The sequence below is a fragment of the Desulfogranum marinum genome (assembly GCF_963675105.2).
GTDB lineage: Bacteria > Desulfobacterota > Desulfobulbia > Desulfobulbales > Desulfobulbaceae > Desulfogranum > Desulfogranum marinum.
Map to the genome: position 1 here is coordinate 1 of NZ_CAXXRO010000001.1, position 115,343 is coordinate 115,343.

Below are 115,343 nucleotides of genomic sequence, written 5' to 3' on the forward strand. Positions count from 1 at the left end.
CCTGTTGAAATATCTGCAAAGCCTCTTTACTTACCGTGCTGGAAACAACCTCATAACCAAGATGTTCGAGGACTTGAGACTGAAGGCTTACAATTTGAGGTTCATCGTCCACTATGAGGATTCTACCGCCTTTAAAGACTGATAATTTACCATCCACTTTCCAGTCATCTTCTTCTGGATCAGCAGCTGGAATGTACAAAGAAAATTTAGTCCCCTTCCCTACTGTTGACTCAACTTTTACGGCACCTCGGTGATCATTTACTATTCCATGCACAACCGATAATCCCAGCCCGGTCCCTTCATTTTGGGGCTTAGTCGTAAAATATGGCTCAAATATACGAGATATATACTCCTTTGGAATTCCCTTGCCATTATCTTCCACAGTTATACATACGTATGCCCCGGGACTGAGATTGCCTATCTCCAACCCTTGTCGTGGGGTCAACACAACTTCTTCTAATCCGACCTTTATCTCGCCACCTGTTTCTTCCAGTACCTGAAAAGCATTTGTACACAGATTCAAAACAACTTGGTGCATTTGGGTCGGGTCCGCCTTAACCATTGCGCCCTTCGCTAAGTTTGCAATTATTTCAATATTGGCCGGAAGACTGGCGCGTAAAAAGTTTTAATACTTCGTTTACGATTAAATCTATCTGCAATGTAGAAACACTTTTTTCACTCTGGCGACTAAACTGCAGGATCTGATTAATGAGTTTCCCTGCCCTTTCAGCTCCACGTATGACCTCCCCTAAATTATCATGCAGCACCGTGTTTTCTTGACTGAGGGCCTGGCTCAATTCCGCATAGCCCAAAATAGCAGTGAGGATATTATTAAAATCATGGGCTACCCCACCGGCAAGGGTGCCGATCGCCTGCATCTTTTGCGACTGGCGCACTTGGTTTTCCAGCGTTAGTTGCCGAGTAATATCTCTTTTTACTGCTACATAATGCCTGATCGCTCCCTGCCCATCCTTCACAGGTGTAATCGTCGCCTCTTCTTTATACAGACTGCCGTCTTTCCTTCTATTGGTAAAAGTTCCCCTCCAAACCTGCCCCTTCGAAATCTCCTGCCACATCAAATTTGTCTCCATCCGCGAGGTCTCACTGCTACGCAACATTTTCGGAGACCGCCCAACTACCTCTGTAATATCATATCCACTGACCTCTTCAAAAGCTGGATTCACATATTCGATTGTACCTGACAAATCAGTAATCATAATAGATTCTGCCGCCTGTTCCACGGCTGTTGCCAATAAACGTCTACGTTCCTCCAGCTTCAATCTATTTCGCAAATCATGGAAGGTAACCAATGCCACCCTTCTCTCTCCAATTTCTGCACTGGCAAGATGAATTTGCACTGGTACCAATTCACCATCTCCCCCTGAAATAGCAGTATCAAGACTTGCAGCATTATCTTCGCTCTGTAATTGCTGTTGATAGTACCGCCTATAGGTCGCTCTTTCCTCCTTCGGATACAGCAATGCATGGTCACTGCCAACCATAGACTCCGGTTGTCGACTAAAAAGTATTACTGCTTGCGGGTTGACCTCAAGGATCTTGTTCATGGCACAATCTATCAGGATAATCGCATCATTTGCAGCAGTGATAAGCATCCGATACTTTTCCATCGACTCCTGCAACTGGGAAATAAGATACCTCTCTTCTGTGATATCTACAAAACTTAACATGGCTACATGTTTCCCCTCCTCAGGGAGAACATCCATATACACAGTAAAATACAGACGACCTTTATCTTGTTGGGAAAGTTGAGCCTCAAAACAGGCATTTTTTTTCTCATGCAGCAAAAGAGAGGTTACTTTGCGAAGAATATCTGTTTTGTCGGTAGAAAAGAGTGATGGCATTCTCAATTTGAAATCTGTTTCACTTTTCACTGCAAAAAGAGCAAGCATACTGGTATTCACGGCAAGACTCTGTAACAGGGCAACACCTTTTTCCTGGAGCTGCCGTTCCGCTGAAAGATAAGCATCAAGATCTGAGAGTTCCAAACGGCGTAGGTTTTCACACTCTAAATGCAAGGCTTCAAAATCTATCAACCACCTCGCAATCTGTCCGCTTTGAAAAAATATTTGGAAATAATTGTTCGCCATGCCGCCTCTGTGGCAATATTTCTACAGCAGTTAACTCAACATTTTGCTATTTTAACCAGATACTTTCAGGATACCTTTTTTCCTTATCAGCTACATCCTTTTTATTTACAGATCCAGAGTCTATCTTTTCAGCTATCTTCCCCATAATTCACAAAAAAAAACCTATCCGCCATGAAACAGGCCCAGCATCTTCCCACAAACAAGGCACCCTCCGGACAACTTTATGTTGTTGCCACCCCTATCGGCAATCTCGGCGAGATGAGTAAACGGGCTTGTGAAATTCTCCACTCTGTGGATGTTATTGCCTGTGAAGACACGAGACATACGAAAAAGCTCTGTTCAGCTTTTGGGATAGCGACCCCCCTAACAAGTTATTACCGTGAAAAGGAGCAACAAAAATCCGACCAGCTTGTCAATCAACTGCTTAATGGTAAAAACATTGCACTTGTTTCAGATGCCGGAACCCCAGGTCTTTCAGACCCCGGGGCAATACTTGTTAAGAAGGCAAGGAATGCCGGAATTCCTGTATCTGCTGTAGCCGGCCCTTCGGCCCTTGCAGCAGCCTTATCCATATCCGGAATCACCGAAACCGGTTTTTTCTTTGCTGGTTTTCTGCCCGCCAAAAGCAGTGAACGAAGACAAATTCTCAAAAGCCTCCGTCCCCTTCCCTATCCATTGGTCTTTTATGCATCACCACACAAGATCCAGACAATCCTGAGGGACCTCCTCACGGTTCTCGGCAATCGGGATGCCCAGCTAATAAGGGAGCTCACAAAGATTCATGAAGAATGTCGCGAAGGGACCTTAAATCAACTCGTTGAATCTGTAGCAAAAGGCGTCAAAGGCGAGTTGGTACTTATAGTTCAAGGGGCTGCTGCGCCACATCAAGAAAAACCTGATAATTTGCATGAGCTCGTAACGTGGTACAGGGACGAACAAAACGCAACCCTCAAAGACACTGTTCGCCATATATCAGGTGATCTTGACCTTCCCCGTTCAGCTGTTTACAAAGAGGTTTTAGCTCTCTGGAACGACTCCTCCGACAGCTGACAAGCCGTCCGTAGATTCTTTCCCTACCAAATCTATGCATGTTCATCATGATCTTGAGGGATTTTGTGCATAAACAACGTCTACTCTTGCCCGTCTACATTTTCCTTTAACCTGTGATTACATTATCATTACTCAATGAATAGAATAACAACTGCTGCCGCTGACTGCAGAGATTCGCGACAGGGCCCCCTTGTTACCGTCGCATGCAAAGCCGCCTTGGCAGGCGGAGCTTTACTTACTTCGCTATATAAACAACCGCACACTATTACAATGAAGGGGAAAACAGATCTTGTTACCGAGGCAGATCTTGCCGCTCAAGATACCATTACCACTGTACTGGCAAAAGACACCCCTGGTATTGCTCTGCTCGCTGAAGAATCTGCAAAGGGGCATACTGACAACATGGACGGACAATTATGGATTGTAGACCCTCTTGATGGAACTACCAATTTCGCCCATGGCTTTCCCTATTTTTGTGTTTCCATAGCCTTACTTGCTCAAGGCAAGCCTCAGGTGTGCGCCATATATTCGCCCTGTATGGATGAATTATTTTATGCCTGCGCAGGGAAAGGAGCATGGCTTAACGGAGATCCCATAAAAGTTACGACAACAGATCATCTTATTGAGGCACTCATTGGCACAGGTTTTCCCTATGATGTCCCCCAACATTTGCAGGAACTCATTGCGCAACTGAAAACTGTTCTGCCCCAGGTAAGAGATATCCGGCGTGCAGGCGCAGCGGCACTGGACTTAGCTTATGTTGCCTGTGGTCGCCTGGACGGCTTTTATGAACGAGCACTTCAGCCATGGGACACGGCTGCAGGCTGGTTGCTCGTAGAAGAAGCCGGCGGTAAAGTCAGCAATTATGGAAACAAGCCGTACTCTGTTTTGTCCAAGGAAATAGTAGCCACCAACGGTAGCTTACATCTCAAGCTGCTGCCCCTGCTTAGATGATGAAAAAGTTACAACAAAACACAGGAGCCATCCCTGCACTCTGGCTGGTACACGGGTGCATTCTCTTCAGTACTACTCTGGTCGCCACCTCATTTACCGTGGGTAAAGCAATTGCCCCTGCACTTGACCCAGGCATCATCATTCTGCTCAGGTTTATATGCGCTGCCTGCTTTTTCATACCTTATATCCACTGGCAATATAAGCTGACATCTCCCTCTGCAGCAGCTCTCTTTCGGTACAGTCTTATCAGCGGGGTTCTGGTCGGCTTTTTTTTGGTCAATGTTCCTTGCATTACGATTTACCACGGCACTCAACACAGGCGTTATCTTCACCCTGGTTCCGGGAATATCAAGTGTTTATAGCGCAGTGCTGATCAAAGAAAAACTGGGGATGTATCGGTTGGCATCACTCCTGCCGGCCACTTTAGGAGCGCTTTGGGTTATTTTTGAGGGCAACCTGCAAAGGATGCTCTCCCTTGAGCTTAATCAGGGGGATTTGATCTTTTTCTTCGGCTGCCTGCTCATGGCACTGTATACCCCGTTGGTCAAACGCCTCCATCGTGGCGAGCCGATGGCAATAATGACCTTTTGGATACTGGTGACAGGATGTGGCTGGCTACTGGTGCTCAGTGGGTACAAGCTCCCGACAGTAGCCTGGATGGATATTCAGCCAAAAATTTGGGTGGGCATTATCTACTTGGCAATTTTCACCACAATCATTACCTTTTTCGTTTCCCAATGGGCTACACTGTATCTTGGGCCTACCAGAGTCATAGCCTATTCTTTTCTCTATCCGCCACTCATAGTCCTTATCGAATGGCTCTTGGGAAAAGGTATTCCTCCGCTTTCCACCCTTTTGGGCGTGCTGCTGATTCTACCGGCAATGTTTATTATTCAAAGAGGGGTAAAACGGCAGTCGACCAGCAGGAAACAATGAAATAACTCCCCCTTTTCCCTACCGAATAAAATTAGTCCAATCTGTTCAAGAGCGATTCTATGGTATCAAGTCCGCCCTCCCAGAAGGATGCCGCATTCAAATCAATTTCAAATGGCTCCAGCAATTCGTAAGGCGATTTACTGCCACCTGCTTTCAGCAGTGTTTGATATTTGTCGACAAATGCACTTCCTTCCTGCTGGTAGAGAGAATAAAGCGCCAACACAAGCAGCTCACCAAATGCATAGGAATACACGTATCCCGGCGTACTTAAAAAATGAGGTATATAAGACCACCAGGAGGCATAATTTGTAGTCAGGGTAACGGAGTCGCCGAACATAGCCTGCTGCGTATCTAACCAGATACTATTAAATTCTTCTTCTGCCAGCTCCCCTTTTTCTCTCCGTTTAATATGCATGTGATGTTCGAACCTATTCATCGCCACCTGCCTAAAGACAGTGGCAAATATAGATTCTATTTTCTGGCAGAGAAAGCCTCGCCGCTGATTTTTATCCTTGAGTAAATTCAGCTGAGCGTTAAAAACGATAAATTCGGCAAAAACAGAAGCTGTTTCAGCAAGAACTAACGGGGTATCACTATTATAGAATCCTTTTTCTGCAGCTAAGAACTGGTGCACCCCATGGCCGAGTTCATGGGCTACCGTTGACACATCACGCATGGTCCCTGCGTAATTAACCATCACATAGGGATGGACTTCAGGCACACACGGATGGGCATAAGCACCGCCTCTTTTGCCCTCTATGATCGGCGCATGAATCCACTGATTGGTAAAAAAACGATCGGCAATGTCGCCCATCCGTGGCGAAAAACCACTAAAAGCATCGACCACAATCTGCCGGCAATGCTCCCATGGAATTGGATCTTCAGTGTCGCTGAGCACCGGAGCATATCGATCATAATCAAACAACTCGTCATACCCAAGCAATTCTTTTTTGTACTGATAATAGCGGTGCACCAAGTCGTAACGCCCTGTTACTGCATTGATTAAGGTATCGACAGTCTGTGCTTCCAATTCGTTGCTGAGATTGATAGCGCTGCTCCACGAATCATAGCGACGCACCCTGTCGGAAATCATCTTTTCCGATGCCAAGGTATTGAAGATATGGGAGAGCAAATGCATATTGCTCCCCAGTGCATCTGTCATTTCCTGTGCGGCTTGCTTTCGCACCTGTCGCTCACTGTGGTACAGGTCACTGAGCACTTCCTCTTCTGTCCGACCGGATTCTCCAAACCGTAGCTGGCCCATAAGTTTATCAAAAAGCACATTCCATGCATTGCGACCAACCGGAGCAAAATCCTGCAACAACTCTTCTTCCTTGCCGGAAAGTTGATGTGGAGCAAAACGTCGCAGTGATTGAAGATAATGCTTATACGGTGTTAGTGCTGGAGCAGCAAGTAACCGATTTGCTTCCCCCTCTGTAAGATCATTAATTTCCAGACGGAAAAAAACAGTTAACCGCCCTACTTCAGCAGCCAGTTCTTCGACTCGTTGCAGGAATGCAGAAGCCTCGCCGCTCCCGGTTTGGGTAGAAAAATACAAATAGGCAAATGTGGCAAGTTTAGCAACCAAGGTGTCAACCGCTTCCAATTGAGTAACCAATAGCAACATCTGGTCGTCATTAAGCTCTGCCACTTTTTGCGAGTATTGTTGGGAGAGACCTTCAGCTTTTTCCCTACACTGTTCTATATCTATGGCTGCAGCAGGATCATCGGTGCCTGAATAGAGATCACCAAGTTTCCAAACAATATCTTTCGTTCCAAGTGTTTCAGCGTTAACCTGTCCCATCGTCAGTATATCTCCTTCCCCAGTTCTCTTGCCTCTAGGATCATTGCCGTTCATAGCAACGCTTGGTACCCCCAGCTCAGGCGGCTCCGGCCAGTTCAGCAATAAAAGGCCCCACCGCTGCTGCACCCTGTTCATCTACAAGCCTGATAGTGGCCGTGCCGATAACCGCCATGTCGGCATTCCCGGTCAACATCGCAATATCATCCCTGTTGCTGATACCAAAACCGACTGCCAAAGGCAGCCCCGTGGCTTGACGACATTGCTCAAGATACGAATCTAGAGATTCGTCAATCGCTGTCTGCTTGCCGGTTACGCCTCTCCTGGCCACGCAGTAAACAAACCCTTCTCCATGCTGTGCGACCTCTGTCATTCTTTCCGCAGTTGAGGTCGGGGTAAAAAAGGTGATCGGGGCCAGCTCTAATTCTTTACTCAAAGCAAAATACTGCTCCCCTTCTTCGGGAGGCAGATCAGGTATAATCGTACCAACCAATCCGACATCTCTGGTTCGGCGAAGAAACGCTGCCTCGCCATACTTGAAGACTATATTGTAATAGGTCATAAACAAAAAACAGACATCCGGATATTTGGCAGCCATTTCTGCTGCAAAGGCAAAACATTGTTCAACCGTAATCCCGGCCTCCAGGCTCTGTTGATTGGCTTTTAAAATAACAGGGCCATCTGCGATAGGTTCGGAAAATGGAATCTGTAATTCTATACAGTCAACCCCATTGAGGGCCATCTGTTCTATCACCTCTTTATTGGTATCCAAAGATGGATAGCCTAATACCAGGTGGGTCATCAGCAATATATTCTTCTTTTTCAGCCGCTGTTGTAACTCTGTTTGCAATTCCATGCTTTTTCTTACCATGTACTGTGTTCATTGATTGTTGCTCTACACTCAAGGATCGTACTTACTTACTGTATTCATTCCCCCTATCAACAATAAACTTCTTCCAGGACGGGTCATCAAAGGCATGAGCAACGGTAAAGATGTCTTTATCTCCACGACCTGACATATTGATAATGATTGCCTCATCGCCGGCCATGATAGGTGCTTCTTTAAACGCCTGGACAAAACCATGCGATGATTCAAGGGCCGGGATGAGTCCTTCCTTGCGCATGGACAGTGCAAGTGCATCGACTACTTCTTTGTCAGTTGCCGCCTCAAACCGAACTCGGCCTTGCTCACCAAGATCAGCCAGGATGGGCGACACTCCGACATAGTCCAAACCCGCTGCAATAGAATGCGTATCAAGCATCTGCCCCTCTGGGTTTTGGAGAAACATGGTCTTATACCCCTGTGCAACGCCGGCACTTGCACGGTCGCCCGTCATACGGGATGCATGCCTATCGGTATCAATCCCTTCTCCGCCCGCTTCAACACCTACTAACTCAACTTCAGGTGTATCCAGAAAACCTTGAAAAATACCCATGGCATTTGACCCGCCACCTACACAGGCATACACACGGCTAGGCAAACGACCGAATTGCTGCAGGATCTGCTTGTGTGCCTCAATCCCTATGATGGATTGAAACCAAGCCACCATCTCGGGAAAAGGATGTGGACCACACACTGTTCCGATCACATAATGGGTATCATCCATGGAACTTACCCAATCACGAAAGGCTTCATTCATCGCATCCTTCAACGTCCGTGATCCTGAAGTAACCGGTACGACAGTTGCCCCGAGTTTTTCCATCCAGAAGACATTGGGGCGCTGACGGGCAACGTCCTCCTCTCCCATATAAACAGTGCAATCAAAACCAAAACGAGCAGCCATAGTTGCGGTCGCAACCCCGTGTTGGCCGGCTCCGGTTTCAGCAATAACCCGTTTTTTCCCCATACGTTTGACCAGCAACCCTTGTCCCATAACATTATTTGCCTTATGGGCGCCGGTGTGATTAAGATCTTCTCTTTTAATGTAGATCCTTGCGCCACCAAAATGATTACTCAGGTTTTCTGCGTAGGTTAATGGCGTTGGGCGGCAGGAATAATTGCCCATCAACTCAACATATTCTTGCCAGAATGCAGCATCTGCACGCGCTTTTTCATATTCGGTATTGAGTTGTGCAAAAGTTGCGTAGAGTACCTCGGGGATAAACGCCCCACCCCATTGCCCAAAATATCCTTTTTTCATTACAATAGATTCCATTTATTTTTTTTTACAACTTCCTGGAAAAATCAACAAAGGCCATACGACAGGCACTGGCAAAATCTTCAGGATAATGACCACAGATATATCTCGACTGCGCTTCGCTAAAAGCCCCCATTGACCACGGTAGCTTAGGAAGCAACGAATAGAGTAAACGCTGTCCGTTTCTTTCACCAAGTCGCTTGGAAAATTCAATAGTGGTGACAAGTTCCGCCCCCAGCGCGGCTAATGTCTGCTGGGCAATGAGCAAACCTTTATCAAGTGAAGCCCGGACGGCATTCCCAGCCTCAATAATATTGCCGATTGGCTCCTGGTTGCCATTTGCAGTAACCATCAATTGCAATTCCCATTGCGATACTTGCGCTTTAGGGACAAAGAGTAACACATTCTCATCCTCCCAAACAACCAGTGAGCGTTCACCAACGCCCTGATCTACCCTGGAATTAGTGCGTATAGCTGTAAGATAATCTTCAAAAAAGTCTGTGCCATAAGCGTCATGGTATTGTTCAACTGTATCTGCCACCATGTCACCACAGGAAAAGGCTGTATACTCTTCCCCATTGACTGTTTGAACAGATTCGGGAACCATGGCATACTGCTGATGGATCATTTGATGGGAAGCATGCAGGCGATACCCGGAACCGGAAAAATCATACCCAAAATTCCATCCCCACAGCGTTGCAATTTTTTCAGGAACTGTTTTCGCGACTGCCGCAACGATTGCTAAACGGAGATCTTCCAACTCAGTGACAGAATACTGCCTCCCTTTTACAGGGCTCGCTAATCCTAATTTTCCAGCCAAGACGACAAAAGTTCTCTGATAGTACAGATGTCGCACCCCCCTCATATCTTGCAAAGATAAATCATGAATACGATATCGGATTGAATTATGGGCAAAGTTAGCGGCAAAATGCCCCCAAGGAATATATGAATTCCCGCGTAGATACTCAAAAATCTCTCCATCTTCACAGACATAGTCGCCGACGATTTCACTCTTTCCTTGCACTCCTGGACGCAGCACCATCACTTCTTTGTATGCATCAGGTAAATAGGGGTTATTGGCAACTGTCTCAAATAATTCAAAATCACCAATACTGGCAACTGGTTTGTTAACATTAGTCGTATATTCGAGGCCTTGAGGTTGACCATTTACATCGAAAACGATTTTGCAGCACATTTTGGCAAGTAAAATCAATTCTTCCGGGTCATCAGAAGTCTGCGCGACACTCAGCTGGAGTGATCGAGGTAAGTCTTGAAAAATACTGTCGATTGTTTCCCCTGACAAATGCTTACCCAGTGTTTTTACAAACGATCCACGAGGAGACGGGGAAAGCCTAATGGATTGTAAATTCTTCGAGCGGTTAGCAGCCCAACTGGAATCGATATAGGTACAGCCACGAAACGGGAATGGATTTCTAATTTCATAAATAGTTTTCGTGCTCTTAACCTGCACATCACCTGTTACAAAATTAGCCTCATTAACAAGCACAGTACCATCTTTGAACTTTCCTAAGTTCAAAATATGATCATTTTGTCGAAGATTAACCACTTCGTATTCAGGCTGGTATACGCCGACACGGAATGACCCACCGGGGACGACTGAGGTACGTATCATGATATTTCGATTATCTGTTGATAAAATGAGGAGACTAATGAAGGAGTAGTTGATTAAATTACAGCGCACAAAATGACAACAACAATGATTCTACATGAAAGAACAGGGTATGGCCATCATATATCTATCCACACAATAAACAAGAGCAAAACAAATCTTTTTGTACCCATTCAGCGAATATCAAAAAACAGTCAATCTACAGCGAAGTATAACGGTTCAGCAGTGCTCTAAATGTTGACACGCTGACCGAATAGCAGATAAGCCTCGACTTCGATGCATCGGTATGTTGAGCGGGAAGATCGTCGAGAGTTGGGTGCTGCTGAAGTTACATCTTTTTAACAAAGAGACAGACAGAATAACGAAACAGCATAAACCATCATCTTGTTCTAAACAGCATGCCCAAAAGATAAACACAGTTTCAAAAAGATCGAGGACATTAATCCCGAAAATTCATCAGGCAAAAATCAATGTGTGCTAATTGTGCAATCATTACAACGTAATCGTTCACGACAAAAGATTTTTCGATCCATACTACATGAATTAAATCAAGTCGATTTGGAGCGCAACCCCCAAATAACCCGTCTTCACAATTGGCACAATTGGCACACAAAAAAACGCACTCTCAATACTCTGAATAATGAATAAATCCTGCAGATTATTAGCAACTTTTTTTTACTTGACAGGGAATCTACCCCCTGTTAATGAATGATCGTTCAGTCAATAAATCTTGTTTGTTACTGAATATGGTCACGTTGCCAAAACCGGTTGAAACGCAGTACGTTTTTGTTTTTCGTTAACCAAAACTCAAGGTCAACAATTATGTCGTGGTTCATTCAAACTTGTCGGTCATCTTTAGGCAAAAAGTACATCATGGCCCTAACAGGTTTTCTGTTAGGAGGTTTCTTGCTTGTACATACCATTGGTAACAGCACTATCTTCTGGGGAAGAGAAGCTTTCAATGCGTATGCACATCATCTGCATTCGTTAGGGATTTTTGTTCCAATTTTTGAAATCGGACTCTACTCGATTTTCTTTATCCATGTTATCACAGGTGTACTTCTCTGGCTCCAAAACCGTAAGGCAAGGGGTCCGCAGAAGTATGAAGTACAGACCAATCCAGGTGGTAGGACTTGGGGATCCCAGACCATGATCTACACCGGCGCGACCATTTTTGTTTTCATCCTGATTCACCTGGCAAATTTTCACTTTGTTGAAAAGACGGAAGTGTTAACTATTTCAGACATTGTAACCAAGGTCCTTAACAATCCTGGTTTCACCCTTATCTATATCATAGGCATGTCCGTTTTGGCACTGCACATCAGCCACGGATTCTGGTCACTCTTGCAAACATTCGGCATCAATGATCCCCAGTACAACGCTCCCATTCGTGTTGTTACCTGGGCAGTTGCAGCTATTATGATCACCGTCTTTGTTTTGATCACTTTGCTGCTCGTTGTTTCTCAAAACCAACTGCTCGGCTAGAGCATTAGACGGCGCAACGTAACTGAAAACAAATTGCAGCAGAGAGTAAGGTACGGATCTACTGCCGCGATTAATGAATAGAGAGTCGACCTTTAAAAAGTCGCTACTTCACTTTCCACCCATAGCCAGAAGAAAATATTATGCAGCTTGATTCGAAAATACCTGAAGGACCGTTGGCAGAAAAATGGGATAAAGCCCGTTTTTCCAATAAACTCGTCAATCCGGCTAACAAAAGGAAATACGAAGTCATTGTTGTGGGAACAGGACTTGCCGGAGGAGCAGCAGCAGCGACCCTAGGAGAACTAGGGTATAACGTTAAATCATTTTGTATCCAAGACAGCGCCAGGAGAGCCCACTCCATCGCTGCCCAGGGTGGCATTAATGCTGCCAAGAATTATCAGGGTGATGGTGACTCCATCTTCCGTCTCTTCTATGACACCATCAAAGGTGGTGACTTCCGTGCTCGTGAGGCAAATGTTTACCGCCTGGCACAGGTATCCAACAACATCATAGACCAGGGCGTTGCCCAGGGAATCCCTTTTGCTCGTGAATACGGCGGAACGCTGGCCAACCGCTCATTTGGTGGTGCTCAGGTTTCTCGTACTTTTTATGCACGCGGCCAGACGGGGCAGCAACTTCTTATCGGCGCGTATTCTGCAATGATGCGTCAGGTAGCAGCAGGTAAAGTTACCCTCTATACCCGCCAAGAGATGGTTGATTTGGTAGTCGTTGATGGCGAAGCCAAGGGTATCATCACCCGTAACCTGATTACCGGTGAAATTGAACGTCATTCAGCACATGCGGTTGTACTGGCAACTGGTGGTTACGGAAACGTATACTTCCTCTCTACAAATGCCATGGCATCTAACGTGACTGCAGCTTGGCGCGCTCATAAAAGAGGCGCTGGATTTGCCAACCCATGTATGGTGCAGATCCATCCCACATGTATCCCTGTTCATGGAGACTTCCAGTCTAAACTGACGTTGATGAGTGAGAGTCTGCGAAACGACGGTCGCGTTTGGGTACCAAAAAATCCAAATGAAACCAGAAAGGCCGCTGACATTCCTGAGTCGGAACGTGACTACTACCTTGAGCGTAAATACCCAAGTTTCGGTAACCTCGTTCCTCGTGACGTTGCATCCCGTAATGCGAAGCAGGCTTGCGATGACGGTCTTGGTGTCGGCGAGACAAAACTTGGTGTGTACCTTGATTTTGCTGAAGCTATCGAACGGGATGGTTTAGATGTCATTTTGAGAAAATATGGAAACCTTTTCCATATGTACGAAAAAATTACTGCTTCCAACCCAACCAAAGAACCAATGATGATTTACCCTGCGGTTCACTACACCATGGGTGGCCTCTGGGTTGATTATGAGTTGATGACCACTGTTCCCGGTCTGTACGCCGCTGGTGAAGCGAACTTCTCTGATCACGGTGCGAACCGGCTTGGAGCTTCTGCTCTCATGCAGGGCCTTGCTGACGGTTACTTTGTATTGCCTTACACCATTGGTAATTACCTGGCAAACGTTGCTCCTGAACCAACCACCACGAACCACGAAGCGTTTGACGAAGCAGAAACTAATGCTAGGGAGTTTACAAACAAACTTCTCAAGAACACAGGTTCCGGCAAAAGCGGTCTGCAGACTGTTGACTATTACCACAAAAAGCTTGGTCAGATTATGTGGGATGATTGCGGTATGGGTAGAAACAAGGAAGGCCTTGAACACGCCCTGAAAGTTATTCCTGAAATTCGCGAAGAATTTTGGGAAAACGTTACCGTACCAGGCAACCGCAATGAGTTGAATCAATCACTTGAAAGAGCTGGTCGCGTTGCTGACTTCCTCGAATTTGGTGAATTGATGGTACGTGACGCCCTTGAGCGCGAAGAATCATGTGGTGGTCACTTCCGAGAAGAAAGCCAGACAGAAGAAAATGAGGCCAAGCGTGATGACGAGAACTTCTCTCATGTTTCCGTATGGGAACATAAGGGCGAAGGCAACAAACCCGTCATGCATAAGGAACCACTCACATTTGAAAACGTTACGCCTTCACAACGAAGCTATAAGTAACGAAGATCATATACAATCGTATTGGAATTGTGGGTGTACCACTGAAGCATAAATCAAAACGCAGAAGATATCTCATGTCATCGAAAACGATTAATATCATAGTAAAAATATGGCGACAGAATGGACCCCATGCAAAAGGGTCCTTCGAAGATCACGCTCTCAAGGATATCAGCACTGGCAGTTCGTTTCTTGAGATGCTCGACGTAATGAACGAAGCTCTGGCTAACAAAGGAATCGAGCCAATAGCTTTCGACCATGACTGCCGCGAAGGTATTTGCGGTATGTGCGGTGCTGTGGTCAACGGAACAGCGCATGGACCTGAAAAAGAAACCACTTTATGTCAGTTGCACATGCGAAGCTTTAAAGACGGTGATACCATTATCATCGAACCTTTCAGAGCTACTGGTTTTCCGGTTGTCAAAGACCTTATTGTTGACCGGTCAGCACTTGACCGCATTATCCAGGCTGGTGGATTTGTTTCCGTTAATTCCGGCTCTCCTCAGGATGCCAACAGTATCCTTATTCCTCAGCACATTGCTGAACAAGCCATGGATGCCGCTGCCTGTATCGGTTGCGGTGCCTGTGCAGCCGCTTGTCCGAATGCTGCACCGATGCTGTTTATTGGTGCAAAAATTTCCCAGTTAGCGCTGTTGCCTCAAGGACAACATGAAGCCAAGACAAGAGCCGTTAATATGGTTAGCTGCATGGACGAAAATGGATTTGGTAACTGTGGTAACGAACGTGTCTGTGAAAACGTATGCCCTAAAGGTATATCTATCAGACATATCGCACGCATGAACAGAGAATACCTGAAGGGTTCCTTTTTTCGTGACGAATAACAGCTATTAATTATTTCATACAGCTGCCTAAAAGGCCTGCTTGCCCTAGTGGCTAGCAGGCCTTTTTTAGTTGCCGCCCTTCCCTTTATCAACCTTGTCATTCGGTTGTCCCCTTGTTATGGTATTTAATAATACATATTATTATGGTTCTTTTCTCCCTTAGGCCAAACGTTTGCGAATGCAATTACTAGCTACATTGAAAAAATCACTTGAAGTCACCTCCGGGTGTACTGAACCTGCGGCTATTGCTTATTGCGCAAGTTTTGCCGGCAAACATCTCGAAGAACAGCCAACCCGATTTGTGTTCAAAATCGACCAAAGAACCTATAAAAATGCGTTTGCAGCAGGAATCCCTCACGCTGGATCCCGTAAAGGATCCGAATGGGCTCTGCTCCTCGGTTTTGTGACAGCAGCGCCCGAACAAAGGTTATCGCTCTTCACACTTCTCAATCCTCAATTATTGAACCAGGCAGACCAACTTTACGCCCAAGACTTGATAGAGGTAGAGCTGATTGATACAGAGGGGCTACTGATTGACCTTGTTGTGCACAGCAGTAACAACAAGGTGCATACTATCCTCCAAGGAGGGCATACCCGTATCAGTCATCTCAGTAGAAATGGTGTTGAGCTTGCAGCAGAAAGTCATCTATCACAAAGCAGTTCGCCCTTACCTATTACTTTTGATAAATCGTTCTACAACCCAGAAAGATGGCCCGAATTAGTTGACACAGCCTATGGGGATGCCGAACTACGACAGACTGTTCGCCAAGGAATTGCCTACAATATGGCTGCCGCCCTACATGGTCAGCAATATATCCCCTCTCAAGGAAATGACGGGGAACACCTTGTGATGGGGGCTATATTTGCCCGCATGAATGGTGACCCTATTCCGGTTATGAGCTGTGCAGGTTCCGGCAACAAAGGACTTACATCCTTTATTCCCGTAGTGACTTACTCCAGACAACATAATCGAGGAGAAGAAACTGAAATAAAGGCGGTCCTTGTATCGATATTGTTAACCACCTTGATTACTTCACGCTTTGGTGAGGTTTCTTCTGTCTGTGGAGCTCAATATGCTGCAGGAGCTGGGATAATAGGCGGCATTCTTTATCTGCGCGATGAACTACAGCTTTTTGAAGGGGCATATAATAATTTTGTGTCTTCCATAAGCGGCGGTTTCTGCGACGGCGCCAAAGGAAGTTGCTCCATGCGCGGCAGCACTGCAGTATCAGTAGCGCTCGCCTCTATAAAGCATGCCGAAGCAGGATTTATAGTATCTTCAAGGGACGGGTTTTTAGGCCAGTCTTTTTTGGAAACGCTCGATAATCTGCAAAAATACAATCCACTTATTGCCAAATTTGAGCTAGAGACCATACGAATATTAAAAGAAAAATAACTTTATTCCTCTATCACTTTTCTTTATCTTTTTTATCTGTGAAATCTTGTAATTTTTTTTCCAAAATGATACCGGGCCGTGTTCTTGTTCTTGTCTGTTTTCTTTGTTTTTCCGCCCCGACTGCTTTTGCCGGAACGTCTCAGGCAATAGACCAGGATATCTCTCCAACTGAATTGAAAGGGTACTTTCCGGCAAACACGCCGGCCAATCCATCCCTCGATGACATTGTTCACCAACTCTACCAGGAAAATAATTTTTTACCTCTCTGGATTCAGAGAAACGGCCAAAGAAATAAAGCAGCTACCATTATAAAAATCCTTGCTGACAGCTGGACTGAAGGACTTCACCCGGAAGACTATTTGCTGCCCTCCATCCATTCACTGTGGTACAGGACCAGTCCGCAGGCATTAGCACAGCTAGACATCTTGCTCACCAAGGGCCTTGCCAGGTATACCTCTGATATTCAAGGGGGAAGAATCAACCCCTGTATGCTTAATCCACAACTTTTTGCTGCGGCCCTCGGTAAAAAGGTGAATATTCACCAACTTCTCCAACAGGCTGTAGCAGCATCTGATCTTGCAGGATTCATGAAAAACCTGCTTCCAGCCCACAACGAATACAGACTTTTAAAAGAAGCCCTCTCGCGTTACCGAAACATAGCCAGTGCCTCTACCTGGTCACCCATTGCGTATGGTCCAGTTCTTAGACCTGGGATGAAAGACTCCAGGGTACCCAGCATTATTAAACGACTGCAGGCCGGCGGTGACTTACCTGACACTATCATTCCCACAATGCAATATACTGAGGAAACGGCCGCAGGTATTGTCTCCTTCCAAAAACGTTTCAACCTGGCCGCAGATGGGGTGGTAGGCGATAAAACGCTGGCAGCATTAAACATCTCTCCAAATTCCCTCATCAAACGTATACTCATCAACCTTGAACGGTGGCGTTGGTTGCCCCATAAGTTGCAGGGCATGCATATTTTTGTCAACATTGCCAGTTTCCAGCTTACTGCCTTTAACGACAATAACCCTCCTCTGCATATGCCGGTTATTGTTGGCAAGGTGTACAACAAAACGCCTGTATTCAGTGACTTGATGCGCTATATTGTTTTTAATCCCTACTGGAATATTCCTTTAAGCATAGCTGCCGAAGAAATGGTTCCCAGTCAAATCGAAAATCCCGACTACCTTACTGAACATAATATAAAAATATTTAAGGGATGGGATGCCTCCAGCCCTGCCATTGATCCTGATACACTTGATTGGGTAAACCTCGGCAACAAAATTCGAAACTATAGACTGCGCCAAGAACCTGGTCCAGGTAATGCGTTGGGCAGGCTCAAGTTTATTTTCCCCAATAAATATAATATTTATTTGCACGATACCCCTACTCAAAATCTCTTTAACCGCCATCAAAGAGCATTCAGTCATGGATGCATACGTGTTAGTGATCCGGAAAAGCTAGCACTTTACCTACTCCAAGGAAATCGACAACAATGGAACGTTGAAAATATCCAGCAACAGCTAGGAACAGGCAAAAGAAAGGTTGTCGTCCTCGATAACCCGGTGCCGGTGCACATTCTTTACCGAACCGTTTATGTTGATCCACAAACACACGCTGTTCATTTTTACCCAGATATTTATGGTAGAGACAGCGAACTGCTGAGTAGTTTTTTCACCGAAGCTAATGAGCGAATTTGCCTTTATCCTCCTTATTGAGTCTGATTATCCACAGTGTTTGTGCTGACCTCAAAGAACTTCACATAAAAAAGGAAAGGAACCCATTGCCAAGATATTGGCGTAGCTTTGAAATGGCGGCAACACAGAAAGATTGGCCAGCGATCAGGATTGGCCACAGAAGAGACCTGTATACGCCCCTGTGGCCGGCCAACAAGAGATGTTCCTCCCAACGGTTGGGGTAGAACGGAGGAAGGAACTGGTATAACCAGCGGGTTCGCTGTTTTTTGAGCAAAAAAAGTCAGTATACAGAAAACCCTGTCGTAGCTGAACGTTCTTTGATAGCTAACAAAAGAGGAAACAACATTCTGCACAGAATCGAGATGGCTTAACGCTCCTCTTGGATGCTATTGAACCACCAAGAAGGGCCTTGAAACAGTAAGTACGCTTAATATATATCCAGCCTCTATTTATCCCATAATTCGTTTTTTTGATATCTCCCCTCTCCCCTTTTTTCATCTCCGACCGGAGACAAAAACATCATCAACCGCAGGAATCTGCATCATTAGGGTCATAGGTCCATGCGCCGTTACGATAGAGATAATCGTTAACCAGTAACAATTCCTCTTGAGTGAGAACGTCCCACGAGCCATCACGAGCACATTTTTTGCGTCGTTTAAAAAATATCCTGTTCCAGGCTGCAGAAGTGTATGATTCTGCATGGAGAAATGGTGCCCCGCTATCACTCTCTCTTGAATGACAGCTTTTACATACTTCTCTGAATTTTTTACCGCCTGTTCCCCAAGGTTCGCTTTCCCAGTCGAGTGGAGGTTTAGCTATCAATCTACACATCTGCGTACGCTGATCGAACCGTTCAGTTGGATGCGCCTGTGCTTCGTTTAAGCAGAAGGCAAAAAAAACAATTGCCATTATTGAGGCTACCATCGAGCTTTGCATATCACCCTCTTCAATACATTATGAGCAAAATTAACCGAACAGCAAATTAAATGCTTAACGTAAAACACGGTTATCGTGTTCCTGTCATGGTTGTTTCAGAGATGAGATCTTAAAAGTCGTTAAGAGTAATACGTGAGAAAAGGGAAATTTTCCTGCTTGGGTAAAATCCCAAGCAGGAAAAAATCAATCGTTATTAGGGACCAGAAAAACCGGAATATTGCTATACCGGGTGACGCGCCGCGCACACGTTCCCATCATGGTATTACCGAAAAAGGAATGTGCACTTTTCCCGATCACGATCACATCCACATCGTTCTCTTCTGCAATTCTCAACAGTTCACGACTTGGGGTACCCAGAGTAACATGGACCTCTGTGTCAGGGATCCTTTCCGCACTCTCAGCCGCCAGTTCTTCTTCGGCAAAAAGTTGTACCCGTTTCTTCATTTTCTCCAAGACATCATGCATTCCCCCGTTTTTGAGAACTTTATCTGCTGTTTCAGCAGGAAGGTACGTCTCAACAATGGCACTCCCTGCGGTGCCGAGGGGCTCCACGACGTGAACCATCAGTAAAAGTGCATTATACCGACGGGCAAGACTAACTGCACGACGAAATACAGGTCTGGTATGCTCACCAAGGTCAGTAGCATAAAGAACTTTATTAATTGGTGGAATCATGTTGGTCTCCGTAATTTTTCATTTGCCCTTAGTCTCAAACAAAAACACCTCTGAGAAACTCAGAGGTGTTTTCAACAACGGTCACTTATTGATACCCGTGCAACTTATCCAAAAACTCTGGAAGGAAAAGTGATACCTGTGGGATATAGGTAATAATCACGAGGAACAAGAGTAACAACATCAACCATGGAAGACAGGCGCGGATAACCCAGCCAATACTATTGCCGGTTATGCCTGCAGTAACAAAAAGATTAAGCCCAACCGGCGGCGTCAGCATCCCAATTTCCATGTTGACCACCATGATGATTCCAAGGTGAATAGGATCAATACCAAGCTTAACAGCGATGGGAAAAAGAATAGGAGCCATAATAAGCAAAATGGCTGATGGCTCCATAAAATTTCCAGCCATAAGCAACAGAATATTGACTACGATAAGAAACATCCAGGGAGAGAGTCCCCAGCCGATAATCAGCTCAGCAAGGTGATGTGGAATACGTTCAGTTGTCAATACATGCGCAAATAACATGGCGTTGGCAATGATAAACAACAGCATGATGCTGACTTTTGATGCATCAAGTATGATCTTTCGCACATCCTTGTCGTTGAGACATTTGGGTACAGCTATTATGCATTTTCCAATATTTCTGCCAACTGCACTTCCAAAACCTTCCCCCTTGTTACGCCATGCAACTTCTTTTAAGGGACCGACATCTCGGTAGCCGAAGATGGAGACTAAAAAGGCATAAATTGCTGAAACCGCCGCAGCTTCGGTGGGACTGGCAATGCCACCGTAAATGGAGCCAAGGACAATAATAATCAGCATCAGACCGCCAAAAGCTGATGACCCGGCAGAAAAGACTTCACCAAAACCTTTCCATGGCATGGCCGGCAACTTTTTAATCCTGGCAGCAATGTAGATAGCAAGCATTAAAATACCGCCCATCATCAAGCCGGGGAGAAAGCCGGCCATAAACATTCTGGCGGCAGAGACCTCGGTAGCGGCAGCATAAACAAGCATAACAATAGAAGGTGGAATCAAAATCCCCAATGTGCCGGCATTGGTAATAACCCCAGCTGCAAAACTCTCGGGATAACCTGCCCGTACCATACCAACAATAACAATAGAGCCAATGGCCGCAACCGTTGCCGGTGATGATCCTGAAACAGCAGCAAATATCATACACGCCATGACTGATGCCATTGCCAAACCACCGCGAATGTGGCCGACCAGACTAAGTGCAAAGCGGATAATTCGCTTGGCAACACCGCCAGTAGAGAGAAACGCTGATGACAGGATAAAAAACGGGATAGCCAGTAAGGTATAATGCTCGGACAGTGCTTCGAATAATTTCAATGCGATAGAAGCAAGCGAGTCACTGGAGAAAAAGAGAATGGTTGTAATACTGGATAGCCCTAATGCAAGGGCAATGGGCATGCCAAGCAGCATACAGCCAAAGAGCAATATAAAGAGTGCTGCTGTTGTCATGACATGACCTCCTCTTCTTTTAATTCTTCAACAATCTCCATACTCTCTTTAGCCTCATCCACGTGACGAAACCCATCAGCATCGCCAACAATAACCTGATACAAGAGTATCAATATACGGATGGAAATAAAGGAAAACCCTACAAGCAACATTCCATGAGCAAGCCAAGTAGGTATTGGGAGATCTTCAAGTTCAATCCCTATTTTTTTCATCTTACTCAGATAAATCCAACTACCGTAAAGGATGAGTCCGCAGTAACAAAGAGAGAGAGTGCAGGCCACAATGGTTATTAATCTTCTCATTCCTCGAGGAAAGAGCTTTACAAAAGCATCCACGCCTATATGTGAACCGACCTTAATTCCATACGATGTACCAAACAGTACAAACCAGGCAGACATATGCAGCGTTAATTCCTGGGTCCACATAAAACCGGTATTAAAACCGAAACGCATAACCACATCCAGGAAGACTAAAAGCGTGGTTGCTATCAAAAGAAGACTGATTATCGCCTCTTCGACTTGATTTAAAACACGCAAAAACATAGAGCGAATCCTCATTAAAAAGAGAGGATAGGGACCAATCTGAAGAATTGCCCCTATCCTTGAATTTATTGCATCACAACGCCTATAGGAACTACCCTCTCTTTATTTATTGGAGTTATAAGCTGCATCGATCAGTTCTTTACCAATCTCATGCTCAAATTTACCCCAAACCGGCTTCATAACCTCTACCCATTGCGCTCTTTCTTCGCGAGTTAACTCAATGATTTGGCTACGCTTTGAGTCAATAATCTTTTGTTTGTCAGACTTGGCTTTTTCAGCGGCGACTTGATTACCAAATACAATTGCCTCATCAAGAGCTTTTTTCACTTCCGCGCGTATGTCGTCGGACAGGTCCATCCAGAACTCTGTTGAAGTAACGACCATGTAGTCAAGCAGTCCATGATTGGATTCTGTAATATATGGTTGTACTTCAAAGAATTTTTTCGAGTAAATATTAGACCAGGTGTTTTCCTGTCCATCAATGGCCTTGGTTTGCAGCAGAGTAAACACCTCTGAAAAAGGCTTTTTCAAAGGTGTTGCATCGACCGCCTGAAACTGTGCGGCAAGAACGTCTGAAGACATGATCCGGAATTTAAGACCAGCTGCATCAGCCGGTACTTTCAGCGGTTGCGAAGAAGAAAGCTGCTTCATTCCATTATGCAGATAACCAAGACCAATCAGGCCTTTCTTTTTCATGGCATTAAGCATATCCTGCCCTTCTTTACTCGATTGAAATTTATCAACCGCAGTAATGTCTTCGAACAAAAACGGCAGGTCATACAGAGCAACTTTTTTCGTGTATCTTTCAAACTTAGACAGTGAAGGGGCAGCCATCTGTACATCACCCAGCAACATGGCTTCAAGTACTTTATTATCACCAAAAAGCTGAGAGTTTGGATATACTTCAACCACGACCTTATCCCCAAGCTTTTCAGCAATAAGTTCCTTAAACTTGTTTGCCATCTGTCCTTTAGGGGTATTTTCTGCAACGACATGGGAAAATTTGATGACAATCGGCTTAGCCAATACAGGTCCGGCTGCTAGAGCTGCTGTAATTGTCAATGCTGCTGCTGCCATTGTAATTTTACGAAACATACAATCCTCCATTTCTTATTCGGGTGATACATTACCGGCAAATGCCGAAGTCGATAAACTCTGCCAAGATAAAACGGCAGGGCTACCCCATATTTCTCATGAAATAGGGCTAGGAATTCAAACCTGTCATGGTTTGTCGGGTCTATGAATGCAATTTTAGCACCACTAAACAGAATTAGATGGTAACCACCTGAAAATGTGATAAATACCAAAAAAGATGCTTGGTCCAGGAGATATACCAATGGGTGAAAAACCACCCATTAGCACAAAGGTTGGAGGCGGAAGCTTACCCGCCAATGGGAAAAAAGGACTACTTAAAATCGTTTTTATCTAAACCGTATTTTTGCAGTTTATCATAAAGGGTCTTTCTCGGTAATGATAGGGTAGCCATGACCCCCTTGAGTGAGCCTTTATGTGCACTCAGAGCCTGCTCCAACAAAGCCCGTTCAAACATTTCGACCTGCTGATGCAGACTGCCGGAAAGTTCTGTAACCTCGCCTGCCAGCAATTGCTCAACCGACCAATCTGACTGACTTCCTAAGAGCACATAGCGCTCAGCCAGGTTACGCAGTTCCCTCACGTTACCCGGCCAGTCATAGGTCATCAGCATGTTGACTTCCGCTGGTTGGGGGGCTGGTACTTCACGCTGGTAGCGATGTCCGGCCACGAGCAAGTAATGATGAAACAGCAATGGAATATCTTCCCGCCGATGCCGTAAAGGGGGGATATCGATACACACCACATTCAATCTATAATAGAGATCTTTTCGAAATTCGTTTCTGTCCGAAGCCTCCTTAAGATCAACTTTGGCCGCAGCAACTACTCGAATATCCAGCGGGATCAGCTTATTGGAACCTAATCGTTCCACTGCACGTTCTTGTAGCACACGAAGAAGATGTACCTGCATCTGGAGCGGCATGCTCTCAATTTCATCAAGCATAAGGGTGCCGCCATTGGCATGCTCTAATTTACCGACCCGCTTGTTTTTTGCGTCCGTAAAAGCACCTGCCTCATGACCAAGCAACTCACTTTCGATCAAATTTTCAGCAATCGCACCACAGTTAACTGCTACAAAATTTTTATTTCTTCTCCTGCTATGCTCATGGAGGGATCTGGCAACAAGTTCTTTACCTGTTCCGGTTTCACCGACGATCAGGACATCTGCTCCGGTGTCTGCTATCTGGGCAATCGTCGCACGGAGCCTCTTGGTTGCCGGCGTTACCCCTATAATCCTCGGTCCAGGAGCACTGTGGACCTCAAGCTCTGAGCGAAGGAGCCTATTCTCAAGGGTCAGCATCCGTTTTTCGAGGGCCCTTGTCACCGTTTTAACAAACCGCTCAGGTGCATAGGGTTTCTCTAAAAAATCATAGGCACCGTTACGCATCGCTTTGACGGCAGTGGAAACGTCTCCGTGACCGGTTATAAGAATAACGGGGAGGTCCCGGTCCATAAGGTTGATTTTCTCCTGCAGTTCCATCCCATTCATCCCGGGGAGACGGATGTCGCATACAATTACCCCTGGCCAGTCTTTGGTAATGATATCAAAAACCTCTTCTGCACAATCAGACGCTACAACTTCTAGCCCCGCAAGCTCAAGGGTCTGGCGGTTTGCCTGGCGAATATGCTTTTCATCATCAATGAAAAGGACCTTGGTTAAAACATTCATAACTATTTATTATGGCGCTTCTAATTGAATTTCAAAACAAGTCCCAACGGGCCTGTCGACAAGGGCAAGCGTGCCACCCATTTCTTTTATAATACGCGATGAAATTGTCAGCCCTAAACCCAGCCCCTGGCCCGGTTCCTTGGTCGTAAAAAATGGATCAAATATCTGTTCAGCATGTTTTTTATCGATTCCCGATCCACTATCCTGAACCACCACGTACACTTTCTGATCGACTCGGTGAGCAAAAATTTCTATTTTTTTCACCTTTTGGTCTTTCACGGCATGGATCGCATTACTAATTAAGTTAACAAACACCTGCTGCAATAAAACGTTATTAGCCTTGACTTCCAAGTCATCAGGGTCAATGCTGATATCGGGTTGGACAGCTGATTTCCGTATGACCGGCCCTAGTATTTCCAATGCTCCGTCAAGGGAACCATGAAGTGGTACAACATCAACCTTGCCGCTGTTTTTTCTGGCAAAAAGCTTGAGTTGCGCGCCAAGCTCTGCCATCCTTTCGGTCAATTCACTTATCTGTTCCAGGTTCCACAACGCATCTCCGCTCCGATGCTGCTGAAGGAGTTGCACTGCATTGTCGGAATAAACACGAATTGCTGCAAGCGGCTGATTTAATTCATGGGTTATCCCAGCCGACATCTGTCCCAATGCTGCCAGCTTCGCTGCATGGATCAGTTCCCTCCTTGCTCGTCGCAACTGCTCTTCTGTTTTCTGCCGTTCTTCAATTTCCTGCCTCAGCTTCACATTGGACTCGGTCAATTCAACCGTCCGACTGGCAACTCTAGACTCAAGCACTTCGTTAGCATCTTCAAGCAACTTACGTGAATTCTCTTCGTACCGATGGCGCTCGCTCAACCGTTGCTGATGTTGCCAGAATAAAAGTATAACCATGATCACGAATACAAAAAACGATCCGACCAGGACAATGGTACGCAAGACAAACTGATCAATTCCTTTGATGTCGGAAAGGATCTGTACTTCCCACCCTGCATGTGGCATAGAGGCACTGACATGAAGGTAACGATGAACAACACCCGAAGAGTCATCTACTATTGATAAAATATTGTACCCCTGCCCCTTTTTGGTATGAGCGACGGAAAGGGGCAGCAAAGAAGCATCAGGATATCGCTTGCTGGCTGTAATCTGTGACAATACTTCCTTAGAAAGAGGCAAGAGAGTGCGGTAACGCCAATCAGAATCGGTAGTGATAAAAATTACCCCCTCAGGGTCTGTAACAAGAAAGGTGTCTCCCTGTTTGTTCCAGTTTTCCTCAACTACGTCGATATTAATCTTCATCACCAGCGCTCCGAGAATGTTCTTGCCCTGTCGAACAGGATAGGCAAAGTAATATCCACGCTGGCTTGATGTTGCACCTAGTGCAAAATAGCGCCCCAATTGTCCCTGCATTGCTTCTTGAAAATAAGGTCGAAAACTAAAATTTCTCCCAACAAAAGGACGGGGAGCCTGCCAATTACTGGCAGCAATAGTGAGCCCCTCTTTGTCCATGAGATAGGTATCTGCGGCATCGCTGATCACATTCACGGTCTCTAAATATCGATTAAAGGCTTCAATTCTCTCTCTACTGCCTGGGTTTTGCAGAAAATTGACCAACCGTTTATCGTGAGCCAGCAGCTCAGGCAGAATTTCATACCTTTCAAGCACTCCCTGCAAATACGATATATACAGGGTGAGTCTGGTGGAAACCTCTTCTGCTTTTTCGGTAACCCCCTGCTGATAAGCCCACCTGCCGGCTCCTGCAATAGTGAGCACCAAAAACAGTATACCGCTAATCAAAGCTATGATTAATGAACGTCCCACTTGTTTTTCTAACCTCTCATTGCAACAAGTACAAATGACACCTTGGATCCGCTTTTCTCCAACACAGGTGATTGTCTCTGGCTAATTTAAGACGGATCTCTTATATTCCTGGCAGTTAAACGCTTTTTACCTTGGGCCTGCGCTACAAAATTTATTTTTCTGATCAATTCCCGGTACGCCCTTTGTATTGGCGCTCATAAATTTTACCGGTGACTTTCAGCAGCACGCCACCTGATCAGTTACAGATGGGAGTTAGGGCTAGGTTATCTGCTATTCCCTGAATAGTAACTTTTACTGCAGAAATATTTCTACACAAAGTATACTCCCCGTTTACCAACCGACGAGGAGCAGACACTGTACCATATCCCAGATATCGGGAAAGGAATCCTTTTTTAAAATGATATTGAACCATAGTCAGTACAAATGAGTAGCTATATACCTTTTCCTTCGGCCAGCATCACACAACCCAAACAGCTAAATGTGTTGCGGGATATGGATATGGAAAGTATCAGCAGGGTGCATGCTACCTATCCTATGCGAATAAGTAATTACTATTTCCAACTCATCAAAAAATTTGGTACCCCACTGTTAAAACAGGCAGTGCCTGACATTCGTGAACTCCATGATCCCGACGGCCTTGTAGATCCTCTGGATGAAGAAAACCTGAGTCCGGTTCCTAACCTGGTCCATAAATATCCAGATCGTGCTCTTTTCCTCATCAGTAATCAATGCTCCGTATATTGCCGTTTTTGTACCAGAAAAAGAAAGGTTGGCAAATCTGAAATGGTCATTACCGACCAAACTATCGCGGATGGCATTACTTACATAAAACAAACGCCGGCAATAAGAGACGTTCTCCTCTCCGGTGGCGACCCACTCATGCTTACTGACCAACGTCTGGAAAAAATTATCCAAGCTGTTCGCTTGATCCCTCACGTAGTAACCATTCGTATTGGCACGAGAATTCCTTGCACCCTGCCGGAAAGAGTCACACCGGAACTGGCACAGATGCTGGGAAAATACCATCCCCTTTATATAAATACCCATTTTAATCATCCTGCAGAGATCACCCTCCAATCAAGCCGGGCGTGTTCACTACTGGCTGATGCAGGTATCCCCTTGGGGTGCCAAACAGTTCTGCTTCGCGGAATTAACGACGATCCTGATATTATAAGAGAATTGATGTATAAACTTATACAGATACGAGTTAAACCATACTATCTTTTTCAAGCCGACCTTACCCGGGGTACCTCACATTTTCGAACTTCCATTGAAACCGGGATGGCTATCATGCGACATTTAATCGGCCATGTATCCGGCATGGCTATTCCGACCTACGCTTTAGACGCTCCTGGTGGAGGCGGCAAGATACCATTGACACCGGACTACATAACCAGCCTTGATAATACTCTTCAATTTACAACCTATCAGGGTAAATCCTGCAGCTATCCCAACACGACAATCGACTGAAAGAGAACTATTCAGCGTAGATTCCTCCTTGAATCCTTCAAAAATTCCGTTGTATACTCTATAGAGTAATATAATGATTAATCTCGTTAAATAATTGTACTGTTTTTTTCAGTCGATGTACATCAATGCACTCAACAGGTGTTGGCAATGACCCGAAATTCAGAAGAAGTACTCGAGCAAATACTGCAATCTAACGAGCTTCCTACCCTCCCTGTGGTTGCGTCAAAACTGCTCACTATCACGGCAAAGGAAGAAACCACCCTCACAGATATAGCCAACCTCATTACACGGGATGTTGCCCTGTCGTCTAAAGTGCTGCGAGTATCCAATTCCTCTTTCTACAGCTTTCCCCAACAGATCGCCACCATTAACCAGGCGGTTTCGATCCTGGGAACCAATGCTGTAAGAAGCCTCGTACTTTCCTTTTCCTTTCTCAACTTAAGAAGCAAAAACAGTAGCCCTCGCTTTCAATTTAATACATTCTGGGAAGAATCCGTTATCTGCGCCACCGCAGCTAAACTGATTTTAGAGCAACTCAATGATGTCAGCACTGAAGAAATTTTTATTTCAGGATTACTCAACAATTTAGGCAAGCTCATCTTCGCCACCACCCTTCCCGCTGAATACGATAAAGTGCTGGCAAAACTGGAAGAAAATCCTGAAATAGATGAAGAAATAATTGAAAAAAAAATAATCGGTCTTTCCCACAGCGTTGTCGGTTATGAAGCTGCGAAAGCATGGGGTTTTCCGGATAGTCTTCTCTTACCCATAAAATATGCGCATGCCCCTGAAGAGTACGACGGTCAGGATACCAACCTTGAACTGAATATTCGTGCAATCTATCTCGCGCAATTACTGACCCGGATATACTATTCTCAAAAACCGGAGCAGTATCATAAACTCTTTCGCAAAAAAGCTAAAAAGCTGCTTTCTTTAAACCCTCTGGTCATCAACACAATCCTTCGTCAATTGGACCGGGAAATTGATAAGAGTGCTGATTTTTTTAATATAAAAATTCATAATATTAAATCGGTGGCTGAAATTCTTCAGGAAGCAAACCTGCGACTCAGTCTGCTTAATCTCTCCTATGAAGAGATGAACCGAGAACTGATAAAGGCAAAAATGGAGCTTGAAAACCTCACAGATGAGCTTGCTCAAAAAAATGCTCTACTCGAGAATTTAGCTAACATTGACAGTCTGACAGAAATCAACAACCATCGCTTTTTCCATAACTTTCTCGACACCGAGATCAATCGTTCCATTCGTAACAACAGTACCATCTCCATCCTTCTGGCCGATATTGACCATTTCAAACAATTCAATGATACATATGGCCACCAGGTTGGTGATTTTATTTTAAAAGAATTCTGCCGAGTTGCGAAAGAAAATATCAGAGAATATGACCTGATTGCCAGGTACGGTGGTGAAGAATTTGTCTTTGTGCTGCCGGAGACAGAGCCGGAAGAAGCCATGCTTGCTGCCGAAAAAATACGTACAATCATAAATGATTATGATTTTGACGATAGAGAGCGCACCTATAAACTCACCATAAGTATCGGCGTTGCCAGTGCGCGACCAGAAAGTAAGGATTTTTCAAAAAATGATTTTATCAATCTGGCTGACAATGCGTTGTATGAAGCTAAAGCAGCTGGTCGGAATAAAACAGTCCTGTACTCACCGAAAAAGAAAAAATGGTTTAAACTATAACGACCTCGATTTTTGAGGCTCTCCTTGTAAGATCGTTCCAAATATTTTTTTACCGGCTATACTTTACATGCATGTAATCCCACATACAGGCACCCAATCTCTGGACAGTACTGATCTCTCGCATAGATGAATCTGTTGATTTACTAGAATTTTCGTTCAAGGTCGAGGCATGATAAAAAAATAACCACAGGCATATATATGATATTCCGAGGATTATTTTTTTAACATAACGAAGAGATTGGTCGAAAAGGCAGTAAATCAACGGGCTCATAGATGAGTCTACCGGAATCTTCGCTTCCTTCGAAAAATCATGGCTGTCCAAACTGATGGTACATGCAAGCAGTTACATCCAATATAACATAATTGCCATCCTAGACTTTTCCATACTGCAAAAAGTTATCCACTACGCGGCAATGATCACAACCAACCTACGCGAGTATCCCCAACCCTTGCTAAATATAGATACAATTTCAGAGTAACATGGAGTGACGTACATATCCTTACCAGTTTATCCAGCTAAAGATTGAGGGCATCTACGTTACAAATAGAATATTTTACAGGCAATAGCCTTTCTCTCTATAAATTTCTTAACAGAAAGCAGCCATCCTGATAAGGTAGACACTTGATTTAATATGATAAGTTTTCCCCTTTTTTCCGCCACCAATTTAGCTCACCATGAGGTGTATATGAAACCAAGACGATCAAATCTTTCTGTGCCCGGTCATGTTGAAAAAATGCATGCAAAGGCAGCCAAAAGTGCCGCGGATGTGATAATGCTGGATCTTGAAGACAGTGTCCCGGTTGATAGCAAAGACCAGGCGAGAGAACAAGTTATTGAGTCTCTCACTCAACTGGATTGGAGTAATAGTACGGTAACGGTAAGGATAAACAGCCTCGACACTCCTTTTGCCTACCGTGATCTACTTGAGGTTGCTGAAAATTGTGGCCATATCATCGACGCTATTGTCATCCCTAAAGTAAACCACCCTAGTGATATTCACTTTGCTGATCACTTGCTCAATGGTGTCGAACTTAACAAAAACATATCCGTTGCCGTCGGAATAGAAGCCTCCATTGAAACAGCTGAAGGCCTCCAAGTCGCATATGAAATTGCTGGGGCAAGCCAACGCGTGACTTCGCTCGTTTTCGGCATCGCTGACTATTCAGCATCTATTGGAGCACGTTTGGTTTCTATTTCTGGTCATGGTGAAAAAGAAGAGGATCTCTATCCTGGGCACAGATGGCACTTTCCACTCAGTAAGATGGTGATGGCCGCCAAAGCCAATGCCACTCTTGCTATTGATGCCCCTTATGGTAACTTTAAAGATCTCGATGGATTACGCCGGTCAGCCGTCATGGCGTGTGCCTTGGGATGTGACGGCAAGTGGGCTATTCATCCTGGACAGGTTGATGTAATCAACGATGTCTTTACTCCAGCACAAGAGGATATAGATCTTGCTCAAAAAGTATTGGCAGCCAACGAAGAAGCTAAAGCAAAAGGGAAGGGAGCGATTGCGGTAGAAGGCCGAATGGTGGACCAGGCAACGGTACGCCTTGCAACCAACCTCTGGAACCAGGCTAAACACCTGGGACTTGTCTAAATTGAATTGCTAATCGGTTTAGTAACAATATAAAAAAAATGGGGTACTCAGAAGAGTACCCCTTTTTTATACTACTGGGTAATGCGCGTTAGCCGATAACAGCCAAAACTGCATCTTTAACAACGGTATCACCGGAGGCAAAGCCAAGAGCTTTTACTTCGCCATCACATGGTGCACCAAGAGCGTTTTCCATTTTCATGGCTTCAAGAATAACGACGGTATCACCAGCGCTGACCGTATCACCAACATTTACATTATACTTGATGATCAGACCAGGCATTGGAGCGGTCAAAGGTGTTCCACCTTCAACAGCTACCGGAGCAGGTGCAGCGGCGGCAGGCGCAGCAGCAGGAGCGGCAGCAGCAGGAGCGGCAGCAGCGGCTGGCTTTGGAGCAGCAGCAGGAGCGGCAGCAGGTGCAGCCATTACAGGTACGTCACCTGTCGGGTCAACTTCAACGTTGAAATACTCACCATCAACAAACACGTTAAATGTTCTAAGGTTAGCGGTTTTTTCAGGAGTGTCAGGCTTGGCTTCAAGCAATTGACCGGCTTTTGCCTTGGCAACCAATGCATCTTTAGCCTTAATTTCGTCCATGGTGAGCGGACGAACTTCTTCAGGTGGCTCAGAAACACCATATTTCCACTCGAGGAATTTCTTACCGGTTACAGGATAAATGGCATAAAGAATGAGATCATCGATATCTTTAGCAAGATCGCCGATTTCCTCTTTTGCCTTTTCCAATTCAGGCTCAAGTACTTCTGCAGGACGACAACTGATAGGTTCTTCACCACGCTCGTATCCTTTCAGCGCTTTTTTCTGTACTTCAGGATCAATAGGTATAGCGGTTTTACCATACAGACCATAACAAAGATCTTTTACCTGGGCGGTAATCATCTTATACCGCTCTTCTTCGGTATCAAACAAAACGTTATTGACCGTCTGAATACCAACAATCTGGCTTGTAGGTGTAACAAGCGGAATCTGACCAAGTTCTTTACGAACGATAGGCAGCTCTTTGTATACGTTGTCAATTTTATCAAGAGCATCCATTTCACGGAGCTGATTAACAAGGTTAGACAGCATACCGCCAGGTGTCTGGTGCAACAGTACGTTGATGTCAGTAATGGAAAATTTGGAATCATCTGCCAGGTGCTTGTACTTAGGCAGAACTTCTTTTTCCAGAATAACGTTAATTTCCGCAAGCTTCTTGATGTCAAAACCGGTGTCGCGGTTGGTACCCAACAGTGACATAACAAAAGGTTCAACTGCTGCATGCGATGTACGATAGGCATATGGGGCCATACAGGTATCAATAATGTCAACGCCGGCTTCAATTGCTTTCAGGTGACTCAGCGGAGACATACCTGAAGTGAAGTGACTATGCAGATGAACAGGTGTATCTGTATTTTCCTTGATAGCCTTAACAATCGCATACGCATCATAAGGAGCAATCAGACCAGCCATATCCTTGATACAGATTGAGTCTGCACCCATGGAATCAAGGTCTTTTGCTTTATTTACATAGTAGTCAATGTTATACAGATCGCCACCAAGACGAGGCTCGGTCAGGGTGTAGCAGATACAACCCTGAAAATGCTTACCGGAAGCCTTGATTTGTTTAACAACGGTCTCAAAGTTACGGTAGTCATTGAGTGCATCAAAGGTCCGGAAAATATCCATTCCGTTTTCAGCTGCACGTTCAACAAAGGCAAGTGCCAGGTCATCGGCATAGTTACGATATCCAACCAGGTTCTGCGCACGAAGCAGCATGGAGAAAGGGGTTTTCTTGATATAACGCTTCAGGGTACGCAGACGTTCCCAAGGATCTTCGTTCAAAAAACGATGCATTGTATCAAAAGTAGCGCCACCCCAGGTTTCGATTGCCCAGAAGCCAACCTCATCCATCATTTCCGCCACAGGAATCATGTCTTCAGTACGTCCGCGGGTTGCGAACAAAGACTGATGTCCATCACGAAGACTGAGGTCCATAACTTTTACTGGATTTTCCGCTGCAGGACGGTCAGCATCGTAATTCATGGCGGTCATTTTCACTTGGTCGCTCATTGTTTGTGTCTCCTCTAATTCTTGATCATTAAAATTCGAAATATATGGGGAAGCAATTAAAACAATCTTGCTTGCAACATTCTTCGCATGGACATCATTTCCTGTCGTCCACTAATTGCCCATAAGTTAGGTCCGGCCTTTGCAGCTGCAGCAGCCATAGCTTGCTGCTCCAGGTAGGCAGCTTCCGCTTCCTCCTGCAAATAAGCATTTACTGCTGCAAGCGCCGCTGCCATTTTTACGCTCTTTTTTGCCATCGTATCACCCATTGATGATTAATTAGATCACTGCATTTCCATGTCCAGAGGACTTAAACTGCGTTGTCACTCCTACAGTGGAATATTGCCGTGCTTTTTCGCTGGGTTGGTATCGCGTTTACCACTGATGGTGTTCAAGGCATTAATGATGCGTGAACGAGTCTCAGCAGGCTCAATAACGTCGTCTATATACCCACGCTCTGCTGCACAATATGGATTGGAGAAGTTAGTGGTATACTCGTTCTCTTTTTCAGCAAGGAATGCGGCAGGATCATCTTCATTTTTCGCTGCACGCGCATAGAGAACTTCAACAGCACCCTTACCACCCATAACAGCAATCTCAGCGGTAGGCCAAGCATAGTTGATGTCGCAGCGAAGATGCTTGGAAGACATAACACAGTATGCTCCACCATATGCCTTACGGGTAATAATGGTAATTTTAGGAACTGTTGCCTCACCAAAGGCGTACATCAGCTTAGCACCATTTGTGATAACACCGCCGAATTCCTGATCAGTACCTGGAAGAAAGCCTGGTACGTCGACAAAGGTGATAACAGGTATATTAAAACAGTCACAGAAACGAACAAAACGAGCTCCTTTTTTAGAAGCATCGATATCAAGAACGCCTGCATAATACGAAGGTTGGTTAGCAACAATACCAACACTCTTCCCGCCATAGCGGGCAAACCCTACGATGATATTGGCTGCAAAATTCTCCTTGATTTCAAAGAAAACACCGTTATCAACCGTCTCTCTTATGACGTTTTTCATGTCATAAGCAGCATTGGGATTATCCGGAATAATCTCGTTGAGAGAGTCGCAACGTCGAGTGATCGGATCGTCACACTCTACGTCTGGAGGATCTTCCATGTTATTCTGCGGCAGGTACGACAACAGGTTCTGAATGTAGAGAATAGCTTCATCTTCATTCTCTGCGCCGTGGTCCGTAACACCGGATTTGGTGGTATGCATGGATGCACCACCAAGTTGTTCAACGGTTACGTCTTCGTTGAGTACGGTTTTAACAACCTTAGGTCCGGTCAGGAACATATAGGATTGCAATTTAACCTGGATAATAAAGTCGGTAAGGGCAGGTGAATAGACAGCACCACCGGCACACGGGCCGAATACACCTGAAATCTGCGGAACAACTCCAGAAGACAGAATGTTGCGCAAGAAGATGTCGGTATAACCGCGCAGAGCTTCAATACCTTCCTGAATACGAGCACCACCGGAATCGTTCAAGCCGATAACCGGGATACCATTTTTCACGCCGAGTTCCATAACCTTGACGATCTTCTCAGCAAGGGTTTCGGAAAGAGAACCGGCCAATACGGAAAAATCCTGGGCATATATATACACAGGGCGACCATTAATTTTACCGCAACCGGTTATGATACCATCACCGGCAAACTTAATTTTTTCCATACCGAAATTAACACATCGGTGGAGCTTAAAACAATCGTACTCCTCGAAAGAACCTGGATCGACGAGTTGATTAATCCGTTCACGCGCCGTTTTTTTTCCTTTGGCATGAATCTTATCAATCTTGTCCTGGCCGCCACCGAGAAGTGCTTTTGCTCTGCGCTTTTTCAGCTCTTCAATTTTTTCTTTTGTTGTACTACTCATGCTGTCTCCTTGCTGCAGAATTCAGTGATCATTCCGTACTTCAGTTATGAGCACAGGAGCAGTGACCGAACGATCACTGCTCCCGCCTATTGGTAATTCAAAGGATCAGAAAACTTTTTTACAAAGATCGCCCATTTTACCAAGGTTTTCACAATGATGAACACCACTGGTCTTCATTGCTTCAATCTTGGCTTCAGCGGTTCCCTTGCCGCCGCTTACAATCGCACCAGCATGTCCCATACGACGACCTGGAGGAGCTGTAAGTCCTGCAACAAAGCCAACTACAGGCTTATCGGTGTTTGCTTTAATCCACTCACAAGCATCCTCTTCTGCATTACCGCCGATCTCACCAATCATTACGATGGCTTTTGTTTCTGGATCAGCTTCAAATGCTTCCAAACAATCGATGAAGTTGGTGCCGTTGATGGGGTCGCCACCAATACCGATACAAGTGGTTTGACCAAACCCTACGGAAGTCAACTGGTGAACAGCTTCATAGGTCAAGGTTCCGGAACGGGAGACAACACCAACATTACCAGGCTTACCCATGGTGTTTGGCATAATACCGATTTTGCACTCACCTGGGGTCATGATTCCTGGACAGTTAGGTCCAATCAGACGGGTGGTCTTGGTTGCGAGATAATTCTTCACCCGCATCATGTCCATAACCGGGATTCCCTCTGTGATACAGACGACGAGCTCAATACCGGCGTCTGCAGCTTCCATGATGGCATCTGCTGCAAATGGTGGCGGGACCAAAATCATGGAAGCATTCGCTCCTGATGCAGCCCTTGCTTCTTTTACTGAATTGTAAATCGGCACATCGTCCATTTTCTGTCCGCCCTTACCGGGAGTTACACCGGCAACGACGTTGGTTCCGTAAGCAATACAGGACCTTGCATGAAACTGGCCTTCCTGGCCTGTAATACCTTGTACAAGTAAACGGGTGTCTTTATTTACGAAAACGCTCATTGTATTCCTCTATGGATCTATTTGATAATTCCGTTGAATTCGAGTTTATCTTCTTTCTCCGACTTCGCACTCCCGACTGGAGAGACAGACAAAGAGAACTCGTTTATTAGGCTACAAGTGCCGCGACCTTTTCAGCTGCGTCAGCAAGATCAACAGCATTAACCAGGTCGAGACCGGAGTCTGCAAGAATCTTGCGGCCTTCTTCAACATTTGTTCCTTCCATACGGACTACAACAGGTACAGAGAGGCCCAATTTGGTAGCAGCCTGTACAACACCCTGCGCCAGAATATCACAACGAAGGATGCCGCCGAAGACATTAATCAGAATACCTTTTACGTTAGCATCGCTCATGATAAGGCGGAAACCGTTTTCAATGGCTTCAGCATTTGCTCCGCCTCCTACGTCAAGGAAGTTTGCAGGAGAAGCACCTGCCATCTTAACGATATCCATGGTAGCCATAGCAAGGCCTGCACCGTTAACGATGTTACCAACGTTACCATCCAGGTTAATGTAGTTGAGTCCATACTGGCTGGCTTCGAGTTCGATAGGATCTTCTTCGTCCGGATCATGCATTTCTTTTACATCCGGATGGCGATACATAGAGTTACCATCAACGTCGATCTTTGCATCAAGTGCGATGATGTCGTCTTCTTCAGTAATGATCAACGGGTTGATTTCCAGCATGGAGCAATCATAATCTACAAACAGGTTGTAGAGGTTCTTCACCAGTGCAGACATCGGCTTCATCAACTCTTTAGGCAATTCCAGGCCAAAGCAAACCTGACGAGTGTGGAAAGGCTGAACACCGGTTGTTGGGCTGACATGAACAGTGATGATACGCTCAGGAGTTTTTGCTGCAACTTCCTCGATATCCATACCACCGTCCTGACTGCAAACAATAGCCACAGAACAGGTTTCACGATCGGGAATAATGGAAAGATAAAGTTCTTTCTTAATACTAACGCCCTGCTCAACCAACACCTTGTTGACCTTTTTACCTTGGGCACCAGTCTGCTTGGTGACAAGAGTCATGCCAATAATTTCATCAGAAACTGTTTTCACATCTTCTTTGGTTTTAGCAAGCTTTACACCGCCGCCTTTTCCACGACCACCTGCATGAACCTGGGCCTTTACAACTACAGGGAGTCCAAATTCGTCCGCGATTTTTTCAACTTCTTCTGTTTTGTAAGCGACCTTGCCATTAGGGGTCGGTACATTGTATTTCCGGAATAATTCCTTGGCCTGATACTCATGAATTTTCATAGACGCATCCTTTTGCGGAGTACCGTTCGTAATCGACGGGCGGTCTCCTAGAGAAGTAAAGTTGTTTCAAATTCCAAATAAACACCGCTACTACGAGCTCCAAGTGAATATCACTCGCTTTTTCGGGGATGGATTCGGCTAGACATAAAAAAAAATGCTGCTTCCATGGCAACCGATAATCGCAGTTGCCCTTATAGCCATTGTCTCATGCTGTACAACAAGCCTAAACCAGGCGCCCGATAGGTTAGAAATCTACAAAGCGGTAGCTCTGCCGATCCTTCGACCCTCTCAGCGGACCACAATGTGGCCCAACGAGTAAACTCGAAAACCTATAAGCAACCGTTTTTTCAGGAAATGTTGAAGGCGAGAAAAAATGTGAAGATTAATGCCTGATGCAAAAACCCGGGTTTGCCCCACGTCTGAAAGGTGTGCGGAAAATAGAGTCTTCCCCTTTCAACAACGTTCATTTTACCGCTGCCATATCCGAAAAAACCACTCAAAACTCAGCACTTATCTCCAATTGCCAAGTCCGAGTCAAGCGATCATTAAAGAATGACGTGGGACAAAAAAAAGAAATCCTGTTACATGAGAAGAGAAAACAAAACGTTATGCACTCCTTCCTAACGTTTTGTTTTGGACGTATCCAGCACGTTACACCCCGTCTTCACCCCACAAGATCGAAAATTACGCCCAGCACAATCCTTACTAATATCACTCAAAACTCAAGTTTTATAACAGCATTCACAACTGCCAGTCAAGGGATAAATAACGGTTGATACTCGTTATAAAATAAAGGGCCGTAGAGAAGATAAAATATAAAATAGGTAGACCAAAGAAAGTGCCTGCAAAGAGTTATTGGTATACTTATTATTCCACGTCCTTTTTCCTCTCAGAAATTTTGTCTATTGAGATTTCAAGGGACTCAAGGATAATTCCTGTGTAGCGTTGCAGTCTCTCCTGTATATAGGATCGCATCTCGTGCAAGCCGCCGGCGAGTGTTTTTCCATAAGGTACGCTGACATACAAATCAATCCCGTAACCGGAACGAGAGCTTTTCACCTTAATCTTTCGTACCCGGACCTCGCTGTCATACTCATCTATACAGTGCAGAATCATCTGGGTGAGAGCTGCTTCAGAAATGGTTACACTGCCAGGCGTCTTTTCATTGCTGTGAAAGTCCGGCTGCACCACGGATTTATCAAAAAAACGTGCTTTTTTTACTCCGCTGGAATTTCTATCACCTTTAAAAAAAATACGAATTGAGTCTGAAAGTATCTGGGCATAATCTCTTTTAATCTCAATTGCCGGAACAGGGATTACATGCTTCCCCTCTTCAAATCGTGACTTAATAGCATTTTCAATATCTTCTTTGCTGGCAATCTCTTCGATATTGACGATTTGACTTATGGGGGGTAAATCCAAGCGATCGGCCATCCTCGCTACCATTTTATTCGAAGTACCCAAAAGAAGAATTTTTTTAACCTTATTTTTCTGGATGGCTTCTACAACCTGATCACGATGAACAGAATCTGTAAAAAGGGCTGTTTTAATGGCACTGATATAATTTTTCTCCTGCTTCGCAGACCTACCAGCAAGAATAGTGGACTCATGGATAAGCAAACCGTCGTCCAGGATGTAAGGGATACCGATTTTCTCGGCCAATAATTTAGCGCGGAAGCTCTTCCCAGTACCACTTTTCCCGACCAGGGCATACACAGTAATCCCCTGTAATCGTCCTTTAACCTTGTTAAAAAATTGATAGATCTCTTTTCCTGTGAGATATATCCACTGCTGTTGTTCTTTGCTGCCTTTATCGGCGGAAACAGTCATAGGCCGTCTCTTGCTCAGCTCTTTGAAAATAAATCGTTGATAAACAGATACCATGCATCTATTTTTGCTCCAGGCATCATATTGTCCTCGAGATTAAGTACAGAGTTTGGCATCAATCTAGTAATTACGGGAGCAACAACATTTCCCTTAGGTTCGAAATCCTACCTAGAATTTCTCATAAACTTTTTTGATTTTACACTCAATTATTTGATATTCTTTTTAAAAAATAACTGCGCGATTAACAGTCCATTTTTCATTTTCAATCAAAAAGGTCTCCTTTTTTCGAGTCAATAGATTTTCCAGCAGGATCTACGTTAAAAACCACTTGCGGTAGTTTACCACCGGGGTCTTCGCTACCTGCTGCGCGGCCTGTGCCTTGCCCTGCGAAAAACTTTATTGATGAAAATTCCGGGCTCATCTTCATCACAAAATTATCACCCCAGCATGCCTTCACCTTTTTATCATTTTGCAAAAAACGCACCAATCCTACGCATATCTATCACTCTTGCCACCAAGTGTAGAGAAATTGCTCATAATTATAGTACAATGGGAGGGTTTGAGGATGCTTTAATCGTGCATCATAGGCTAGTCGATGATTGGCAAGGTACCAATTCGGTACTACATAGTAGCCATACCAAAGGACCCTGTCAAGCGCTCGACAAGCTGCAACCAACTGTGTCCTATTTTCAGCATAAATGATTTTTTCCACTAAATCGTCAACAATCGGATCCTGTACCCCTGCTATATTTTTGGAGCCTTTTTTAATCGCGGCAGATGCACTCCAATAATCACGCTGTTCATTTCCCGGCGACTGAGACTGTCCAAAAACAGCGACAGTCATGTCAAAGTCAAAATTTTTTATTCTATCAGTATATAATGCAGGATCAATGGTCCTGTACGTCACATCTATGCCCAGTCTTTTCAAATTCTTGACATAGGCAGCCATCACCCGCTCAAAAGACGGGCTTACAAGCAAAATCTCAAACCGAAAAGGCTGATTATCCTCATTCACCAACACCCCTTCTCGGACCGACCACCCTTCTTCTTCCAGCATCTGTTTAGCCTTGCGCATGTTTTTCCTCAAGCTACCTGGAGGGACGGTCGTTGGCGGGGATAACGGCTGGGTAAAAACCTCGGCTGGTAATGTATCCCGAAAAGGTTCAAGCATTTCCAATTCCAGGCCCGTAGGGAGCCCCTGAGCGGCAAGTTCAGAATTAGAAAAATAAGAGTTATTGCGGGTATATTGATTAAAAAACAACGCATTATTAGACCACTCAAAATCAAATGCAAGGCCAAGAGCCTGCCGGACCCGGGGATTGGCAAACAACTGTTTTCTCGTATTAAAAACAAATCCCTGCATACCCGCATTATTGTGGTGCGGGAAAGCGGTTTTCAATAACTCCTTACTGTTGAATCGTTTTCCTACTAAATCCCGCTGCCACTGTTTGGCTATATTGACGTACATGACGTCAAACTCACCAGCTTTGAAAGCCTCCACACTAACAACCTGATCTTTAAAATATTTGACGGTTATTGTGTCAAAATTAAACATCCCTTTACGAACCGGATGATTTTCAGCCCAATAGTTTGGATTTCTTTTATAGCTTATCGATTTACCCGGATTAATATCAGCTATCGTATACGGCCCTGAACCTATTGGGATTACCATGCCTTCTCCGCCTTCAGACGAAAAGGGGTGCTCATCATAAAACCGCTTATTGAGTACAGGGAGCTGCCCCGCTATCATATGTAATTCGCGGTTCACTTGTGCAAAGTTAAAACGGATCACCAACGGGCTCAGGATTTCTGCATCTTTTATATCCCTCAGATAGATCTGGTAAAAAGGATGGGCAGCACTGCTTTTTAACGTTTGCAAAGAAAAAAGAACATCTTGGGCAGTAATTGGTGTCCCATCTGCAAATCGCGCTTCTTCATCCAGGGTGAAAGTTACCGATTTCTTATCTGCAGCCAACACGATATCTTTTGCAATAAGTCCATAATTGGCGAAAGGTTCATCCAGGCTGGGAACGGTCAGGGTCTCAAACACCAAGGATGATAGCCCCAGCGGTGCGGCACCTTTCAATGTAAACGGATTCAGCTTGTCAAAACTGCCGAGATCATGAAGAACGAGTTTCCCGCCCTTTTGGGCATCTGGTGAAGTATAAGCAAAACGCTCAAAGTCCGGCGGGTATTTCAAAGTACCGTCAAGGCTCTCTCCATGGGATGCAAAACAGGACGACGGAATTATTACCTGCCAGCAGCATACAAGCAGGACATAAAAACAAAATACTCTTTGCCGGGCCTTCGGGTTCAATATTTTTTTTTGCATAATAGACTCTTCACGAGTTAAACGGGCAGCATGTACTCCGTTAGAGAGGGTGATCAAACAGTAAAAATAAGCTCAGGGGTTAGACATAAAGCCACCTGCAGAGCTCAACTCATGAGCAGGTGTAGCCACAACAATGACTCGACGACTTGACACTGTACCAGCAGTCACTATAAGCAATCACTCCGCTTCTGTACAGATGATAGCCCGGATTTCTCATCAGTTCAGGCAGCGTCAGGTTCAAAGTGTTTGGCTATGAATAAGAATAGGTTATATTCATGACCAAAATACTGAAGAAGATGGTGCTGGATGGACTGATCTGTGGTGAACATTGTGTTTAACTTTCAAACCCATATGAGTTTGCATGCCATGCAGAAATTGTCTCTAACTTGACAAGTTGAGACAATGTTCATGAGAAATCCGAGTTAGCAGCAAGTTACCCACTTCTTTTAAAGGAAAAAATTGACGAATTTTCACTCTGCGTGTAATTACTGTTCCTTTATTTAATCTTACCTCTCAAGACAAACCGGCACCTGTAAAAGTTGTCTGTCTGATCAAAAAATTTCCCTTTGATTCCTGGAGTAAAAAATGGGACAAACCATCACCGAAAAAATTTTTGCCGCCCATAAACGAGATACCCCTGCCCCTGATAACATGGTGCTTGATCTTGACGTTATTATGTGCCACGAAATTACAACGCCAATAGCGATAATGGACCTTGTGGAAAAAGGAATGGACCGCGTATGTGATCCAACCAAAATCAAGGCTGTTATTGATCACGTTACCCCTGCTAAAGACAGTAAAACCGCAACCCAAGCCAAAATCATGCGCGACTGGGCAGCTCGACACAATATACAAGATTTTTTTGATATCGGTCAAAATGGTGTTTGTCACGCCCTTTTTCCGGAAAAAGGATTTATCCGCCCGGGATACACGGTAATCATGGGTGATTCCCATACCTGCACCCATGGTGCTTTCGGTGCTTTTGCCGCCGGAGTCGGCACCACCGACCTGGAAGTAGGTATCCTCAAAGGAGTCTGCGCTTTCAGGGCGCCACAATCCCTAAAAATAGAAGTGACAGGAAGCCTGCAGCCAGGGGTTGTTGCCAAGGATATCATCCTTCACATTATAAAGCAGCTGACGGTAAACGGGGCAACAGACATGGTCATTGAATTTTGCGGCCCTGTGATAACGGCAATGAATATGTCTTCTCGGATGACCCTGTGCAATATGGCTGTAGAAGCCGGGGCCACTTCCGGTGTCTGCCTCCCCGACGAGGTGACGGCACAGTATTTGTGGCCCTTTATTAAAGATGAATACGACTCAATTGAAGCAGCGATCAGTGATTTCAGCAAATGGCATTCCGATGCAGACGCGGTGTATGCGAAAGAACTTTCTGTCGATGTAACAGACCTGTCTCCACAGGTAACTTACGGATACAGGCCAGACAATGTTAAGGATGTTGCCGAGCTTGCCGGCACCAAAATTGACCAGGTTTATATCGGCAGCTGTACCAATGGACGAATTGAAGACGTCCGCGAAGCGGCAGCCATCCTCAAGGGAAAAGTAGTAGCTCCAGGGGTCCGCGGTATCCTTACTCCAGCCACCCCTGGTATTTACTCACAAGCCCTGGAAGAAGGGCTGATCAAAATTTTCATGGACAGTGGTTTTTGCGTCCTCAATCCCACATGCGGTGCCTGTCTGGGCATGAGCAGTGGTGTCCTTGCCGAAGGCGAAGTCTGCGCATCAACGACCAATCGAAATTTTAACGGCAGGATGGGCAAAGGTGGCATGGTGCACCTGATGAGCCCGGCAAGCGCTGCCGCGGCAGCCGTTACCGGCGTTATCACAGATCCACGACAATTATCAAGCTAAACACATGTCAATGCTCTCCAAGTGGCAGGGCATTGACAGGCTAGCCATAAATAAAGGCAGGGAGAATTTGAGCGTAACACCTCAATAGCTCGACCTGACTATAAAAATAAAGAGGCACAATAACAATGAAACGCTTTGGTGGCCAAGCAGCCTTTATCAACAGAGATGATATTAATACCGACGAGATTATTCCAGCTAAATACCTCACAGAAATTACCAAAACCGCTCTCAAGCCTCACCTGCTTGAAGATCTGCATTTGGAAGGCCAGATTTTTGATCCTCACGCAGATGAGATCCAAAAAGCCAACGTGCTGGTAACAGGCTCAAATTTTGGTTGTGGTTCTTCCCGTGAGCATGCTGTATGGGCATTGGAAGTAAATGATATCAACCTGGTAATAGGAAAGAGTTTTGCCCGAATATTCAGACAAAACATGTTCAACTGCGGGATCCTCGCCATAGAGTTACAACAGGCCGATCTGGACGCACTCTTTGCAATGCCCGGTATAATTACAATCAGCGTGGACCTGGAACAGGAAACCATAACAGCTGTAAGCGATGCTCCCGAAACAGAAACACGGACCTGCTCCTTTACTTTAAACAGTTTTGATAAACAATTAGTCGCCGCCGGCGGCTGGCTCAACTTTGCCGATCAAAACTACTGATCCTGGTTTTTGCTCTTTTTCAGCCTACGAATCTCAACTCACCCTATCTCTGCCATGGACACCCTCTTTTCAGATAGAATTTCAGATGTTCCGCAATCGTTTATACGAGAAATACTCAAGGTAACCCTTGATGACTCTATTATTTCATTTGCAGGAGGGCTTCCCAACCGAAACCTATTTCCGGTCAAAGAGCTGCAGCAGGCCGCAGATTCGGTTTTCACAGAGGCAGGCCGCGAGGTACTGCAATATGCAAATTCGGAGGGGTATCTGCCTCTACGACAATACATTTCAGAGAGATACCGCATAAAGCAACAGTTGGATATACCACCTGAAAACATCCTGATCACAACAGGCTCCCAGCAGGGGTTGGACCTGCTGGGCAAAATCTTTATCAACAATGGCGATGGGGTGGCAATTGAAGAACCTGGCTACTTGGGTGCTATCCAGGCATTTTCGATGTATCGTCCCCTTTTCAAAGGTATTCCTGTTACTGAAGAAGGTATGGATACCAAACGGCTAAAATCTGCTCTAGAAGAAAACAACATAAAACTCATCTATACGGTTCCCAACTTCCAAAACCCTGCCGGTATTTCCTATAGTAGTACCAACCGCGAGGAAGTAGCTCAAATTGTTAGCCAAACCCAAAGCACCCTGATCCAAGATGATCCTTACGGTGATTTACGCTTTACCGGTCAAGCCAAACAAAATTTTCAATCGCTGATCCCTGATCAATGCGTTCTTCTAGGCTCTTTCTCAAAAACCATTGCCCCATCGTTACGCATTGGGTGGCTGGCGACTAAGCCACAGCTCATGGAAAAGTTGCTTATAGCCAAACAGGCGTCTGATCTGCATACTGACTATTTGGCCCAAAGGATTTTGTATCAATTTTTAGCAGACAATGACCTTGACGCGCATATTCAAACAATTATTCGTGCATACGGGGAACAAAAGCAGACTATGGTGCAGAGCATCAAGCAATATTTCCCGCCTGATGTGCGCTTTACAAATCCTGAAGGCGGGATGTTTCTTTGGATCACCTTGCCCGAACAGTTGTCGGCAATGACCCTTTTCAAGACAGCCCTCAAAGAAAAAGTCGCCTTTGTGCCGGGCACACCTTTTTACGTGGACAGAGAAGATACAAACACATTGAGGCTAAATTTTTCCTGCATGGATAATGCGACCATAGAAACAGGTATTCAGCGACTGGGGGCAGCAATTCGCTCGCTGGCGAAAGAAAAAGACAACTCCATATGATGGTTATTTTTGAACAAGAATAAATAACCATCATATGGAGTTAAAAAGGACGAACTTCCTGATATGGAGTTAACTTAGATCAAACTAGAGCGACACTTCGCCCAGCGACTTTATAAGTTTTTCCTGCTCCTCGTTGAGTTCTTTTGGTATCTGAATCGCTATTTTCACAAGTAAATCTCCGCGATTTCCCCCTGGCCCACAGGGCAGCCCATACCCCTTGATACGCAACTTTGCTTCCTGCTGCACCCCTGCAGGCACTTTTACATTAAACTTTTTCCCTTCCAAAGACTCAACAGTCACCTTTGTTCCCAGACATGCCTGACTGAAAGGAATGCGCTTTTCCAGCACAAGATCATCCCCGCTCCGTTTGAAACGCTCATGGGATTCTACATTCACTTTCAGATACAAGTCACCAGCCGGACCGCCTGAAGGAGACGGGCTCCCTTTCCCGGTCAAACGCAGCCTTTTGCCGGCCTCAATTCCCTGGGGGACTTTCACCGTCACACTGCGAGGTCGTCCATTATTGCGCAGACTGATTACCTTTTCTGCCCCATTGAGAACGTCTTCCAGGGAAATGGTCAATTCAAAGGTAAGATCTTGGCCTTTGGTTTGCTGCGTATGCGTTGCACAACCACCACCACCGCATCCGCCACGTCCACTTGAATGGCTAAAAAAAGACTCGAAAGGAGTCCCTCCTCGGCGAGCTCCCTGGAACCCCCCTGAACCGGTTCTGAAAGAGGCGCCTCCAAAACCGAATTGGCCGAGAATATCATTGAGATCAAAGCCTCTGAAAATATCTTCCTGGGAAAAACGCTGTTGAAAACCTGTCGAGCCGAACGTGTCGTACTGTTTCCTTTTTTCAGAATCTGAAAGAACCGCGTACGCTTCACTGATCTCCTTAAACTTCTTCTCCGCCTCTGCATTATCCGGATTTTTGTCCGGATGATATTTCAAGGCAAGTTTTCTGTAGGCTTTCTTAATTTCATCGGCAGTGGCTGTTTTAGCTACTCCCAAGATCGTATAATACTCCATTTTGTTTATCGACGTCGCTATAAAGTTGTAGAATGCGGGTTTTAACGCCGCCCTGAATTTTGTGGTTACAATATAAGCCCGATGTTACAATTGTCTATCAAACTCAATTGTAGTTTGCTTTATTTATCCACTGTCCCTGCGAAAAGAGCCCTTCCTCTAAATGACCGGTTTTCAATCGATCCAAAATTGAAGCACGATTGTTTTCAGGTTGATTAAGAAAAATAACATAGGGATGACCATCTGGAAAATACCCCGCATAATTATAGACGCCCTGCAAGGTGCCCGTTTTGGCGAGTACCCCCCTATATTTCCTGAGCAGTAACTTATGCGGTGTGAAAACTTTCAAAATTTTCAACATGCTTCGAACCGACATCCTGTTTTGCCGTGATAAACCGGCTCCATCAACGACAGCGGCGGCATCAGACATATCACCTCCTAACGCCTCATGCAATACCTGCTGTATGGCAGTGGCAGATTTTTCCCACGTTGCCGGATACCCAAACCGCTTAGCACCACAGGCAAGAAAAAGCTGGTTTGCTATAAAATTAGAGGAATAATAAAGCATATTCTTCACAAGCTCTTCAAGCGTCCTTGGGTTTTTGTAAATAAATATGCACTGTGCTGTAGTGGGAACCGACCTTACTCCTGTTTCGCCTGAAACAAGGATTCCGACCTCCTTAAAGAGAGCGAGAAAAAGTTCGCTGGTATAACGCGCTGCAGCTGTTTGCGGCCGACACCCACCAACACAGATATTCACTCGGTGAATTCCCGGCTTTCTCCCTTTGCCGACCTCTTTCATAAAGGGCAACCATGGGGTCTGGGGCTCACTTGAAAACACACGTCTTCGACTATCGACCCGAACAGGCAGACTGTTAAAATTGACCGAAGTGGCTGCAACAGGCGCGTCATAGGCGTTACTACTATTACTGCTTCCTGGTGGTACACCATCAAGCGCATACACTGAATTATCAATAAAAATCCCTTTGATATGTCCCACCTGCTGCGTTTTCAATTGAGTGACAATACGACGCACGTCTTCAGACAAGAGCAGCGGATCACCATAGCCCTTGATGTACAAGATCTGCTTGTCATCCAGATAAAATTCAGTGGTAAACCGATACGCTGGGCCAAGAATCCGGAGGGCTGAAAGAGCAGTAACAATCTTAACAACGCTGGCAGGAATGTAGGCGGTATCGAGATTGCAACCATCTACGACATTCCCGAAACTGTCGGCAATGCCATAACCACCGCTTTTAATAAACGTAGAATAATCCCGGCAGGCTGCATGTACAGCCTGCAGAGGGAAACAGGAAGCGATAAAAAAAAAGACAGGCAATATTAAAAATTTCCGCACCACTTCCGCTTCTCCTTTTCATCCCTATTGCTCATGAACTTTGTTTCAATTTACCCATCTGCACACAAGTTCTTCTTGTGGAACAACACCAGCTGCAGGTACAATTTTCCTCCATGTTCACCAAACGGAAATTGGCTATGCAAACAGTACCCTTTAAGCAGGTGTTTCTATTTCACGAATCTCAACTTTTTGAATTCTAACAAGAAGTGCCTGTTCTGGTGACAGGTGCAATCCATGTTCAAGTACTTCCCGTGGGTTTGTTCCTGCCTGACCGTGATAGTGAAGGAGTTCTACAAAAAGATCATGCCCCTGAGCCTCCATTGAAGCCACCAATGGCCGTAGATCAAGTTGCCGTCTTTTTTTCTTTCGTATTCGTTCTATGACCAGCTGGTCAAGAGCGTTAAAAGCAATCACCTGTTGCTGAATTTCATTTTCTGAAAACTCATCCAAAGTAACCTTGTACATGGCACAATAGCTGGCTTGGCGAACTTTCTTTTCCAATGTAATGTCAGTCACGGTTATAGTGGCCGGCAACTGTGCATCAAGGTTCGTTATTGTCTGGGCAAGAGAAGAAAGAGGCTTTCCAAGCTCAACATAAAAGTATTCAGCCCGACTTTCGATGCCCACCGGTAATGCCTGGCTAAAAGAAACCCTAGGCGACGGATTGTACCCCTGAGAAAAAAGGACAGGCAGGCCGGCACGGTGTAGAGCGCGGAAAATCAGCTGCAAAATTTCCAGGTGCCCATAGAATCGACTGTCACCCATACGAGAATACGACACTCTATATACAAAAGCCGTCCTTTCAGGTTTAACGATTTTTTCCCTGTTCAATGGAGCCGGAGGTAAAGAAACCTCTTTTTTCTCATTTACCCTGGGCTTAATTGTCTCGAAATCGCAGATTCCGCACTGCTGACACCCTCCATTTCGACAATCTTCGGTGTAGAGTTGTTTTTTGGCATCAGCCAGCTCCTGCTCTAAAAACTGACGGTCTACCCCACTGTGCAGATGATCCCATGGTAGTATTTCGTCAAGGGTACGTTCACGAAGATAGGTATCCATTTCAATACCACACTCATCTGCTGCAACTTGCCACTGGTTAAGGTTAAAATGTTCCGACCATCCATCTAGACGTGCTCCTTTCTGCCAGGCTGTGAGAATCAGGTCAGCCAACCGTCTATCACCCCTGGAAAAAACGCCTTCCAGATACGATTGTTCAGGTTCATGCCACTTCAGGGCAAACCCCTTTCGAGGCAATATTTGTTTCAAACGATTTATTTTAGCCCGGGACTGCTCACGGGAAATTTGCGGTTCCCATTGGAAAGGAGTATGCGGTTTTGGAACAAAGGTGCCGATGCTGACATTTATTTTCACCTTCCCTCCTCGCCCTTGTCCAGCCTCCAGCTTGGCCTTTCGGGCCAGCTCTACAATGGCCTCCACATCCTCATCAGTTTCCGTCGGCAAACCAATCATGAAATAAAACTTGATCAAATTCCAGCCAAGTGCAAAGGCATCTTGACAGGTGTCCATCAGATCTTTCTCAGAAATACCTTTATTAATAACCTCTCGCAAACGATCGGTCCCAGCTTCAGGAGCGACGGTAAAACCAGTTTTCCGGACTCTCTTTATTTGATCCATGACCACCGGAGTCAGCGTGCCGACACGCATGGACGGCATGGAAACCGATACATATTCATCGGCAAAGCGATCCATCAGCTTGGTCATCAATGTACCCAGGCACGAATAATCTCCAGTTGATAAAGAAAGCAATGCAAGCTCATCAAACCCGCTGTTGGTAATACCGGCCTCAGCCAGTTCCATGATATCGTCTACTGATCGTTCCCGTACCGGCCGGTAGGTCATCCCGGCTTGGCAAAAGCGGCAGCCACGAGTACACCCTCGCGCAATTTCAATGCCTAACCTGTCATGTATAGGCTTAACAATCGGTACCAGGGGCTTGCTCACCAAAGCCGGTGATTGCATTTCAGGCAGTACTCGCCTCATGACTGATGTATACTCGGGCAATAAGGGTTCCACACTAGTGATTCGAGAACCATTGTACTGGGGCTGAAAAAAAGAAGGTACATACACCCCGGTAAGGGTACTGAGCTGCTTGAGTATTTCTTCACGTGACTGTCCCTGCTGCTTAAACTGCAGAAACTGCTCAGTCAGCTCCTCAACAATTTCCTCACCGTCACCAAGTACAATGGCATCGAAAAAATCAGCAACCGGCTCAGGGTTAAAAGCTGCCGCACCGCCGCCTAGAATGATAGGATGCTGCTCGTTACGATCCTTTGCATGTAAGGGTATAAAGGCCAGGTCAAGCACAGTGAGAATATTGGTAAAACAAAGCTCATAGGGCAGCGTGATCCCCAGAATATCATAATCAGCCAATGGTCTGCGCTGCTCTAAGGAAAAAAGAGGCTGCCGGCGAGCTTTTAACGCTGCTTCCATATCAACATCCGGAGTGAAGCACCGATGGGCAAGCGCATCGCTACGCTGATTGAGGATATGGTAAAGAATCTGTAGTCCCTGGTGAGACATGCCTATTTCGTAGAGATCTGGAAAAATTAAACAAAAATGTACCTGCTCTTCTTCCCAGGTCTTGTCTACTGCGTTAAGTTCCCCACCAATATATCGTCCCGGTTTGCGAACTAAAGGGAGGATCTGCTCTATGTTAACCTGTTTATTCATTGACATTATAGATAATTTAGGCTGTAATTCTCGTAGTCTCTACCGCAGGCGGTAAAGACAGTAAATGATTTAATACTACTTAATTAATATGCATTACAGTATGGCGTAATCACGCAATCACCATGAAAAAAATACAAATCTTTATTGCGTTTTCCTGTTGTTTGCTGTTTGCAGCATCCTGGTCAGCAGCTGTCGACCACAAACAATTGCTCAACAGCATTGAATATTTAGACCTCTCCTCGAATGCGGATCAAGTCACTTTTAAACTCAACGGTTCCTATAGCCCAAAAGCCTTTACTTTAAAAGGTGAAAGACCTCGAATGGTCTTTGATTTTCAGGATGTTCAAATCACCGGTAATATCAAAAACAGCATGCCGACCAACGGCCCCATTATTAAACAGATTCGTGTGGGCCTGCACAAAGGTGAGCCCCAAAAAACACGCGTTGTCTTTGATTTAGCCACCACAAAAGAAATATTCGTTGATCAACATTTTAACGATACAACCTCAACGTTAACCGTTACGCTGTCAACCTTGGAATTTCCATCCACCGATTCTACGCAAGCACCAGAGCCTGGACAGGGTGTAAAAGTTGAAAAGGTTCTTCCTCCCGCAGCTCCAGTTCCCGCGAAAAATATGCTGCAGGCAGAAACGGTTCCGTCCAGTACCTCCACGCAAGAAAAAATCACCTCACCGCATAACCAGAACAGCAGCCCCGATTCCGGTCAGGCTGCGAATGCGCCCTTGCTGCGAGACGTTTCCTTTGACAATTCTTCCAACAAAGGCGAGATGGTGCTTTTTAAGCTCAATGGATTTTACCCGCCAATTGTACACGGCGTAGAAGTGGGACTTCCCAGAGCGGTATGTGACTTTCAAAATACAGTGCTTGCTGAAAGCGTTAAAAGTATAGAAAAAGCCAATGGCAAATATGTGAAATCAATCAGAGTAGGTAAACATAAAAATCCTGATAAAATCAGGGTCGTTCTCGATCTCGAGCCCAACAACAATTATGATCTACAACAGGTCTTTTTCAGGGAAGACAATCTCTTTGTGATCATCGTCAACACCACAGCCTCTGCGCCCTTAAAACAATAAAGGCTCTTTTAAGGCAAAATGTCCACGGTAAAGTGGCTGGGTATGGAGAGATCAAAGGCTCCAGCGGGGAGTGGCGCAACAGATGCAACCTGCTGAACCTCCAGCCTGAATTCTCCCCTGACAGACTCTCCGCTAATATCAATTTGTCTCGGCCAGTGTGCGGTTCCAGAGGCAACCGGCAAATAGTCACTGTATAATATATCGATTGCAGGTCTACTTTCACTGTCAAGCATCAGGCGTCGTTTAAGAAATCCGTCATTTTGATCAAGCAGTAAGCGCTGCTCGCTCGCCCCCGAAGCTTCACTAACGCCATACCAGACTTCTTGACTGTGTTCAGCCCTGCCGCTTCCGGTAAAAAGACGATTCTCTGCCGCGGAAAGAAAACCGCCAAGCAGATAAAAAAGGTCCTTTGGCTCTATCAGCACCGGAATATATTGATGCCAGGTCTCTGATGCTACCTCACCTTTATATGCTCTGCCCGTGTGACTATCTACGATGGTGAACGTTTTGTTATCAGCAACAATGATTAATAACGCGCGCCCCAAGGGATCTAATGCGGTCAAACGAATGGAAGCAGGTCGCTGGAGCTGCAACACTCCATCAATACTCCCTTTACTGCCAAAGATATCCCAACTCAGATGCACATCGGCATCCAATGCCTCCGGAAGCGGTTGTTCCAGATATCTAAGCAATACTTCTTCCGCAGCCGCTCGCTGATCGCCCGGCAATGGCCGCAACGGGAGCACCTTTGCGCTGCAGCCATAAAAAAGAAAGACGCATAGCGATAGCAGCAGCAATCCGCTCCCTTGACTCCATCGCAACAGGTTCAATGATTGTCCCTATATTTTTTGCTACGATTAATTTTCTCCATCACGTTATCACGCTGTAAAGGATTATCCACAAAAAGCTCCCAAGCCCTCTGGTAGGCAACAATTGCTTGACCATATTGCCCGTTTTGCGCATATGCATCGCCCAGATGATCAAAAATAGCGGGATCATCTGGAGAGAGTTCGACTGCCTTTTTCAGCGCCTCAATCGAAAGCACCAGCTTGCCCATTCGAAAATAGACCCAGCCAAGGCTATCTTGGATATACCCATTGTCGGGCTTCAATTGAACAGCCTTCTGAATATATTCAAGAGCTTGGTCTAGATTACGGCCCTCATCGGCCCAGGTGTAGCCTATAAAATTCAAAGCAGCCGCATTTTCAGGGTTGATGATGATGACCTGCTTCATGGCCTGCAAAGCAGCTTTACGATCCCCGCTATTTTCTTGAAAAAGACCATATTCATACAACAACATATCACTCTCGGGAAATGCAGCTATACCGTTAGCATAGGCTGCGGCAACACCTTTTTGATCATCCATTATCTCATATAATGCAGCCAATACGGCATACAATTCGGCAGATCGAATATCCTCTCGATCGACCATCGCCTTCACTAACGATACAGCCTCGTTAATTCGTCCCTGTTGTTGATAGATATGAATTTTCAAAAAAAGGGCATCGGTAAAATACTCGCCCTGCGAATCTATCTGCTGTAAGTGATGTAGTGCATCATCATATTGCTCCCTCTGCACATACAACTGGCCAAGCAGATATCTTGCCTCCGGCATTGATTCAATGGCCACGACCTCCTCCAGCAGGGAGGATGCGGCTGCATATTTCCGTTGTTTTATGTATAATCTGGCAAGAATCAGGTCAATCCGCCACGGCTGGTCAGAGATTTGACGTAATCCTTCAAGAACATTAACCGCCTTATCCTCCTGATCAAGCAACTGGTATACATGAAAAAGTCCTATTCGAGCCTCTTGGCTATACTCATCACGATCAAGAACTTCCTGGTATGCCTCCATAGCTTTTACATATTCTTTATTTTCCAGATAAAGCTCACCGATCTCCAACACTATATCTGCTGTCCACTGCTCAAGCAGCACTTGTTGAAGATGATATATTGCTTTTGTAGGATTGTGTTGACGCTTGAAGATACGAGCAAGCAGCAGGTGCCCACGGGGTGCACCATTGTCCATGGTTAACACCGGCAAAAGAATATGCTGTGCACGCTCGTATTCCTTTCTGGAAAAAAAAAGTTCTGCCAGAAGATACCGCGGGATTGGATTGCCAGGAAGCTGTTGGATAAGATATTGGTACTCTAAGATCGCCTGATCGAAATTATTTTGCCTCAAGTAGGCCTTTGCCAGCAATTCTCTCATTGCCGTATCATCAGGGGTGTGGACAAGGTGGTTTTTTAGCCAGGTTACAGCTTCATCGTCCCGTTCCATACGTAGCAATATCACAGGTATCTTGCGCTGGATAAAAGGATTTCCAGGATCACAAATCAACGCTTTCCGGTAAGCTGCGAGCGCCTCATCAAACTGTAAATACAGTTCTGTATACCTTGCCCAGAGAAAATAAAAATAAGAGCAACTGGGGTCAATTTCCTCTGCTACCTGCCGGTCGGCCGCATCTTTTGAGATTGTTCCGGAAATATCAGGGGTTGAGCATCCTGTATGCAGCAGCAAAATGCTTGCTAGAAACATAAAAATACAACGCCGATGGAGCCCCATACCTCTACCTGTTCACGATTGTAGTTTTTGAGCACACACCCGATCCACTGTCTCTCTGATCTTTTGCTGAACTTCTGCAAACGCGCCACCCGCTTCTATTCTCACGATAGCCGGGTCGTCAAAAGAAGCAAACAGGGCGGCAACCTGCTCCAACTGCGCGGCCTGTTCAAAATCATTGAGCTGTTCCTGTCGCTGCTCCTGAATCCTCCGTAGACTCACATCAACACCCATGGTTAATAAAAGTACCAGATCAGGCCTCGGGGCAAATGCATTACGCTGAAAAATAGACTTGGGATCAGCTCCCAAAGCGCCCTGGTAGGCTGCGGTGGAATAATAATAGCGATCAGTTAACACCACGCAGCCTTTGTCGAGTGCAGGCTGGATGCATTCTGCAACGTGCTGACGGCGGTCAGCAATAAATAAGTCGAGTTCCTCTTCCATGGTCACAGTATGTCGACTGGTGTATAATGCCCTGATTTTTTGCCCATAAGGACCATCTGTAGGCTCTCGTGTTTCGACAACTTCTTTTCCCTTGCGGCGAAGGTAGTTGGCAAGATATTGTAATTGTGATGTCTTGCCGGTACCATCTATCCCTTCAAATGCGATCAACATACCTTTTTTCATCTACCCATAGCCTTTTTCCGATTGGATACGATGTCCGCAGCCATGGAAACAGCAGCAGCTAAACTTTTTTCATCAGCCAGCCAACGCCCAGCAATATCATAGGCAGTACCATGATCAACAGAGGTCCGCACAATCGGCAGACCTAAGGTAACATTTACACCGTTTTCAAAATGAAGCAGTTTAAAAGGAATCAAGCCTTGATCGTGATACATAGCAATCACAGCATCATATCGACCTGCAGCAGCTTGATAAAAAACCGTATCAGGGGGCCAGGGTCCGGAAACATCGCCCAAATGTCGGCACGATTGAACTGCCGGAGTAATGATCAGTTCTTCCTGATCACCAAACATTTTCCCTTCCCCTCCGTGTGGATTGAGTGCAGCAACAGCAACCCTGGGACAGGGCAGACCAAAATCACGTTTTAATGAAGCCATAGTCATTGCTATACAATCAACAATGGAGTTTTGATTCAGCAGAGAAGGTACTTTTTCCAAAGCCTCATGAATCGTAACCAAAATCACCCGTAACTTTTCTCCTGCCATCATCATTCGGTAATTTTTGGTACCGGTCAAGCTGGCAAGCATCTCTGTGTGCCCAGGAAAAGGATAGCCTGCAAGATGGAAACTATATTTACTGATAGGACAGGTTACTAAAGCAGCAGCGTGGTCTTTTTGCACAAGTTGGACACTTTTTTCAATGTATTGCCCCATAACCTTACCGGTTTCAACATCAGGCTTACCCCAGCGCGTTTCATCATATTCCAAGTTGGAGACCGGGTAAACGGGAACAGTACCAGGCTCTATTTTTTCTCCAGGAGACCAGGAAACAACATCCAGCGGCACGCTCAAAGCACGAATAACTCCACGTAAAACGGCGATATCCCCAACTACCACCATTTGCTCATGAAAAGGGCAGTCGGGATGACTGAAATAGCGAATGATAATTTCAGGTCCTATGCCTACCGGACAGCCCATTGTCAGAGCTAGAGGTTTACCTAGAGGATCAGGTGTGCTGGACGATGTTGTCATAACGGCGTACTTTCAAAAGCATTGGTGATAATTTCGATCCGGCTTGTGCCGTCATTTGCTAGCTGGACAGCAACGACATCAAATCGGGCGTTCACATTGATTAAATTATGGCGACTAAGGTAATCCTGGGCGATTCTCGTAAGCTGACGCTGCTTCCTCACGTCGACAGCCTCAAAACCAGTGCCGAAAGCAGCAGACCTCCGGGTTTTAACCTCCACAAACACAATGGTAGCATCTTGGCGGGCGACAATATCGACTTCGCCAAACCGTCGTCGATAATTTCTGGTTATAATAGAGTAACCACTCTGGGTCAGGTAATCAGCAGCTATATCTTCGCCACGTTTCCCAAGCTCTATATTTTTTGTTTTGCGTTTCAAAAACATGATCAGGTGAAAATCATCCAGGCTCAGCCTCTGCCATGCGAGCCATTTTTCCCTGATATACAGGAAAAAGGACAAACCATTCCAAAGGGCTTGAAAAAGAAATTCCGGAAGAGGGAGTCGAACATCTCACAATCTGCCCATGCACCTCATCTATTATGAGTTTGCTGAATTCACCAGGAAAGACAATATTGACAATGCATTCCTGGTCTTGATATTTTCCAGGAATTTCAGTGTCCAGAGCAAGTCCGGAAACACTGACATTATTTGACCATCCTTGAAATATTTTTTTATCAGAAAGCAGGGTTATTGTCACATAAACCCTGTACGTCAACCGTGATCCATTCCTTCTGTCATCAATATCCTGCTTTAATTGCATACTCGTCTTTGCCTCAGCTAAGGTTTGCGGCTTTCACACTTACTCCTTCATTTGCAGCATAAACGAAAACAACTATAATTTCGACCAGATAAAGTTTTCCAATCTCTCGCCTGAAATAAAGAACCTACCTTTTGCAGGCATACTCAATAAACATAAAAGCAACCGGGCAGTATTACCTACCACAGCGAACCTTGCTCAGATGAGCTTGTCCGCTCCCCCTGCTGCCAATACTCACGGACACCCTTAAAAGTACGCCGGTGAAGTGGGCATGGACCGTATTCTTTGATTGCGAGCCTATGTTCTTTTGTAGGGTAGCCCTGATTTTTTATAAAATTATACTCTGGATACGCTTGGTGGTAGTCAGCCATTAATCGATCACGGGTTACCTTGGCCACAATAGAGGCAGCTGCTATTGAAAAACTTTTTGATTCACCTTTAACAAGAGGCAGTTGCGGTAGTGGCAAAGGAACTTGGAATTTGCCATCTACAAGCAAAAAATCGATTTTTCTCTTATGCAGTTTTTCGGCGCACTCCTCAACAGCTCGTTGCATTGCAACCAAAGAGGCTTGATGGATATTCAAAAATTCAATTTCCCGTGCAACGACCTTACCTACACCAATGACAGCAGTAGTTGCCTGCAGGGAAAAAAACAATTCTTCTCTTTGCGCAGAAGAGAGCATTTTCGAATCTTTATAAAAGGCAGATGGTCTTTCAGCGGGTAAGACAACGCACGAAGCAACCACTGGTCCGGCAAGAGGACCTCTGCCGGCCTCATCTACTCCGCCAATCGCAGACAATCCATGTGCATAAAGGGTAGTCTCGTAATGCCAGGGATCAATATCTTGAGGAGAACAACAAGAAGAGAGTGAAGGATATGAAGAGGGTACCATTTTTCCACTCCATGCGATTCACTGTTGAAAGGGACTATCAGGCTGACAACTGTACACTGTCAATTACACGCAAATGGTGTAAGCACGGTATACAAGCTGCCAGCCAAACAGGATAGTGCAAGAGGCTTCCAATTTTATGATCTTTCCGCAAGAAAGCGGGAAAAGAAAAGACCATACAGGCTGTGCCAAATAGCCACGCCTTTAGATAAGACCTCTTTCCCGAATACGAGCAGCTTTACCGCGGCGAGAGCGCAGGTAATACAGCCTGGAGCGACGAACACGTCCTAGTGTTACGACCTCAATTTTTTCAAGGCGTGGAGAATGAAGAGCAAATGTTTTTTCAACGCCAACACCATGGGATATTTTCCGCACCGTGAAAGTGGCATTCATTTTCCCACGTTTGCGCTTGAGCACTACGCCCTGGAAAACCTGTACACGCTCTTTACTCCCTTCAACGATTCGAATGTGAACTTTCACAGTATCTCCTGGACGAAAATCCGGGATATCAAATCGCATCTGTTCCATATCAATTTTGTCTAATATATTCATTGCCATCTTTAACTATTTACGGGCACTTCTTGCAGCCTGCGGTGCTCTCCGACCCGAGGGATGCCTCCAAATCATCCTTTATAACACTGTCAATAGGCAACATACTCATTTGTATGATGCTTCCAGTTTCTAACTCCATAAAATACTATGTTTTCTCTACCCTTTGCTCAGCAATCGATCAAGAATAATCGAGACTGCAGAACGTACGGATAGATGGTTAAAGCTACTCTCACCCTTGATAGGGGGCAATGTTGCGTCTGCAATCTCCATAGCACTGGGTGCCAACCCCCATGCTGTGCCGAAAAGCAGCATTACCGGGACACCATTATAAATTTTATCCCTTACCGCCTTATAGTGCAATTGATTGCTTACGTCCTTGGCACAGGTGGTAAGAATAAAGGGTTTTTGTCCATTCTTTTGTGTAGAACCGGCAATTACCGAATCCAGATCTTCACTGACCTTAATAATTGATAATGCCTCGGCTCTGTCGCTGGCAACTTTACCACCATGTCCTGCCGTCCAATGGGAGGTGATTTGATTGACCAAATTTTGCTGCTCCTGATAAGGTGTGACTACCCAAAAGGTATCCACCCCAAACGTCTTCCCTGCCCGTGCAATGTCATGTAGGTCCAGATTGGTAACAGCCGACCCAATAGTTTCGCCTTTTTTATTGACAACCGGAGCATGGACAAGAACAACTTCGACGTGTATTGGTGTTGGCACAATCATGGTGCTTGGTTTATATCCTGAATAGCATCAAGCAAGCCTTCCTGCCTAAGCATTTTTTTTTCCGCTGAGGAAAATTGTGCCTCGGCAAGGAGGTCTGGACGATGTTTCAAGGTCAACCTCACCGACTCTGTCAATCTGAATTGCTCAATCGCAGCATGATTTCCAGAGAGCAGAGCTTGAGGAACTGTTTGCCCCTGGAACTCCCTTGGCCGGGTATATTGTGAGTGCTTCAGCAAGCCTCTACTAAAAGTATCATTGGCAGCTGAATCACAACATCCTAAAACCCCCGGCAATAACCTGGTAATCGAATCAACCATTATCATTGCTGCTAATTCTCCACCTGTAAGAACATAATCCCCGATGGAGATTTCTTGATCAACATATCTGTCGGTGAAACGTTGATCTATCCCTTCGTAGCGCCCGCAGACCAAAATCAATCGCGGTTCAGCAGCTAATTGTTGTGCTACTTGCTGCGTATACTGTTTGCCTCTTGGGGATAGAGCTATAACTTTATATGCCCTACCATCACTAACTATATCATCTATACACGCTGCAAGCGGCTCAGGTTTCATAACCATTCCTTCACCACCGCCAAATGGTCTGTCATCGGTCATTTTATGCCGATCAAGAGCATACTCACGTATATTACGTATGTTCACATCTATTTTTCCTGCGCCTAATGCTCTGCGGATAATACCCTCTTGCAAGGGAGACTCAAAAAAGTCGGGAAAAATAGTTAATATGTCAAAAATCATATACTACGAGTCTAACCGTTGATTTCCAACAGCCCTGGTGGTAGAGAAAAGATGATTTCATCGTCTTTATTTTCAACAACAAAATCAGCGACAAAGGGAATGAGATATTCCTTCCCGTCATCCTGAATACTGAGCAAATCTTGCCCTCTCCCTGTTATAACAGCAACAATCTTGCCAATATTTTGTCCTTCAACAGTCATAGCCTGCTTCCCTTGCAGAGAATGCAGATAGAATTCACCGTCATCGAGTTCCGGCAAATCATCCGCATCAACCCACACCCCCTGCCCTACCAGGATCTCGGCTTGATTGCGATTAACACACCCTTCAAACGCAGTAATAGCTACTCCACCCTGAGCACGCATTTTTTTAGCAGTGTATACAGTGTGAGTTTTACCATCATCAGCCGACAGATAAAATCTCGTGTAGTCGTAGAGGTTAGCTGCAGTTTCAGTGAAGGCATAAATCTTCACCTCACCACGAATTCCATGTGCTTTGACAATCTTGCCCAGCAGAACAAAGCTACCGGTCTGCCCTCCGGTATTATTCATAGCTACTCTAGTATCTCGAGTCGAGAACGCTTATTTTCTTTAGCAAGTGAAGCAGAAAGTACGGTGCGCATTGCCCGTACTGTTCTGCCTTGTTTGCCGATAACTTTGCCTAAGTCTTCTTGCGCTACCCGCAGTTCGACAACGACACTGTCATCTTCTTCCCGCAAAGAAACATTTACTTCATCAGGCTTATCAACAAGCCTTTGAGCAATAAATTCGATTATTTCTTTCATTTATGCAGCAGCAACAGGTTCAGCAGCATGCTTTTTGATAAGGCTTTTCACAGTGACTGTCGGCTTTGCACCCTTTTTAATCCATCCATCAAGCTTTTCACTGTCAATGGAGACAGCAGCCGGTTCCTGCATCGGATCATACGTTCCAACAATGTCTAAAAACTTACCATCACGGGGTGCCTGACTATCAGCCACGATTATTCTGTAAAATGGGTTCTTTTTGCGGCCTTTTCTTGTCAATCGAATATGTACTGCCATTGCTAGTTATCCTCCTGTGGATATAAAACGATCTCAACAGTTGTTCAGCAACGACTGTTGAAAAAAATATAAGAGTTGGTACCTACCGGGTTAACCCCTTCGGCATTTTGCGACGTTTTCCACCCCGCACTACCGATTTACCTTTGAGTTTTTTCATCATTTTCAACATCATGGTATAGCTCTTCAGCACCCTGTTCACCTCCGCAACGGAGGTGCCGGAACCCTTGGCTATTCTTTGCCTCCTGGAGGCATTGATGATCCGATGATTACGCCTTTCCTTCAATGTCATTGACCGAATAATGGCTTCGGTCTTACCGAGTTCCTTCTCATCAGGCTTAGGTGCGTCTTTCACCTGCTTTAACTTATTAATTCCTGGAATCATTCCCATAAGCTGTTCAAGATTACCCATTTTCTTGATCTGCTGAATTTGCTCTAGGAAATCTTCAAGGGTAAATTCGTTTTTCTGTATTTTCCTTGCCAGTTTCTGCGCTTTCTTTTGATCAACAACGGCCTCGGCCTTCTCAATAAGAGATAGAACATCTCCCATTCCAAGAATTCTTGAAGCAGTCCGATCTGGATGAAAAACTTCGAGCGCATCGACACCTTCGCCCACACCCACAAATTTAATGGGTTTACCTGTTACCTTTTTAACAGATAATGCAGCACCGCCGCGGGCGTCACCTTCCATTTTGGTAAGTATAACACCAGTGATTTCAAGATCACTGTTAAACTTAGCGGCAACGGTTACGGCATCCTGCCCTGTCATCGAATCAGCGACGAAAAGGGTCTCTGTAACATCTACAGCGTTACAGATGTCACGCAACTCGTTCATCAACGCTTCGTCGACATGGAGTCGACCGGCAGTATCGATAATAACGGTATCGCACTTGCTCTCCCGAGCACTGGCCAGGGCCGCTTCTGCTATATCCACCGGTTTTTGATCGGTAGATGAGTCAAACACAGGTACTTCCACCTGCTTACCAAGAACCTGTAACTGATCGATAGCTGCAGGACGGTAGACATCGGCAGGAACAAGCAGTGGTTTTCGCCCGCCGGCCTTAAGTTGCTTAGCCAACTTGGCTGCAGTGGTGGTCTTACCCGACCCTTGCAGCCCAGCCATCATGATAACCACAGGTTGTCGGCCATCAAGCTGAAGAGGTTCTGCCTGACTGCCAAGCAACTCAACGAGTTCGTCATGGACTATTTTAACAACCTGTTGCCCAGGAGAAAGGCTAGTAAGGACCTCGTGCCCCACAGCCTTCTTGGTAACAGATGCAACAAACTCCTTAACAACCTTAAAGTTGACATCAGCCTCAAGAAGTGCTTTACGCACCTCTCCCATAGCTTCCTGAATATTTTCTTCAGTCAGCTTACCGTGGCCACGGAGTTTCTTAAATACACCTTCAAGTCGGTCTGTTAAATTTTCAAACATATCCTGTCTATAGAAAAACGGCTCTTTCGGCTTACAGCCGGAAAGAAGCCATTAAAATTTTGAAAACGGAAATTTTACACTATTACTCCATAGATCAACTCTTGTCAAGCAGGAAGAAAACCATGACGATCCAGGCTTTTATCACCCGGCAATAGTATCAACTACCTTTTGTAAACGTTCCGGGGTGTCGGCCTGCAGGCAAGTTACTCCTGACTTTCTCGGTAAAATTTTTCGCATCATACCTGTAAGTACATTTTTCGGACCTAGCTCAACAAAAACCTCAACCCCGTCGGCAACCATCTTGTCAACTATTTCAACCCAGCGTACAGGTGAAGCGATTTGCCGTGCCATTACAGATCGAATATCCTCAGGTTGCTCAATCGACTCTGCAGTCACGTTGAAAAAGACTGGTATAGAGGGGGACTGAAAATAGACGGTCTCCATGAAATTAGCAAAATCAGCTACAGCACCGGCAACAAGCGGGCTGTGATTGGCAACACTCACCTGCAATGGAATAACTTTACCGCCCTCTTCCTGACAGAGAGCACTCACAGTATCCAATCCCTGCGCATCCCCGGAAATCACCACCTGTGCCGGCGTGTTATGATTGGCAATAACAGCAACACCCGGCCCTGTGGAATTGGTGAGCAATGCCTCAACTGTATCACGGGAAAGGCCTAAAACAGCGCGCATTCCTCCTGGATTTGCAGCGCCTTCTCGCTCCATCAGCTCTCCACGTTTGGTCACCAGAGATAACGTGTCAGCTGCGGAAAGTACTCCTGCAGCATGCAAAGCGGAATACTCACCCAAACTATGACCAGCAAGGTAGTCAGGTTTAAAACCAGGCAGCATCTTAAGCAGTTGTTGCCAGCAAATAAGGTTAATAACCGTCAGTGCCGGCTGAAGGTGCAGGACTCTGGTTAACTCCTCAAGCGGTCCATCAAGACAGAGCTCTTTGAGCGGAAATCCTGATATTTCACCTCCCAGCCGGAAGAGGTCAGCAGCGTCCTGATCCTGTTCGAGAAACTGCTGCCCCATGCCAATATATTGCGATCCCTGTCCGGGGAAAAAAATAGCTGTTTTTTTCATTACTACTTCTAATACTCACTACTTGGTGTGTTTCTTTGCCCGCTCAAGAATAACATTGGTAACAATAAACAGGATCACCCCTACTGTAATTGCAGAATCAGCAATATTAAATGCGGGCCAGTGTGAGGTTCCAACATACACATCGAGAAAATCAATCACATAACTCAACCGAACTCGATCAATGAGATTTCCAATCGCACCACCGGCAATAAGAGAGAGTGCAACACTATACCAGTTGCTTTCCCTTGAATAACTGCGATGGGCAATCACAATAATGACCATGGCGATGATAGTGGCACAGATAAAAAACAACTGCCTCCATAATGCCGGCTGACCAGCCAGCATACTAAAAGCAGCCCCATTGTTGGTGAGATAGGTCAGGTTAAAAAAACCCGGAACAATCTCCCGGGTTTCATACAAGTCAAAATGCTGCACTATCCAGATCTTGGTTGCCTGATCAAGGACGACAACCAGCAGCACCACGATGAATGAACGCATGGCGTTTACGATCTTTCTAGGCAAGCGAACGCACAACAGCGGAACAGCGGGCACATATCGTTGGGTGTTCCGCATCTAAACCGACAGAGGGTGACACTATCCAACAACGCTCACATTTTTTTCCGGATGCAGGCTGTACGGCTATTTGCAGACCATTTAAATTTTCGGCGGCTACGAACTGCACTCCCACTTCTTGGTTATCCTCTTTCACCAGTCGCAGCGAAGAAACAATACAGAGTTCTTGTAACTGTTCTTGATGCTCTTCCAGAAAGGGGATCAGAGCATCATCCGCCTGCAGCACAACTTCTGCATCAAGAGAGAGTCCTATGATTTTTTCCCGACGGGCATTTTCAAGCACTCTGGTCACTGCGCTACGTAATTCCAACAAAGTATCCCACCGGGTGAGCAACTCCTTATCAGATTTAATATCCTGCACATCAGGAAATGCAGCAAAACTAATTGTCTCTTCAAGAGCACCGTTTTGAGGCAACGAATGGAACGAAGCCCATGCTTCATCTGCAGTGAAGCAGAGAATTGGTGCCATCAACCGGAGCAACCCATCCAGGATTCGTGATATCACAGCCTGCGCTGCACGACGTTCAGCAGCATCAGGAGTTGAACAATACAGCCTGTCTTTGAGAACATCCATGTAGATGCTGGAAATAACAGTACCACAAAAATTAAAAATGGAATGGTACACGGTGTGGAATTCATACCGCTCATAGGCAAGGGTGACCCGATCGGTCAAAGCTGCAAATTTTGCAAGGGCCCACCTATCAAGTTCTGTGTAGTGCTCAGGCGCTACTTGATGAATATCAGGGTTATAATCATATATATTGCTTAATAAAAAACGAATGGTATTGCGTATTTTCCGGTAAGCGTCAGACACCTGTTTCAAGATTTCATCGGAAACCTTAACGTCATCCTGATAGTTTTCACTAGATACCCACAACCGTAAAACTTCTGCACCATATTTATCTATCACTTCTTGTGGAGCAACGACGTTACCCACTGACTTGGACATCTTTTTTCCTTGTCCATCTACTACGTAGCCGTGGGTTAACACCCCGTGATAAGGAGCTCGATTGCGGGTTCCAATAGAAGTGAGCAGAGAGGACTGAAACCAGCCCCGATGCTGATCACTGCCTTCCAAATAAAGATCGGCCGGCGAATGCAGCTCTTCACGCGTTTCCAACACAGCGGCATGACTGGTACCGGAATCAAACCAGACATCCAAGATATCTGATTCCTTGACAAAAATATTGCTACCACAGCTACAATACGTTCCTTCAGGTACAAAATCTGCAGCCTCGTGCTTAAACCAGGCGTCTGCTCCTTCCTGGAAAAAAGCCTGTTCAATTTTTTCACATACACCGGGATCTTTTAATATTTCACCGCAGGCCTCACAGGTAAGCACGGTTACCGGCACTCCCCATGAGCGTTGACGAGACAGGCACCAGTCAGGCCGAGATTCAACCATACCGTAAATACGCTGCTCTCCCCAGCTAGGTGTCCACTTTACTTGCTGGATAGCTTTCAGTGCCTTTTCGCGCAATTCAAGTTTTTCCATGGAGATGAACCACTGTGCAGTGGCCCGGTACATGACGGGCTTTTTGCATCGCCAGCAGTGGGGATAACTGTGATGAATAGATTTTTCGTGGACCATAGAACCGTCTGCAAGCATATCATCAGCTATCTGCCTGTTGACATCCGGCACTAGCTGCCCGGCATATTTTCCTGCTTCTTCTGTAAAATGTCCATCATCAGTGACCGGAGACAAGATATCCAGTCCATAACGCAATCCGGTCAAATAGTCATCGGCACCATGGCCGGGAGCAGTATGCACGCAACCAGTTCCCGACTCGGTGGTTACATAATTTGCCAACACCATTAATGAATCACGCTCCAAAAACGGGTGACGACATCTTTTCCCCTCAAGCTTTTTGGCTGAAAATGTTGCAACCACTGCATAGTCATCGCGCCCAAACGATTCAAAACAAGGCTCGACCAATTCTTTGGCCATTATCCAAATCTCACCGTCAACAGCGACGGCCGCATAAACGAAATCAGGATGAAAGGCAACGGCCAGATTTGCAGGCAAGGTCCAGGGAGTGGTTGTCCAGATAAGGACATTCACCTTTTTGTTGCTTAACTCAGGTATAATTTCGCTCAAATCGTCAATAACTGGAAATTTAACGTAGACAGACGGAGATGTATGATCAGCGTAGTCTACCTCTGCTTCGGCGAGCGCTGTGCCGCACGAAGAACACCAGTACACAGGCTTTTTAGAACGAACCACAGCACCGGAAAGAAGAAATTTATTAAACTCGGCTGCTATCGCTGCCTCATAAGAATAATTCATGGTGAGGTAAGGCTCGTCCCAGTCGCCAAGAACCCCAAGACGTTTGAATTGTGCTTTCTGGGTCTTAATCCATTTCCCGGCATACTTGCGGCAGGCCCCCCTTTTACCGAGAGTGGATATTTCCTGTTTTTTTGCTCCCAATTCAAGATCCACATTATGCTCAATGGGCAGTCCATGACAGTCCCACCCTGGAATATAGGGAGCATTGAAGCCAGCCATTCTTTTGGAGCGAAGAATTATATCTTTTAGGACCTTGTTGAATGCGGTCCCTAGATGGATATTTCCATTAGCATAAGGAGGGCCGTCGTGCAGAATAAAAGATGGCTTTCCTTCGGCGTGCTGCTGCAATTTTTTATAAAGCTCTCCCTTTTCCCAACGCTTAAGCGCTATCGGTTCTTTCTGGGTAAGGTTGGCCTTCATCTTGAAGCTTGTTTTCGGCAGGTTAAGTGTGTCCCTGTATTCCATTTTTACTCTCAAAATAGGTAAATATTCGATACTCTATATGCTAAAACCAAAGGTGTAAATCCTACCAACAACGTTGCAAGATGCAAGAGAAAAACATCAGCACCCAGCAAAATAACCATCAACAGAAGAAAAAACGGATGGATAAACAAAAAAATCAGGCTAAAATTCAATTAGATAGAAGCCAACAAAATGCGCACCCCGGTCACTGGGCATTAACCGTTGTCATCATAAAAAGTTATCACTCCCTATCCTTTTCCTGCAATTCCTTGCACGTACCATGCTGACGGACATATTCATACATTGCCACGGAAGCGGCAACACTCGCATTGAGACTTTGGACATGCCCCCATTGTGGTATTGCCAGTGAACGAATGGCAGGGTACTGAGAAATATCAAAACTCACCCCGAACTCTTCATGCCCGACTATAAATGCTGTTTTCTCAGGAAATTGTTCACTCCCAAGCAAACGATCTGTTGCCGGCTCCAGGCAATAAAAGATAAACCCTTTATCGGAAATCGCCTCATAACAGGATTGAAAATCGGGATGCTGATGGAGCACCACCCAACGCATGGAACCTTTAGCCGGTTCAGGATCAAAAAAATCAACCCCGACAAGATGCACCTCTTGAAGACTAAAGGCATCTGCAGAACGAATGATCTTACCTATATTGAAATCCGGCTTCAGCCCGTCAATAATAATAATACAATTATGTACACCAGGTTTGGCATAGGCAAGGCCACGGCGTCTTGCCTTAATATACCTTGTTTGCATATCCTGGCGGCGATTAAATCGACTGCGCATGATTTCTTTCCTGTGACAATGTTATTTTTTCTTTTCTGATCGAAACAGGCAGGGTATAGAATCCATGAATACGTTGATCCAACCAAAAACAGGAGTGCAAACTTGAAGGATACCAACACCAAGATAATCTGTGACATCTGCGGTCTCGCTGAAAAAAAGCTCCAGCACGTTGAAGGACAAATGGCCTGCTCCAGATGCACCTTACTACTTGAAACCGTGCAGAACAATCCTGGGCTCATTAAAAATCTCTGGCGAAAATATCAGGACGAGCCTATCCTTCTAAAGCCACACCCACATACCATTGATTCAGAAGGCGAGCTTCCAGAAGTACTGGATGGTAAACGATACCGCACCGTTGATCGAGAGTTCAACAAATGGTATCTCTCGGTAAGCGAGATAAATGGAAACCCTGTGGAAATATTTGCATCCACAGCCTTTGAACGAGACCATCAGCTTCAATCAAGAATCTCGAACCTCACAACGATAACTCGCCTTATATCCCTGATTCTAAGACATGTTGTCCTAGGAGAGCGTATCACTCTTGAAAAATGTTTAGTACAGATCAAGCGTAGTTCAAGACAGCAAGACGACTTGCCGGACATGCTGTATGGCGTATTAAATAAGTACAACACACCGGATAAAAAGCAATAAAGCAACTTTCTCCCTGCCTAGCCATAGAAGAAGGCAGGGAGAAAACTCCTTTCGCATATCCTCTGCGGCAAGCAATCAGCTGCAGGCACCCCCAAAAAAACATACGGGACAAAATTACAACTTCGCCATAAATTTTTCCGTATCAATAACAAAACGCTCGTGGAGCCCTCTACCTATTTCGCCGACCTCATCTCTGGCAACAACTTTAAACACGAGCCGCCGCCGGTCCACCTCAATTAACTCGGATTCACACACTACCTGCATTCCTACCGGCGTTGCTTTGCTGTGGGAGACATTGACTTTCACGCCAACCGTTCCATGCCCTGCCGGCAGAAACGGCAACACCGACTGAAGACATGTTTTCTCCATCAGGGCGACCATTGCCGGGGTAGCATACACCTCTACAAGACCACTCCCGTAACGTGCTGCGGTATCCTTTTGCTCAACAATCAGTTCTTCCCGCCCCTGAACGCCGGGCTCCAATTGCATATCCATAACCCCTCCATCAAATTTCACCCCGATTTTTGTGACGGGTACAACATAAGCTTTACAAAAAAAGCGGATATGCCGTTTCGGCATATCCGCTTTTTAAGACAGTTCTTACAGAACCGACTCCTTACATTTTCTTTTCCGTAAAGGACCTTTTACTGCTCTGCCGGGATATGGGAATCATCCGGACGCCTGAGCATAAGTGCAATTACAACTGACAGTACCAGCAGACTCGCTGACAGATAGAAGGCAGTAGTAAGACTACCTGTCTTATCTTCGATCATTCCTGCAAGCCTAGGCATAAATGCACCCAGTCCCCAACCGAAGAAGACCACTCCAAAGTTCATAGCAAGATTCTTTGGGCCATAAAAGTCTGCAATAAAAGACGGCATCAGTGACAGCAGACCACCGTATTGCCAGTATCCGACACCCGCTGCGACAAAGAGCAGGAGTACATTTCCAGAACCGATGATAAAAGGCATACTGGCAAGAGCGATACAAGCCATGAAGTTATTCAAGGCATAAGCTTTCATCCTGCTCCATTTATCAGCATAAATCCCTGTAAATGGTCGACCGGCAGCATTCATAATACCACCGAAAGATGCTAAAATCCAACCGTTGGCTGCCAAGAAAGGAATACTGGCACCTACTTTTTTCAGAACGCCTGCAGCGTTACCAATGATAAGAAGTCCGGACTGGGTAGCGCAGATAAACATAATAAGCAGCATCCAGTACTGAGGAGTCTTGATCATCTGTTGCCACTTCCAGTTTTTGGTGGTTGCAACAGCCCTTTTGGGTGCCGTTGCCCCTTCTTTTAAACGTTGTACCGGTGCAACATAGCCTTGTGGTGGAGTCAGAAGAAGTTGTCCCGCGATGATTACAATTACGGCAAAGAAAATACCAAGAGCAACAAAACTACCGGTAATACCATATTTACCGAGTAAAAATTTTGCCAGAGGCGAGATGTACAGCGCCGCGCCACCATAGCCCATTACAACCAGACCAGCGACCAAGCCGCGCATATGAGCTCCAAACCATACTAATGCAGCAGGAGTTGGAGAAGCATAACCGATACCCATTGCAGTACCGCCAAGCACACCAAATCCGATCATCAATCCCATGTAGCTTTTCATCATTCCTGCTATGATACAACCAACAGCAAGTAGAAGCCCACCAAGAGTGGCGCCAAATTTAGGACCAAATGCATCTCGAATCTTTCCACCAGGAATCATTGTCAGTGCAAAGAAAATAATTGCAAGCGAGAAAGGAGTAGAAAGCTGAGCCGCAGATAAATAACTCCAACCTTCATTTAGGCCACCCATTGGCTGCCCAACCATGTCGACGGACGGGGCAATCATCGCCCCTTTCCAGACACTCCAAGCATAAAGAATACCCAGACAGGCGTTAATCGCCGTACCCGCGAATGTGGTAATCCAAGCTTGTACAGGCACTTTGTCTTGACTCATGAAACTTACCTCCCCCTTGTATGATTTACTATTGTAATGGATACGGAGTTGACTCCCCGTATCTATTGATGGACAACGCAATCAATACAACCACTTCAGCAAGAAATATGAAAATGAAGCTAAGCTCTTATAACAATCCGCATTCTACGAGTCAAGAGATAAAAAACGTGAAAACAGGCCAAGATGTGGCGCTGGGGCGGAAACAGGATTACGGCACGAAAAGTGCAAGAAATTCAACAAGATACAGTCATTAATATTTCATATTAACAGATAATAATTATACTGGCAAGCTCCTGTTTATGTTTTTTGGCATCCCCTTTGCGCAATACTATTCACAATGAATGAACATTCAGCGATAATTCCCTTAAAAACAATTATTCTTTCAAGCTTGCCCTTTCATTATTTTTTTACACTTTTTCTTAGGTCACCCCCCCTCCTAATCCACATTTCATGCAGAAAAAAATTTTGCCAACCACGGGTCTCCACGCCAATTGTTGCAGTTTAAAACACGATTTTTTTTTCTATTTACCATTGTCGTGTCTAAGTGATTCTTCCTACTCACCATCTGCAATAAAAAAAGCAAAAGATGCATTCCTCAGCAAAACGCACTCAACCGATCATCATTACTGAGTAAATACTGATCAAGTCATTTTCCAGGAACATACATAATATGTATCCTCCTGCCTGTTATACAGACGGTCAATTGAACAAGAGACGGTTATTGTATAATAATGGATTATGTGCTACGTTGTGTGAACATGATCATTTTTACGATGTCATTCATATTACCTATACAGCAGCTATGATACGCTTTCTCACTCAGCCAAGGGCCTTGATACCTGGTCACAGAATGTTCACGTTAGTTTCTCTGTAATCTTCTTTCCTGTTAACTCCCACGATTATACTCCCACGCCATGCACAGCACCGAATCACAAGCTCCTAAATTGGACCCTGAACTTTCGACCGAGGCAAGTCTGCTCAGTGAAATTTATGGTTTTCTCGCTTTGGCTATGCGCTACCCAGACTCATCCTTTCTTGACGGGCAGTTTCTTGATGCATACGAAGCCTTATTACAATCTCTTGAGTGGAAAGAAGAATATGCGGATATGCAAAAGTGGCGGTCGCAAACAGGTGACTTCCTCAATGATCTCCAAATAGAATATACCCAGCTTTTTATAAATGCTTCACCAGGAACGACCATACCGCCCTACGCCTCTGTGTATATGGATGGTGACAGATCCATCCAGGGAAAAACTACAGAAAAAATCAAAGATTTTTATCGCAGTTGCGGGTATGAAGTCACATCATCCACCGAACCACCAGACCATATCCAGCATGAGCTCGAATTTTTAGCAGCACTTGCCGGCGAAAACAGACGGGAAGAGGAAACGCTTTTTTTACACTCACTCTTTCGGCCATGGTTTATACGATTTTTAAAGCACAGTATACAGGAAGCTCGTCATCCATTTTACAGGGTGTCGATACAGTTAATTGATTTTTTCACCAAGGAGGAACAGTAAATGGCAATACATCTTTCCAGGCGGAATTTTTTAAAAACCGCCTCCATTGCCGCTGCGTCCGTGCCGCTATCAAAAGTAGTGGCGAAAGCAGAGACTGGAGTTGCAAAAGCACCACTGGTACCACCAGGAAGCTTTAAAGATACAGACACTGTTGTTGGCGGTGTCTGTGAAATGTGTTTCTGGAGATGCCAGCTGGTTGGAAAAGTTCGTGATGGCCGCCTGGTAAAGATTGAAGGCAACCCCAAATCCATCGACAATGGCGCCTCCATCTGTGCCCGCGGGAATGCCGGCGTAAAGCTGCTTTACGATCCAGACCGCCTGAAGTACCCCATGAAAAATGTTGGCAAAAGGGGAGCTCCAAAATGGCAACGCATCACCTGGGATGAAGCGCTTGACACCTGTGCCACCAAGCTGAAAAACGTGATCGACGAACACGGGCCGGAAAGTCTTGCAATATTCCCCCATGGCGCATCTGCCAGTTATCCCTTCCATTTCTTTGAGCACACGGTAGGCACACCTAACGTGTCTGAAGCATCCTTCTTCCAGTGCCGCGGCATCAGGGATATGGCCTATATGGCCACCATCGAACAACCGCCTGGCGAAAACGTAGACATGCCTAATACCAAGGTGATCTTCCTTTTAGGCGGCCACTTTGGAGAGAATGTTCATGTCTCCCACCTTAAGCGTTATCTTAAGGGACTGGAAAATGGAGCCAAACTGGTTGTCGTTGACCCACGTTTTTCTGCATCAGCAGCAAAGGCTGACATTTGGGTACCCATCCGTCCGGGAACTGACACGGCCATGCTGCTGGCTATTATGAACTACCTCATCCAAAATGATAAATATGCAGCAGACTTTGTCGATGAATACGGTGAAGGATTTGAGGAATTTGCAGAAGGCATCAAAGAATGGACACTTGAAAAAGCTGCTGCTGAATGCGATATACCTGTTGTCCAGATAAAAGAGGTCGCCGACCTGTTGGCTGCCAACATGCCGAACGTGGCCATCCACCCTGGTCGCCATGTGTCCTGGTATGGAAACGACTTTCAGCGACAGCGTGCCCTTGCCTGCCTGACAGGCGTACTCGGTGCCTTTGGCGTTAAAGGCGCATTTGTTCCTCCCAAAGGACCAAAGGGATTGAAAAAAGTGAGCTGGCCCCATGGAGACCATGAACCCGACTTGCTCAATGACTATGCTGACAATTCGCATGATTTTTCCCCTCCGGGAACTCCGACCGATTTGATTCGCGATGCTGCCATCACCGGCAAGCCTTACCCCATTAAAGGATGTGTGATCTGGGGACAGAATCCGATTCAAACTATTCCCAATCAGGAAAAAACCATTAAAATGCTCGAACAGATGGATTTTGTCATGTGTACCGATGTCATGCCTACAGACATCACCATGTACGCTGACATACTCCTGCCCGAATGCTCCTACCTCGAGCGCTACGACTACATAAAAACCGGCACCCAGTGGAACTTTGCGGACGAACACCAGCAATATATCGCCCCTCGCATGCCGCTTGTGAATCCTGAATTTGAACGTAAAGACGGCATCTGGATTACCAATGAACTGGCTAAACGGATGGGATACGGCGAATTCATTCCCACCAAAGATCAGGTTGAGATGGTCAATACCCGTCTAGCCGGTGTCGGTCTCAGCATAGATAAAATTCGTGCTGAAGATGGAATCCATATTCAACCCGGTAAGGATCCATATGGTATTTCCGAGGACATGACTGTTATTTTCTACAACGAAGATCTGGAAGATGCGGGTTACCCACCGATCCCTACCTATATTCCAGTGGAAAGGGCTCCTCAAGGATACATGCGCCTTTTATACGGTCGTTCGCCGGTACACACCTTCAACCGTACCCAAAATAATGCATGGCTGATGGCTGCCATGGACAGCACCCCTGTATGGCTCAACGACAAAGTTGCTTCCAAGCTGGGCTTTAAAGAAGGCGATACAGTCTCCTTGGAAAACCAAGACGGGGTCAAGTCACGTACGACGGCCACCGTCAAGGTAACACCGGGTATCCGTGAAGATGCCGTTTACATCTACCACGGCTTCGGCTCCATGAACCCGGAACTGACAATAGGGCATAACAAAGGCATCGATGACACGAGCCTTATTACCAAACTGGCTGTTGATCCTGAAACAGGTTGCCATGGTATGCGCAATAACTTTGTCAAACTTGTAAAAGTCAGTTGATGGCTGCATATAATCACACGCTCGCAACCATCAAGTAAGATATTCTCTGGAGGAATGAGAAATGCAATATGGCATGATTATCGATATCGACAAATGTGTTGGCTGTCACGCCTGCACAATTGCCTGTAAAGCTGAGTGGGAGGTACCCGCCGAGTTTGGGCGCAATTGGGTATATCGACTAGGACCGGCAAATACATCAGCCGGCATGTCCTACACGTATTATCCGGGACTTTGCAACCACTGCGATGAGCCCCCATGTGTAGACGTCTGCCCTGCTGATACAGTCAATATGACCATGAAGGATGCAAAGACTGGCAAAACCGTCACCATGGAAGTTGCTGCTACCTGGAAAGACCCATTCAACGGTACCGTCCAGATTGACAAGGAACGTTGTATAGGCTGTGGCGCCTGCCGTGATGCCTGCCCTTATGGTGCCAGATACATCAATGAAGATCTCGCCGACGACGAAAGTGACGGTAAAGCGGACAAATGCACCTACTGCATGCCAAGAGTCGCCGAAGGACTTACTCCATCTTGTGTACAGACCTGCCTTGCAGGGGCCAGAATTTTCGGCGACCTTGATGACCCTGAATCAGAGGTTTCGCAATATGTCAAAAAAGGAGCTGTAGCCCTCACGTCACCAGCCGTGCAGATTGGCTCCAACGGCCGCTATTACAGTAGCAAAAAGGCTGACATGGAACTGCTGATGCAGAGCGCACCTCAGGAGATGCCTGAAGCTTCACTCAGGCGCATTATGCTTGCGAAAATGTCACAACCCGCACTGAAGCAGATAAAGGAAATGGGACTCATAGGGTTGGCCGGCGGTCTTTTTGTCAAGTCGCTCAAACAGGATAAAGAGTAACGCTTCCTTTCGTTCTATTGATTATAACCCGCCACTTCAGTGTGGCGGGTTCTTCCTTTTATGACGCCATTACCAGATCTCAAAAAATACAAGCATCTCACCCGTGCCTGCTTTATAAACGCACCATTTGATCGTCTTTGTCCCGACGACCTGCTTCCTTTTTTTTTAGACAACAAGCTTCAACCCGAAATAGGCCTTGAGGGGAATTTTCTATGGACCGAACCAGATAAAAACTTCCAGGAAATGGCTGACAAGCTCAGGGACCACGGACTCTCCTGTACTCTACACGCCCCTTTTCACGACCTCGTCCCAGGTGGATTTGATTCTCAAATCATATCTTTATCACGGCAAAAACTTCATCGGGCCTTTTCGCTGCTCCCTGTTTTCAAACCCAAAAGCATTGTCTGTCACCTTGGTTTCGAATCGCATAAACATGCTCATAATCTCGACCGTTGGTTGGATGTAAGCACAGAAACATGGAGCCGGTTGCTGCCACTTGCAGCAAGGGAAAACATACCGGTTATGTTTGAAAACACCTATGAGCTTGATCCATCTGTTCACCTGGCTCTTTTTTCCAGGCTCAAATCGTTTCCATTTGGATTCTGTCTCGACACAGGTCATGTACTGGCTTTTTCCAACACCACGTGGCAAGATTGGGTCAAAGCTCTTCGCCCCTGGCTGGGGCAGGTGCATTTACACGACAACGACGGCACCAGAGATGCTCATCTCGCAATTGGTGCTGGTTGTTTTGATTTTGCCGGCTTTTTCAAAAGCATACCTAACAAGCCTTTACTTTGCACCCTTGAGCAACGCTCGGCAAAAGATGTTGCTGCAAGTTTAGAAAAACTCGAGTGGTTGAAAGCCTCCTTCCTCACGTCTGACCTTTGCCCACAAAAATAACCACCAGGAAGATCTCCCCCCCTTGGCCCGCACTCTTCTCGCCGGCACTAAAAAAAAAGCTGGAGTAAATGCTCGTCTATGATGGTAACATGGTACTATCTGATCGATATTCTTGTGACTAATGAAAATTCTACTTTTGTTTAATAACAAAGTTGTCGATAAAAAGGCATGGAAGATAACAAAGTTCCCCCTCCGTCAAAACATTTGCCACCAGTGGATGAAACAAAAAAAGCAGACAGCGTCGAAGGTATATCCAGGCCACCTGTTGATTGGCACAAGGCGACAACGCAGCCTACTTTTGTTGTAGAGGATTCTTTTTTTCGTTCCCGTACTCCGCGACCTGTTCACTGGTCTATCGCATGGGCGGACCTGATGATGACGATGTTTATCCTCTTTCTCACTCTTTTTATCTATCAACTTGCCAACCGTGAGTTTCTTAACCAAGAAAGCGTTGAAGTAGTAGCAGGCGAGATCATTTCCCGACCGCCGTTGTCGCCCGAGACAACTCTTCCGTTTCATCCGATCTCTCCCCAAATCTCAAAACATCGCGCCGATAAGCTCAAATCAGTAGAGCGCGTATCTGAAGATGAAATCATAGTAGACGACACATTGGCAGATAAAGAAATTCCAATAAATGCTATCGAATTGGATTTATCCGAACCAGTCCCCATAGGGCCTGTTTCGCCGCCCCTCTCGACTGCGCCTACCGACACAGTGATCCCCCGTGAACTGATAGTGAAAGAGAGCTTGCAGATTGAACAAGGGATAATCAAAGAGCAAACTGAACAAACAACTGTCGATGACAATATTTTCACTGAAATTTACGACCTTTCTCAGACTACCCTTACCGATGAAAAAATGGCCGATTTTGCTTCGGTGGAATTAGTTCCAGATAAAACGGTACGTATCATCATTGCCGGCGACCTTCTTTTTGCGTCAGGCAAAGCAGAACTCTCGCCTCAGTCTTTAGAATCTCTGCGCAGCCTATCTGTCATCATCGCACAGACACCCTATATGATAAACATAGTAGGCCATACCGATTCCGTACCCATGCATTCGCAGCTTTTCCCCAGCAACTGGGAGTTATCAGTTGCACGGGCAAGCCGGGTTGCACGTTTCCTTATAGAGGATATAGGGGTCCCCGGTAAACAGATAGTGGTATCAGGATTTAGTTATTTTCGACCAGTTCGACCAAACACCAATGAAAAAAATAGAAGTAAAAATAGAAGAGTAGAAATCATCCTCTCCAAAGAACCACCACCTGCAATCGACAGGACCAAGCCCGCTCAATAAAAGAATAGGACTATCATGAGAAGAAAAAACCTGATCGGATTTATTCTGTGTGTTGTTATTTTTGTTACCGGTTTTTTGATCAAAGGCAACCTCGCACTCTATTTTAATATTGCCGGGCTCTCAATCGTTCTTGGCGGAAGTGCTGCTGCAGCTCTGTTAAGTTTCCAGGTCAGCAGGCTAAGAATCGTGTATATGGTTGTCCGCGCTTCGTACACCCAAAGAAACATCTCTGAAGACGATATTGTCAATATCCTGATTAACCTCGCCATAAAATCCCGCATGGAAGGTGTTTTGTCGCTGCAGGAGGAAGAAAACGAAACATCTATCTTGTTTCTCCGCCGGGGGCTTGGATGCCTGGTTGATAACTACGAACCGCATCAAATTCGTGATATTTTAAACACAGAAATGTATTTTTTTAAGCTACGCAGAGAAGACAGTGAAAGAATCCTCCGTACCATAGGCGACTTTTTCCCTGCGTTTGGCATCATAGGCTCTGTTGTCGGCCTGATCTCCATGCTCGCAGGAATCGGCGACACTTCTGTGATTCTTAAAACAGTACCGGTTGCCCTTACCTCAACCCTCTATGGGCTCATTTTTGCTAATTTCTTTTTTGTACCCTTTGCTGCCAATCTCCGGGAAAGGACCAATCATGAGCTGCTGCTCCAAAAAATTATAATGGAAGGTATCATTGCTATTCAAAGCGAACTCAATCCCACCATTTTAAAAACAAAATTACTTTCATTCCTTACTCCCTCCGCCCGAAAAGCAGACTTGGTACCGCTGGCAAAAATCAGAAAAAGATTTAATATCGACGATTCCCTTATGCCTGCAGCAGATCCTGACCGGGAGTAGTTCAACCAAGAAGAGGATGGCAAAATTTTACAGGTATGTGTATTATATCACCTGCCAGATACGACTCCCTGTAAATGCGTGCTTGCTGCTTACGCGAAACCTGCCTGCCGGAACCATGTACCAGTTCATCTTCTTTGCCTGCTCTCTTTTATTGCTGTTAGGCTGCTCCCCTGCAACGGTCAGCACCATTACCGACCAGCCCGGAACCAAAGAATTACCACCTGCAGAAATACTGGAACTGGTAGAAGGGAACACCCTCTACATTCAGTCTTCAGAAGAGGATAGCTATCTTTTTTTCGATCCTTCAAGCCGTTTATTCGGCAAAGATCTCTACGCTAACCGGGACACAGGGAGATGGGACGTTAGTGAAGACGGACAGGTGTGCTTGAAAATGAAAAGTTGGTGGTATGGCGACTTGAAATGTTATCGGATTTTCATGAGGGGCGACCGTGAGAAAATTTTTCTGGCCAACAGTGCCGATGTGGTCGAATATTCTGCAGTATATTTTGCAGGGGACAGCAAGCACCTTTTCGTTGCTCCTGCTGCCAAGAAAAAAAGCTTCCGTAAATCTGCTCGACAACGACAGCAACAACCCACGACCTCTTCTTCTGAGGAGCAGAACAATAGTCGTCAACAACAAAAAACTGAGCAATACGCGGTTACGGAGCCGACAACTACCGATCATGCATCAAAAGATACGCAGGCCACTGTCAAATGGGTGGCAAAGAACTGCCCAGGATGCAATATGGACGGCGCTGATCTGAATAAAGCCAACCTGGTTGAGGCTAATTTGGCTGGTACCAACCTGGCGAATGCTGACTTACAGATGGCAAACCTGCGTCGGGCGAACCTCCGGGGGGCGAACCTCAGAAATGCTGTCCTTAAGTATGCCAATCTCCCTGGGGCGAACCTCCAAAACGCCGACCTTAGAGGTGCCGATCTCCAAGGTGCTAATCTTATTCGCGCCAACCTCACAGGGGCAAAACTAGATGGAGCCAACTTGCAGGAAGCACATATAGACGGCACCATAGGCCTTAACTGACCTGTTCCTTATAGAAACAAAAAGTATACCCACCCTTTCAATCACCCAATCTTTACACTTTCTTTGCCGCCTATGTCTGCACCATTTGTTCACCTTCACGTCCATACACAATACTCCATGCTCGACGGAGCTATCCGCCTCAAAGACCTTATTGACCGGACCCGCGAGCTCGACATGTCCGCGGTAGCGGTTACAGACCACGGCGCCATGTACGGGGCTCTTGAATTTCACGAAAAAGCAACCAAAGCCGGAGTAAAACCGATTGTGGGTTGCGAGTTTTACATGGCTGAAAACGGGATGCATATCCATGACCGTTCTGCTGGTCACAACTTTCATCTGGTCGCTCTTGCAACCAATGCCGTTGGCTATGCCAACCTAATGAAATTGGCGTCCATAGCTCAACGGCATGGATTTTACTATAAGCCCCGTATCGATTTTCCGACCCTGTACAAACACCAGGAAGGCCTGATAATCCTTACCGCCTGCCTTCACGGGGAAATCCCCTGGAGAATTACCCACAATGATATTAACGGAGCCAGGGCCAAGGCGATAGAAATCCAACAGGTCTTTGGAGATCGGCTCTACTTTGAAATGCAGGAAAACGGCATTGTCGAACAGACCATTGCCAACAAAGGCATAATGGAGCTTGCCGAGGAACTCGGCGTCAAACTTGTTGCGACCAATGATTGCCACTACCTGAGCAAAGAAGAGTCTTATGCTCATGAGGTCCTTCTCTCCATTCAGACCGGGAAAACTATTACAGATCCCAACAGATTCCGATTTCCCACCCAGGAACTGTATTTCAAAACAGCGGAGGAGATTGCCAAGCAATTTCATTACTGCCCTGAGGCAGTTACCAACACCCTGGAAGTCGCTGAACGCTGTAACCTTGAATTGGAATTTGGTGCCCACTATTTTCCCATTTTCCCCATACCTGAAAATGATACCCTGGAAAATGTCTTTGAAACATCCTGCTGGGAAGGATTACAGAAAAGGCTTGATCACCTTCGAGAGTTGCAAGAGGTTCCACCGGAACTTGAAGAAACCTACAAAGACCGGCTAACCATGGAGATAGGGGTCATTAAAACAATGGGATTTTCAGGTTACTTCCTTATTGTTGCCGACTTTATCACCTGGGCAAAGGCGCATCAGATTCCGGTCGGACCAGGTCGTGGTTCCGGAGCCGGAAGCCTCGCAGCTTTTTGCATGTTTATCACGGACATTGACCCCATTCCCTATGGACTTATTTTTGAACGGTTCCTCAATGTGGAACGTATGTCCATGCCCGATTTTGATGTAGATTTCTGCAAAGATCGAAGAGATGAGGTTATTGACTACGTGCGCAGTAAGTATGGTGGTGATGATTATGTCGCCCAGATTGTTGCATACGGTTCAATGAAAGCAAGGGCGGTGCTGCGTGATGTTGGCCGGGTACTCGAAATTCCCCTGCCGGTTGTAGACCGGATTGCCAAACTGGTCCCGGATGAGCTGAAAATTACCTTGAAAAAGGCGATCGACAAAGAGCCACGCCTCAGAGACGCGATGAAGGATGACGACGTCCGTGAATTGCTCACGGTGGCACAAACCCTTGAGGGGCTCTCTCGGCATAAGTCTACCCATGCTGCCGGGGTTGTTGTATCTCCCACGCCGCTGGTCGATTATCTGCCGGTATGTATCGGGCCAAACAAGGAAATTCTGACCCAGTACGACATGAAGTATACCGAAAAGACCGGACTCATCAAGTTCGATTTTCTCGGTTTGAAGACCCTTACCGTCATTGACCGAGCCTTAAAACTCATCGCCTTTGATGTTGGTAAAGAAGTTGAGCTCAACAAAATCCCCATGGATGATGCCAAGAGTTACGACCTGCTTTGCCGAGGAGACAGCCTGGGGGTTTTCCAGCTGGAAAGTGACGGCATGCGCGAACTGCTGATCAAGATGCATCCCGAGCAGTTCACCGACCTCATCGCCCTGGTTGCTCTCTATCGTCCGGGACCACTTGACTCCGGCATGGTTGACACCTTTGTCGAAACCAAGCATGGTCGCCAGCTGCCAGACTACCCGTTACCACAGATCAAACCTGTCCTGGAAGAAACATACGGCGTTATTGTTTATCAGGAACAGGTCATGAAAATTTCCAACATTCTTGCAGGTTACAGTCTGGGAGATGCTGACATTCTTCGTCGGGCAATGGGGAAAAAGATACCCGAGGTCATGGAAGAGGAACGGGAAAAATTCATGGCCGGTGCCAAGAAACTCGATGTCCCTGAAGATAAAGCCAAGTACATTTTTGACCTCATGGCTAAGTTTGCCGGATATGGTTTCAACAAATCCCATTCGGCAGCCTATGCTCTTATTGCTTACCAGACAGCCTACCTTAAAGCCCACTACCCCGCCCAGTTCCTGGCAGCTCTTCTTTCTTGCGATGTTGACAACACCGATAAGGTGGTCAAATATATTTCGGAATGCAAGCAGAATAATATTGATGTACTCCCCCCGGATATAAACGAATCCTATCATGACTTTACGGTTATCAAAGACCGAATCAGATTTGGGCTGGCAGCTGTCAAGAATGTCGGTGGAGCTGCCCTTGATTCTATTTTGGACGAACGTAAAGAAAATGGACCATTTGCCTCTCTGGGTGATTTCTGTAATCGCATTGATGGAAGCCGGGTGAACCGAAAAGTCATAGAAAGCCTCATCAAAGCCGGGGCCTTTGATTCCATGAAAGGAAAACGCTCCCAGTTTATGGAAGTTCTGGACCACGCACTTGAACAGGCTAAAGCGATTCAACGAGATCGCATGAGCGGTCAGATGAGCCTCTTTGCCCTAGGTAATCAGGCTGAAGCCACCAGTTCAACTGAAATTACCCTCCCTGCAATAGACGAATGGCCTGAATTAAAAAAACTTGCTTACGAAAAGGACACTGTCGGTTTCTTCCTCACCGGCCACCCACTGGAAGGCATTAAAGAAGAAATGAGCATGATCACCGATACTGATGTTGAAAACGCCGGCACGTGGCGAGATGGGCAGCCAATTCGAATAGGTGGCCTCATCTCCAGTTACAAGGAACACAAATCCAAAAAAGGCGACCGAATGGCCTTTACTTCCATTGAAGACATGACAGGCGAGATAGAAGTCATTGTCTTTCCATCCACCTTTGCCGAGTGTTCAGAAATTCTTCGAAGTGATCTACCACTGGTTGTCCTCGGAACAATACAGCAAGGGGAGCGTGGGGCAAAAGTAATAGCACAGGAAATCAGCTTGGTTCAACAGGCCATGGAAAAATATACAGAAAAAGCCGTAATAACCTTGCAAGCTGAGGCTACCTCACGGCAGCATCTAAGCCAGCTCAAGGAAATTTTATACCGATACCATGGTCTCACTCCGCTGCATCTCACTCTTCATTTTGATGGAAGAGGAGAGGTGGATATCGATATTCTCAAAGACCTGACCATAAAATCCTGCCCCGATTTTATCCGTGACGTAGTAGGGTTATGCGGGAACCGGACACTTTCTCTGCGTATGAAGACGCCTGAAGTGAAGCGACGAGGGAATGGAAATGGAAGATCCGGCTTCAACAAAAAAACCCATGCATAAAACGAACTGTACTATCAGATAACCTTAGGCTTCCACTGAGACCTGTTGAGGTAATCATAAGCGCAAAGAATGCTCTGTTTGAAAAAGCTCTTTAATGCATGAGCACCACATCAAATCCATAGCTACCTGTCATTATAGGTGGCCATGGCTGCAATAATTGCCACTCTTTACTACCTTAGGCCGACTCGTTTACCTGAAACCTGTAAAAAAGGCTTGCTTTATAATCAATATAGAGTATTAATATCAGGTGAAGTAGGGTATTAGCTTTTCATGTTGAGAGATTACTTTCTTGACCGTCCAATGCTCTTTAGAGGAGCACCGGACGGTTTTTTTATATCATGAGAGTAAATATATAATATCCTCGATCAATGAATTGGCCGTCTCAAAGGCCAGCAGAAAGGAAACAAAAGAATTGAACAACGGTATTGTAAAGTGGTTTAACGCGTCAAAGGGTTTTGGTTTTATTGAACAGGAAAATGGTTCTGACATATTTGTCCATTATTCCGCGATCCAATCAGATAGTTACAAAACACTTGATGAAGGCGCTCAAGTACAGTTTGAAGTAGTAGACGGCCAGAAAGGACCGGCAGCAGCTAATGTAGTACAGCTGTAAACTCTTTCTAAAACATACGACCCTCAAATGCCCTGCTTTCAGAGCAGGGCATTTTTTTTGGAGAAACAGCGGTGTTTCCCCAAATCACCTTACTACCAAACACCATCCATTTCCTTTTTATATATCTCATGACAACATTCTCAGATCTCGGCATTAAAGACGAAATTATACAGGGACTTGATTCCCTGGGAATCGTCACCCCTACCCAAATTCAAACTGAAGTCATTCCCTTGCTGCTCGGCAAGCAAGGCGACCTCATAAGTCTCGCCCAGACCGGAACAGGAAAAACGGCAGCTTTTGGCCTCCCCTTGATCCAGTTAACAGAATACAGCAACAGAAGTACACAAATACTGATCCTCTGTCCGACAAGAGAATTATGTGTCCAAGTCGCTAGGGATTTACAGGATTATGCTAAAAATATTCGAAAATTAAAAATTCTGTCCATCTACGGTGGTGCCCGCATTGAACAACAAATGCAAGCTCTTCGAAAAGGAGCGCAAATTATTGTTGCAACTCCAGGGCGCCTCAATGATCTGATCCGGAGAGGAAAAGTCGATATATCCCATATCCGTTACGTTGTGTTTGATGAAGCCGACGAAATGCTGCAAATGGGCTTTCAAGATGAGATTAACGCCATTTTGGAACAAACCCCTGCACAAAAAAACACCCTGCTTTTTTCCGCGACCATGCCAAGAGAGGTCGCTGCAATTGCCGGCAAGTACATGACGGATCCAGCCGAAGTAACCGTGGGCAAGCGTAATGCTGGAGCAGAAAACGTACTCCATGAATATTACACTGTACATCATCACAACCGTTACCCGACTTTAAAGCGACTCCTTGACAATGCACCGGGCAACTATTCCATAGTATTTTGCCGGACCAGACTGGAAACCCAGGAAGTTGCGAACAAATTAATCCAGGACAACTACAATGCAGACGCACTGCATGGGGACCTGTCCCAGGCACAGAGAGATCTGGTCATGGGCAAATTTCGCTCTAAACATCTTCAGATTCTTGTTGCCACAGACGTTGCCGCCCGTGGCTTAGACGTTAACGACCTCACCCATGTGGTCAACTACAATCTCCCTGATGACTTTGCCAACTATACCCACCGTAGCGGCCGTACAGGCAGAGCCGGACGCAAAGGAATTTCCGTAGCCATCATCAACCCAAGAGAGCGGTATAAGATACGGGAAATTGAGAAAAAAATTAAAAAGAAATTTATCCAATGCCAAGTGCCTTCCGGCACAGTGATCTGTCAGAAGCAACTCCTCAACCTTGTCGACACGGTGAGCAAGGTCGAAGTAGATAGCGCACAAATCGATCCACTCTACTCAGAGGTTGCAGAGTTACTTGCATCCTATGATCGGGAAGAACTTATCAAAAAATTCCTCTCCCTTGAATTCAACCAATTGCTTGAATATTACCGCAATGCACCTGATCTCAATGCAAAAGACAGGGACAGAGGCAAAGGTGAACATGAAAAAAGGGATGGCAGGCGTAAGCTTCAAACTCGACATACGGATCGCAATCAACAGTTCACCCGCTTTTTTCTGAATGTCGGCCGCCGTGATGGCATCATGCCGCAAAGACTTATAGGCACCATCAATGGTGCTCCAGGTGGAGGGCGTATCAAGGTCGGGAAAATAGAAATAATGAGAAATTCTGCTCTTATTGAGGCAGATAGTAAATATATCCCCCAGGTTCTCAGCGCCTTTCAAGCTATTACCATAAACGGAAAACCGGTTTCCATTGAGGTGGCCTCAAAAAAACGAGCCCCGAAATCAGCTGCAAAGGGAAATCCTCGTTTTTTTAAAGGCAACAATAAGGCCGGGAGGAAATAATATCCATCAACTTACACAAAAGGCAAAAAACAGGGGGTCCCTGTTCTGCCTAATCCAGTGCCAGCGTACACGTGCACGATAAAGCTCATCTGAGGAGAGTGATTATGAATATTTATGTGGGTCAATTACCCTTTGATGTAAACGAAAATGACCTTGAGGTTCTCTTTTCAGAGTTTGGTGAAGTCGCCAGCGCTCGCTTGATAATGGATCGGTATTCAGGCAGACCTAAGGGATTTGCTTTTGTAGAGATGCCAAACAACTCAGAAGCCGATGCGGCCATTAAATCGTTAAACAAGAGTATGTTTAAAGGGCGAGAAATAAAAGTCAATCAGGTACAGCCCCAAAAACGTAACAAACGTTCCAAGCGCCGTCCGCGCTACTAAAAGCCTTCCCAAGTTACAGCCCTGTTATGCAACAGAACAAAAACGATTTGTTGACGGGTTTTTCTCCTTTTGCATAACAGATATTCCTCCTTTACGAGCCCCAAGGCACAGGCAGCAATCGGGACAGGCCGTATACTCTCTGTTGAAAAATAATATCCATCAAGACTGGTAGTCTGCTTAAGGCTGGTATCATTACAGCAGGAGTATGGGTGGGGGCAAAATCTTCCAGGCCTTGCTTTCTCAATATTCCTATTTAAGAATAATCATACCGCCTTCAATACCCTCATCTCTACCTGAAGCACAGCACCACCACACCTTTACCAATGTGTCGTCCTTGCTCGTAAATAAAAAGGGATCCAACAAATCGCTCTGATCGATAACCCACAATTATTTTACCAGCAGGATCGTCTCGCCACACCCACCTGGTATAATTTTCAGGAGCGTTCTTGATGTCTCATCTGGTGTTGCGCTATGTATTTCTCTGCCCGAGTCCAGTCAACAAGCTGTTTTCCACAATTTGTACATACATTTACTTCATACCGATACTCTTGTCACCGCACTCAAGGCACTATCTCGGGATAGGCACCCAATTTGCTGCAACATAGTTCTCTTAGCCCTGGGCTGAGAAATCCTACAGAGCCGCCTGGTTCCATATCAAAAAAAAAGGGGCCAGATTTTGATGCTGCCCCTGCCCCTTTTTCTTTTTTGATTACCTACAATAAGGCTAACGCTTCATTTACAAAATATAGCGGCTCAGATCCTCATTGTCAGCTATATCCGTCAGCTGATTTCGTACATACTCAGCAGTAACAGTAAAAGTAAGGTCTTCTCGTTCAGAAGCGTCAAAAGACACCTCATCAAGCACCCGTTCCATTATGGTATGCAGCCTCCGCGCACCAATATCTTCGGTCTTCTGATTGACATGAACAGCTATCCTGGCCATTTCATGGATAGCCTCTTCTTCGAAAACCATATGGATATCTTCTGTGGCAAGGAGCGCTTTATATTGTTTGACCAGCGCGCCCTGCGGCTCTGTTAAAATACGAAAAAACTCTTCCTCGCCAAGAGCATTGAGATTGACCCGTATGGGAAAACGTCCCTGCAATTCGGGCACAAGGTCAGAAGGTTTGCACACGTGAAACGCTCCACTTGCGATAAAGAGAATATGATCTGTTTTTACAGGACCATACTTGGTGGTAACGGTTGCCCCTTCAACAATGGGCAGCAAATCTCGTTGCACCCCTTCTCTTGAAACTTCAGGAGAACCGGAGCCGCTTCCTCCCCTGGAAGCAATTTTATCAATTTCGTCAAGAAAAATTATCCCTGACTGTTCAGTGCGGCGGACAGCTTTTTCGGCAATACTCTCGTTATCAACCAGCCTTTCAGCTTCTTCCTTGTTCAAACACTCAAGTGCCTCAGGCACTTTCATTTTTCTATTTTGCTTCTTTTTCGGGAAAAATTTAGAAAAAGCATCCTGAAGGGAACTCTGCATGTCCTCCATTCCAGAAGCTGAAAAAACCTCAACCATGGGGGTACCGGTCTGGTTGCTTGCAACATCCAGTTCCACCATACGGTCATTGAGTTCCCCATTTCTCAACATCTGACGAAATCGTTCTCTGGTTGAACCTGATCCTTGCTTGTAGCCGGATGCGGCCGCATCATCACCATCATAGCCAAGAGAAACGACTCCGGAATCCTCCCCTTGTGCTGGGGGAGAGACGGGCCTCTGCGGTACGCGAGGCAGCAGCAGGTCGAGCAAACGTTCTTCTGCTTGCCTTTCTGCCTGTTCTTGAACCCCACCCTCTTCCTCCTTGGTCACCATATTCACAGCCAACTGGGTGAGGTCTCTGACCATTGACTCCACATCCCGGCCGACATACCCGACTTCAGTGAACTTGGAAGCTTCTACTTTAAGGAACGGACTTTGGGCCAAATGAGCAAGACGCCGTGCAATCTCCGTTTTGCCAACCCCGGTGGGACCGATCATAATAATATTTTTAGGAGCTATTTCCTCCCGCAGGGGCGAGTCTACCTGCTGTCGTCTCCACCGGTTACGAAGTGCAATTGCAACCGATCGTTTAGCATCAGCCTGGCCTATAATATAGCGATCAAGCTCTGCTACTGTCTGTTTAGGGGTGAGTGAGTTCAGTCCTTTCATCATTTATTTTTTCAACAACAATATTGGAGTTAGTATAAACACAGATGGAGCCTGCAATTTCAAGTGCGCTCCTGGCAATTGCAGGTGCATCAAGATCTGAATGCTCGATAAGTGCGGTGGCTGCAGCTTGCGCATATGGACCACCAGAGCCTATGGCAATTATGCCGTCATCAGCTTCGATCACGTCCCCATTGCCGGACAGCAGCAGTGAATATTTACTATCGACAGCCACCAGCATAGCTTCAAGACGGCGCAACATTTTATCTGTTCGCCAATCCTTTGCAAGCTCCACCGCCGCTCTCATCAAGTTGCCGTTAAACTGCTCAAGCTTCTGTTCCAGCCGATCATAAAGGGTAAATGCGTCAGCTGTTGCTCCGGCAAACCCGGTAATAACTTTGTCGTGATAGAGCCGGCGCACCTTTTTTGCCTGATGCTTAATCACCGTGGCGCCCAGGGTAACCTGACCGTCCCCGGCAACCACGACTTCTCCTTTATGGCGTATGGCAACTATAGTTGTAGATCGAATTTTTTTCATATTTTTCTAAAAAGATAGAATCAACATTGGTAACAAATCACAGTGCTGGGCAATATTAAGCACTCACCCTCCAAGAGTCAATCCCTGTTCATTTTTCAATGAGTCGCAACTTGCTGCAAGATCCCGATGGACTGCTTACTCAGTACCATCTCCCCCAAGCTTTGAAAGCTGTGCTTTGGGATGGGCCTTATCGTACACAAGGGTAAGATGGTCTATGTTGACATGGGTATATTTCTGAGTGGTCGACAGACTGACATGGCCAAGTAATTCCTGAACCATGCGTAAATCCGCCCCCATTTCCAGTAAATGAGTTGCAAAAGAATGCCGAAGCCCGTGCGGAGTAACAGGTACTTCGATACTTGCTCGCTCGCCATACATACGTATTGCTCGTTCGATACTTCTGACACTTAGACGGGTTCCACGACTGTTGAGAAACATTGCTGCTCGTTCCGCCTCATAGCCGCGACTCACCCTTGCAACGATGAGGGCCTGACGCTCAGCCTGATAATACCCTAGAGCCTCGGCTGCGGTCCTCCCGTAAGGGACTACTCGCTCTTTTTGACCTTTTCCCTTGACCCGGACCACCTCTGCTGCACGTTCATAATCGGCCACATTGGTTGCAACCAGTTCAGATACTCGCATCCCAGTCGCATACAACATCTCCATAATGGCTTTGTCCCGGAGGTGAAAAGTATCTTTAGGTTTAGGTGCTTCAAGCAAGGCAAACACCTCATCCACGGTAAGGAAATGAGGAATGTGCTTTCCCGTTTTAGGATTTGCAATCCCCGCAAGTGGATCAGCATTTAACACGCCTTCTCTTGACAGATAACGAAAAAATGTACGCAGCGCTGACAACTTTCTCGCAATCGTAGCACCACTGTTGACTCTGTATAAAGAAGCGGTGAATCTTTTCACAACCGCACTGCCCATGGCATCGACGTGAGCTGGTGCTTCACAAAAACGATAAAATTCTTCTACATCTCGCCTGTAACCATCGATAGTATGCGGGGAATACCCCTTTTCTAGGCATAGCCAGGAAACAAATTGATCAATATAGTGTATCATTGCCAAACAGGTATTGAAAGGAAGGGATATTATGTTTAAGCTATAAGATTAACCCTGTACGCTTTGCAAGGCAAGCACCAAACCGACAGCCTTTTCGACAGAGAAAAGCATGGAGCCGAGTTATGGCCAAAAAAACATTCGAGAGTGCACTCACCAAATTAGAAAAAATCACCGTGGAACTGGAAGCCGGCGAATTACCCTTGGAAACGAGCTTAAAAAAATTTGACGAAGGCATGCAGCTGGTCAACTTCTGCAACACTACCCTTGAAGAAGCCAAGAGCAGGGTAGAGATACTCATGAAAAAAAACAATACCTATGAAAATGTCCCCTTTGAGGAGAACTCAATTGGAGATTAAGGCATACCTGAACAAACAACGCAGCATTGTTGAAGCGTACCTTGAAGAAGCAATAGCCAAACCTGTTGGCGACTTTGCCGGCCACATTGAGACAATGCGCTATAGCCTTTTTGTCGGCGGGAAACGTGTTCGTCCCATTCTCTGCCTTGCGGGGGCGGAAGCAGTCAGTTGCGGCAAGTGCGATATACAAGAAATACTCCCCATCGCCGGTGCCATGGAATGTATTCACACGTATTCCCTCATCCATGACGACCTGCCGGCAATGGACGATGATGATCTTCGCCGGGGAAAACCGACCAATCATACCATCTATGGCGAGGCAGCCGCTATACTTGCAGGTGACGGACTTCTGACCTATGCATTTGAACTACTCAGCAACGGGAGTTCACAACGTGACCCGGCTGTTACATTGCAAGTCATACACCTAATCGCCCAGGCAGCCGGAACGTTCGGCATGGTCGGCGGCCAATCACTTGATATGATTTATGAGGGAAAACAAGTTGCCTATGAGACCCTAAAAACGATCCATAAAAGCAAAACAGGGGCACTGATTACCGCCTCTGTCGTAGGCGGTGGTCTAGCCGCAGGTGCTGCAAAAGAACACCAACAAGCGTTGACAAGCTATGGCAACAACATTGGCCTTGCTTTTCAAATAATTGACGACCTGCTGGATGTAGTATCAACTACGGAGGAACTGGGTAAGCCGGTAGGTAGCGACGAGGAAGCCGACAAGGTCACCTACCCTTCCCTCTTCGGGATCGACCAGTCAAAAAAAATGGCCGAAGAAGCAGTTGCCGATGCTCTGGAATCCCTTGCCATTTTTGATCACCATGCTGACCCGCTCAGGGGCATAGCATCCTATATCATTGAACGGAAGTATTAACATGCTCATCATGAACAACCCGGTGGATCAGCACCACAAAGTCTTAGATTATGTAAATTCACCCAAAGATCTGCGCAGCCTCACCCCTGATGAATTGCCGGCCCTAGCGCACGAACTCAGAGAGACTATTATATCAACGGTTGCAGAGACTGGCGGTCACCTCGCGCCCAGCCTCGGTGTCGTAGAACTCACCATGGCACTGCATTACGTCTTTAACACGCCTGAAGATAAACTCATCTGGGATGTCGGCCACCAGGCATATGCGCATAAGCTGTTAACCGGTAGAAAAGACGTATTCCATACCCTTCGCCAATATAAAGGGCTTAGCGGTTTTCCCAAACGCTCGGAAAGCATTTACGACCCTGTTGAAACCGGGCACAGCTCCACTTCTATCTCCTATAGTTTAGGTATGGCAGTAGGCAAGGAATTGCGACAGGATAACAACAGGGTCATCGCTATTATCGGTGACGGTTCCATGACTGCAGGTATGGCCTTTGAGGCGCTTAATCATGCAGGCGACCTTGATAAAAACCTGATCGTGATCCTCAACGATAACGAGATGTCCATCTCGCCAAATGTAGGTGCTTTTTCCAGCTTTCTCAGCAGAAAGATGACAGGAAAAACTATTCGCAGGGTTCGAGATCACATCGAAGAACGACTGATGGCCTTGTCTTCTGTGGGGGAAAACATCCTCTCCATCCTCCGCAAGAGCGAAGAAAGTCTGAAGGCGTTCCTGACTCCGGGAATCCTCTTCGAAGCACTGAAATTTAAATATGTCGGCCCCATACCAGGTCATGACCTTGATAACCTGATAGCAACGCTTGCCAATGTCCGAGACAACAGCCACGGTCCGGTTCTCATTCATGTCGTAACGACCAAAGGCAAGGGCTACAAACCGGCTGAAGAGAACCCAGGTGCGTATCATGGAGTCGGCCCTTTTGATATCATTTCAGGCAAACCGAAAAAATCAGGAAGTTCCACTCCCTCCTACACCAAAGTTTTCGGGAACACTCTTTGTAAACTTGGCCGTAGCAATAACAAAATAGCTGCAATCACGGCAGCCATGCCCGGTGGTACAGGACTCCAACCATTTTGCGCAGAATTTCCTGAACGTTTTTTCGACGTTGGAATCGCCGAACAACACGCCATTACCTTTGCAGCAGGTTTGGCACTTGAAGGCATGCGTCCTTTTTTTGCGGTCTATTCCACCTTTATGCAGCGCTCTCTGGACCAGTTGGTACATGATGTATGCCTGCCCAACCTTCCGGTAACCATTGCCTTGGATCGAAGCGGAGTCGTTGGTGCGGACGGCCCCACCCATCACGGAATCTTTGATCTATCCTTTCTTTCCTTTGTGCCCAATTTAACCATGATGGCGCCCAAAGATGAAAATGAATTACAACACATGATGTATACAGCCTCGCTCCACGATGGGCCGGTTGTAATTCGATATCCACGTGGCAATGGAGAGGGGATCCCCTTTGATCTTAATTTCACGGCACTGCCTCATGGAAAGGGGGAGTTGCTTACATCCGGCCAAGACGTTCTCCTCCTCCCGGTGGGCAATCGGGTCTACCCGGCCTTAGAAGCTGCAAAAGAACTTGCGGCACTTGGTATTTCCGCGGCAGTGATTAACCCTAGATTCGTCAAACCCCTTGACCGAGAGCTCATAAGTAAATGGGCGGTAACAACCCGGTATGTAATCACAGTGGAGGATAATTGTACCCAAGGGGGCTTTGGCAGCATGGTGCTGCAAATGCTCAACGAGCAAGGCCTTCATATACCTTTGCAAATGCTTGGTTACCCAAGTACCTTTGTCGAACATGGACCACAGAAAATCTTATGGGAAAATGCAGGAATAGACAGCAAGGGCATTATTGCTGCAACGCGCAAACTGCTTAACAGATAACAATATATTTGTAAAAAAACAGGTCAACGATCCTGACCAGTCGAAGAAAAGCCCTACAGGGGGATAGAGGTAAATCCCCCTTTCCCCCTTGTAGTCAGTTCGATATTCTTTCAATAATTACGCAACAACAACAGCCCCAACCAAATAGAGTCATTGCTTAAATGCGGTAATATTCTCTATACCATTGCACAAAGCGTTCAATCCCATCTTCAATACTGGTGGAGGGTTTAAAGTCAATTTCCCTCACCAGGTCATCAACATTAGCGTAGGTGGCAGGAACGTCCCCATTCTGCATCGGCAGAAAATTTTTCTCAGCTTTTCGACCAATACACTGCTCAAGCACCTCTATATAACGCATTAACTTTTCTTTGTTATTATTGCCGATGTTAAAAACTCTCCATGGGCAATAGCTGGTTGCAGGATCCGGCGCATCGCCCCGCCACTCTTTATTGGGCTGAGGCACATGATCGATAACCCGCAAAACGCCTTCAACAATATCGTCAATATAGGTAAAATCCCTTTCCATCTCCCCATTGTTAAAGACATCAATGGGTCTACCTTCCAAAATAGCCTTGGTAAAAAGAAACAGCGCCATATCAGGCCGTCCCCAAGGGCCATAAACCGTAAAAAAGCGGAGGCCGGTTGTTGCCAGGTTAAAGAGGTGGCTATAGGAATGAGCCATCAGCTCATTGGCTTTTTTTGATGCCGCATACAAGGAAACCGGATGATCCACATTGTCATGCACGGAAAAAGGCATCTTGGTATTGGCACCATAGACCGAACTTGAAGAGGCATATACCAAATGCTTGACACCACTTTGGCGGCACCCTTCCAAAACATTAACAAAACCGACCAGGTTGGTATCCACATACGAATGAGGATTAATAAGCGAATAGCGTACTCCTGCCTGAGCGGCTAAATTTACAACCGCATCAAAGCTCGATTCTGCAAACAATTTTTCCATTTCCTGACGATCAGCCATGTTAAACTCAGCATGCGAAAACGTCTTGAAAGGTTGTAACTGTGCCAGTCGATCCCGCTTCAATTGCGGGTCGTAGTAATCATTTATATTATCAAGGCCAACAACAGTCCTGCCCTGTTCCAACAGACGTTTTGCCAGTCCATGGCCGATAAATCCAGCAGCACCGGTTATAAGAATTGTTTCCATAGTATATTCTATTCACGACAGCATTTGAAAAACCTAACCATCTTTTAGAGTGTAACAGACTTACTAGAAGTCTGTTGTTCAAAAAAATCCTATTTAACCCAAGAGGCAGGTTAATCGTCAAAATCACCTTCCGGTCCTTTATCGGTGTCAAGGGCTGCAGCTCGTCTGCGGATCTCAGGCTCACTCCATTCTTCCACAGGCTCAATACGTCCGATTTTAGGACCGAGATCATAGCTTCCGGCATCAAGTAAAGCTTCCACGCCATATCTGGCAGTATCAGCAGCGTTGAAGACTTCAACCAACAAGGTGTAGACAAAATCTTCAACCCTTCTTGCCATCCTCTCGCGAATGGCTCTTGGCTGGCCCATAATTTTATTTTCAAAAGGCAGATTGAGCTTTTTGTAATCTCCTTTTTTCCAGCCCTGAGTTTCCGCGTACTGTTGGATATCCTGCCACAATTCTTCGCCAACCCCTTCACCGGGTACTTTGATAAACTCACCTTCAGCATCAAGGGCTGCATTGCCGTAATCATTGACGGCAAGTCCCCAGGAAATCATCTGCAAGGCCGTTGCCACATTGGCCTTTGTTGACTGTGTCTTGCTAGCAATCTCTCGCAGTCGATCGGAATTGTTTCCCGAGGTCCCGTGCTGGGCTCCGGAAACAGCATATTTAGCCAAGGCATCATGAATCTCTGCTGTCAACTCAACCTGGATCCCCTGGGCGGAGGCCTCTATCCCATGGGTTGTCCCGTTATTTAAAGCAATCCAATCAGGAAAAATATTATGTGCATTAAGCCCCCGGATCAGGAACAACGCCTCTTCAGAAGAAGAAAGCCCTTGAGTCCCTTTTATCTCGCCGACTTCGGTCTCAAACCCGGCCCATGAAGGCACATATTTAGCCAACTCTATACTTGCCAGCAAATTATCATCATCGGGCATGTGTGAAGCATCAATGGCAATTGAAGTAATTCCTGCATCAAAGAGTGAAGGAATTTCAACACTTGCAGGGGCTATATCAGCTGTGTTTTTAATGCCGTAATGATCTGCATGAATGGCAACGGGAACAGTAATTCCCATTTCATTGCACAATGCGTCAACTTGACGGGCAATATTCCAGTAATTGACCGCACAATATGCATTTGCACCGCCTTCAGAACGGGCGATCTCGATGATAATAGCTGAACGTGCCCTTTGAGCAGCTTTGAGAGCACCACGGATCACTACATTACTCCTACCGTTGGCTGCTATGGTCATAGCACCGCCCTTGGCCATCATTGCACGATCAATAACCTTGCCACTCACAATCAGTGCCCGCGAATGCGGAAAAAGCGTTGTAATATTAGGTGGTCGCCCAATCTCAAGAGCCTTCTCAAAATCAGCAATATATGCCATTGTAAACCTCCTCAAGGTACTTTTTATCACTTAAGATGCTATAATTTACAACAATTCTACACTATCAGACGATAACATCTCGGCACCAGGATTATCAAACATATCGATTATTCCCTCAAGCCTCCTTTGCTGCCCATCCTCATACCCTGAAAATCCACTTATTCAAGAATCCTTCTTTTCCGGAAACCCTATAAATGTGGACTTAACCAGCAAAGATACAGCGATGATACTCACCTCATACAATACTATCAGTGGACCAGCCATAAGCAGCTGATTGACGATATCCGGCGTGGGCGTTAATATCGCAGCAACAATAAAAGCGATCAGTAGTGCATACTTTCGATTTTTCTGTAAAAATTGTTTATTGACCACACCTATTTTTGCTAAAAAGACCATAAACACAGGCAACTCAAAAACAACCCCAAAAGCCAAAAGCAACCGCAAGGCAAGAGAGAAATATTCGCTCACAGCCGGCATAGGTTCCAAAAAAGAGCTTGAGTATCCGATCAAAAAGGAAAAAGCCGGAGGAAAAACAACAAAGTATCCAAATGCTGCTCCACCTAAAAAACACAAAGAAGAAATAAACGTGAAAGGAAGCAACACCTTTTTTTCATGGTGATACAACCCTGGTGCAATAAAGCGCCACAACTGGTGAAAAAGGACAGGGCTTGCTATTAACAGTCCGCACACCAGGGCTAGTTTTAGATAAAAAAAAACCCTTCCTGATAAGAGATAAATATCAAACTCTGCTTGTCTGGCAGCACCCGGACCAGTGGACGAAAAAACCAATCGGCTATGGGTCGTATGCACGTATAGGCTATGGCAAAGCCGGCACCAATGGCAGCCATTGAAATAATCAGGCAAGAGCGAAGCTCTGTCAAATGTTCCGTTAATGTTTGTTTGTCAAAATTCTCTTGATTACCCACAACCTGTACCTGTAATTATATTAATAAACTGAGGAAATCTACCGCATCTCGGCTGTAATGTAAACCGGATAAAAGCACCTAATCGCCGCTGCGGTGCCCTGCACCCTCCTCCTGACTCATCGCTGATATCCGGATAACAATTGACTCCTGCAGCTGTTACGGCTAAACTGCGGGTATATTACAATCAGCTGAAATAGTGGATATTTTATAGGTATTTTATGGCATCCCTGCTCGTTGTTGACGATGAACTGAGCATGCGCGAATTTCTCAAAATTCTGCTTGAAAAAGAAGGATACAAGGTTTTCACTGCTCCGAACGGAAAGACGGCAATAGATAGCATACGCAAACATCCTGTTGACCTGGTTATTTCAGATATTCGCATGCCTGGCATGAGTGGTCTGGACCTGCTTGCTGCAGTCAAAGAGATCGACAGTGATATCGGGGTGATAATGATCACCGCCTTTGCCAGTCCTGACGATGCCGTCACTGCCATGAAAAACGGAGCATTTGATTACATCACCAAACCCTTCAATGTGGATGAAATAAAAAATGTCATCCGTTCCGGCCTGTCCAAAAAAAGTACCGTCAGTGACCAGGAACAAGATAACAGTTTTCCTGAAATCATTGGTCAAAGTCAGGAAATGGTGAAAATTTTTGATCTCATCAAAAAAATTGCTCCAACGCCGGCCAATGTTTTAATTTACGGAGAATCAGGGACAGGAAAAGAACTCGTTGCCCAAGCCATTCACAATCGTTCCAGGGTTGCCGACCGACCGTTTGTTCCCATTACCTGCAGCGCCATTCCCGAAAGCCTGCTTGAAAGCGAACTATTTGGACATGTTAAAGGTTCCTTTACAGGTGCCATTGCCGACAAAGCCGGACTCTTCCAATTGGCCGACCAAGGTACTGCCTTTCTCGATGAAATAGGTGAACTCACCCCAATTATTCAAACGAAACTGTTGCGAGTACTTCAGGAAAGAGAATTCATGCCTGTTGGCTCCACCAAGACACGCAGTGTTAACGTTAGAATTATCGCAGCAACCAATCGAATTTTAGAGGAAGAAATTATTTCCGGAAAATTCAGAGAAGATCTCTATTACAGATTAGCCGTTGTGCCCATTCGGGTGCCGCCACTCAGAGAACGCATAGGTGACGTTCCCCTCTTGGTAGAACATTTTTTAAAGAAATACGCTAAAATACTAGGCAAGGGTGTACAGACCATCTCCTCGTATGGTCTTGAAGTTCTCATGGAGTACGACTTTCCAGGTAATGTTCGGGAACTGGAAAATATCATTGAACGAGGAGTGGCGCTGGAATCATCAAACATTATTCTTCCTGAAAACCTGATGCTTTCCATACATCGTCGTAATCAGCAGCAACCTTTAGAAAAATTCGAGCAGCCGCTTTTTGTCGCTGCAATGAATGAAAATGAACTCTTTGAGCGTGGCATGGAAGATATCTTGTACCAATTAGAAAAGGAAATGATTCTTCATGCACTTGATAAGGCTGGTAACTCAAAGATGCGCGCAGCAGATCTTCTGAAAATCAGTTTTCGCAGCTTACGTTATAAAACAAAAAAATATGAAATAGACTGACGTGTTCCCTTACATTAGCGAGCAACAGGTCAGTTTTTCGCATGCAGTTTTCCTTCTTTCTTTAATCGATACTCATATACAGTGAACGCCATCCATAACTGGCTCAACAATTTTATACCTGTTGAGGATAGTGACCAGCAGCTTAAGCAGCATATTCTTTCATTTATTTTTGTACGAGTATGCCTTTTCACATTACTGGTTACAGTACCATCGATCTTTCATATCCAGGCCCATAATCTTATCCTGCCTAACCTGCAAATATCTATTGCATTTCTGGTTGTCGTTGTCTTTTTTTCGGTATGCTCGGTACTTATTGTACGCCGCACCGCTCTATCATTGAAACGTTTCGGGGTCATTCAGCTCTTGGCCGATATTGGATTCACAGCACTGCTTGTCTACGCGAGCGGTTGCAGCCACTCCATCTTCACGCCGCTTTTCATTCTCCCTATTATAGTCGGTGGTTTAATCCTCTACAAATTAGGGGGCCTCATTCCGGCTGCAGCGGCAACAATTTCCTACGCTATCGTGCTGGGGGTGGAATACGTCGGCGCTGTCCCGCGTTATTTCCAAAATACCGCTTATGAACCACCACTTGATCTTTTCACTGTTTTAAATCTCTTTGCTGTTTACGGTATTACTTTTTTTGTAATAGCGATCATCAGTGGACAGCTGGCCGGTCGTTTACGACGTACGGAAAAAGAACTTTCCAAAACAGTTCTTGAATTTGATCGCCTTTCTCTTCTGTATAAACAAATTTTTGACGATATCACCACAGGCATCATTACCACCGATGAAAAAAACATTATAACTTCCTATAATAATGCAGCAGAACGCATCACCGGCTGTCCGACAAAACGTGTTATGGGCATTGATCTTCATACCTGTTTTCCAGAAATACAACTTACTGGTGACAAAGAACGTAATGTCTGCCACATGGAAAGAAGTGACGGAACGGTCATTCGGGTTGGCTATTCTTTTTCCCAATTAGGCGTTCCCGCAGCATCTGAAAACGATGATGGTCATTCCTACTGCAAAGTGGTAACGCTTCAGGATATCAGCAAAATTGAGCTCATGGAAAAACAGATGCGGGAGGCGGAAAAAATGGCCGCAATAGGGGAACTCAGTGCTTCGATTGCCCACGATTTCCGCAACCCCCTGGCAGCCATTTCCGGCTCAGCTCAGATCTTAGCAATGGACTACGATGAAGACGACATAGCCAAGACAGGTACCGGCAAGACGCTGGTTGGAATCATTCTACGGGAATCAAAAAGGATGGCTACAACCATCACGGATTTTCTTCAGTTTGCAAGACCAGAAGCTGCAGCTCAGAAGTGGTTTGACCTAGACCGCCTGATAACTGAGGTAACCGAAAAAACTATGCCTCTTTACGAACAGTTTGAGCTGGGAAATGTGGTCAAAGACATAGAAATCCACTTGAACTGTTGGGGCGATCAGCAACAGATTCAAACCATACTGACGCACCTGATTGATAACACTCGTTCTATTTCGGACGCAGAACAGGCAGTCAAGGTCGCAATCCGTGCCTTTGAAACCAACAGAAAAAACATAAATTACACCTGTATAGAAGTTTGTGATACAGGACCAGGCATTCCAACGATGTTACAGAAGAAGGTTTTCGCCCCTTTTTTTTCCACCCGTGAAGACGGCACAGGCTTAGGATTGGCCATTGTCAAGCAGCTTATTGATAACCATAACGGGATCATTGAAATTGACAGTGACAATGACTATGGATGCATCATACGGCTTTTTCTACCGCACCCAGAGGTGATTACTCACTGATGCGATGAATATCAGCACCAAGATCGGCCAGCTTTTTCACCATATTTTCATACCCTCTCTCCAAGTGGTATATTCTGGAAATCTCGGTTTCCCCTTCTGCTGCCAGTCCTGCGACAACCAAGGAAGCAGATGCCCGAAGATCCGTTGCCATCACCTGAGCGCCACTCAATCCCCGGCGTCCGACACCACGAACAATGGCACTTGCCCCATCGATCTTGATATCCGCGCCCATCCTTTCCAGTTCAGCGACATGCATGAACCTATTTTCAAAAATGGTTTCATGGATCACAGCAGTACCGTTGCCCAAGGCCATCAGCGCCATAAATTGCGCTTGCAGGTCGGTGGGGAAACCAGGGTAGGGCAAGGTTGTAACATCGACACTCTTTAATTGGCAGCGATTTTCGCTCCTGCTTATAGGGCAACATACCTTGAGACTGCTTTCTCCAACCTCTATATCAACCCCACAGCGCAATAATTTTTCTGTTAATGCCGGCAGGTGAGCAGGCACACAGTCTTGAATTTCAACCTTTCCTCCTGCTGCAGCAACAGCAATCATGTAGGTTCCGGTTTCAATACGGTCTGGGATAATTGACGAGACAGTCGCCTTAAGTCGAGTCACCCCGTTAATGGTTAACCGGTCGCTCCCCTTTCCTTCAATCTCAGCTCCCATTGCTGTCAACATATCAATCAAATTGGCAATTTCCGGTTCCCTGGCAGCATTTTTTATAATTGTCTGTCCTTGGGCGAAGACAGAGGCCATCAGAATGTTTTCCGTGCCGGTGACCGATGGTTTATCGAAATAGACGCTGCCACCCTGTAATCTGTTTTCGACTTTAGCTTCAACATATCCTTCGTTGAGACTGGTTGTAATACCCAGTTGCTCAAACCCCTGGAGATGATAATTAATCGGTCGCGCACCAATTGCACATCCACCGGGCAAGGAAACCCGAGCTGTGCCCAAGCGGGCAAGCAGCGGTCCTAGTACTAATACTGAGGCACGCATGGTTTTCACCAATTCATAAGGAGCTTCGGTACCGGATAAATTGTCGGTATTGATCCTTACCCTTTTCCCTTCCCTTTCCCACTCGGCGCCAAGAATCTCTAATAACTTGAGCATGGTTCTGGTATCTCTGAGATCCGGGACGTTTTCAAGGGTATGCCAACCAGGCGCAAGCAATGTGGCGGCTATAAGCGGCAAGGCAGCATTTTTCGCACCGCTGACAGCCACCGTACCATAGAGGGAGTTGCCACCACTTAATCTAATTCTATCCATATATCCTCGTTATAGTAGTCACCGGCACCCCAATGCCATAGCAACAAAAAAATCAGCCACAAAAACACGCCTTGGCAATTCTATCGCGTCCTGACCAGTCAGGAACAATGGCGATTTCTTTGTAATCACCAGCGGCCCTAAAAAGCTCAATCACATGTTGGCCTTGATCGGCACCTATCTCAAAAAAAATACATCCACCGTGGGTCAAGTGTTTTTTTGCCTGGTATATAACCTGTTTAATACAATCAAGCCCGGTTGATCCTCCTGCAAGGGCGAGCATCGGTTCAAACTGACTCACTTCCGGCTGGAGCGCGGGAATATCATTATCAGGTATGTAAGGTGGGTTACAGACGATGAGATCAAATCTTGCCGAATGTTGCAGAGCAGAAAAAAAATCGCTTGCTGCGAGCTGCACAAGATGCTCACAATTATGGCGGGCGATATTTTGGGCAGCCACGGTCAACGCTAAAGGTGAAATATCAATTGCAGTTACAGTGCAACCAAGCTCCAAGGCCAACACCACGGCAATGACCCCGCTACCTGTACACATGTCCATTGCTCTGAACGGACCCGGCCTGATCTCCAGCCTTGCCAGGACATGGTCCAGCAAAAATTCTGTTTCCGACCTGGGAACAAGTACTGATGGCGAGACATGAAAATCAAGAGACCAAAATTCACGAACTCCGGTAATATAATGGAGTGGAATACGCTGACAACGTTGATCAATCAACGACAAAAATTCGTCACATGTTGCCGGTTCAATTGTTTTATCACAGGCTAAGAACAATTCACTGCGCGACCAATGAGTGACAAATTGCAAAAGCAGGCGGGCATCAAGCGTATATTCTTCAATGCCGGCCTTTTGTAACCGATGGGTTGCCTCATCAAGGAGGCTTGTTATTTTCATAGAGCGCGGAAGACTACTGCGCAATGTTAAGAGCTTCTGACTGGAAATGAGTAATAACAGGAATAATAACCTCATCCAGATTGCCGGAAATAATCTGATCCAATTTATAGACGGTGAGGTTGATTCGGTGGTCTGTTACTCGTCCTTGGGGAAAATTGTAGGTGCGAATTCGTTCGCTCCTGTCACCGCTCCCGACTTGACTCTTTCGCTCCTCGGAAATCAAGCTCTGTCTTTCAAGTTCTAATTTATCAGAAAGGCGAGCCCTGAGAACTTGCAATGCCTTGGCCTTATTCTTGTGCTGGGATTTTTCATCTTGACAGGTGACGACTAATCCCGTCGGAAGATGGGTGACTCGCACGGCAGAATCTGTTGTATTAACAGATTGTCCACCTGGTCCGGAAGAACGGTAGACATCAAACTTTAACTCATTGGGTTCAATGTGCAGATCAACCTCTTCAACTTCAGCTATAATAGCAACGGTCACAGCAGAAGTATGTATTCTACCTTGGGTCTCGGTGTCGGGCACTCTCTGTACACGGTGGACACCTGACTCATATTTTAAACGGGAATACACGTTATTGCCTTTTACCAGAGCAATAATTTCCTTAAACCCGCCGATACCAATAGGATTGGAACTCATTACCTCTACTCGCCACCCCTGAGCTTCAGCATACCGGCTGTACATCCTGAAAAGATCAGCAGCAAACAGGGCTGCTTCATCACCACCTGTACCGGCCCTGATTTCAAGAAAAATATTTTTTTCGTCGTTAGGATCTTTAGGCAACAGCAGAACTCGAATAGCTGCTTCAAGCTCGGTTATCCGCTTCCCCCCTTCCTCCAATTCTGCTTTGGCAAGCTCAACCATGTCTGGATCTTCGTCTTCATCCCGAATCATTGCTTTATGCTCGCCCTGCTCTTCTACAAGACGACTATATTCACCATAAAGACCTGCCAGTTTGGATACGGTAGAATGCTCACGCACGACCTCCTGGTATGCTTTTTGGTTATTAGCCAACTGCGGATCAGACAGTTGATGTTCAAGAACACTCAGTCTTTCGTCAATGTCGCGGAGATTTTCAAACATGGTCAGTGGTGTCCCAAATAAAAAAAATCCACATGTCCCCTATCAGGAGTCATGTGGATATGAAGTAGAAATTGCTTTCTTACTTTTTCAAATGTCCAGCATACTTCTTCTTGAATTTCTCGATTCGTCCGGCGGTATCAACCAACTTCTGTTTTCCGGTAAAAAACGGATGACAGGCTGAACAAATTTCCACCTTCATTTCCTTTTCTACAGAACCAAGTTCAAATTCGTTACCACAGGCACAAACTGCCTTTATCTTATGGTATTCTGGATGTGTATCGGGTTTCATAGGTTTTCACTCCTTCTAAGAGTATAGCGCATAATTTGAAAATAAAGCAAAAGATTAGCAATATACACCTTTTGCTGTTTTTTTAAAGCACTTTTTACCTGTTCATAGAGGCAAAAAATTCTTCATTATTTTTTGTTTGTCTCATTCTATCCAAGAGAAACTCCATAGCATCTGCAGGATTCATTGAGGACAGTAACTTACGTAATATCCAAATTCGGTTAAGATCATCTGGTGGTAGAAGCAGGTCTTCTTTACGAGTTCCTGATTTGAGGATATCAATGGCAGGGTAAATACGACGATTAGCCATTTTCCGATCCAAAACAATTTCCATATTGCCGGTTCCCTTGAACTCTTCGAAAATGACCTCGTCCATCCTGCTACCGGTATCTATAAGTGCTGTAGCTAGGATAGTCAAGCTACCGCCCTCTTCTACGTTACGAGCTGCCCCAAAGAATTTTTTCGGCCGCTGAAGCGCATTGGCCTCAACCCCGCCGGAAAGAATTTTTCCAGAAGCTGGGGTGACCGTATTGTATGCTCTGGCAAGACGCGTAATGGAATCAAGCAAAATAACAACATCTTTTTTATGTTCAACCAATCGCTTTGCCTTTTGGATGACCATCTCCGCAACCTGAATATGACGTTGAGGAGGCTCATCAAAAGTTGAGCTGACAACTTCTGCATCAACAAAGCGCTTCATATCAGTAACTTCTTCAGGTCTTTCATCAATGAGCAGCACAATAAGATGGGCGTCTTTATGCTTCCGCACTATGGAAGAGGCTATTTTCTGCATCAAAACCGTCTTGCCGGTCCTTGGAGGAGCCACGATAAGCCCTCTCTGCCCTTTACCAAGCGGAGCGGTTATATTAAGAACCCGCATGGATAATTCATCCTGCTCGGTTTCAAGGTCTATCAACTCATCGGGATGCAGTGGAGTAAGATTGACAAAAGCTGTTTTATTTTTAGCTGCTTCCGGCTTTTCATAATTGATCCGATCGACCTTAAGCAGGGCAAAATAGCGCTCATTATCTTTGGGCGCCCTTACTTCACCTTCAATGGTATCGCCGGTCCTCAGGTTCAGCCTTCGAATCTGAGAGGGAGAGACATAGATATCATCCGGACCTGGGAGATAATTGTAATCCGGTGCACGAAGAAAACCGAACCCATCCTGTAAGACCTCAAGTACCCCGCTGCCTCTCAATTTACCATCCTCATCGGCCTGAGCTTTGAGGAGTGCAAAAATCAATTCCTGCTTTCTCATGGTACTATAGCCTTCGATACCTAGAGAAGCTGCAAGCGCAACAAGTTCCTTAATTTTTTTATTTTTCAACTCAGTGGGATTCATTGACCGGTCTTTCCTCCATGTGGTCATAAGATAATGCTGTTCATGCTTAAGTGCATAAAAGCAGCATTGCACGGGATACAAACAAAGATTCGTTTAAAAGCTACTGAACCGCCAAATCCCTATAAAATGCTAACACACCGAAAGCCTTAAAAAAGGTGATCGTTATTTATATAAATATAGATAGTATTCAGTTGAATAGCTGTGGCGGGAATAGACTTGGAATGGTGTTGTATAATCTAGATTAAATACCGGTTCAGTATTACTTTACCGACGGTATAATTATTATATTTGATTCTATGAAATATCTGAACAAGAAGTCAACAGACAACAAGCTGATTCGTCGAAATGTTCCTACGTAAATATTGGGTAATGGTACTACTGTCAAGTTATTTCTACAAATTTCATTACAAATAATGATCTTCAAGCTGCTCTGCAAGTACTAAGACAGCCTTACGGGTCGTAGTCCATGCTTCGCTGTTGTCAATAACATGGTCTGCTGCCTGCTTTTTCTGTGCAAGGTCTATTTGCGAGGCAATGGAAGCAGTTGCCTGTTGCCTACTGACGCCGTCTCTGAGCATTATCCGCTGGCACTGGAGTTCTGGTTGAACGTAAACAACCACAACGCAATCCATATCATCCTGCCAGCCTGCCTCATACAGGAGAGGGATTTCTACCAAAGCAAAAGAACTTTTCAGACTTGTAATTTCCTTTTGTAACCGAACTTGCACCAGCGGATGAAGCAGGCTATCCACTTTTTTTCGCAATACGTGGTTATTAAAAATCGCGTCACGAAGTACAGATCGGTTCAGTCGTCCCTTCTCATCAAAAAAGGTAGCATTCAAGTTGGCGTGAAGCGCTTGCCAACCAGGTGCCCCCTTTTCAAGCAGATCCTTGCAACGTTGATCAATATTGATCAACGGGATGTTACAATAACTGGCGAGCAAGCGACTTACACAGCTTTTACCGCTACCGATACCACCTGTTATCCCAACAATTCGAGTACTCAAACGTCAAGCCCCCTCAAAGTCTGCACAACCTCTTCCATATCAGGCCACAGAGGTGCCAGAAACTGCATAGGTTCAAGGGACACAGGATGATTGAATTGAATACAAGAAGCGTGGAGCATTTGCCTGCATGGCATACCAGGAGTGTGCACACCGATTTTACCTCCGTAAAGTTCGTCCCCGGCAACAGGCGCTTTCACAGAGGCCATATGGACCCGAATTTGATGGGTCCGTCCCGTTTCAATGGTAATTTCTGCTAGACACATCCCATTGCCATATCTTTCTATAATATGCCATTGAGAAACTGCATACCGACCTTTAATCGGCCTGATCGACATTTTTTTACGATTGGCAGGATGCCTGCCTATGGGAGCAATAATTCGTCCATCCTCGTCCCCAGGATAACGGAGCAAAACAGCGTAATAGATCTTGTGAATTTGCCGTTCTTTAAAACTTTCAGCCAGCCTACGTAATGACATTTCCGTTTTAGCAACCAGCATTACACCTGACGTATCTTTGTCTAGTCTATGGACAATCCCTGGCCTGCCGCCGTCTAATTGCGGCAGGTTTCGGTAACGGTATAACAACCCATTGACCAAGGTACCGCTGTGGTGCCCGGCTGCGGGGTGGACAACCAATCCCGGCGGCTTACTGATAACAAGCAGATGCTCATCCTCAAACAAGGTCTCAAAAGCAATATCCTCTGGCTGTAGCTCAGATTGCGCAAGTGGAGGAATATGAATATCAATCATTTCCCCGCTACGGACTTTATGCCCCGCTTTGACAGCTTTTCCACCAACAACAACATGGTGAGAAAGAATGAGTTTGTTTATATATGAGCGCGAGAAGTCAGGATATTTTCGAACTAGATAGTGGTCCAGACGTTGTTTTTCTTCAACGGGTTGAACAACATGCTGAAAGTTTCTTTGGTCCACGGGTCAATTCACTGTCCCGTGGACAGCCTGTAAAGAAAGGATAAGCAAAAAAGGACGGTCACTCAAACAAACAATTTTTCGATTTGTTTTTCAACCTGTTCTTCTTCGGTGTGTTTGGCTAGGGACAATTCTTTTACCAGTAAACTTTTGGCGGTATCGAGCATTTTCCGTTCACCATAGGACAGTTCTTTGTCTTCTTTCAAGAGAAAAAGGTCACGTAAAACAACTGCTACCTCAAAGACAGAACCCGTTTTTATTTTTTCCATGTAATCGCGGTAACGACGGTTCCAAGTCTGTGCATTGATCTTGATATCACGTTCCTTGAGGATGCCGATGACCTCTGTTACCTCATCGTTTGAGATAATAGCACGAAGCCCAACATTATCACTGGTCGCGGTCGGAATCATGATAGTCATGTCATTATCTAAAATTTTCATGACGTAAAAACTCTGATCAACACCACCAATTGTCTGTGTTTCTATGGCCTGAATCAGCCCAACACCATGTGCAGGATATACAGCCATATCGCCTTCTGAAAACACGTTGATCCTCCAAATAAGATAGAATGCAGGATATGCACTAAGAATGAGTGTGTATCTTAATGAACATAAAATACTATATTACCATATTTTTCCTGAATAGGAAAGTACGGAGCTACGAATGTACTAATTAACCTACCGTCCACGAAAAGCTGGGAAAACTCGAAGGCATCATTCGTCAGGATTTATTCTTTTTTGGCTCTGCAATTAATCAAGTTCATACAGGGCCCAATACCCTGTTTCAGAAAAATATCAACTGCATCAACTACTATGGATGCTCTGTCATCTATTATTTTTTGCTCAGACTTGGAAAACCCAGATAAAACATATTTGTCCACAGGTTGTTTTTCAACACCACTTTCAATCGTCGGTCTGCCTACACCAAATTTTATACGACTTATTGCTGTGGATCCAAGATGTTGGGCAATAGATTTAATCCCATTATGTCCACCCGCGCCACCTTTTGCAACCACTTTTATCCTGCCGCAAGGGAGATCTATATCGTCATGGATAACAAGCAAGTTTTGCAAAGGGACATTGAAATAATCGACAAATTGACGCACACATGCACCTGACAAATTCATATATGTCTGCGGCAGTAAAAATAAAACCTGGTTCGTTGCAATGCGATGTTTGCAATATCGCCCCTGCATTTTGGTTTTATCAATATGACAATTGTTCAACCGGGCAAGATGTTCCAACATCATAAACCCGATATTATGGCGGGTTGTTTGGTATTTGGGACCGGGATTACCTAGTCCGACAAGCAGGTAAGGAGAAGCCATGAACAAGGCAAATAGAAGAGAGCCGGTAGGTTCCTACCGGCTCAGCTATACGAAGAGTTCGCTGTCAGCAAAAAAAACTAATAAACAACAACACAGGTTACATTAGGTTTTTCAAGCATGGTCAATTTCTCGGAAACCGGCAAATCACCATAGGTGACACCCGCGCCACCCTGCTCTAAAGGTGTAATATCAACCTCAATGGTATCCGGTACATCAAGGGGGCAACCACGGAGCTTAACATTACTCCTAAAAACATTAAGTTCACCGCCCAAATCAACACCCTTGGCTGTACCCACATAATCAATAGGCACAACAAACTCAAGTTGCTGGTCCAGCTCAATCTCTAGAAAATCAACGTGCACGATGCTGCCGGACACCGGTTCCTTTTGAATCTCTTGCACGATTACATAGCGTTTATCTTTACTATCGCCATCTATCACAAGGGTGACGACTGCGTTACGTCCTTGGACGAAAAGTAATTTTTTAAAGAGTTCACCGGCGTCAACCTGCAAAGAAACAGCCTCGCCGCCACCACTATATAAATTTGCCGGTGTCGTATTATTCATCCGCAACTGGCGCATAGGTCCTTTGCCAAAAACCGTGCGTATCGCCGCTGCCATATCGACTTGTAACATGGAAAGCCTCCCCCTTACTTCCGGGTTGATATAAAAAAATATTTACGTTTAACTATACAAAAAGATAGCTGACGGAGTCTTCATTATGAATCCTTTTGATTGCTTCGCCAAGCAATGCACCAACCGACAGCACTGTAATTTTTTCACACTCCTGCGCTTCCTGTCTCAAAGGGATGGAATTAGTCACCAACAGAGACTTAAGACTTGAGGCATTTATGCGATCTATGGCAGGACCGGACAAAAGAGCATGGGAACAACAGGCGTGCACTTCTTTTGCCCCTTTTGCCTTTAAAATCTCGGCACCGCCGCAAAGTGTTCCTGCTGTATCCACCATATCATCAAGCATAATGGCCGTCTTACCGGCGACATCGCCAATAACATGCAATGCTTCACATTCGTTAGCTTTCTCTCTTCTCTTATCCACTATTGCCAACGAAGCATCAAGTCTTTTCGCAAAAGCTCTTGTGCGCTCTACGCCTCCAGCATCGGGAGAGACAAGCACAACATTTTCAAATTTATCTCTGATATACTTCAACAAGATGGGTGCAGCATACAGATGATCTACAGGTATATTGAAAAAACCCTGAATCTGACCGGCATGGAGATCCATACTTAAAACTCGCCTGGTTCCTACCGCCGTCAGCATCTCTGCAACAACTTTAGCTGTAATAGGTACCCTTGGCCTCACTTTACGATCCTGCCTTGCATATCCGTAATAGGGCAAAACAGCAGTAATCCGTCTAGCAGAAGCACGACGGAGCGCGTCAACCATAATGACGAGTTCCATCAGGTTATCATTGACAGGCGGACATGTGGGCTGAATCACAAAGACATCGGCTCCACGAACATTTTCACCTATTTCAACAGAAGTCTCACCATCAGAGAATTGCTTCACTTCTGCTGCCCCTAGGGGCATGTCAAGATAGTTACAAATTTCTTCAGCAATAGCCGGATTGGCATTCCCTGTAAATATTTTCATTATATTGGGCATAATGTATTTCTCGCGCGAAGCTACCGGACACCAATCCGGCGAGAGGAAAATATGGTGGCAAGCACCTAGGGATACTCAGAAAAATAGACTGGCTGGGGCGGAGGGATTCGAACCCCCGAATGCAAGGATCAAAACCTTGTGTCTTACCGCTTGACGACGCCCCAACCTTTTTGCATTATTTTTCTCAATACCAAACTTAGGCGAATGGAGAGGTAACAAAGACCGAACCATATTGTTTATTAAAAAAGTGACAACATTCCTGCGCCCGCTGACGGTCTTCAAATACTGCAAAAACCGTTGGCCCGGAACCAGACATCATCGCAACCAGTGCTCCGTGAGCTACCAAGTCTTCTTTAATGCCCTCTAATTCGGGATGCATGCGAATTGTCACTTGCTCTAAATCATTCAGTAACGAAGCGTATGGAAACACCTGGCGAGCAACACTCTCTTGCCATGCGTGCCTCCACAACTCGATACGCGAGTCGGCAACAATAAGACTTTTTCTATCACTTGTCAATATAAAATTTTCATAGACTTGCTTAGTCGACACAGAAAAACCTGGATTCACCAAAACAATGGAAAGATCTTTAAAGCTGGCAATAGGGTCTAATAGCTCGCCAATCCCTTCCGCCCAACATGCGGCACTGCGGTCAACAAAAAAAGGTACGTCCGCACCTAATTGCAGCCCCATGCCTGCAAGTTCCCGTTCGGAGAATAAATCCGCAAAAAGCGAATTAAGCCCCAAAAGGACAGCAGCGGCATCACTGCTCCCCCCTCCTAGACCTGCTGCAATGGGAATTTTCTTCACAAGAGTGATATCTACCCCACACACAGAAGTGCTGAGTCGCGCTTGTGCTGACTGCAAAAAAATCTGTGCTGCTCGGTAGGCAAGATTTGTATCATCTGCAGGTAGCACATTATCGGGGCAATGCAGGATAATTCCGCTGGAATCGACTAGACGCAGCTCCAGATGATCATACAAAGTCACCTTTTGCATTAAAGAAGCAATGGTATGATACCCATCCGCTCTTTTGCCGGTCACCTTGAGAAAAAAATTTATCTTTGCAGGCGCCTTTATTTGAATAGATGCGGAGCACTCCATACTTTACCCTATTGCCACCTTTACGGACGGGGAAGACTCACAAATTTCATTTTTAAATCATACAGCACTCTGGTCAAAAGCTCCTGTTCGTCGACTTCAAGGTTACCTTTTGTTTTTTCTGCAAGCAGACCAAGAGTATCTATGGTGTGTTTAGCTAAATCGCTGTCAACAACCTTCTCACCGCTCTCCGGGTGGGGCAACTCTCCCATGTGAAACAAGGCTGACGTGTTTAACGAGAGTATAAACGAGGTAAACGTAACCTGTGGCATGACACAACGCCCGGCTTCATTCTTTACCATCCCTTCGGGACATTCATCGCAACTAGAAAGATTTTCAATCATATTTCACTCTTCACTCTTTTTTCCTTGTATCAGCCGGCAAGAAACACGTCCCCCCAGCGTCATCCACCTTTACAGCAACAACATCACAGTATAATGCCATTACCGGCCTCTCACAACATATAAAATATATTGACAGGACTAACACAGCTTCAACCTGCTCTTGCCTGGCAGCCAGTCACCGCTCTTATTGCTCAGGTCACGTTTATCGATAAAAGCTAACAATACGCTGAAATACTTTTGCATAATCACTAAAATTCCACGCCGACCGGCTCCCTTTTTACCGGCGATAGAATCCCAACAAAACACAAAAAAAAAAATCCTTGTACCTTCCCCTTGAAGATTCACCGGTGAAGAGCTATATGTTAAGTCTTTTATTTGTCGCCGAGTATAGATAAAGAAACTCTTTTGATTGAAAATCAGACAATCAAAGCATTGCATGCAATAATAATTCTTCAGAACACAAACGATTCCATGCATCACATGTTATTTTTACTTGCGCCTCATCCTTTTTCACCTATACCCATTTAACATAATCAGGAGTCCCCCCATGGTAGATGTTCGCGTTCGTTTTCCCCCAAGCCCAACTGGTTACCTGCATATTGGCGGAGCCCGAACAGCTTTAATCAACTGGCTTTTTGCCAAAAAACACAATGGGAAACTCATCCTTCGCATTGAAGACACAGACACGGAACGTTCGACTCAAGAATCCATCGACGGCATTCTTGAAGGACTACGCTGGCTCGACCTGGATTGGGACGAAGGCCCTTATTTTCAAACAGAATTCGCCAACGACCATGTACAGGCCGCTCAAAATCTCCTTGCCGGCGGGAACGCCTATAAATGCTTTTGCACAAAAGAAGAGCTTGATGAAAAACGAGAACAAGCCCTTGCCCAAAAAACAACCGTCGGCTACGACGGTACCTGCCGAAACCTCACTCCGGAGCAAGTTACCGCCAAAGAACAACAAGGCATTCCCTACGTGATTCGCTTCAAGGTACCGAAACGAAAAGGAACCCTCGTTTACCACGATAAAGTACTTGGAACTATTGAAAGAGCATACAGTGAAATTGAAGACTTTGTTATTGTCCGCTCCAACGGGAAACCTCTTTACTTGCTGTGCAATGTTGTGGATGATATTCGTGACCGAATTTCGCATGTTATAAGAGGGCAGGACCACATGACCAATACCACCCGTCAAATTCTTTTATATGAAGCGCTTGGTTCGCCCCTGCCCGTTTTTGCACACATGCCGTTAACCCTTGATCTCCAGAAACGGAAAATCTCTAAACGGAGCCATGGTGAAGTGGTCGCCGTTCAATTTTACAGAGACAAAGGTTTTCTCCCCTGGGCCTTGTGCAATTTCCTCTGCCTGCTTGGCTGGAATCCAGGAACCGAACAGGAGTTCTTTTCCCGTGAAGAGCTTATAGAGGTCTTTACTTTAGAAAGAATGAGTAAGGTCAATTCGGTTTTTAACTACCGTCCCGGTGATCAAAAATTTTTCACTGACCCAAAACTTATCGCAATAAACGAGCATTACCTGCGAACCATCGACACAGAGGTCCTTGGCCAACTGGTTGAAGAAAAATTGAAAGCTTGCGAACTCTGGGACGATTCCTATGCAGCAGAAAGGCGTGACTGGTACCTGGCCACCCTGGACTTGATCAAAGACCGCTTTCATACGCTTAACGACTTTGCGTCTCTGGGCAGAGCATATTTTTCAGACAGCTATGATATCGAAGAAAAACCATTGAAAAAAAATGTCCTTAAACACCCTGACCTGGTCCAATGGTTCAAAGAGTTAAGCAAAAGATTTGCCGACCTTTCCACATTTAATCAAGAGACCGCCGAACAGACCACAAGAGAACTAGCAGACGAACTAGCTATTAAACCAGGAATCCTTATCAACGGGATGCGTACGGTACTTACCGGCCAGTTAGCTGGTCCTTCCATGTTCGACATACTCACCACCCTTGGCCAAGATAAGGTTGTAATGAGGTTGAGTGACATCAGCCGTCTCTATCCATCTACCTGAAAAAAAGGCTCTCATTTACACATGAACACAGAAACGCCCAAAACCGACAAGCCGCTGGACTTTATCCGTCAAATCATTGCTGAAGACATAGCCACTAAAAAACACGAGGAAATCACCACCCGCTTTCCACCAGAGCCCAACGGTTTCCTGCATATTGGCCACGCCAAATCCATATGCCTTAATTTTGGAGTTGCCGCCGAAAACAACGGTACCTGCCATCTCCGTTTTGACGACACCAATCCGGACAAAGAATCCACCGAATATGTTGAAGCAATAAAAAGAGATGTCCACTGGCTTGGTTATGACTGGGGAGAACACCTCTATTATGCATCAGATTACTTTACCCAACTCTACAACTTTGCAGTTAAGCTGATAGAAATGGGAAAAGCCTATGTCTGCCACTTAAGCGGTGAGGAAATGCGAACGTATCGGGGCAATCTTACCGAGCCAGGTAAAAAAAGTCCTTACCGGGACCGGAGCATTGCCGAAAACCTGCAACTGTTTGAGCAGATGCGCAACGGTGAATTTGATGAAGGAGCCTGTGTGCTTCGTGCCAAAATCGATATGGCATCGCCTAATTTCTTAATGCGCGATCCAGTTCTGTACAGGATCATGAAAACCAGCCACCATCGAACCGGCGCCAAGTGGTGTATCTATCCAATGTATGATTTCACCCATTGCCTGTCGGATATGCTTGAGAATATCACTCACTCCCTGTGTACTCTGGAGTTTGAAAACAACCGTCCACTCTACGACTGGGTGCTGGACACTCTACAAACACCCTGCCACCCCCAGCAGATTGAATTTGCTCGACTCAACATCAACTACACGGTTACCAGCAAACGAAAACTACTTGAATTAGTTGAGAATTCGCTGGTGTCAGGATGGGATGACCCCAGGATGCTCACCCTGTCAGGACTTCGCCGTCGGGGGTACACCCCTGCCTCTATCCGCGCTTTTTGTGAAGGTATAGGGGTTGGAAAAAGAGAATCCTGGATAGACATGGGCATACTGGAAAATGCGATCCGTGACGATCTTAATACTAACGCCCCTCGAGTTCTGGGCGTTCTTGACCCTTTAAAAGTCGTTATTACCAACTATCCGGAAGACTCAACGGAAACACTGGAAGCATTAAATCATCCCCAAAATAATCAAATGGGCAAACGCATGCTCCCATTTTCCAGGGAACTGTTCATCGAACGTTCCGACTTTATGGAAAATGCACCTAAGAAATTCTTTCGCCTTTCAGAGGGCAGAGAAGTTCGGTTGCGGTATGCTTATTTGATTACCTGCGCAAAGGTTATAAAAGACGAGAACGGAAAAGTCGTAGAATTACATTGCACCTATGACCCAGAGAGCCGCGGGGGAAATGCGCCTGATGGTCGTAAGGTAAAGGGTACCATTCACTGGGTATCTGCAGCCCACTCCCTGCAGGCTGAGGTGCGGCTGTACGACAGACTTTTTACCGAGGAATTCCCGGACGCTGACAAAGAAATACCATTCAAGAATTTTTTAAACCCCGACTCACTGCAAGTACTGACCGATTGCCGCCTTGAGCCCAATCTTGCGAATGCGTCAGCCAGCGACAGGTTCCAATTCGAACGTCAAGGGTATTTTTGCATAGACAGTGAAGACAGCTCGGCGCAACACCTGGTGTTTAATCGCATTGTCACATTACGCGACAGCTGGGCTAAGCTTGCCGGAAAAAAATAACAGCTGAAATAAAGCCACATTTTCTTTTTGCTAACCAAATAATCACTACTCACACAAGATCCTCGCCATGACCATCGTCAATCTCAGAAAAATGTCGATAAACCAAAGCGGTACCATTTCTGCAGTTCGAGCGGGCGGTGAGTTAGGCCGCCGGATCAGAGAAATGGGCTTAGTACCTGGTAGCAAAATTACCATAAAACAACGGGCACCACTCAACGACCCCGTCGCCTTACGGGTGATGGGCAGCACCTTGACCCTCCGCAATAATGAAGCGGATTTTATTGAAGTCGAGATTTAACTCGCCTCGTGCTTTCCGGAGGCCGGCTCCGTCTAGAGTCCAGCGTCCACAATCCAATCCCAATCGACCGGATATAGTTCCTCTATCCGGTCACTCTCCAAAGGGAGGGGGAAATATCCGGTGTGACTTCTACAACAAGCACCTCCACCTATCCAAAAGTGTTCTGCTCACAGTAAACCCTTTCCCACTTCTTCACGATAGCCTTCTTCTGTGAAATACGATTAGCTATTCGCACGCGATAAAGACACGCTCAAAAGTAGCATCACAGGCACACCATCACCTTCGCAACCTATACGCATGTCCAAAGATTTACTTAAGCATGCCTTGGCCGGCTCAAGACTCGTGGCGATTGGACGAAAAGATAATGATAGCAGATGAGCTTTAATATCGCTCATCAACACTTTTACCATTGGCAAAGTTGTTGACAGTGACCAATGTTTGGTGTACCTAACACATGTATTTTTTACTGAAAGCATAGTTGCAGGATATAAAAAATCAGGTGAAACAGTTCACTGCCTGCATACTTCTTTTAAAGCACAACCTTGTAGAATATACAGCGCATGAAAAACAACCGCTTCCAAAAAACATGCTGTTTTTTTAACGGTGTTAAAAAGCGATGCATGAAGGGAAAGAAAAGAGGTCATTGTTCCACTTCTTACCCGCTGCATGAAGCATGCTCATGTAGCAAGCTGAAAGTATGCTCAATCAGCGGTGATCGACAAACATGTGCCCAAATGGCCAACCTTGGCCTCACCCCTGGTAAAGAAATAGAATTATTATGCAAAGGCGGCGGCAACCAATGCATGGTAAAAATTAACGGCGGAACCATCAGCTTAGACGACATTTCAGCTGCCAATATCCAGGTGGCACCGGTGTAAAAACGCTTCCCGCCGCAAGACACAAGTTCTTTCTCCACAGGACGCAAAAAACATGCAGCGCGTTATTGTTTTTATTATCATCAGCTTTGCAGTACTCTTCATTGTCCGTAGAATCTGGAAAATATTTACATCCCAGACGACAGGCCACTGTGGAGGCAGCTGTTCATCCTGTAATAACGACGGCGAGAGCTTACCCAACGTCCACGCTTGTAACAAAAAAACAAACCATTAAAATCATGCTGCAAGCTCAGGCAACCATCCCATCTTCCTGCGTAGACATATACGTTAACATATTGCAATATCTGCGTAGTGCGCTGCAATAGCACCCCTTTATAAACGATTCAGCCCCAACCTTCTGACTTTCAGGAACCCTTCCCATGGACACAGTTATCAATATTGCGCTGGCTGGAAATCCCAATGCCGGAAAAACAACGCTCTTCAACTACCTGACCGGTTTGCGTCAACATGTGGGGAACTATCCTGGTATTACGGTTGAACATATACAAGGATGCTGCCTCCATAACCAACAAGGGCTCAGCATTGTTGACCTGCCCGGCACCTACTCGTTAACAGCATACTCTTCAGAGGAACTTGTTGCCAGGGACTATCTGATCAATGAAAAACCGCAAATCGTCATCAACATTGTTGATGCATCTAATCTTGAACGA

102 protein-coding genes and 1 tRNA gene (1 of these 103 running past the window's edge) are annotated in these 115,343 nt (G+C 45.6%); 38 read left to right on the top strand and 65 right to left on the bottom strand.

Features of this window, described 5'->3' with window-relative positions:
* Nucleotides 1-562, bottom strand: a 562-nt coding sequence (locus ACHZCY_RS00005) for an ATP-binding protein (protein WP_319547399.1), incomplete at its 3' end; no start/stop codon positions are given.
* 28 nt (nucleotides 563-590) lie between these two features.
* A complete protein-coding gene (locus ACHZCY_RS00010) occupies nucleotides 591-2,108 on the bottom strand; it encodes a PAS domain-containing protein (RefSeq protein ID WP_319547400.1) in 1,518 nt (505 codons plus the stop codon).
* Nucleotides 2,109-2,279: 171 nt separating this feature from the next.
* Here ACHZCY_RS00010 and rsmI point away from each other — a divergent pair, with 171 nt between their 5' ends.
* From rsmI to ACHZCY_RS00025, 3 genes are all read left to right on the top strand, one after another.
* A complete protein-coding gene (gene rsmI, locus ACHZCY_RS00015) occupies nucleotides 2,280-3,158 on the top strand; it encodes a 16S rRNA (cytidine(1402)-2'-O)-methyltransferase (protein ID WP_205220498.1) in 879 nt (292 codons plus the stop codon).
* A 135-nt stretch (nucleotides 3,159-3,293) separates the two neighbouring features.
* The gene (locus tag ACHZCY_RS00020) at nucleotides 3,294-4,112 is read left to right on the top strand and encodes an inositol monophosphatase family protein (protein WP_205220499.1); all 819 of its coding nucleotides are present in this window, start codon (nucleotides 3,294-3,296) and stop codon (nucleotides 4,110-4,112) included.
* Between the two features lie 279 nt (nucleotides 4,113-4,391).
* Nucleotides 4,392-5,048 (top strand): DMT family transporter, encoded by a 657-nt coding sequence (locus ACHZCY_RS00025; RefSeq protein WP_319547401.1) that lies wholly within the window; start codon nucleotides 4,392-4,394, stop codon nucleotides 5,046-5,048.
* Nucleotides 5,049-5,079: 31 nt separating this feature from the next.
* Here ACHZCY_RS00025 and ACHZCY_RS00030 read toward each other — a convergent pair whose 3' ends face one another.
* The 4 genes from ACHZCY_RS00030 to ACHZCY_RS00045 are packed head-to-tail and all read right to left on the bottom strand — an operon-like array spanning nucleotide 5,080 to nucleotide 10,620.
* Nucleotides 5,080-6,987: a M3 family oligoendopeptidase gene (locus ACHZCY_RS00030; protein WP_319547402.1), complete on the bottom strand. Its 1,908-nt coding sequence runs from the start codon at nucleotides 6,985-6,987 to the stop codon at nucleotides 5,080-5,082.
* Complete coding sequence (trpA, locus tag ACHZCY_RS00035; protein ID WP_319547403.1) at nucleotides 6,929-7,705, bottom strand: tryptophan synthase subunit alpha; 777 nt, start codon at nucleotides 7,703-7,705, stop codon at nucleotides 6,929-6,931. The genes ACHZCY_RS00030 and trpA overlap by 59 nt, the downstream gene beginning before the upstream one ends.
* Before the next feature lie 58 nt (nucleotides 7,706-7,763).
* A complete protein-coding gene (gene trpB / locus ACHZCY_RS00040) occupies nucleotides 7,764-8,990 on the bottom strand; it encodes a tryptophan synthase subunit beta (protein ID WP_319547404.1) in 1,227 nt (408 codons plus the stop codon).
* Between the two features lie 25 nt (nucleotides 8,991-9,015).
* Nucleotides 9,016-10,620, bottom strand: coding sequence for a hypothetical protein (locus ACHZCY_RS00045; RefSeq protein WP_319547405.1), 1,605 nt, complete (start codon nucleotides 10,618-10,620; stop codon nucleotides 9,016-9,018).
* A gap of 819 nt (nucleotides 10,621-11,439) precedes the next feature.
* Between ACHZCY_RS00045 and ACHZCY_RS00050 the strand changes: the two genes are divergently transcribed.
* The 5 genes from ACHZCY_RS00050 (at nucleotide 11,440) to ACHZCY_RS00070 (ending at nucleotide 18,127) form a co-directional block, all read left to right on the top strand.
* Nucleotides 11,440-12,102, top strand: coding sequence for a succinate dehydrogenase cytochrome b subunit (locus tag ACHZCY_RS00050; RefSeq protein WP_205220505.1), 663 nt, complete (start codon nucleotides 11,440-11,442; stop codon nucleotides 12,100-12,102).
* A 140-nt stretch (nucleotides 12,103-12,242) separates the two neighbouring features.
* Nucleotides 12,243-14,171, top strand: coding sequence for a fumarate reductase/succinate dehydrogenase flavoprotein subunit (locus ACHZCY_RS00055; RefSeq protein ID WP_319547406.1), 1,929 nt, complete (start codon nucleotides 12,243-12,245; stop codon nucleotides 14,169-14,171).
* A gap of 74 nt (nucleotides 14,172-14,245) precedes the next feature.
* Nucleotides 14,246-15,010, top strand: a complete 765-nt coding sequence (locus tag ACHZCY_RS00060) for a succinate dehydrogenase/fumarate reductase iron-sulfur subunit (RefSeq protein ID WP_205220507.1) — start codon at nucleotides 14,246-14,248, stop codon at nucleotides 15,008-15,010.
* Nucleotides 15,011-15,188: 178 nt separating this feature from the next.
* On the top strand, nucleotides 15,189-16,406 hold the full coding sequence (locus ACHZCY_RS00065; protein WP_319547407.1) for an L-serine ammonia-lyase, iron-sulfur-dependent, subunit alpha: 1,218 nt from the start codon (nucleotides 15,189-15,191) through the stop codon (nucleotides 16,404-16,406).
* A gap of 65 nt (nucleotides 16,407-16,471) precedes the next feature.
* Nucleotides 16,472-18,127, top strand: a complete 1,656-nt coding sequence (locus tag ACHZCY_RS00070) for a L,D-transpeptidase family protein (protein ID WP_319547408.1) — start codon at nucleotides 16,472-16,474, stop codon at nucleotides 18,125-18,127.
* A gap of 501 nt (nucleotides 18,128-18,628) precedes the next feature.
* Here the strand turns inward: ACHZCY_RS00070 and ACHZCY_RS00075 are convergent.
* The 7 genes from ACHZCY_RS00075 to ACHZCY_RS00105 form a co-directional block, all read right to left on the bottom strand.
* Nucleotides 18,629-19,042 (bottom strand): hypothetical protein, encoded by a 414-nt coding sequence (locus ACHZCY_RS00075; protein ID WP_319547409.1) that lies wholly within the window; start codon nucleotides 19,040-19,042, stop codon nucleotides 18,629-18,631.
* Between the two features lie 183 nt (nucleotides 19,043-19,225).
* Nucleotides 19,226-19,717: a universal stress protein gene (locus tag ACHZCY_RS00080; RefSeq protein ID WP_205220511.1), complete on the bottom strand. Its 492-nt coding sequence runs from the start codon at nucleotides 19,715-19,717 to the stop codon at nucleotides 19,226-19,228.
* 85 nt (nucleotides 19,718-19,802) lie between these two features.
* Nucleotides 19,803-21,203: a TRAP transporter large permease gene (locus ACHZCY_RS00085; RefSeq protein ID WP_205220512.1), complete on the bottom strand. Its 1,401-nt coding sequence runs from the start codon at nucleotides 21,201-21,203 to the stop codon at nucleotides 19,803-19,805.
* A complete protein-coding gene (locus tag ACHZCY_RS00090) occupies nucleotides 21,200-21,745 on the bottom strand; it encodes a TRAP transporter small permease (protein WP_319547410.1) in 546 nt (181 codons plus the stop codon). Before ACHZCY_RS00090 ends, ACHZCY_RS00085 begins: the two co-directional genes overlap by 4 nt.
* A 102-nt stretch (nucleotides 21,746-21,847) precedes the next feature.
* The gene (locus tag ACHZCY_RS00095; RefSeq protein WP_319547411.1) at nucleotides 21,848-22,840 is read right to left on the bottom strand and encodes a TRAP transporter substrate-binding protein; all 993 of its coding nucleotides are present in this window, start codon (nucleotides 22,838-22,840) and stop codon (nucleotides 21,848-21,850) included.
* Nucleotides 22,841-23,150: 310 nt separating this feature from the next.
* The gene (locus ACHZCY_RS00100; protein ID WP_319547412.1) at nucleotides 23,151-24,506 is read right to left on the bottom strand and encodes a sigma-54-dependent transcriptional regulator; all 1,356 of its coding nucleotides are present in this window, start codon (nucleotides 24,504-24,506) and stop codon (nucleotides 23,151-23,153) included.
* Between the two features lie 9 nt (nucleotides 24,507-24,515).
* Entirely contained in the window at nucleotides 24,516-26,342 is a 1,827-nt protein-coding gene (locus ACHZCY_RS00105; RefSeq protein ID WP_319547413.1) for a sensor histidine kinase, read from the bottom strand.
* Between the two features lie 423 nt (nucleotides 26,343-26,765).
* On the opposite strand from ACHZCY_RS00105, the gene ACHZCY_RS00110 reads away from it, so the two are divergent.
* The 3 genes from ACHZCY_RS00110 (at nucleotide 26,766) to ACHZCY_RS00120 (ending at nucleotide 31,120) form a co-directional block, all read left to right on the top strand.
* A complete protein-coding gene (locus tag ACHZCY_RS00110) occupies nucleotides 26,766-27,812 on the top strand; it encodes a KamA family radical SAM protein (RefSeq protein ID WP_205220517.1) in 1,047 nt (348 codons plus the stop codon).
* 147 nt (nucleotides 27,813-27,959) lie between these two features.
* On the top strand, nucleotides 27,960-29,519 hold the full coding sequence (locus ACHZCY_RS00115; protein ID WP_319547414.1) for a sensor domain-containing diguanylate cyclase: 1,560 nt from the start codon (nucleotides 27,960-27,962) through the stop codon (nucleotides 29,517-29,519).
* Between the two features lie 686 nt (nucleotides 29,520-30,205).
* Entirely contained in the window at nucleotides 30,206-31,120 is a 915-nt protein-coding gene (locus ACHZCY_RS00120) for an HpcH/HpaI aldolase/citrate lyase family protein (RefSeq protein WP_319547415.1), read from the top strand.
* An 88-nt stretch (nucleotides 31,121-31,208) separates the two neighbouring features.
* Here the strand turns inward: ACHZCY_RS00120 and ACHZCY_RS00125 are convergent, their stop codons facing one another.
* From ACHZCY_RS00125 to ACHZCY_RS00160, 8 genes are all read right to left on the bottom strand, one after another.
* Complete coding sequence (locus ACHZCY_RS00125) at nucleotides 31,209-33,185, bottom strand: pyruvate carboxylase subunit B (protein WP_319547416.1); 1,977 nt, start codon at nucleotides 33,183-33,185, stop codon at nucleotides 31,209-31,211.
* Nucleotides 33,186-33,241: 56 nt separating this feature from the next.
* Nucleotides 33,242-33,439: a hypothetical protein gene (locus ACHZCY_RS00130; protein WP_319547417.1), complete on the bottom strand. Its 198-nt coding sequence runs from the start codon at nucleotides 33,437-33,439 to the stop codon at nucleotides 33,242-33,244.
* Between the two features lie 72 nt (nucleotides 33,440-33,511).
* Nucleotides 33,512-35,068: an acyl-CoA carboxylase subunit beta gene (locus ACHZCY_RS00135; protein WP_205220522.1), complete on the bottom strand. Its 1,557-nt coding sequence runs from the start codon at nucleotides 35,066-35,068 to the stop codon at nucleotides 33,512-33,514.
* Nucleotides 35,069-35,173: 105 nt separating this feature from the next.
* Nucleotides 35,174-36,040, bottom strand: coding sequence for a succinate--CoA ligase subunit alpha (gene sucD, locus ACHZCY_RS00140; RefSeq protein WP_205220523.1), 867 nt, complete (start codon nucleotides 36,038-36,040; stop codon nucleotides 35,174-35,176).
* A 106-nt stretch (nucleotides 36,041-36,146) separates the two neighbouring features.
* Nucleotides 36,147-37,304 carry an ADP-forming succinate--CoA ligase subunit beta gene (gene sucC / locus ACHZCY_RS00145; RefSeq protein ID WP_319547418.1) on the bottom strand — a complete coding sequence of 386 codons (1,158 nt, stop codon included), beginning with the start codon at nucleotides 37,302-37,304 and terminating at the stop codon, nucleotides 36,147-36,149.
* An 867-nt stretch (nucleotides 37,305-38,171) separates the two neighbouring features.
* Nucleotides 38,172-39,134: a hypothetical protein gene (locus tag ACHZCY_RS00150; RefSeq protein ID WP_205220525.1), complete on the bottom strand. Its 963-nt coding sequence runs from the start codon at nucleotides 39,132-39,134 to the stop codon at nucleotides 38,172-38,174.
* Nucleotides 39,135-39,393: 259 nt separating this feature from the next.
* Nucleotides 39,394-39,606: a hypothetical protein gene (locus tag ACHZCY_RS00155; RefSeq protein WP_319547419.1), complete on the bottom strand. Its 213-nt coding sequence runs from the start codon at nucleotides 39,604-39,606 to the stop codon at nucleotides 39,394-39,396.
* 27 nt (nucleotides 39,607-39,633) lie between these two features.
* On the bottom strand, nucleotides 39,634-41,463 hold the full coding sequence (locus tag ACHZCY_RS00160) for an extracellular solute-binding protein (protein WP_205220526.1): 1,830 nt from the start codon (nucleotides 41,461-41,463) through the stop codon (nucleotides 39,634-39,636).
* Nucleotides 41,464-42,048: 585 nt separating this feature from the next.
* Here ACHZCY_RS00160 and ACHZCY_RS00165 point away from each other — a divergent pair.
* The 3 genes from ACHZCY_RS00165 to ACHZCY_RS00175 all read left to right on the top strand — a co-directional run bounded on the left by ACHZCY_RS00165 (nucleotide 42,049) and on the right by ACHZCY_RS00175 (nucleotide 45,251).
* Nucleotides 42,049-43,335, top strand: coding sequence for a 3-isopropylmalate dehydratase large subunit (locus tag ACHZCY_RS00165; RefSeq protein WP_319547420.1), 1,287 nt, complete (start codon nucleotides 42,049-42,051; stop codon nucleotides 43,333-43,335).
* Nucleotides 43,336-43,460: 125 nt separating this feature from the next.
* Nucleotides 43,461-43,997, top strand: coding sequence for a 3-isopropylmalate dehydratase small subunit (locus tag ACHZCY_RS00170; RefSeq protein ID WP_205220528.1), 537 nt, complete (start codon nucleotides 43,461-43,463; stop codon nucleotides 43,995-43,997).
* A gap of 54 nt (nucleotides 43,998-44,051) precedes the next feature.
* Nucleotides 44,052-45,251 (top strand): aminotransferase-like domain-containing protein, encoded by a 1,200-nt coding sequence (locus ACHZCY_RS00175; RefSeq protein WP_319547421.1) that lies wholly within the window; start codon nucleotides 44,052-44,054, stop codon nucleotides 45,249-45,251.
* Between the two features lie 84 nt (nucleotides 45,252-45,335).
* On the opposite strand, the gene ACHZCY_RS00180 is transcribed toward ACHZCY_RS00175, so the two are convergent.
* The 3 genes from ACHZCY_RS00180 to ACHZCY_RS00190 all read right to left on the bottom strand — a co-directional run bounded on the left by ACHZCY_RS00180 (nucleotide 45,336) and on the right by ACHZCY_RS00190 (nucleotide 50,328).
* Complete coding sequence (locus tag ACHZCY_RS00180; RefSeq protein WP_319547422.1) at nucleotides 45,336-46,283, bottom strand: J domain-containing protein; 948 nt, start codon at nucleotides 46,281-46,283, stop codon at nucleotides 45,336-45,338.
* 103 nt (nucleotides 46,284-46,386) lie between these two features.
* Entirely contained in the window at nucleotides 46,387-47,640 is a 1,254-nt protein-coding gene (dacB, locus tag ACHZCY_RS00185; RefSeq protein ID WP_319547423.1) for a D-alanyl-D-alanine carboxypeptidase/D-alanyl-D-alanine endopeptidase, read from the bottom strand.
* Nucleotides 47,641-47,790: 150 nt separating this feature from the next.
* Entirely contained in the window at nucleotides 47,791-50,328 is a 2,538-nt protein-coding gene (locus ACHZCY_RS00190; RefSeq protein ID WP_319547424.1) for a TIGR03960 family B12-binding radical SAM protein, read from the bottom strand.
* Between the two features lie 122 nt (nucleotides 50,329-50,450).
* Between ACHZCY_RS00190 and ACHZCY_RS00195 the strand changes: the two genes are divergently transcribed.
* Nucleotides 50,451-51,422: an AMIN domain-containing protein gene (locus ACHZCY_RS00195; protein ID WP_319547425.1), complete on the top strand. Its 972-nt coding sequence runs from the start codon at nucleotides 50,451-50,453 to the stop codon at nucleotides 51,420-51,422.
* A gap of 8 nt (nucleotides 51,423-51,430) precedes the next feature.
* On the opposite strand, the gene ACHZCY_RS00200 is transcribed toward ACHZCY_RS00195, so the two are convergent.
* The 18 genes from ACHZCY_RS00200 to ACHZCY_RS00285 all read right to left on the bottom strand — a co-directional run bounded on the left by ACHZCY_RS00200 (nucleotide 51,431) and on the right by ACHZCY_RS00285 (nucleotide 67,009).
* Nucleotides 51,431-52,252, bottom strand: coding sequence for a hypothetical protein (locus tag ACHZCY_RS00200; protein ID WP_319547426.1), 822 nt, complete (start codon nucleotides 52,250-52,252; stop codon nucleotides 51,431-51,433).
* Nucleotides 52,249-53,961 carry a tetratricopeptide repeat protein gene (locus tag ACHZCY_RS00205; protein WP_319547427.1) on the bottom strand — a complete coding sequence of 571 codons (1,713 nt, stop codon included), beginning with the start codon at nucleotides 53,959-53,961 and terminating at the stop codon, nucleotides 52,249-52,251. The genes ACHZCY_RS00200 and ACHZCY_RS00205 overlap by 4 nt, the downstream gene beginning before the upstream one ends.
* Before the next feature lie 39 nt (nucleotides 53,962-54,000).
* On the bottom strand, nucleotides 54,001-54,612 hold the full coding sequence (tmk, locus tag ACHZCY_RS00210) for a dTMP kinase (protein ID WP_205220536.1): 612 nt from the start codon (nucleotides 54,610-54,612) through the stop codon (nucleotides 54,001-54,003).
* The gene (gene pdxA / locus ACHZCY_RS00215) at nucleotides 54,609-55,640 is read right to left on the bottom strand and encodes a 4-hydroxythreonine-4-phosphate dehydrogenase PdxA (protein ID WP_232370801.1); all 1,032 of its coding nucleotides are present in this window, start codon (nucleotides 55,638-55,640) and stop codon (nucleotides 54,609-54,611) included. The genes tmk and pdxA overlap by 4 nt, the downstream gene beginning before the upstream one ends.
* Nucleotides 55,637-56,023 (bottom strand): YraN family protein, encoded by a 387-nt coding sequence (locus ACHZCY_RS00220; RefSeq protein WP_319547428.1) that lies wholly within the window; start codon nucleotides 56,021-56,023, stop codon nucleotides 55,637-55,639. Before ACHZCY_RS00220 ends, pdxA begins: the two co-directional genes overlap by 4 nt.
* Before the next feature lie 13 nt (nucleotides 56,024-56,036).
* Nucleotides 56,037-56,399, bottom strand: coding sequence for a PilZ domain-containing protein (locus ACHZCY_RS00225; RefSeq protein WP_319547429.1), 363 nt, complete (start codon nucleotides 56,397-56,399; stop codon nucleotides 56,037-56,039).
* A 176-nt stretch (nucleotides 56,400-56,575) separates the two neighbouring features.
* Nucleotides 56,576-57,289 (bottom strand): ribonuclease HII, encoded by a 714-nt coding sequence (locus ACHZCY_RS00230; protein WP_205220539.1) that lies wholly within the window; start codon nucleotides 57,287-57,289, stop codon nucleotides 56,576-56,578.
* Between the two features lie 201 nt (nucleotides 57,290-57,490).
* The gene (gene rplS, locus ACHZCY_RS00235; RefSeq protein ID WP_319547430.1) at nucleotides 57,491-57,838 is read right to left on the bottom strand and encodes a 50S ribosomal protein L19; all 348 of its coding nucleotides are present in this window, start codon (nucleotides 57,836-57,838) and stop codon (nucleotides 57,491-57,493) included.
* 156 nt (nucleotides 57,839-57,994) lie between these two features.
* A complete protein-coding gene (locus ACHZCY_RS00240) occupies nucleotides 57,995-58,567 on the bottom strand; it encodes an RNA methyltransferase (protein ID WP_205220541.1) in 573 nt (190 codons plus the stop codon).
* On the bottom strand, nucleotides 58,564-59,322 hold the full coding sequence (trmD, locus tag ACHZCY_RS00245; protein ID WP_319547431.1) for a tRNA (guanosine(37)-N1)-methyltransferase TrmD: 759 nt from the start codon (nucleotides 59,320-59,322) through the stop codon (nucleotides 58,564-58,566). Before trmD ends, ACHZCY_RS00240 begins: the two co-directional genes overlap by 4 nt.
* An 11-nt stretch (nucleotides 59,323-59,333) precedes the next feature.
* A complete protein-coding gene (rimM, locus tag ACHZCY_RS00250) occupies nucleotides 59,334-59,870 on the bottom strand; it encodes a ribosome maturation factor RimM (protein ID WP_205220543.1) in 537 nt (178 codons plus the stop codon).
* Between the two features lie 2 nt (nucleotides 59,871-59,872).
* On the bottom strand, nucleotides 59,873-60,103 hold the full coding sequence (locus ACHZCY_RS00255; protein WP_205220544.1) for a KH domain-containing protein: 231 nt from the start codon (nucleotides 60,101-60,103) through the stop codon (nucleotides 59,873-59,875).
* The gene (gene rpsP / locus ACHZCY_RS00260) at nucleotides 60,104-60,361 is read right to left on the bottom strand and encodes a 30S ribosomal protein S16 (RefSeq protein ID WP_319547432.1); all 258 of its coding nucleotides are present in this window, start codon (nucleotides 60,359-60,361) and stop codon (nucleotides 60,104-60,106) included. It lies immediately after the preceding gene.
* Nucleotides 60,362-60,443: 82 nt separating this feature from the next.
* Complete coding sequence (gene ffh, locus ACHZCY_RS00265; RefSeq protein ID WP_205220546.1) at nucleotides 60,444-61,793, bottom strand: signal recognition particle protein; 1,350 nt, start codon at nucleotides 61,791-61,793, stop codon at nucleotides 60,444-60,446.
* A 141-nt stretch (nucleotides 61,794-61,934) separates the two neighbouring features.
* Nucleotides 61,935-62,882: an ACP S-malonyltransferase gene (gene fabD / locus ACHZCY_RS00270; RefSeq protein WP_319547433.1), complete on the bottom strand. Its 948-nt coding sequence runs from the start codon at nucleotides 62,880-62,882 to the stop codon at nucleotides 61,935-61,937.
* Nucleotides 62,883-62,900: 18 nt separating this feature from the next.
* Nucleotides 62,901-63,380: a signal peptidase II gene (gene lspA, locus ACHZCY_RS00275; protein ID WP_319547434.1), complete on the bottom strand. Its 480-nt coding sequence runs from the start codon at nucleotides 63,378-63,380 to the stop codon at nucleotides 62,901-62,903.
* Nucleotides 63,381-63,396: 16 nt separating this feature from the next.
* Nucleotides 63,397-66,207, bottom strand: a complete 2,811-nt coding sequence (gene ileS, locus ACHZCY_RS00280; RefSeq protein WP_319547435.1) for an isoleucine--tRNA ligase — start codon at nucleotides 66,205-66,207, stop codon at nucleotides 63,397-63,399.
* A 238-nt stretch (nucleotides 66,208-66,445) separates the two neighbouring features.
* Complete coding sequence (locus ACHZCY_RS00285; RefSeq protein ID WP_205220550.1) at nucleotides 66,446-67,009, bottom strand: TrmH family RNA methyltransferase; 564 nt, start codon at nucleotides 67,007-67,009, stop codon at nucleotides 66,446-66,448.
* Nucleotides 67,010-67,111: 102 nt separating this feature from the next.
* Here ACHZCY_RS00285 and ACHZCY_RS00290 point away from each other — a divergent pair, with 102 nt between their 5' ends.
* The gene (locus ACHZCY_RS00290) at nucleotides 67,112-67,660 is read left to right on the top strand and encodes a TSCPD domain-containing protein (RefSeq protein WP_205220551.1); all 549 of its coding nucleotides are present in this window, start codon (nucleotides 67,112-67,114) and stop codon (nucleotides 67,658-67,660) included.
* Nucleotides 67,661-67,774: 114 nt separating this feature from the next.
* Here ACHZCY_RS00290 and ACHZCY_RS00295 read toward each other — a convergent pair whose 3' ends face one another.
* A complete protein-coding gene (locus ACHZCY_RS00295) occupies nucleotides 67,775-68,149 on the bottom strand; it encodes a thioesterase family protein (protein ID WP_394713345.1) in 375 nt (124 codons plus the stop codon).
* A 155-nt stretch (nucleotides 68,150-68,304) separates the two neighbouring features.
* Entirely contained in the window at nucleotides 68,305-69,615 is a 1,311-nt protein-coding gene (locus ACHZCY_RS00300; RefSeq protein ID WP_319547436.1) for an L-lactate MFS transporter, read from the bottom strand.
* Between the two features lie 914 nt (nucleotides 69,616-70,529).
* Here ACHZCY_RS00300 and ACHZCY_RS00305 point away from each other — a divergent pair.
* The 11 genes from ACHZCY_RS00305 to ACHZCY_RS00355 all read left to right on the top strand — a co-directional run bounded on the left by ACHZCY_RS00305 (nucleotide 70,530) and on the right by ACHZCY_RS00355 (nucleotide 84,741).
* Nucleotides 70,530-71,135, top strand: coding sequence for a TorD/DmsD family molecular chaperone (locus ACHZCY_RS00305; protein WP_319547437.1), 606 nt, complete (start codon nucleotides 70,530-70,532; stop codon nucleotides 71,133-71,135).
* Entirely contained in the window at nucleotides 71,136-73,352 is a 2,217-nt protein-coding gene (locus tag ACHZCY_RS00310; RefSeq protein WP_319547438.1) for a molybdopterin-containing oxidoreductase family protein, read from the top strand.
* 61 nt (nucleotides 73,353-73,413) lie between these two features.
* Nucleotides 73,414-74,214, top strand: coding sequence for a 4Fe-4S dicluster domain-containing protein (locus tag ACHZCY_RS00315; RefSeq protein WP_319547439.1), 801 nt, complete (start codon nucleotides 73,414-73,416; stop codon nucleotides 74,212-74,214).
* A 60-nt stretch (nucleotides 74,215-74,274) separates the two neighbouring features.
* Entirely contained in the window at nucleotides 74,275-75,114 is an 840-nt protein-coding gene (locus tag ACHZCY_RS00320) for a sugar phosphate isomerase/epimerase family protein (protein WP_319547440.1), read from the top strand.
* Between the two features lie 168 nt (nucleotides 75,115-75,282).
* Nucleotides 75,283-76,407, top strand: a complete 1,125-nt coding sequence (locus ACHZCY_RS00325; protein ID WP_319547441.1) for an OmpA/MotB family protein — start codon at nucleotides 75,283-75,285, stop codon at nucleotides 76,405-76,407.
* A gap of 15 nt (nucleotides 76,408-76,422) precedes the next feature.
* Nucleotides 76,423-77,259, top strand: coding sequence for a motility protein A (locus tag ACHZCY_RS00330; protein ID WP_205220559.1), 837 nt, complete (start codon nucleotides 76,423-76,425; stop codon nucleotides 77,257-77,259).
* A 16-nt stretch (nucleotides 77,260-77,275) separates the two neighbouring features.
* The gene (locus ACHZCY_RS00335; protein ID WP_319547442.1) at nucleotides 77,276-78,301 is read left to right on the top strand and encodes a pentapeptide repeat-containing protein; all 1,026 of its coding nucleotides are present in this window, start codon (nucleotides 77,276-77,278) and stop codon (nucleotides 78,299-78,301) included.
* Between the two features lie 72 nt (nucleotides 78,302-78,373).
* A complete protein-coding gene (gene dnaE, locus ACHZCY_RS00340; protein WP_319547443.1) occupies nucleotides 78,374-81,901 on the top strand; it encodes a DNA polymerase III subunit alpha in 3,528 nt (1,175 codons plus the stop codon).
* Nucleotides 81,902-82,313: 412 nt separating this feature from the next.
* A complete protein-coding gene (locus ACHZCY_RS00345; RefSeq protein ID WP_205220562.1) occupies nucleotides 82,314-82,514 on the top strand; it encodes a cold-shock protein in 201 nt (66 codons plus the stop codon).
* A 128-nt stretch (nucleotides 82,515-82,642) separates the two neighbouring features.
* Complete coding sequence (locus tag ACHZCY_RS00350) at nucleotides 82,643-84,358, top strand: DEAD/DEAH box helicase (protein ID WP_319547444.1); 1,716 nt, start codon at nucleotides 82,643-82,645, stop codon at nucleotides 84,356-84,358.
* A 104-nt stretch (nucleotides 84,359-84,462) separates the two neighbouring features.
* Nucleotides 84,463-84,741, top strand: a complete 279-nt coding sequence (locus ACHZCY_RS00355; RefSeq protein WP_205220564.1) for an RNA recognition motif domain-containing protein — start codon at nucleotides 84,463-84,465, stop codon at nucleotides 84,739-84,741.
* A 736-nt stretch (nucleotides 84,742-85,477) separates the two neighbouring features.
* Here the strand turns inward: ACHZCY_RS00355 and hslU are convergent.
* The 3 genes from hslU to ACHZCY_RS00370 all read right to left on the bottom strand — a co-directional run bounded on the left by hslU (nucleotide 85,478) and on the right by ACHZCY_RS00370 (nucleotide 88,499).
* Nucleotides 85,478-86,899, bottom strand: coding sequence for an ATP-dependent protease ATPase subunit HslU (hslU, locus tag ACHZCY_RS00360; protein ID WP_319547500.1), 1,422 nt, complete (start codon nucleotides 86,897-86,899; stop codon nucleotides 85,478-85,480).
* Complete coding sequence (gene hslV / locus ACHZCY_RS00365) at nucleotides 86,871-87,434, bottom strand: ATP-dependent protease subunit HslV (protein WP_205220565.1); 564 nt, start codon at nucleotides 87,432-87,434, stop codon at nucleotides 86,871-86,873. The genes hslU and hslV overlap by 29 nt, the downstream gene beginning before the upstream one ends.
* Nucleotides 87,435-87,569: 135 nt before the next feature.
* On the bottom strand, nucleotides 87,570-88,499 hold the full coding sequence (locus ACHZCY_RS00370) for a tyrosine recombinase XerC (RefSeq protein WP_319547445.1): 930 nt from the start codon (nucleotides 88,497-88,499) through the stop codon (nucleotides 87,570-87,572).
* Nucleotides 88,500-88,621: 122 nt separating this feature from the next.
* Between ACHZCY_RS00370 and xseB the strand changes: the two genes are divergently transcribed.
* The 3 genes from xseB to dxs are packed head-to-tail and all read left to right on the top strand — an operon-like array spanning nucleotide 88,622 to nucleotide 91,647.
* Nucleotides 88,622-88,855, top strand: coding sequence for an exodeoxyribonuclease VII small subunit (gene xseB / locus ACHZCY_RS00375; protein ID WP_205220567.1), 234 nt, complete (start codon nucleotides 88,622-88,624; stop codon nucleotides 88,853-88,855).
* Entirely contained in the window at nucleotides 88,845-89,738 is an 894-nt protein-coding gene (locus tag ACHZCY_RS00380) for a polyprenyl synthetase family protein (RefSeq protein WP_319547446.1), read from the top strand. The genes xseB and ACHZCY_RS00380 overlap by 11 nt, the downstream gene beginning before the upstream one ends.
* Nucleotide 89,739: 1 nt before the next feature.
* Entirely contained in the window at nucleotides 89,740-91,647 is a 1,908-nt protein-coding gene (gene dxs / locus ACHZCY_RS00385) for a 1-deoxy-D-xylulose-5-phosphate synthase (RefSeq protein ID WP_205220569.1), read from the top strand.
* Between the two features lie 157 nt (nucleotides 91,648-91,804).
* On the opposite strand, the gene ACHZCY_RS00390 is transcribed toward dxs, so the two are convergent.
* The 4 genes from ACHZCY_RS00390 to ACHZCY_RS00405 form a co-directional block, all read right to left on the bottom strand.
* Nucleotides 91,805-92,815, bottom strand: a complete 1,011-nt coding sequence (locus tag ACHZCY_RS00390; RefSeq protein WP_319547447.1) for an NAD-dependent epimerase — start codon at nucleotides 92,813-92,815, stop codon at nucleotides 91,805-91,807.
* A 110-nt stretch (nucleotides 92,816-92,925) separates the two neighbouring features.
* Complete coding sequence (locus ACHZCY_RS00395) at nucleotides 92,926-94,206, bottom strand: class II fructose-bisphosphate aldolase (protein ID WP_319547448.1); 1,281 nt, start codon at nucleotides 94,204-94,206, stop codon at nucleotides 92,926-92,928.
* 162 nt (nucleotides 94,207-94,368) lie between these two features.
* Nucleotides 94,369-95,016, bottom strand: coding sequence for a twin-arginine translocase subunit TatC (gene tatC / locus ACHZCY_RS00400; RefSeq protein ID WP_319547449.1), 648 nt, complete (start codon nucleotides 95,014-95,016; stop codon nucleotides 94,369-94,371).
* Nucleotides 94,908-95,132, bottom strand: coding sequence for a twin-arginine translocase subunit TatC (locus ACHZCY_RS00405; protein WP_205220573.1), 225 nt, complete (start codon nucleotides 95,130-95,132; stop codon nucleotides 94,908-94,910). The genes tatC and ACHZCY_RS00405 overlap by 109 nt, the downstream gene beginning before the upstream one ends.
* A 218-nt stretch (nucleotides 95,133-95,350) precedes the next feature.
* Between ACHZCY_RS00405 and ACHZCY_RS00410 the strand changes: the two genes are divergently transcribed.
* Both ACHZCY_RS00410 and ACHZCY_RS00415 read left to right on the top strand, forming a co-directional pair.
* A complete protein-coding gene (locus ACHZCY_RS00410) occupies nucleotides 95,351-96,727 on the top strand; it encodes a sigma-54-dependent transcriptional regulator (protein ID WP_319547450.1) in 1,377 nt (458 codons plus the stop codon).
* Between the two features lie 81 nt (nucleotides 96,728-96,808).
* Nucleotides 96,809-98,527, top strand: coding sequence for an ATP-binding protein (locus tag ACHZCY_RS00415; RefSeq protein WP_319547451.1), 1,719 nt, complete (start codon nucleotides 96,809-96,811; stop codon nucleotides 98,525-98,527).
* Here the strand turns inward: ACHZCY_RS00415 and murA are convergent.
* From murA to ACHZCY_RS00485, 14 genes are all read right to left on the bottom strand, one after another.
* Nucleotides 98,517-99,800 carry a UDP-N-acetylglucosamine 1-carboxyvinyltransferase gene (murA, locus tag ACHZCY_RS00420; RefSeq protein WP_205220576.1) on the bottom strand — a complete coding sequence of 428 codons (1,284 nt, stop codon included), beginning with the start codon at nucleotides 99,798-99,800 and terminating at the stop codon, nucleotides 98,517-98,519. The genes ACHZCY_RS00415 and murA overlap by 11 nt on opposite strands.
* A 52-nt stretch (nucleotides 99,801-99,852) precedes the next feature.
* A complete protein-coding gene (gene prmC / locus ACHZCY_RS00425) occupies nucleotides 99,853-100,707 on the bottom strand; it encodes a peptide chain release factor N(5)-glutamine methyltransferase (protein ID WP_319547452.1) in 855 nt (284 codons plus the stop codon).
* Between the two features lie 13 nt (nucleotides 100,708-100,720).
* Nucleotides 100,721-101,791 carry a peptide chain release factor 1 gene (prfA, locus tag ACHZCY_RS00430; protein ID WP_205220578.1) on the bottom strand — a complete coding sequence of 357 codons (1,071 nt, stop codon included), beginning with the start codon at nucleotides 101,789-101,791 and terminating at the stop codon, nucleotides 100,721-100,723.
* Nucleotides 101,792-101,870: 79 nt separating this feature from the next.
* Complete coding sequence (gene rpmE, locus ACHZCY_RS00435) at nucleotides 101,871-102,080, bottom strand: 50S ribosomal protein L31 (protein ID WP_205220579.1); 210 nt, start codon at nucleotides 102,078-102,080, stop codon at nucleotides 101,871-101,873.
* 94 nt (nucleotides 102,081-102,174) lie between these two features.
* A complete protein-coding gene (gene rho / locus ACHZCY_RS00440; protein ID WP_205220580.1) occupies nucleotides 102,175-103,422 on the bottom strand; it encodes a transcription termination factor Rho in 1,248 nt (415 codons plus the stop codon).
* A gap of 404 nt (nucleotides 103,423-103,826) precedes the next feature.
* Nucleotides 103,827-104,429, bottom strand: coding sequence for a dephospho-CoA kinase (gene coaE, locus ACHZCY_RS00445; protein WP_319547453.1), 603 nt, complete (start codon nucleotides 104,427-104,429; stop codon nucleotides 103,827-103,829).
* On the bottom strand, nucleotides 104,426-105,361 hold the full coding sequence (locus tag ACHZCY_RS00450) for an RluA family pseudouridine synthase (protein ID WP_205220582.1): 936 nt from the start codon (nucleotides 105,359-105,361) through the stop codon (nucleotides 104,426-104,428). Before ACHZCY_RS00450 ends, coaE begins: the two co-directional genes overlap by 4 nt.
* A gap of 62 nt (nucleotides 105,362-105,423) precedes the next feature.
* Entirely contained in the window at nucleotides 105,424-105,903 is a 480-nt protein-coding gene (locus ACHZCY_RS00455; protein WP_319547454.1) for a CarD family transcriptional regulator, read from the bottom strand.
* Nucleotides 105,904-106,085: 182 nt separating this feature from the next.
* Nucleotides 106,086-106,685: an aminoacyl-tRNA hydrolase gene (gene pth, locus ACHZCY_RS00460; RefSeq protein WP_205220583.1), complete on the bottom strand. Its 600-nt coding sequence runs from the start codon at nucleotides 106,683-106,685 to the stop codon at nucleotides 106,086-106,088.
* 77 nt (nucleotides 106,686-106,762) lie between these two features.
* Entirely contained in the window at nucleotides 106,763-107,320 is a 558-nt protein-coding gene (locus tag ACHZCY_RS00465) for a 50S ribosomal protein L25 (protein ID WP_205220584.1), read from the bottom strand.
* Between the two features lie 52 nt (nucleotides 107,321-107,372).
* Nucleotides 107,373-108,311 (bottom strand): ribose-phosphate pyrophosphokinase, encoded by a 939-nt coding sequence (locus ACHZCY_RS00470; RefSeq protein ID WP_205220585.1) that lies wholly within the window; start codon nucleotides 108,309-108,311, stop codon nucleotides 107,373-107,375.
* 89 nt (nucleotides 108,312-108,400) lie between these two features.
* A tRNA-Gln gene (locus ACHZCY_RS00475) sits at nucleotides 108,401-108,475 on the bottom strand.
* Between the two features lie 32 nt (nucleotides 108,476-108,507).
* Nucleotides 108,508-109,413 (bottom strand): 4-(cytidine 5'-diphospho)-2-C-methyl-D-erythritol kinase, encoded by a 906-nt coding sequence (gene ispE / locus ACHZCY_RS00480; protein WP_319547455.1) that lies wholly within the window; start codon nucleotides 109,411-109,413, stop codon nucleotides 108,508-108,510.
* Between the two features lie 20 nt (nucleotides 109,414-109,433).
* Nucleotides 109,434-109,754, bottom strand: a complete 321-nt coding sequence (locus ACHZCY_RS00485; RefSeq protein ID WP_205220587.1) for a DUF1844 domain-containing protein — start codon at nucleotides 109,752-109,754, stop codon at nucleotides 109,434-109,436.
* 547 nt (nucleotides 109,755-110,301) lie between these two features.
* Here ACHZCY_RS00485 and gltX point away from each other — a divergent pair.
* From gltX to feoB, 6 genes are all read left to right on the top strand, one after another.
* Complete coding sequence (gene gltX, locus ACHZCY_RS00490; protein ID WP_319547456.1) at nucleotides 110,302-111,786, top strand: glutamate--tRNA ligase; 1,485 nt, start codon at nucleotides 110,302-110,304, stop codon at nucleotides 111,784-111,786.
* A gap of 21 nt (nucleotides 111,787-111,807) precedes the next feature.
* Nucleotides 111,808-113,499: a glutamine--tRNA ligase/YqeY domain fusion protein gene (locus ACHZCY_RS00495; RefSeq protein ID WP_319547457.1), complete on the top strand. Its 1,692-nt coding sequence runs from the start codon at nucleotides 111,808-111,810 to the stop codon at nucleotides 113,497-113,499.
* Nucleotides 113,500-113,566: 67 nt separating this feature from the next.
* Nucleotides 113,567-113,797: a FeoA family protein gene (locus ACHZCY_RS00500; protein WP_205220590.1), complete on the top strand. Its 231-nt coding sequence runs from the start codon at nucleotides 113,567-113,569 to the stop codon at nucleotides 113,795-113,797.
* 620 nt (nucleotides 113,798-114,417) lie between these two features.
* Nucleotides 114,418-114,675 (top strand): FeoA family protein, encoded by a 258-nt coding sequence (locus ACHZCY_RS00505; protein WP_205220591.1) that lies wholly within the window; start codon nucleotides 114,418-114,420, stop codon nucleotides 114,673-114,675.
* Between the two features lie 52 nt (nucleotides 114,676-114,727).
* Nucleotides 114,728-114,907 carry a FeoB-associated Cys-rich membrane protein gene (locus ACHZCY_RS00510; protein WP_205220592.1) on the top strand — a complete coding sequence of 60 codons (180 nt, stop codon included), beginning with the start codon at nucleotides 114,728-114,730 and terminating at the stop codon, nucleotides 114,905-114,907.
* Nucleotides 114,908-115,052: 145 nt separating this feature from the next.
* A protein-coding gene (gene feoB, locus ACHZCY_RS00515) for a ferrous iron transport protein B (RefSeq protein WP_319547458.1) crosses the window boundary here: on the top strand, nucleotides 115,053-115,343 show its start. The gene runs 1,884 nt beyond the window's last position; only the first 291 of its 2,175 coding nucleotides appear in the window; the start codon lies at nucleotides 115,053-115,055; the stop codon falls past the right edge of the window.

Bases quoted from the DNA above. Each gene is read 5' to 3' on its own strand.
- ACHZCY_RS00010 (WP_319547400.1), bottom strand. From the start codon at position 2,108: ATGGCGAACAATTATTTCCAAATATTTTTTCAAAGCGGACAGATTGCG.
- rsmI (WP_205220498.1), top strand. From the start codon at position 2,280: ATGAAACAGGCCCAGCATCTTCCCACAAACAAGGCACCCTCCGGACAA.
- ACHZCY_RS00020 (WP_205220499.1), top strand. From the start codon at position 3,294: ATGAATAGAATAACAACTGCTGCCGCTGACTGCAGAGATTCGCGACAG.
- ACHZCY_RS00025 (WP_319547401.1), top strand. From the start codon at position 4,392: ATGTTCCTTGCATTACGATTTACCACGGCACTCAACACAGGCGTTATC.
- ACHZCY_RS00030 (WP_319547402.1), bottom strand. From the start codon at position 6,987: ATGAACAGGGTGCAGCAGCGGTGGGGCCTTTTATTGCTGAACTGGCCG.
- trpA (WP_319547403.1), bottom strand. From the start codon at position 7,705: ATGGAATTGCAAACAGAGTTACAACAGCGGCTGAAAAAGAAGAATATA.
- trpB (WP_319547404.1), bottom strand. From the start codon at position 8,990: ATGAAAAAAGGATATTTTGGGCAATGGGGTGGGGCGTTTATCCCCGAG.
- ACHZCY_RS00045 (WP_319547405.1), bottom strand. From the start codon at position 10,620: ATGATACGTACCTCAGTCGTCCCCGGTGGGTCATTCCGTGTCGGCGTA.
- ACHZCY_RS00050 (WP_205220505.1), top strand. From the start codon at position 11,440: ATGTCGTGGTTCATTCAAACTTGTCGGTCATCTTTAGGCAAAAAGTAC.
- ACHZCY_RS00055 (WP_319547406.1), top strand. From the start codon at position 12,243: ATGCAGCTTGATTCGAAAATACCTGAAGGACCGTTGGCAGAAAAATGG.
- ACHZCY_RS00060 (WP_205220507.1), top strand. From the start codon at position 14,246: ATGTCATCGAAAACGATTAATATCATAGTAAAAATATGGCGACAGAAT.
- ACHZCY_RS00065 (WP_319547407.1), top strand. From the start codon at position 15,189: ATGCAATTACTAGCTACATTGAAAAAATCACTTGAAGTCACCTCCGGG.
- ACHZCY_RS00070 (WP_319547408.1), top strand. From the start codon at position 16,472: ATGATACCGGGCCGTGTTCTTGTTCTTGTCTGTTTTCTTTGTTTTTCC.
- ACHZCY_RS00075 (WP_319547409.1), bottom strand. From the start codon at position 19,042: ATGCAAAGCTCGATGGTAGCCTCAATAATGGCAATTGTTTTTTTTGCC.
- ACHZCY_RS00080 (WP_205220511.1), bottom strand. From the start codon at position 19,717: ATGATTCCACCAATTAATAAAGTTCTTTATGCTACTGACCTTGGTGAG.
- ACHZCY_RS00085 (WP_205220512.1), bottom strand. From the start codon at position 21,203: ATGACAACAGCAGCACTCTTTATATTGCTCTTTGGCTGTATGCTGCTT.
- ACHZCY_RS00090 (WP_319547410.1), bottom strand. From the start codon at position 21,745: ATGTTTTTGCGTGTTTTAAATCAAGTCGAAGAGGCGATAATCAGTCTT.
- ACHZCY_RS00095 (WP_319547411.1), bottom strand. From the start codon at position 22,840: ATGTTTCGTAAAATTACAATGGCAGCAGCAGCATTGACAATTACAGCA.
- ACHZCY_RS00100 (WP_319547412.1), bottom strand. From the start codon at position 24,506: ATGAATGTTTTAACCAAGGTCCTTTTCATTGATGATGAAAAGCATATT.
- ACHZCY_RS00110 (WP_205220517.1), top strand. From the start codon at position 26,766: ATGAGTAGCTATATACCTTTTCCTTCGGCCAGCATCACACAACCCAAA.
- ACHZCY_RS00115 (WP_319547414.1), top strand. From the start codon at position 27,960: ATGACCCGAAATTCAGAAGAAGTACTCGAGCAAATACTGCAATCTAAC.
- ACHZCY_RS00120 (WP_319547415.1), top strand. From the start codon at position 30,206: ATGAAACCAAGACGATCAAATCTTTCTGTGCCCGGTCATGTTGAAAAA.
- ACHZCY_RS00125 (WP_319547416.1), bottom strand. From the start codon at position 33,185: ATGAGCGACCAAGTGAAAATGACCGCCATGAATTACGATGCTGACCGT.
- ACHZCY_RS00130 (WP_319547417.1), bottom strand. From the start codon at position 33,439: ATGGCAAAAAAGAGCGTAAAAATGGCAGCGGCGCTTGCAGCAGTAAAT.
- ACHZCY_RS00135 (WP_205220522.1), bottom strand. From the start codon at position 35,068: ATGAGTAGTACAACAAAAGAAAAAATTGAAGAGCTGAAAAAGCGCAGA.
- sucD (WP_205220523.1), bottom strand. From the start codon at position 36,040: ATGAGCGTTTTCGTAAATAAAGACACCCGTTTACTTGTACAAGGTATT.
- sucC (WP_319547418.1), bottom strand. From the start codon at position 37,304: ATGAAAATTCATGAGTATCAGGCCAAGGAATTATTCCGGAAATACAAT.
- ACHZCY_RS00150 (WP_205220525.1), bottom strand. From the start codon at position 39,134: ATGACTGTTTCCGCCGATAAAGGCAGCAAAGAACAACAGCAGTGGATA.
- ACHZCY_RS00160 (WP_205220526.1), bottom strand. From the start codon at position 41,463: ATGCAAAAAAAAATATTGAACCCGAAGGCCCGGCAAAGAGTATTTTGT.
- ACHZCY_RS00165 (WP_319547420.1), top strand. From the start codon at position 42,049: ATGGGACAAACCATCACCGAAAAAATTTTTGCCGCCCATAAACGAGAT.
- ACHZCY_RS00170 (WP_205220528.1), top strand. From the start codon at position 43,461: ATGAAACGCTTTGGTGGCCAAGCAGCCTTTATCAACAGAGATGATATT.
- ACHZCY_RS00175 (WP_319547421.1), top strand. From the start codon at position 44,052: ATGGACACCCTCTTTTCAGATAGAATTTCAGATGTTCCGCAATCGTTT.
- ACHZCY_RS00180 (WP_319547422.1), bottom strand. From the start codon at position 46,283: ATGGAGTATTATACGATCTTGGGAGTAGCTAAAACAGCCACTGCCGAT.
- ACHZCY_RS00190 (WP_319547424.1), bottom strand. From the start codon at position 50,328: ATGAATAAACAGGTTAACATAGAGCAGATCCTCCCTTTAGTTCGCAAA.
- ACHZCY_RS00195 (WP_319547425.1), top strand. From the start codon at position 50,451: ATGAAAAAAATACAAATCTTTATTGCGTTTTCCTGTTGTTTGCTGTTT.
- ACHZCY_RS00205 (WP_319547427.1), bottom strand. From the start codon at position 53,961: ATGTTTCTAGCAAGCATTTTGCTGCTGCATACAGGATGCTCAACCCCT.
- tmk (WP_205220536.1), bottom strand. From the start codon at position 54,612: ATGAAAAAAGGTATGTTGATCGCATTTGAAGGGATAGATGGTACCGGC.
- pdxA (WP_232370801.1), bottom strand. From the start codon at position 55,640: ATGACAACATCGTCCAGCACACCTGATCCTCTAGGTAAACCTCTAGCT.
- ACHZCY_RS00220 (WP_319547428.1), bottom strand. From the start codon at position 56,023: ATGTTTTTGAAACGCAAAACAAAAAATATAGAGCTTGGGAAACGTGGC.
- ACHZCY_RS00225 (WP_319547429.1), bottom strand. From the start codon at position 56,399: ATGCAATTAAAGCAGGATATTGATGACAGAAGGAATGGATCACGGTTG.
- ACHZCY_RS00230 (WP_205220539.1), bottom strand. From the start codon at position 57,289: ATGGTACCCTCTTCATATCCTTCACTCTCTTCTTGTTGTTCTCCTCAA.
- rplS (WP_319547430.1), bottom strand. From the start codon at position 57,838: ATGAATATATTAGACAAAATTGATATGGAACAGATGCGATTTGATATC.
- ACHZCY_RS00240 (WP_205220541.1), bottom strand. From the start codon at position 58,567: ATGATTGTGCCAACACCAATACACGTCGAAGTTGTTCTTGTCCATGCT.
- trmD (WP_319547431.1), bottom strand. From the start codon at position 59,322: ATGATTTTTGACATATTAACTATTTTTCCCGACTTTTTTGAGTCTCCC.
- rimM (WP_205220543.1), bottom strand. From the start codon at position 59,870: ATGAATAATACCGGAGGGCAGACCGGTAGCTTTGTTCTGCTGGGCAAG.
- ACHZCY_RS00255 (WP_205220544.1), bottom strand. From the start codon at position 60,103: ATGAAAGAAATAATCGAATTTATTGCTCAAAGGCTTGTTGATAAGCCT.
- rpsP (WP_319547432.1), bottom strand. From the start codon at position 60,361: ATGGCAGTACATATTCGATTGACAAGAAAAGGCCGCAAAAAGAACCCA.
- ffh (WP_205220546.1), bottom strand. From the start codon at position 61,793: ATGTTTGAAAATTTAACAGACCGACTTGAAGGTGTATTTAAGAAACTC.
- fabD (WP_319547433.1), bottom strand. From the start codon at position 62,882: ATGAAAAAAACAGCTATTTTTTTCCCCGGACAGGGATCGCAATATATT.
- lspA (WP_319547434.1), bottom strand. From the start codon at position 63,380: ATGCGTTCATTCATCGTGGTGCTGCTGGTTGTCGTCCTTGATCAGGCA.
- ileS (WP_319547435.1), bottom strand. From the start codon at position 66,207: ATGGAATACAGGGACACACTTAACCTGCCGAAAACAAGCTTCAAGATG.
- ACHZCY_RS00285 (WP_205220550.1), bottom strand. From the start codon at position 67,009: ATGCGCAGTCGATTTAATCGCCGCCAGGATATGCAAACAAGGTATATT.
- ACHZCY_RS00295 (WP_394713345.1), bottom strand. From the start codon at position 68,149: ATGCAATTGGAGCCCGGCGTTCAGGGGCGGGAAGAACTGATTGTTGAG.
- ACHZCY_RS00300 (WP_319547436.1), bottom strand. From the start codon at position 69,615: ATGAGTCAAGACAAAGTGCCTGTACAAGCTTGGATTACCACATTCGCG.
- ACHZCY_RS00305 (WP_319547437.1), top strand. From the start codon at position 70,530: ATGCACAGCACCGAATCACAAGCTCCTAAATTGGACCCTGAACTTTCG.
- ACHZCY_RS00310 (WP_319547438.1), top strand. From the start codon at position 71,136: ATGGCAATACATCTTTCCAGGCGGAATTTTTTAAAAACCGCCTCCATT.
- ACHZCY_RS00315 (WP_319547439.1), top strand. From the start codon at position 73,414: ATGCAATATGGCATGATTATCGATATCGACAAATGTGTTGGCTGTCAC.
- ACHZCY_RS00320 (WP_319547440.1), top strand. From the start codon at position 74,275: ATGACGCCATTACCAGATCTCAAAAAATACAAGCATCTCACCCGTGCC.
- ACHZCY_RS00325 (WP_319547441.1), top strand. From the start codon at position 75,283: ATGGAAGATAACAAAGTTCCCCCTCCGTCAAAACATTTGCCACCAGTG.
- ACHZCY_RS00330 (WP_205220559.1), top strand. From the start codon at position 76,423: ATGAGAAGAAAAAACCTGATCGGATTTATTCTGTGTGTTGTTATTTTT.
- ACHZCY_RS00335 (WP_319547442.1), top strand. From the start codon at position 77,276: ATGGCAAAATTTTACAGGTATGTGTATTATATCACCTGCCAGATACGA.
- dnaE (WP_319547443.1), top strand. From the start codon at position 78,374: ATGTCTGCACCATTTGTTCACCTTCACGTCCATACACAATACTCCATG.
- ACHZCY_RS00350 (WP_319547444.1), top strand. From the start codon at position 82,643: ATGACAACATTCTCAGATCTCGGCATTAAAGACGAAATTATACAGGGA.
- ACHZCY_RS00355 (WP_205220564.1), top strand. From the start codon at position 84,463: ATGAATATTTATGTGGGTCAATTACCCTTTGATGTAAACGAAAATGAC.
- hslU (WP_319547500.1), bottom strand. From the start codon at position 86,899: ATGAAAGGACTGAACTCACTCACCCCTAAACAGACAGTAGCAGAGCTT.
- hslV (WP_205220565.1), bottom strand. From the start codon at position 87,434: ATGAAAAAAATTCGATCTACAACTATAGTTGCCATACGCCATAAAGGA.
- ACHZCY_RS00370 (WP_319547445.1), bottom strand. From the start codon at position 88,499: ATGATACACTATATTGATCAATTTGTTTCCTGGCTATGCCTAGAAAAG.
- xseB (WP_205220567.1), top strand. From the start codon at position 88,622: ATGGCCAAAAAAACATTCGAGAGTGCACTCACCAAATTAGAAAAAATC.
- dxs (WP_205220569.1), top strand. From the start codon at position 89,740: ATGCTCATCATGAACAACCCGGTGGATCAGCACCACAAAGTCTTAGAT.
- ACHZCY_RS00390 (WP_319547447.1), bottom strand. From the start codon at position 92,815: ATGGAAACAATTCTTATAACCGGTGCTGCTGGATTTATCGGCCATGGA.
- ACHZCY_RS00395 (WP_319547448.1), bottom strand. From the start codon at position 94,206: ATGGCATATATTGCTGATTTTGAGAAGGCTCTTGAGATTGGGCGACCA.
- ACHZCY_RS00410 (WP_319547450.1), top strand. From the start codon at position 95,351: ATGGCATCCCTGCTCGTTGTTGACGATGAACTGAGCATGCGCGAATTT.
- murA (WP_205220576.1), bottom strand. From the start codon at position 99,800: ATGGATAGAATTAGATTAAGTGGTGGCAACTCCCTCTATGGTACGGTG.
- prmC (WP_319547452.1), bottom strand. From the start codon at position 100,707: ATGAAAATAACAAGCCTCCTTGATGAGGCAACCCATCGGTTACAAAAG.
- prfA (WP_205220578.1), bottom strand. From the start codon at position 101,791: ATGTTTGAAAATCTCCGCGACATTGACGAAAGACTGAGTGTTCTTGAA.
- rpmE (WP_205220579.1), bottom strand. From the start codon at position 102,080: ATGAAACCCGATACACATCCAGAATACCATAAGATAAAGGCAGTTTGT.
- rho (WP_205220580.1), bottom strand. From the start codon at position 103,422: ATGAATCCCACTGAGTTGAAAAATAAAAAAATTAAGGAACTTGTTGCG.
- pth (WP_205220583.1), bottom strand. From the start codon at position 106,685: ATGGCTTCTCCTTACCTGCTTGTCGGACTAGGTAATCCCGGTCCCAAA.
- ACHZCY_RS00465 (WP_205220584.1), bottom strand. From the start codon at position 107,320: ATGTTACAAGTCGATATGGCAGCGGCGATACGCACGGTTTTTGGCAAA.
- ACHZCY_RS00470 (WP_205220585.1), bottom strand. From the start codon at position 108,311: ATGCCCAATATAATGAAAATATTTACAGGGAATGCCAATCCGGCTATT.
- ispE (WP_319547455.1), bottom strand. From the start codon at position 109,413: ATGGAGTGCTCCGCATCTATTCAAATAAAGGCGCCTGCAAAGATAAAT.
- ACHZCY_RS00485 (WP_205220587.1), bottom strand. From the start codon at position 109,754: ATGATTGAAAATCTTTCTAGTTGCGATGAATGTCCCGAAGGGATGGTA.
- gltX (WP_319547456.1), top strand. From the start codon at position 110,302: ATGGTAGATGTTCGCGTTCGTTTTCCCCCAAGCCCAACTGGTTACCTG.
- ACHZCY_RS00495 (WP_319547457.1), top strand. From the start codon at position 111,808: ATGAACACAGAAACGCCCAAAACCGACAAGCCGCTGGACTTTATCCGT.
- ACHZCY_RS00500 (WP_205220590.1), top strand. From the start codon at position 113,567: ATGACCATCGTCAATCTCAGAAAAATGTCGATAAACCAAAGCGGTACC.
- ACHZCY_RS00505 (WP_205220591.1), top strand. From the start codon at position 114,418: ATGAAGGGAAAGAAAAGAGGTCATTGTTCCACTTCTTACCCGCTGCAT.
- ACHZCY_RS00510 (WP_205220592.1), top strand. From the start codon at position 114,728: ATGCAGCGCGTTATTGTTTTTATTATCATCAGCTTTGCAGTACTCTTC.